The organism is Modestobacter excelsi (assembly GCF_005930495.1).
Taxonomy (GTDB): Bacteria; Actinomycetota; Actinomycetes; order Mycobacteriales; family Geodermatophilaceae; genus Modestobacter; species Modestobacter excelsi.
The window spans coordinates 57,672-143,458 of the sequence record NZ_SJEX01000004.1 but is presented as its reverse complement, the minus strand read 5'-3'; the positions used below and the strand labels follow the sequence as shown (position 1 = coordinate 143,458).

76 protein-coding genes, 1 pseudogene and 1 riboswitch (1 of these 78 only partly in view) are annotated in these 85,787 nt (G+C 74.3%); of the genes and pseudogenes, 30 read left to right on the top strand and 47 right to left on the bottom strand.

Annotated features, from left to right (window positions below):
• Positions 1 to 1,073 (top strand): SPL family radical SAM protein (locus FHL80_RS03070; protein ID WP_216870369.1); only part of this gene is annotated, 1,073 nt, incomplete at its 5' end.
• Here FHL80_RS03070 and FHL80_RS03065 read toward each other — a convergent pair.
• Positions 1,074 to 1,922: a PP2C family protein-serine/threonine phosphatase gene (locus FHL80_RS03065; RefSeq protein ID WP_216870368.1), complete on the bottom strand. Its 849-nt coding sequence runs from the start codon at positions 1,920 to 1,922 to the stop codon at positions 1,074 to 1,076.
• A gap of 139 nt (positions 1,923 to 2,061) precedes the next feature.
• Between FHL80_RS03065 and yaaA the strand changes: the two genes are divergently transcribed.
• The 3 genes from yaaA to FHL80_RS03050 are packed head-to-tail and all read left to right on the top strand — an operon-like array spanning position 2,062 to position 5,977.
• The gene (gene yaaA, locus FHL80_RS03060) at positions 2,062 to 2,823 is read left to right on the top strand and encodes a peroxide stress protein YaaA (protein WP_138731983.1); all 762 of its coding nucleotides are present in this window, start codon (positions 2,062 to 2,064) and stop codon (positions 2,821 to 2,823) included.
• Positions 2,824 to 2,844: 21 nt separating this feature from the next.
• Positions 2,845 to 4,260, top strand: coding sequence for an amidase (locus FHL80_RS03055; protein WP_138731982.1), 1,416 nt, complete (start codon positions 2,845 to 2,847; stop codon positions 4,258 to 4,260).
• A 13-nt stretch (positions 4,261 to 4,273) separates the two neighbouring features.
• Positions 4,274 to 5,977: a glycoside hydrolase family 13 protein gene (locus tag FHL80_RS03050; protein WP_138731981.1), complete on the top strand. Its 1,704-nt coding sequence runs from the start codon at positions 4,274 to 4,276 to the stop codon at positions 5,975 to 5,977.
• Between the two features lie 4 nt (positions 5,978 to 5,981).
• Here the strand turns inward: FHL80_RS03050 and FHL80_RS03045 are convergent, their stop codons facing one another.
• The 3 genes from FHL80_RS03045 to FHL80_RS03035 form a co-directional block, all read right to left on the bottom strand.
• On the bottom strand, positions 5,982 to 6,434 hold the full coding sequence (locus FHL80_RS03045; RefSeq protein WP_138731980.1) for a PGPGW domain-containing protein: 453 nt from the start codon (positions 6,432 to 6,434) through the stop codon (positions 5,982 to 5,984).
• A gap of 180 nt (positions 6,435 to 6,614) precedes the next feature.
• The gene (locus FHL80_RS03040) at positions 6,615 to 11,579 is read right to left on the bottom strand and encodes an NAD-glutamate dehydrogenase (RefSeq protein ID WP_138731979.1); all 4,965 of its coding nucleotides are present in this window, start codon (positions 11,577 to 11,579) and stop codon (positions 6,615 to 6,617) included.
• 76 nt (positions 11,580 to 11,655) lie between these two features.
• The gene (locus FHL80_RS03035; RefSeq protein ID WP_246078421.1) at positions 11,656 to 12,042 is read right to left on the bottom strand and encodes a phage holin family protein; all 387 of its coding nucleotides are present in this window, start codon (positions 12,040 to 12,042) and stop codon (positions 11,656 to 11,658) included.
• Positions 12,043 to 12,140: 98 nt separating this feature from the next.
• Between FHL80_RS03035 and FHL80_RS03030 the strand changes: the two genes are divergently transcribed.
• The 3 genes from FHL80_RS03030 to FHL80_RS03020 all read left to right on the top strand — a co-directional run bounded on the left by FHL80_RS03030 (position 12,141) and on the right by FHL80_RS03020 (position 15,206).
• Positions 12,141 to 12,848, top strand: a complete 708-nt coding sequence (locus tag FHL80_RS03030; protein ID WP_138731978.1) for a TVP38/TMEM64 family protein — start codon at positions 12,141 to 12,143, stop codon at positions 12,846 to 12,848.
• A gap of 211 nt (positions 12,849 to 13,059) precedes the next feature.
• A complete protein-coding gene (locus tag FHL80_RS03025; protein ID WP_138731977.1) occupies positions 13,060 to 14,250 on the top strand; it encodes an ATP-binding protein in 1,191 nt (396 codons plus the stop codon).
• 14 nt (positions 14,251 to 14,264) lie between these two features.
• On the top strand, positions 14,265 to 15,206 hold the full coding sequence (locus tag FHL80_RS03020; RefSeq protein ID WP_138731976.1) for an alpha/beta fold hydrolase: 942 nt from the start codon (positions 14,265 to 14,267) through the stop codon (positions 15,204 to 15,206).
• On the opposite strand, the gene FHL80_RS03015 is transcribed toward FHL80_RS03020, so the two are convergent.
• The 11 genes and pseudogenes from FHL80_RS03015 to FHL80_RS02965 all read right to left on the bottom strand — a co-directional run bounded on the left by FHL80_RS03015 (position 15,199) and on the right by FHL80_RS02965 (position 24,930).
• Positions 15,199 to 16,302 (bottom strand): PP2C family protein-serine/threonine phosphatase, encoded by a 1,104-nt coding sequence (locus FHL80_RS03015; RefSeq protein WP_138731975.1) that lies wholly within the window; start codon positions 16,300 to 16,302, stop codon positions 15,199 to 15,201. The two genes, FHL80_RS03020 and FHL80_RS03015, sit on opposite strands and share 8 nt — an antisense overlap.
• A 280-nt stretch (positions 16,303 to 16,582) precedes the next feature.
• Positions 16,583 to 16,867 (bottom strand): annotated as a pseudogene (locus FHL80_RS26990) (PAS domain-containing protein); the annotation flags it as partial.
• Positions 16,868 to 16,969: 102 nt separating this feature from the next.
• Complete coding sequence (locus FHL80_RS03005) at positions 16,970 to 18,355, bottom strand: cation:dicarboxylate symporter family transporter (protein WP_138731974.1); 1,386 nt, start codon at positions 18,353 to 18,355, stop codon at positions 16,970 to 16,972.
• 116 nt (positions 18,356 to 18,471) lie between these two features.
• Positions 18,472 to 18,957, bottom strand: a complete 486-nt coding sequence (locus FHL80_RS03000) for a hypothetical protein (RefSeq protein ID WP_138731973.1) — start codon at positions 18,955 to 18,957, stop codon at positions 18,472 to 18,474.
• On the bottom strand, positions 18,954 to 19,316 hold the full coding sequence (locus tag FHL80_RS02995; RefSeq protein WP_138731972.1) for a response regulator: 363 nt from the start codon (positions 19,314 to 19,316) through the stop codon (positions 18,954 to 18,956). The genes FHL80_RS03000 and FHL80_RS02995 overlap by 4 nt, the downstream gene beginning before the upstream one ends.
• A complete protein-coding gene (locus FHL80_RS02990) occupies positions 19,313 to 19,810 on the bottom strand; it encodes a chemotaxis protein CheX (protein WP_138731971.1) in 498 nt (165 codons plus the stop codon). Before FHL80_RS02990 ends, FHL80_RS02995 begins: the two co-directional genes overlap by 4 nt.
• Positions 19,807 to 20,190: a response regulator gene (locus FHL80_RS02985; RefSeq protein WP_138731970.1), complete on the bottom strand. Its 384-nt coding sequence runs from the start codon at positions 20,188 to 20,190 to the stop codon at positions 19,807 to 19,809. The genes FHL80_RS02990 and FHL80_RS02985 overlap by 4 nt, the downstream gene beginning before the upstream one ends.
• A 1-nt stretch (position 20,191) precedes the next feature.
• A complete protein-coding gene (locus tag FHL80_RS02980) occupies positions 20,192 to 21,016 on the bottom strand; it encodes a CheR family methyltransferase (RefSeq protein WP_138731969.1) in 825 nt (274 codons plus the stop codon).
• Positions 21,013 to 22,140, bottom strand: coding sequence for a protein-glutamate methylesterase/protein-glutamine glutaminase (locus tag FHL80_RS02975; protein ID WP_138731968.1), 1,128 nt, complete (start codon positions 22,138 to 22,140; stop codon positions 21,013 to 21,015). The genes FHL80_RS02980 and FHL80_RS02975 overlap by 4 nt, the downstream gene beginning before the upstream one ends.
• Before the next feature lie 99 nt (positions 22,141 to 22,239).
• Positions 22,240 to 23,154 carry a hypothetical protein gene (locus tag FHL80_RS02970; protein ID WP_138731967.1) on the bottom strand — a complete coding sequence of 305 codons (915 nt, stop codon included), beginning with the start codon at positions 23,152 to 23,154 and terminating at the stop codon, positions 22,240 to 22,242.
• 156 nt (positions 23,155 to 23,310) lie between these two features.
• Positions 23,311 to 24,930, bottom strand: coding sequence for a methyl-accepting chemotaxis protein (locus tag FHL80_RS02965; RefSeq protein WP_138731966.1), 1,620 nt, complete (start codon positions 24,928 to 24,930; stop codon positions 23,311 to 23,313).
• Positions 24,931 to 25,207: 277 nt separating this feature from the next.
• On the opposite strand from FHL80_RS02965, the gene FHL80_RS02960 reads away from it, so the two are divergent.
• Together FHL80_RS02960 and FHL80_RS02955 are read left to right on the top strand one after the other, a co-directional pair.
• Entirely contained in the window at positions 25,208 to 25,642 is a 435-nt protein-coding gene (locus FHL80_RS02960) for a VOC family protein (RefSeq protein ID WP_138731965.1), read from the top strand.
• Positions 25,643 to 25,647: 5 nt separating this feature from the next.
• Positions 25,648 to 26,289, top strand: coding sequence for a winged helix-turn-helix transcriptional regulator (locus FHL80_RS02955; RefSeq protein ID WP_138731964.1), 642 nt, complete (start codon positions 25,648 to 25,650; stop codon positions 26,287 to 26,289).
• Positions 26,290 to 26,380: 91 nt separating this feature from the next.
• On the opposite strand, the gene FHL80_RS02950 is transcribed toward FHL80_RS02955, so the two are convergent.
• From FHL80_RS02950 to FHL80_RS02930, 5 genes are all read right to left on the bottom strand, one after another.
• Positions 26,381 to 27,988 (bottom strand): methyl-accepting chemotaxis protein, encoded by a 1,608-nt coding sequence (locus FHL80_RS02950; protein ID WP_138731963.1) that lies wholly within the window; start codon positions 27,986 to 27,988, stop codon positions 26,381 to 26,383.
• A 19-nt stretch (positions 27,989 to 28,007) separates the two neighbouring features.
• Entirely contained in the window at positions 28,008 to 28,454 is a 447-nt protein-coding gene (locus FHL80_RS02945; RefSeq protein WP_246078420.1) for a chemotaxis protein CheW, read from the bottom strand.
• 1 nt (position 28,455) lies between these two features.
• Entirely contained in the window at positions 28,456 to 30,759 is a 2,304-nt protein-coding gene (locus FHL80_RS02940) for a chemotaxis protein CheA (RefSeq protein ID WP_138731962.1), read from the bottom strand.
• A gap of 292 nt (positions 30,760 to 31,051) precedes the next feature.
• Positions 31,052 to 31,798, bottom strand: a complete 747-nt coding sequence (gene otsB / locus FHL80_RS02935; RefSeq protein ID WP_138731961.1) for a trehalose-phosphatase — start codon at positions 31,796 to 31,798, stop codon at positions 31,052 to 31,054.
• A gap of 2 nt (positions 31,799 to 31,800) precedes the next feature.
• Positions 31,801 to 33,192: an alpha,alpha-trehalose-phosphate synthase (UDP-forming) gene (locus tag FHL80_RS02930; protein ID WP_281283423.1), complete on the bottom strand. Its 1,392-nt coding sequence runs from the start codon at positions 33,190 to 33,192 to the stop codon at positions 31,801 to 31,803.
• A gap of 173 nt (positions 33,193 to 33,365) precedes the next feature.
• On the opposite strand from FHL80_RS02930, the gene FHL80_RS02925 reads away from it, so the two are divergent.
• From FHL80_RS02925 to FHL80_RS02915, 3 genes are read left to right on the top strand one after another with little or no spacing between them, the layout of a single operon-like run.
• Positions 33,366 to 34,358: an aldo/keto reductase gene (locus FHL80_RS02925; RefSeq protein WP_138731959.1), complete on the top strand. Its 993-nt coding sequence runs from the start codon at positions 33,366 to 33,368 to the stop codon at positions 34,356 to 34,358.
• 22 nt (positions 34,359 to 34,380) lie between these two features.
• Complete coding sequence (locus FHL80_RS02920; RefSeq protein WP_138731958.1) at positions 34,381 to 34,746, top strand: hypothetical protein; 366 nt, start codon at positions 34,381 to 34,383, stop codon at positions 34,744 to 34,746.
• On the top strand, positions 34,739 to 35,146 hold the full coding sequence (locus FHL80_RS02915; RefSeq protein WP_138731957.1) for a hypothetical protein: 408 nt from the start codon (positions 34,739 to 34,741) through the stop codon (positions 35,144 to 35,146). Before FHL80_RS02920 ends, FHL80_RS02915 begins: the two co-directional genes overlap by 8 nt.
• Here FHL80_RS02915 and FHL80_RS02910 read toward each other — a convergent pair.
• A complete protein-coding gene (locus tag FHL80_RS02910) occupies positions 35,143 to 35,940 on the bottom strand; it encodes a hypothetical protein (RefSeq protein WP_138731956.1) in 798 nt (265 codons plus the stop codon). The genes FHL80_RS02915 and FHL80_RS02910 overlap by 4 nt on opposite strands.
• Before the next feature lie 126 nt (positions 35,941 to 36,066).
• Between FHL80_RS02910 and FHL80_RS02905 the strand changes: the two genes are divergently transcribed.
• Complete coding sequence (locus tag FHL80_RS02905; RefSeq protein WP_138731955.1) at positions 36,067 to 38,397, top strand: SpoIIE family protein phosphatase; 2,331 nt, start codon at positions 36,067 to 36,069, stop codon at positions 38,395 to 38,397.
• Positions 38,398 to 38,409: 12 nt separating this feature from the next.
• On the opposite strand, the gene FHL80_RS02900 is transcribed toward FHL80_RS02905, so the two are convergent.
• From FHL80_RS02900 to FHL80_RS02885, 4 genes are read right to left on the bottom strand one after another with little or no spacing between them, the layout of a single operon-like run.
• Positions 38,410 to 38,922, bottom strand: a complete 513-nt coding sequence (locus FHL80_RS02900; RefSeq protein WP_246078419.1) for a flavin reductase family protein — start codon at positions 38,920 to 38,922, stop codon at positions 38,410 to 38,412.
• Positions 38,919 to 39,863: a hydroxymethylglutaryl-CoA lyase gene (locus FHL80_RS02895; protein WP_138731954.1), complete on the bottom strand. Its 945-nt coding sequence runs from the start codon at positions 39,861 to 39,863 to the stop codon at positions 38,919 to 38,921. The genes FHL80_RS02900 and FHL80_RS02895 overlap by 4 nt, the downstream gene beginning before the upstream one ends.
• Before the next feature lie 36 nt (positions 39,864 to 39,899).
• Complete coding sequence (locus tag FHL80_RS02890) at positions 39,900 to 40,973, bottom strand: M20 family metallopeptidase (protein ID WP_138731953.1); 1,074 nt, start codon at positions 40,971 to 40,973, stop codon at positions 39,900 to 39,902.
• Between the two features lie 13 nt (positions 40,974 to 40,986).
• Positions 40,987 to 42,717, bottom strand: a complete 1,731-nt coding sequence (locus tag FHL80_RS02885; protein ID WP_138731952.1) for a glycerol-3-phosphate dehydrogenase/oxidase — start codon at positions 42,715 to 42,717, stop codon at positions 40,987 to 40,989.
• A 154-nt stretch (positions 42,718 to 42,871) separates the two neighbouring features.
• Here FHL80_RS02885 and FHL80_RS02880 point away from each other — a divergent pair, with 154 nt between their 5' ends.
• The 4 genes from FHL80_RS02880 (at position 42,872) to glpK (FHL80_RS02865) (ending at position 47,533) form a co-directional block, all read left to right on the top strand.
• Positions 42,872 to 43,600: an IclR family transcriptional regulator gene (locus FHL80_RS02880; protein WP_138731951.1), complete on the top strand. Its 729-nt coding sequence runs from the start codon at positions 42,872 to 42,874 to the stop codon at positions 43,598 to 43,600.
• On the top strand, positions 43,593 to 45,095 hold the full coding sequence (gene glpK, locus FHL80_RS02875) for a glycerol kinase GlpK (RefSeq protein WP_138731950.1): 1,503 nt from the start codon (positions 43,593 to 43,595) through the stop codon (positions 45,093 to 45,095). The genes FHL80_RS02880 and glpK (FHL80_RS02875) overlap by 8 nt, the downstream gene beginning before the upstream one ends.
• A gap of 156 nt (positions 45,096 to 45,251) precedes the next feature.
• Positions 45,252 to 45,989 (top strand): MIP/aquaporin family protein, encoded by a 738-nt coding sequence (locus FHL80_RS02870; protein ID WP_138731949.1) that lies wholly within the window; start codon positions 45,252 to 45,254, stop codon positions 45,987 to 45,989.
• Between the two features lie 26 nt (positions 45,990 to 46,015).
• On the top strand, positions 46,016 to 47,533 hold the full coding sequence (gene glpK / locus FHL80_RS02865) for a glycerol kinase GlpK (RefSeq protein WP_138731948.1): 1,518 nt from the start codon (positions 46,016 to 46,018) through the stop codon (positions 47,531 to 47,533).
• 37 nt (positions 47,534 to 47,570) lie between these two features.
• Here the strand turns inward: glpK (FHL80_RS02865) and pgm are convergent, their stop codons facing one another.
• Complete coding sequence (gene pgm, locus FHL80_RS02860) at positions 47,571 to 49,205, bottom strand: phosphoglucomutase (alpha-D-glucose-1,6-bisphosphate-dependent) (RefSeq protein ID WP_138731947.1); 1,635 nt, start codon at positions 49,203 to 49,205, stop codon at positions 47,571 to 47,573.
• Positions 49,206 to 49,282: 77 nt separating this feature from the next.
• Between pgm and FHL80_RS02855 the strand changes: the two genes are divergently transcribed.
• Positions 49,283 to 52,543, top strand: coding sequence for a DEAD/DEAH box helicase (locus tag FHL80_RS02855; protein WP_138731946.1), 3,261 nt, complete (start codon positions 49,283 to 49,285; stop codon positions 52,541 to 52,543).
• Between the two features lies 1 nt (position 52,544).
• Here the strand turns inward: FHL80_RS02855 and FHL80_RS02850 are convergent, their stop codons facing one another.
• The 5 genes from FHL80_RS02850 to FHL80_RS02830 are packed head-to-tail and all read right to left on the bottom strand — an operon-like array spanning position 52,545 to position 56,699.
• Positions 52,545 to 52,973 carry a VOC family protein gene (locus FHL80_RS02850; RefSeq protein ID WP_138731945.1) on the bottom strand — a complete coding sequence of 143 codons (429 nt, stop codon included), beginning with the start codon at positions 52,971 to 52,973 and terminating at the stop codon, positions 52,545 to 52,547.
• Entirely contained in the window at positions 52,960 to 53,823 is an 864-nt protein-coding gene (locus tag FHL80_RS02845) for a helix-turn-helix domain-containing protein (RefSeq protein ID WP_138731944.1), read from the bottom strand. The genes FHL80_RS02850 and FHL80_RS02845 overlap by 14 nt, the downstream gene beginning before the upstream one ends.
• A 29-nt stretch (positions 53,824 to 53,852) precedes the next feature.
• Complete coding sequence (locus FHL80_RS26655) at positions 53,853 to 54,224, bottom strand: DUF4190 domain-containing protein (protein WP_281283422.1); 372 nt, start codon at positions 54,222 to 54,224, stop codon at positions 53,853 to 53,855.
• Complete coding sequence (gene bluB / locus FHL80_RS02835; protein ID WP_138731942.1) at positions 54,139 to 55,857, bottom strand: 5,6-dimethylbenzimidazole synthase; 1,719 nt, start codon at positions 55,855 to 55,857, stop codon at positions 54,139 to 54,141. Before bluB ends, FHL80_RS26655 begins: the two co-directional genes overlap by 86 nt.
• Positions 55,857 to 56,699 (bottom strand): alpha/beta fold hydrolase, encoded by an 843-nt coding sequence (locus FHL80_RS02830; protein WP_138731941.1) that lies wholly within the window; start codon positions 56,697 to 56,699, stop codon positions 55,857 to 55,859. Before FHL80_RS02830 ends, bluB begins: the two co-directional genes overlap by 1 nt.
• A 108-nt stretch (positions 56,700 to 56,807) precedes the next feature.
• On the opposite strand from FHL80_RS02830, the gene FHL80_RS02825 reads away from it, so the two are divergent.
• Positions 56,808 to 58,613, top strand: coding sequence for a DEAD/DEAH box helicase family protein (locus FHL80_RS02825; protein WP_138731940.1), 1,806 nt, complete (start codon positions 56,808 to 56,810; stop codon positions 58,611 to 58,613).
• Here the strand turns inward: FHL80_RS02825 and FHL80_RS02820 are convergent.
• Positions 58,596 to 59,054: a GNAT family N-acetyltransferase gene (locus FHL80_RS02820; protein ID WP_138731939.1), complete on the bottom strand. Its 459-nt coding sequence runs from the start codon at positions 59,052 to 59,054 to the stop codon at positions 58,596 to 58,598. The genes FHL80_RS02825 and FHL80_RS02820 overlap by 18 nt on opposite strands.
• 214 nt (positions 59,055 to 59,268) lie before the next feature.
• A riboswitch (TPP riboswitch) is annotated at positions 59,269 to 59,362 on the top strand.
• Here FHL80_RS02820 and thiM point away from each other — a divergent pair.
• The 3 genes from thiM (at position 59,356) to thiD (ending at position 61,633) form a co-directional block, all read left to right on the top strand.
• Positions 59,356 to 60,144: a hydroxyethylthiazole kinase gene (gene thiM / locus FHL80_RS02815; RefSeq protein ID WP_138731938.1), complete on the top strand. Its 789-nt coding sequence runs from the start codon at positions 59,356 to 59,358 to the stop codon at positions 60,142 to 60,144. Its footprint overlaps the riboswitch before it by 7 nt.
• Positions 60,144 to 60,806 carry a thiamine phosphate synthase gene (gene thiE / locus FHL80_RS02810; RefSeq protein ID WP_138731937.1) on the top strand — a complete coding sequence of 221 codons (663 nt, stop codon included), beginning with the start codon at positions 60,144 to 60,146 and terminating at the stop codon, positions 60,804 to 60,806. Before thiM ends, thiE begins: the two co-directional genes overlap by 1 nt.
• Entirely contained in the window at positions 60,803 to 61,633 is an 831-nt protein-coding gene (gene thiD, locus FHL80_RS02805) for a bifunctional hydroxymethylpyrimidine kinase/phosphomethylpyrimidine kinase (RefSeq protein ID WP_138731936.1), read from the top strand. The genes thiE and thiD overlap by 4 nt, the downstream gene beginning before the upstream one ends.
• 1 nt (position 61,634) lies before the next feature.
• On the opposite strand, the gene FHL80_RS02800 is transcribed toward thiD, so the two are convergent.
• Together FHL80_RS02800 and FHL80_RS02795 are read right to left on the bottom strand one after the other, a co-directional pair.
• A complete protein-coding gene (locus tag FHL80_RS02800) occupies positions 61,635 to 62,576 on the bottom strand; it encodes a tetratricopeptide repeat protein (RefSeq protein WP_138731935.1) in 942 nt (313 codons plus the stop codon).
• A gap of 60 nt (positions 62,577 to 62,636) precedes the next feature.
• Positions 62,637 to 63,950 carry a DNA polymerase IV gene (locus FHL80_RS02795; protein ID WP_246078418.1) on the bottom strand — a complete coding sequence of 438 codons (1,314 nt, stop codon included), beginning with the start codon at positions 63,948 to 63,950 and terminating at the stop codon, positions 62,637 to 62,639.
• Positions 63,951 to 64,002: 52 nt separating this feature from the next.
• Here FHL80_RS02795 and FHL80_RS02790 point away from each other — a divergent pair, with 52 nt between their 5' ends.
• On the top strand, positions 64,003 to 64,656 hold the full coding sequence (locus FHL80_RS02790; protein WP_138731933.1) for a class I SAM-dependent methyltransferase: 654 nt from the start codon (positions 64,003 to 64,005) through the stop codon (positions 64,654 to 64,656).
• Here FHL80_RS02790 and FHL80_RS02785 read toward each other — a convergent pair.
• Positions 64,598 to 66,502, bottom strand: coding sequence for an Ig-like domain-containing protein (locus tag FHL80_RS02785; protein ID WP_138731932.1), 1,905 nt, complete (start codon positions 66,500 to 66,502; stop codon positions 64,598 to 64,600). The two genes, FHL80_RS02790 and FHL80_RS02785, sit on opposite strands and share 59 nt — an antisense overlap.
• 81 nt (positions 66,503 to 66,583) lie before the next feature.
• Between FHL80_RS02785 and FHL80_RS02780 the strand changes: the two genes are divergently transcribed.
• Positions 66,584 to 67,042 (top strand): cupin domain-containing protein, encoded by a 459-nt coding sequence (locus tag FHL80_RS02780; RefSeq protein ID WP_138731931.1) that lies wholly within the window; start codon positions 66,584 to 66,586, stop codon positions 67,040 to 67,042.
• 2 nt (positions 67,043 to 67,044) lie between these two features.
• On the top strand, positions 67,045 to 67,572 hold the full coding sequence (locus FHL80_RS02775; protein ID WP_138731930.1) for a DUF488 domain-containing protein: 528 nt from the start codon (positions 67,045 to 67,047) through the stop codon (positions 67,570 to 67,572).
• A 1-nt stretch (position 67,573) separates the two neighbouring features.
• On the opposite strand, the gene FHL80_RS02770 is transcribed toward FHL80_RS02775, so the two are convergent.
• The 7 genes from FHL80_RS02770 to rpsF form a co-directional block, all read right to left on the bottom strand.
• On the bottom strand, positions 67,574 to 68,443 hold the full coding sequence (locus FHL80_RS02770) for a GmrSD restriction endonuclease domain-containing protein (RefSeq protein WP_138731929.1): 870 nt from the start codon (positions 68,441 to 68,443) through the stop codon (positions 67,574 to 67,576).
• A 101-nt stretch (positions 68,444 to 68,544) separates the two neighbouring features.
• A complete protein-coding gene (locus FHL80_RS02765; RefSeq protein WP_138731928.1) occupies positions 68,545 to 69,168 on the bottom strand; it encodes a hypothetical protein in 624 nt (207 codons plus the stop codon).
• 107 nt (positions 69,169 to 69,275) lie between these two features.
• Entirely contained in the window at positions 69,276 to 71,882 is a 2,607-nt protein-coding gene (dnaB, locus tag FHL80_RS02760) for a replicative DNA helicase (RefSeq protein ID WP_138731927.1), read from the bottom strand.
• A gap of 603 nt (positions 71,883 to 72,485) precedes the next feature.
• Positions 72,486 to 72,941 (bottom strand): 50S ribosomal protein L9, encoded by a 456-nt coding sequence (rplI, locus tag FHL80_RS02755; protein ID WP_138731926.1) that lies wholly within the window; start codon positions 72,939 to 72,941, stop codon positions 72,486 to 72,488.
• A gap of 2 nt (positions 72,942 to 72,943) precedes the next feature.
• Positions 72,944 to 73,180 carry a 30S ribosomal protein S18 gene (gene rpsR, locus FHL80_RS02750; RefSeq protein ID WP_014743489.1) on the bottom strand — a complete coding sequence of 79 codons (237 nt, stop codon included), beginning with the start codon at positions 73,178 to 73,180 and terminating at the stop codon, positions 72,944 to 72,946.
• A 21-nt stretch (positions 73,181 to 73,201) separates the two neighbouring features.
• Positions 73,202 to 73,699, bottom strand: a complete 498-nt coding sequence (locus FHL80_RS02745) for a single-stranded DNA-binding protein (protein WP_138731925.1) — start codon at positions 73,697 to 73,699, stop codon at positions 73,202 to 73,204.
• A gap of 2 nt (positions 73,700 to 73,701) precedes the next feature.
• Positions 73,702 to 73,989, bottom strand: a complete 288-nt coding sequence (rpsF, locus tag FHL80_RS02740; RefSeq protein WP_026847498.1) for a 30S ribosomal protein S6 — start codon at positions 73,987 to 73,989, stop codon at positions 73,702 to 73,704.
• A gap of 155 nt (positions 73,990 to 74,144) precedes the next feature.
• Between rpsF and FHL80_RS02735 the strand changes: the two genes are divergently transcribed.
• Positions 74,145 to 74,960, top strand: coding sequence for a deoxyribonuclease IV (locus FHL80_RS02735; protein WP_138731924.1), 816 nt, complete (start codon positions 74,145 to 74,147; stop codon positions 74,958 to 74,960).
• Here the strand turns inward: FHL80_RS02735 and FHL80_RS02730 are convergent.
• The 3 genes from FHL80_RS02730 to FHL80_RS02720 form a co-directional block, all read right to left on the bottom strand.
• Positions 74,915 to 76,495, bottom strand: a complete 1,581-nt coding sequence (locus FHL80_RS02730) for a glycosyltransferase family 87 protein (RefSeq protein WP_246078417.1) — start codon at positions 76,493 to 76,495, stop codon at positions 74,915 to 74,917. The genes FHL80_RS02735 and FHL80_RS02730 overlap by 46 nt on opposite strands.
• A 23-nt stretch (positions 76,496 to 76,518) precedes the next feature.
• Complete coding sequence (locus tag FHL80_RS02725) at positions 76,519 to 78,690, bottom strand: transglycosylase domain-containing protein (RefSeq protein ID WP_246078422.1); 2,172 nt, start codon at positions 78,688 to 78,690, stop codon at positions 76,519 to 76,521.
• A gap of 452 nt (positions 78,691 to 79,142) precedes the next feature.
• Positions 79,143 to 79,556 (bottom strand): DUF5318 family protein, encoded by a 414-nt coding sequence (locus FHL80_RS02720; RefSeq protein WP_246078416.1) that lies wholly within the window; start codon positions 79,554 to 79,556, stop codon positions 79,143 to 79,145.
• Between the two features lie 168 nt (positions 79,557 to 79,724).
• On the opposite strand from FHL80_RS02720, the gene FHL80_RS02715 reads away from it, so the two are divergent.
• The 3 genes from FHL80_RS02715 (at position 79,725) to FHL80_RS02705 (ending at position 82,308) form a co-directional block, all read left to right on the top strand.
• Entirely contained in the window at positions 79,725 to 80,321 is a 597-nt protein-coding gene (locus tag FHL80_RS02715) for a PadR family transcriptional regulator (RefSeq protein WP_138731923.1), read from the top strand.
• Positions 80,322 to 80,371: 50 nt separating this feature from the next.
• A complete protein-coding gene (locus FHL80_RS02710; protein ID WP_138731922.1) occupies positions 80,372 to 81,451 on the top strand; it encodes an inositol-3-phosphate synthase in 1,080 nt (359 codons plus the stop codon).
• 77 nt (positions 81,452 to 81,528) lie between these two features.
• The gene (locus FHL80_RS02705) at positions 81,529 to 82,308 is read left to right on the top strand and encodes a hypothetical protein (protein ID WP_138731921.1); all 780 of its coding nucleotides are present in this window, start codon (positions 81,529 to 81,531) and stop codon (positions 82,306 to 82,308) included.
• A gap of 132 nt (positions 82,309 to 82,440) precedes the next feature.
• Here FHL80_RS02705 and FHL80_RS02700 read toward each other — a convergent pair whose 3' ends face one another.
• The gene (locus FHL80_RS02700; protein ID WP_246078415.1) at positions 82,441 to 83,109 is read right to left on the bottom strand and encodes a YqgE/AlgH family protein; all 669 of its coding nucleotides are present in this window, start codon (positions 83,107 to 83,109) and stop codon (positions 82,441 to 82,443) included.
• A 98-nt stretch (positions 83,110 to 83,207) separates the two neighbouring features.
• On the opposite strand from FHL80_RS02700, the gene FHL80_RS02695 reads away from it, so the two are divergent.
• Positions 83,208 to 84,536, top strand: coding sequence for an MFS transporter (locus tag FHL80_RS02695; protein WP_138731920.1), 1,329 nt, complete (start codon positions 83,208 to 83,210; stop codon positions 84,534 to 84,536).
• On the opposite strand, the gene FHL80_RS02690 is transcribed toward FHL80_RS02695, so the two are convergent.
• A protein-coding gene (locus tag FHL80_RS02690) for a CCA tRNA nucleotidyltransferase (RefSeq protein ID WP_246078414.1) crosses the window boundary here: on the bottom strand, positions 84,511 to 85,787 show its 3' portion. 226 nt of this gene lie beyond the right edge of the window; 1,277 of the gene's 1,503 nt are visible here — the last part of the coding sequence; its start codon lies beyond the right edge, outside the window; the stop codon is at positions 84,511 to 84,513. The two genes, FHL80_RS02695 and FHL80_RS02690, sit on opposite strands and share 26 nt — an antisense overlap.

Genomic DNA, 85,787 nt, shown 5'->3' with positions numbered 1-85,787 from the left:
CCCCTGCCCCCTCCCGCCTCTGGACCCCGTCCCGCGTCCTGGTCACCCGGTCGGCCGCCGAACGTCCGCACGGCCGGCGCATCCTGCAGCGGCTCGAGGCCGCCGGGGTCTCCGACATCGAGCTCCTTGGTGGCGACCGGCTGCCCAACCTGCGCGGCGACGGCGACCGGGCCGCCTTCATGCGGGCCAAGCAGACCCTCGCCGTCGTCGTCCCGCCGGCGTCCAAGCGCCGGCTCCAGCCGATCCCGCCGTCGGCGGACTGGCGGTTCGACCTGGCCGAGGGCTGCCCCGCGCACTGCCAGTACTGCTACCTGGCCGGCTCGCTGAGCGGCCCGCCGATCACCCGGGTCTTCGCCGACCTCGACGAGGTGCTCGGCGACCTCGACGGCTACGTGGGCTCCGGCGCCGTCACCTCCGGCACCGCCGCCCGCGGCGACGAGGGGACGACGTTCGAGGCGTCCTGCTACACCGACCCGCTGGCGCTCGAGCACCTCACCGGCGGCCTGGCGCGGGCGATCGAGCACTTCGGCACGCACGAGTGGCCGGGGCCGGTGCAGCTGCGGGCGACCACCAAGTTCGACGACGTCGCCGGGCTGCTCGAGCTGCCGCACGCCGGCCGCACCCGGCTGCGCTTCTCGGTCAACGCCGCCTCGGTGGCCCGCCGCTTCGAGGGCGCCACCGCACCGGTCCCGCAGCGCGTCGCCGCCCTGGCCGCGGTGGCCGCCGCCGGCTACCCGGTCGGGCTGACGATCGCCCCGATCATGCCGGGCGAGGGCTGGCGGGAGGAGTACGGCGACCTGCTCGACAGCGTCGCCGCCGCCCTGCCGGAGGGCACCGACCTGACCGTCGAGTGCATCACCCACCGGTTCACGCCGGGCAGCAAGGCGACGCTGACCGACTGGTACCCGCGCACCAAGCTGGAGATGGACGAGGACGTCCGCACCACCAAGCGCGGCAAGTTCGGCTCGGTCAAGCACGTCTACCCGCGGGAGACCATGTCCGAGCTGCGCGGCTGGTTCACCACGGCCATCGCCGACCGGCTGCCCGGGGCGCGGCTGCTCTACTGGACCTGATCAGCGCGGGCGGTGCTGGACCAGGCCGACCGGCACCGGGCCGGGCCAGACGGCCTCCAGCGCCTCCGCGGTCTCCTCCCGCAGCTCGCCGGCCGCACCGACGGTGCTCAGCCGGGCGGCCGGCTCCCCGGCGACCGGCTCGCGGACGTCGGCGACCACCACGGTGATGTTGTCCGTCGGTGGTCCGGCCAGCGCGGCGTCGCGGAGGGCGGCAGCGGCCTGCGCGGGGCTGCCGGAGGCCAGCAGGTCCCGGATCGTGCTGGGCGGGACGACGTCGGACAGCCCGTCGGAGCAGACCATCAACCGGTCACCGGGGCGCGCGTCGAGCCGGATCACGTCGAGCGCGGCCACGTCGTCGTCGGCACCGTGCATGGCCGCGTAGACCGCTGACCGCTGCGGGTGCACGCGGGCCTCGGCGGGGGTCAGCGAGCCGGCGTCGATGAGCGCCTGGACCAGCGTGTGGTCGGTGCTGACCTGGGTCAGCTCGTCCCCGGCGAGCACGAACCCGCGGGAGTCACCGATGTGCAGCAACGCGATGCCCTCGGCGTCGACGTGCATGGCGGTGAGCGTCGTCGCCATCGTGCGCAGCCGCGGCCGCTCGGTGTAGGCCGCCCGGATCCGCTCGTTCGCGCTGGCCACCACCCGCACCGGGTCGTCGGCGCCCTCCCCGGCGCTGCCGGAGGCCAGCGGGGCCAGCCAGTTGACCACCAGGGACGACGCCACGGCGCCGCCGACGTTGCCCCCGACCCCGTCGGCGATGGCGATCAGCAGCGGTCCGGTGACCGCCGAGTCCTGGTTGTCCGGGCGCGGCCCGCGGGTGGAGACGGCCGCTCCATCCAGCACCAGCACCGCTCCCACCTCCCGGCCTGCCCGTCGACGCCGTGCGCACCGATCCAGGGGACGGTAGAGGACGTGGCTGCGCAGTGTGTCCGAACGGTCCCTCGACGTGCCGGGTGTGACGGATGAGGAACACGTACCGTGGCCTGTCGTGCTCGTCCTGCTGCCCCCCTCGGAGACCAAGCACCCCGGCGGGGTCGGGTCCCCGCTCGACCTGACCGCCCTGGGGGCGCCGGAGCTCACCCCGCTGCGCGAGCAGCTGGTCGAGGCAGTGAGAACGCTCGCCCGGGACGTGCCCGCGGCCCGCGCCGCCCTCGGCCTCTCCCCCGCCCAGGACGACGAGATCGCCCGCAACGCCGCGCTGCGCGAGAGCCCGACCATGCCGGCCATCGAGCGCTACACCGGCGTCCTCTACGACGCCCTCGACGTCCGGTCGCTCCGCCCGGCCGAGCGCCGCCGGGCCGACGCGCGGCTCGCGGTCGGGTCGGCGCTGTTCGGGGTGCTGCGGGCGGGGGACGCCGTCCCGGCCTACCGGCTGTCCGCGGGCAGCTCGCTGCCCGGTCTGCCCACCCTGCGGTCGCTGTGGAAGCCGGTGCTCACCGACGTGCTGGCCCGCATCGACGACCTCGTCGTCGACCTGCGGTCCGGCGCCTACGCGGAGCTGGCGCCGGTGCCCGGCGCGGTCACCGTGCAGGTGCTCAGCGAGCGGCCGGACGGGATCCGGGCCGTGGTGAGCCACTTCAACAAGGCCCACAAGGGGCGGCTGGCCCGGGTGCTGGCGACCACGACCGGCGAGCCGGACTCCGTCGTCCGGCTGCGCGCCCTGCTCCGCCGCGCCGGGTTCCACGTGGAACACACCGGCGGCACGGAACTGACCCTCGTCGTCCCGGCCGGCGCGGTTCCTCAGCGCTAAGACAGCCAGTACCGTCCGGGTATGGACGACGACCTCTGCACCCGTCCGGCGACCGAGCTGGCCGCGCTGCTGCGCGACCGGGAGGTCTCGGCGCGCGAGCTGGTGGACGCGCACCTGGACCGGATCGAGCGGCTGAACCCGGCCCTCAACGCGATCGTCACCCTCGACGCCGAGGGCGCCCGGGTGGCCGCCGACGCCGCCGACGCGCGGCTCGCGGCGGGCGAGCCGGTCGGCCCGCTGCACGGCCTGCCGGTCGCGCACAAGGACACCCACGCCACCGGTGGCATGCGGACGACGTGGGGCTCACCGCTGCACACCGACGCCGTGCCCGAGCAGGACGAGCTCGTCGTCGCCCGGCTCAAGGCGGCCGGGGCCATCCGGGTCGGCAAGACCAACGTGCCGGAGTTCGCGGCCGGCTCGCACACCTTCAACACCGTGTTCGGCACCACCCACAACCCGTACCGGCACGGGCTGTCCGCCGGCGGCTCCACGGGCGGCGGGGCCGCGGCGCTGGCCGCCGGGCTGGTGCCGATCGCCGAGGGCAGCGACATGGGCGGCTCGCTGCGCAACCCGGCCGCGTTCTGCAACGTCGTCGGGCTCCGACCCACCCCGGGCCGGGTGCCCAGCCACCCGACCACCATCGGCTGGTCCCAGCTGTCGGTGCAGGGCCCGATGGGCCGCACCGTCGCCGACGTCGCGCTCGGGCTCTCCGCGCTCGCCGGTCCCGACCCGCGGGTGCCCATCTCGCTGGAGGCCCCCGGCGCGTCCTTCGCCGCGCCGCTGCCGACCGAGCTGACCGGCCTGCGCATCGCCTGGGCGCCGGACCTGGGCGGCCGGGTGCCGGTCGACCCGGCCGTCACCGCGACACTGGAGGCCTCGCTCGGGGTGTTCACCGACCTCGGCGCCACCGTCGAGGCGGACTGCCCCGACCTCACCGGCGCCGACGAGGCGTTCGGCGTGCTGCGGGCCTGGCTCTTCGAGGCCAGCTACGGCGACCTGGTCCGGCAGCACCCGGACCAGGTCAAGGAGACGATCCGCTGGAACGCCGCCCGCGGCGCCGAGCTCACCGGCGCCGACGTCGGCCGGGCCGAGGCCGCCCACACCCGGCTGTACGAGCAGGTGGTCGCGTTCTTCGAGCGCTACGACGTGCTGCTGGCCCCGACCACCCAGGTGCTGCCCTTCCCGGTGGAGGTCGAGTACCCGTCGTCGGTGAACGGGGTGGAGTTCGACGACTACCTCGGCTGGATGCGCTCCTGCACGCTGATCTCGGCGACCGGCTGCCCGGCGCTGTCGGTGCCCGGCGGCTTCACCCCCGACGGGCTGCCGGTCGGCCTGCAGGTCGTCGCCGCGCCGCGCGCCGACCGGACGGTGCTGGAGGTCGGCCACGCCTTCGAGCAGGCCACCCGCTTCGGCGAGCGGCGTCCTCCGCTGCGCTGAGAGGATCGGCGGCGTGACCGAGCCGCCGTGGTGGACCAGCGCCGTCGTCTACCAGGTCTACCCGCGGTCGTTCATGGACTCCGACGGCGACGGCATCGGTGACCTCGGCGGCATCCGGCAACGGCTGGACCACCTGACCGACCTCGGCGTCGACGTCGTCTGGCTCTCCCCCGTCTACGCCTCCCCGCAGGCGGACAACGGCTACGACATCAGCGACTACCAGGCCGTCGACCCGGTCTTCGGCACGCTCGAGGAGTTCGACGCGCTGCTCGCCGAGCTGCACGGGCGCGGCATCAAGCTGGTCATGGACCTCGTGGTCAACCACACCAGCGACCAGCACCCGTGGTTCGCCGACAGCAGGGCGTCCCGGACGTCGCCGAAGCGGGACTGGTACTGGTGGCGACCCCCGCGCGCGGGCCTGGCGGCCGGCGAGCCGGGCGCCGAGCCGACCAACTGGCACTCGTTCTTCTCCGGCCCCACCTGGGAGCTGGACGACGCCACCGGCGAGTACTTCCTGCACCTGTTCGCCCGCGAGCAGCCGGACCTGAACTGGGAGAACCCGGAGGTCCGGCAGGCCGTGTACGCGATGATGCGCTGGTGGCTGGACCGCGGGGTCGACGGCTTCCGGATGGACGTCATCAACATGATCAGCAAGGACGTCGCCCCGGACGGCGGACTGCACGACGGGCCGGCGCTGCCCGGCAGCCCCTACGGCGACGGGTCGGCGTCCTACCTGTGCGGGCCGCGGGTCCACGAGTTCCTGCAGGAGATGCACCGCGAGGTGTTCGCCGGTCGGCCGGAGCGGCTGCTCACCGTCGGGGAGATGCCCGGCGTGACCGTCGAGCAGGCCCGGCTGTTCACCGACCCCGCCCGCGCCGAGGTCGACATGGTGTTCCAGTTCGAGCACGTCGGGCTGGACTTCGACGGCGACAAGTGGCACTCCCGGCCGCTGCGGCTGCGCGACCTCAAGGCGTCCTTCGGCCGGTGGCAGGCCGGCCTCGCCGAGGTCGGCTGGAACTCCCTCTACTGGGACAACCACGACCAGCCTCGTGCGGTCTCCCGGTTCGGCGACGACAGCCCGGCGCACCGCCAGGACTCGGCGACCTGCCTGGCCACCCTGCTGCACCTGCACCGCGGGACGCCCTACGTCTACCAGGGCGAGGAGCTGGGCATGGCCAACGCCCCGTTCGCGACGCTGGCGGACCTGCGCGACGTCGAGTCGCTGAACCACGTCGCGCAGGCCGTGGCGGCCGGGGAGGACCCGGAGCGGGTGCTGGCCGCGGTCCGCCCGGTCAGCCGGGACAACGCCCGCACCCCGGTGCAGTGGGACGCCACCGAGCACGCCGGCTTCACCACCGGGACGCCCTGGATCGCGGTCAACCCCGACCACGTCGAGTGGAACGCAGCCGCCCAGCGGGACGACCCGCGGTCGGTGTTCGCGCACCACCGGGCGCTGATCGCGCTGCGGCACTCCTCGGCGACGGTGCAGCGGGGCGACTTCACCATGCTGCTGCCCGACCACGACGACGTGTACGCCTTCACCCGCGCGCTGGACGGCGAGACGCTCCTGGTGGTGTGCAACGTGAGCGGCACGCCGTACCGCCTCGGCGACCTGCTCCCCGGGGCGGCCGGTGCCGAGCTCGTGCTGGGCAACCTCGCCGACCCCGACCCGGCCGTGCTGGGCGCCTGGGACGCGCGGGTGCTGCGGCTGCCCTGACCGGTCAGTCGGAGCGCGGGGTGGTGGCGCGGTACGCCCCGCCACCGGCCGGTTCGCCCGCAGGGCGCTGCGCCCGCGCCTGCTCGACCTTCTCCTGCCGGCGGGCGTAGAAGATCGTGCCGACCAGGAACAGCCCGGACAGGATCAGGACGACGGCGCTGAGGGCGTTGATGAACGGCAGCTCCACCCCGGCGAGGGCGAGCACGCCCAGCACGATCAGCACCAGCGCGGCGATCGCAGCGCCGGCGGCCCGCAGCGGGCTCTTGCCGACCTCCTCGATGCCCTGCTCGGCCTTGTCCTTGGCGTAGTCCAGCGGCTTCTTGGCCCAGGAGAAGCGGGTCGCCAGCACGGCCAGCCCCGCCGCGACGAGGACGAACCCGGGGCCGGGCAGCACCAGCAGGCCGATGCCGGCGAGGGTCAGGAGGCCGCCCAGGACGGCGACGACGACTGTCTTCATGATCCTGTTGTGCCCATCGGTCCCTGGGTCATGCGAGACCACCCGGTCCGGCCGGGCCGGGTCCGTCCACCGGTGCCTGGCGGAGCCGGGATCTCCCGCTCACGGGCGGTGAGCGGGTCCCGTGCGCGGGGCACCGCCGTCGACGCCTGGCTCACCACCGCCGGCCGCCCGCGGCTTGAGTCAGCCCCGGGAGTGCAGGCCGCGCAGCGTGCGGACGGCGACCACCAGCTCGGCGAGCTCGTGCCGGTCCCCACCGGCCAGCTCGGCGAGCTGGGCCGCCGAGCGCTGCTGGGTCACGTCCCACGCGTCCGCCCACCGGGCGACCAGCTCGCCCGCCGGGTCGTCGTCGGAGCCGCGCAGGGCGAGCACGTCGGCGGTCAGCGCGGCCTGCTCGGTCGCCAGGTCGTCGCGGAGGGTGGCCCGGGCCATCGCCGGCCACCGGCGGTCGCGCGGCAGCCCGATGACCAGCTCGCGCAGCGGCACCAGGTCCAGCCGCTCGGCCAGGCACTGCGCGACCTGGCCGGCCAGCGCGATCGGCGCGCCGGTCCGCTCGGCGACCACGGTCAGGTCCAGCGCGGTGGGCAGCAGCGGTGCCGCGGCGACCTCCGCGGCCAGCTCCGGCGGCACCCCGGCCGCCCGCAGCGCCGCGGCTCGGTCGGCGTAGGCCTCGGCGTCGGCCCCGAGCAGCCAGCCCGGCAGCCCGGCGCGGACGGCGGCCACCGGGGCGGCGAACCGCGCGGCCACCGTGCCCAGCGTGGCGGCGGGCTCCGCGGTCAGCTCCGGCACCCGCAGCAGCCAGCGGGTGGCCCGCTCGGCCAGCCGGGTCGCCTCGGTGCGCAGGTGCACCTGGGTGGTGGCGGGCACCCGGTTGTCCAGCTCCCGCGGGGCGTCCCAGAGCCGGTCGACGTCGAAGACCGCGCGGGCCACCGCGTGTGCCCGGACGACCGCGGCCACCGGCGCCCCGGTCTCCTCGGCCAGCCGGAACATGCCGGTCACCCCGGCGACGTTCACCGTCCGGTTGCTCAGCGCGGTGGCCACGATCTCCCGGCGCAGCGGGTGGCTGGTCAGCGCGGTGGGGAACCGCCGGCGCAGCGGCCCGGGGAAGTAGTCGGAGAGCAGCTCGGCCAGCGCCGGGTCGTCGGGCAGCCCGGAGTGCAGCACCGCGTCGCCGACCTCGATCTTGGCGTAGGCCAGCAGCACGGCCAGCTCGGGGCTGGTGAGCGCCTGGCCGTCCCGCCGCCGCTCGGCCAGCGCCCGGTCGTCGGGCAGCGCCTCCACCGCCCGGTCCAGCCGGCCGCCCCGCTCCAGCGCGCGCAGGTACCGCTGGTGGGCGTCGAGCAGCCCGCGGGCGGCCGTGGACTCGGTGGCCAGCGTGGCGTTCTGCGCGTAGTTGTCGGTGAGCACGTCGGCGGCGACCTCGTCGGCCATCTCCGCCAGCAGCCGGGCCCGCCCGGTGGCGTCCAGCCGGCCCTCGTCGACGACGCGGTTCAGCGCGATCTTGATGTTGACCTCGTGGTCGGAGGTGTCCACGCCCGCCGAGTTGTCGATGGCGTCGGTGTTCACCCGGCCGCCGGCCAGCGCGTACTCGATCCGGCCGCGCTGGGTCAGGCCCAGGTTGCCGCCCTCCCCCACCACCCGCACGCGCAGCTGCTCGCCGTCGACCCGGACCGCGTCGTTGGCCTTGTCGCCGACGTCGAGCGCGCTCTCCGAGGCGGCCTTCACGTAGGTGCCGATCCCGCCGTTGAACAGCAGGTCGACCGGGGCCAGCAGCACCGCCCGGACCAGCTCGGCAGGGCTGAGCGCCTCGACGTCGTCGGTCAGGCCCAGCGCGATGCGCATCGGCTCGGAGACCGGGACGGACTTCGCCGTCCGCGGCCACACCCCGCCCCCGGCGCTGATCAGCCCGCGGTCGTAGTCCGCCCACGAGGAGCGCGGGAGCTCGAACAGCCGGCGGCGCTCGGCGAAGGAGACCGCGGCGTCCGGCGTCGGGTCGATGAAGACGTGCCGGTGGTCGAAGGCGGCCACCAGCTGCAGGTGCTCCGACAGCAGCATCCCGTTGCCGAACACGTCCCCGGACATGTCGCCGATGCCGGCGACGGTGATCTCCTGGCTCTGCACGTCCACGCCCAGCTCGCGGAAGTGCCGGGTGACCGACTCCCAGGCGCCGCGGGCGGTGATGCCCATCGCCTTGTGGTCGTAGCCGACCGAGCCGCCGGAGGCGAACGCGTCCCCCAGCCAGAAGCCGCGCTCGATCGCCACGGCGTTGGCCAGGTCGGAGAAGGTCGCCGTCCCCTTGTCGGCCGCGACGACGAGGTAGGTGTCGTCGCCGTCGTGCCGGACCACCCGCTGCGGCGGGACGACGGCGCCGGGGGCTCCGGGTTCGGCGGAGTAGTTGTCGGTCAGCGACAGCAGCGCGCCGATGAACAGCTTGTAGCAGGCCTGCCCCTCGGCCAGCACCTCGTCGCGGTTGGCACCCTCCCCGGGCCCGCGCAGGACGACGAAGCCGCCCTTGGCGCCGGTCGGCACGATGACGGTGTTCTTCACCGTCTGCGCCTTGACCAGCCCCAGCACCTCGGTGCGCAGGTCCTCGCGCCGGTCGCTCCAGCGCAGCCCGCCGCGGGCGACGGCACCGAAGCGGAGGTGCACGCCCATCACCCGCGGCGAGCTCACCCACACCTCGCGCGCCGGGCGGGGCTCGGGCAGGTCGGGGACGGCGTGCGGGTCGAGCTTGAGCGCCAGCGGCGCCCCGCCGGTGAAGACGCCGGCGGTGTAGGCGGTGGTCCGCAGCGTGGCCTGGACCGCGGCCAGCAGCGAGGTCAGCACCCGGTCGGCGTCCAACGACTCCACCGAGCCGATCGCCTCGACCAGGGACCCGACCAGCGCCGTCGTGCGGGAGTCCCGGCCGGCCGAGCGGTCGGGGTGGAACCGCGTCTCGAACAGCGCCACCAGCCGGGCGACGATGCCCGGGTGGGCCGCCAGCGTCTCCTCGACGTAGGCCTGCCCGAACGGCAGCCCGCCCTGGCGCAGCCACTGCACGTAGGCACGCAGCACCGCGACCTGCCGCCAGGTGAGGCCGGCGAGCAGGACGAGCGCGTTGAGCGCGTCGTCCTCGGCCCGACCGGCCCAGACCGCCGCGATGGTGTCGGTGAACCGCTCGGGCAGGCTGCCGGCGAAGGGCACCTCCCCGGTCGGTGAGGCGAGGCCGAAGTCGTACACCCAGGCCATCGGGGCGCCGATCCGGTCGATCTCGTAGGGCCGCTCGTCCAGGACGTCCACGCCCATGTGCTGCAGGACCGGCAGCACGTCGGAGAGCAGCAGCCGCTCCCCCACCCGGTAGACGGTGAGCCGGCGCTCGCCCTCCGGGCCGGTGGAGGTCGCCCACAGCCGCAGGTCCATCCCGCCGGGGGCCAGCTGGTCCAGCCGGGCCAGGTCCTCGACGGCGACCTGGGCCGGGAAGTCCTCCTGGTAGGCCGCCGGGAAGGCGTCCGCGACCCGGGCCAGCATCCGGGCGGCGTCGTCGCCGTGCCGGGCGGCGAGGGCGTCGGCGAGGTCGTCGGTCCAGCTGCGCGCGGCCGCGGCCAGCGTCGCCTCCAGCGCCGGGACGTCGACGTCCGGCAGCGTCGCCGCGCCACGCCGGCTGACCGGCACCCGCACCACGAAGTGCAGCCGGGAGAGCACCGACTCGCTGGACCGGACGGTGAACTCGACGTTGGTGCCGCCGAGCTGCTCCAGCAGCAGCCGCTGCATCGTCAGCCGCACCTGGGTCGTGTACCGGTCGCGGGGCAGGTAGACCAACGCGGAGAAGAACCGGCCGAACGGGTCGCGGCGCAGGAACAGCCGGGTCTGCCGGCGCTCCCGCAGGTGCAGCACGGCCAGCGCGACCGGCAGCAGCTCGTCGACGTCGACCTGCAGCAGCTCGTCGCGCGGGTAGGTCTCGAGGACGTCGAGCAGCTCCTTGCCCGAGTGGCTGTCGGCCGGCACCCCGGACCGCTCGAGCACCGCCTCGACGACCCGCCGCACGAGCGGGACGTCGCGGACGCTGCTGGTGTAGGCCTCGTTCGGGAACAGCCCGACCAGCAGGTGCTGGCGGCCGCGGCTGCCGGGGAGCTCGCCGGGCATCTCGACCACGACGAGGTCCAGCCAGGCCGGGCGCTGCACGGTGGAGCGCGCGTCGCCCTTGGTCACCAGCACCCGGCGGCGGCCCACGGCGCCCGGTGCGGCCAGCGCGGCCGGCGCGACCGAGGTGGTCCGTGCCGGTGACCCGCGGAGCAGGCCGAGCTCCGAGCCCTCCACCACCAGCGGCGGGGTCCCGTCGTCGCCGACCAGCTCGACGGTGCGCGCGCCGAGGAACAGGAAGTTGCCCCTGGTCAGCCAACGGAGCAGCGCGGCGGCCTCGGCCGGGTCGTCGGCGGCGTTGCCGGTCGGCTCGTCGTCGGCGGGCGACCGGTCCAGCGCGTCGGCGATCCCGTGGGCGCGGGCGGCCAGCGCGTCGGCGTCCTCGTGCGAGCGGCGGACGTCGGCCAGCACGGTGCCCAGCCCGGCGACCAGGTCCTCGGCCGCCTCGTCGTCCACCGAGCCGGCCAGCACGACGGCCATCCAGGACTCGGCGAGCGCGTCGGCGCCGCAGGCGGCGGCGTCCGCGCTGTCGCAGAAGGCGATCAGCTCACCCGCCGCGTTGCGGCGCACCACGACGATCGGGTGGACGACGTGCTCGGCGACGATGCCCTGCCGGACGACCTCGGCGGTGACCGAGTCGACCAGGAACGGCATGTCGTCGACGACGACGCGCAGCACCGTCCGGCCGCGCTCGGCGCGGTGCACGTCGACGACCGGGGTGCCGGGCAGCCGGCGGGCGGCCAGCCGGAGGTGGTCCAGGGCGAGCGCGGCGAGGTCCTCGGGCGCGTGGCCGACGACCTCCGCGGCGGGCTCACCGGCGTAGAAGCGGCGCAGCAGCGCCGTGCCGTCCTCGGCGCCGACGCCGGCCGGCAGCGCGTCCTGCCCGCTGATCAGCCCGGCGGCGGCACCTGCGGCGGTGTCCAGCAGCCGGCGCTTCTCGTCCTGCGCGGCCTCCAGCGAGGCCATGTCGACGGGGGAGTCGGCGGGGCGTTCCGGCGCGACGTCCGAGAGTGTTCCGCTGCCCACCATGCCCGCCGACGCTAGTTCCCGGCGGGCCCTCCCGCACGTACTGCGGCGATCTCCGTCCGCCGCGCCGCGGAACGGCTCAACCGGCGCGCACCTTCAGCGGCAGCAGCAGCTCCGCGATCCAGCTGAACACCGCGATCAGCAGGCCGCCGAGGACCGCCGGGACGAAGCCGTCGACGCTGAACCGGTCGGAGATCGCGGCGGTGATGCCCAGCAGCGCGGCATTGATGACCAGCAGGAACAACCCGAGGGTGAGGACGACGAACGGCAGCGACAGCAGCCGCAGCACCGGGCCGACGACCGAGTTCACCAGTGCGAACAGCAGCGCAACCCACAGGTAGGTGCCGGCCTCGCCGTAGCGGCCCCCGGCGGTGTCGACGCTGATGCCGTCGACCAACCGGGTGACCGCGTAGATGATCACGGCGAGCACGACGACGCGTACGGCGAACTTCCCGATCGTGGCCACGACGGCACGCTAGCGCCCGAAGATCACGATCCGGTGCTCTGCACTCGTCTAGCGCTGTCTCGGGTCCTTCGTAGACGACGGCTGTGCACACTGGTCCGGTGGCCGCCCCCGAGAGCACGCAGCGCCGCGGCCTGCGCGGGCTCCCCCGGGCCGCCCTCGTCCGCACCGCCCTGCTCGTCGTCCTGCTGGTCGCCGGCGGCGTGGTGGCGCTGCTGGTCGACGTCCCCGGGGTCGCCACCCTCCGCGGCTGGCTGGACCAGCTGGGCACGCTCGGCTGGGCGGCGCTGGTGCTCGGGCTGGCCCTCGCCACCCTCGCCCCTGTCCCGCGCACCGCGCTCTCGGTGCTCTGCGGGGTGCTCGCCGGGTTCTGGGGCGGCCTGGCGCTGGCGCTGGCCAGCGGGGTGCTCGGCGCGCTGGTCGGGTTCGCGCTCGCGCGCTCGCTGGGCCGCGAGACCGTCACCCGGCTCACCGGCCCCCGGCTGGCCCGCGCCGACGAGCTGCTCGCCTCCCGGGGTGCCGTGGCGGTGCTGATGGGCCGGCTCATCCCGATCACGCCGTTCACCCTGGTCAGCTACGCCGGCGGGCTCTCCGGCATCCCGCTCCGCTCCTACCTGCTGGGGTCGGCGGTCGGTCTCGTGCCGGGCACGGTGCTGCACGTGACCATCGGCGCCACGGTGGGTGCCGCCGGTGACGGACCGGTCCTCCTGCTCAGCCTGGTCCCGCTCGGCCTCACGCTGATCGCGCTCGTCCTGGTGCACCGGTGGCACGTCCGCCGCCGCCCCGACGGTCCTCCGGCCGAGGACTGACATCGAACACCTGTTCGAGAACTCTGGTAGCCTCGTTCCGACGGAGAAGCGCACCCGAGCTTGGTCTGACGTCGTCTGACGTGGTCTGACGTCGTCTGGCGTTCTCTAGCCGCTGCGCTAGAGAGCTGAAGACGACGGTCGACCGCGCGTTCCATGCCGTGGTCTAAGCCTGTCTATCGCCGACGCTAGAAGACCGCATAGCCTGCTCGACATGGACCCCGTGCGGAACCCGTACGCCCCCGGCGCCGGCCAGCGGCCGCCCGAGCTGGCCGGCCGGGACACCGAGCTCTCCGCCTTCGACGTCGTCCTGGAGCGGATCGCCCGCGGCCGGCCGGAGCGCTCGCTGGTGCTCACCGGGCTGCGCGGGGTGGGCAAGACCGTGCTGCTCAACCAGCTGCGCTCCGCGGCGATCAGCCGCGGCTGGGGCACCGGCAAGATCGAGGCGCGGCCGGACCAGTCGCTGCGCCGGCCGCTGTCGGCCGCCCTGCACATGGCGCTGCGCGAGCTGCGGCACCCCGACCAGGAGTCCACCGACGCCGTCCTGGGCACGCTCAAGGCGTTCGCCCAGCGCCAGGCCCCGGCCGACGCCAAGGTGCGCGACCGCTGGCAGCCGGGCATCGACGTCCCGGCCAGCACCGGCCGGGCGGACTCCGGGGACATGGAGATCGACCTGGTCGAGCTGCTCAGCGACGTGGCCGGGCTCGCCGCCGACGTCGGCAAGGGCGTCGCGCTCTTCATCGACGAGATGCAGGACGTCCAGCCCGACGACGTCTCGGCCATCTGCGCCGCCTGCCACGAGCTCTCCCAGCAGGGCTCGCCGCTCATCGTCGTCGGCGCGGGTCTCCCCCACCTGCCGGCCGTGCTGAGCGCCTCGAAGAGCTACTCGGAGCGGCTCTTCCGCTACCTGCGGATCGACCGGCTGGACCGGGCCGCTGCCGACCGGGCGCTGCTCGCGCCCGCCGAGCGGGAGGACGTCGAGTTCGACACCGCCGCCCTCGACGAGCTCTACGCGGCCGCCGACGGCTACCCCTACTTCGTCCAGGCCTACGGCAAGGTCACCTGGGACGTCGCCGCCTCCTCCCCCATCACCGCCGCCGACGTCGCGATGGCCGCGCCGGCGGCGGAGGCCGAGCTGGCGGTGGGCTTCTTCGGCTCCCGCTACGACCGGGCCACCCCGGCCGAGCGGGAGTACATGCACGCCATGGCCGAGCTGGGCGGGCCGACCGGTGCCGCGGTCGGCACCAGCGACGTGGCGGTGGCCCTGGGCCGCAAGCCGGCCTCGCTCTCACCGGCGCGTGACTCGCTGATCAAGAAGGGGCTGGTCTACTCCGCGGAGCGGGGTCAGATCGCCTTCACCGTGCCGCACTTCGGCCGGTACCTGCTCAGCCACGCCACCGACTAGGGCAGGGTGTGGCCGTGAGCACCCCAGCCGACGTCCGCACGCCCGAGGAGATCCGCGTCCCGGTGGAGGGCGGTGACCTGGCCGCCCTGTACTGGGCCGCCGACGCCCCGGCCGCCCCGCTGGTCGTGCTGGTGCACGGCATCACCGGCAACTCGATGGTCTGGGCGAAGGTGGCCTCGGCGCTGGCCGGCGAGTGCGAGGTCGTCGCCCCGGACCTGCGCGGCCGGGCGCGCAGCGCGGAGCTGCCCGGGCCCTACGGCCTGTCCGCGCACGCGGCCGACGTCACCGCGCTGCTCGAGCGCTTCGGGGCCGACGCGGAGGCCGGTGCCGACGCCACGGTGCTGGTCGGCCACTCGATGGGCGGCTTCGTCGCCGCGCTGGCCACGGCCGGCACGGCCCGCGACCTGGTGCACGGGCTGGTTCTCGTCGACGGCGGCCTGCCCTTCGCCGTCCCGCCGGCGGCCGACACCGACGACATGCTCGCCGTGTTCCTCGGCTCCTCGCTGGACCGGCTGGACCGCTCGTTCCCGGAGCTCCCGGCGGTGCGCGCGTTCTGGAGCGAGCACCCGGCGGTCGGCCCGTGGGTCGGCGACCCGGCGGTGGCGGCCTTCCTGATGCGGGACCTCACCGGGAGCGAGCCCGACCTGCACAGCGCGGTGGTGCACGAGGCGGTGCGGGTGGACGGCGCGGACATGCTGCGCAACGAGGCGGTGCTGGAGGCGACGACCGACCTCCCGGTGCCCGCGACGCTGCTCTGGGCGACGCGCGGCATGGCCGGCGAGGTGCCCGGGCTCTACGACGAGGTGCGGCTGGCCGGGATGGGCCTGGAGGACGCCCACGTCACCGCGGTCGAGGTGCCCGACACCGACCACTGGTCGATCCTGTGGACCGAGCTGGGCGTCGCGGCGATCACCGCGGCGGTGCGGGCAGCGGCGGCCCGGACCCCGCTCAGCTGACGGCCGGCCGCTCGGCGCCCACCGGGTGCGCCCGGACGGCCAGCAGGGCGACGTCGTCCTCCGCGCCGTCGGCCAGCAGGACGGCGAGCAGGCCGTCGCACAGCTGCTCCAGCGGCTCCGCCGCCAGGTCCTGGACGGCGGCGCGCAGCCGTTCCCGGCCCTGGTCCAGGTCACCGGTGCGGCGCTCGAAGAGCCCGTCGGTGAACAGCAGCAGGGTGCTGCCGGCCGGGACGACGGTGAGCCCGTCGGCGCGCTCGCCGGGCCAGCCGATGCCCAGCGGCGGGCCCACCGGCCCGTCGAGGTCCACGACCTTGCCGTCGGCCTGCAGCAGCATCGGCATCGGGTGCCCGGCCGAGGCCCACCGCACCCGGCGCAGCCCGGCCACCCGGTCGTCGTCGTCCTGCTCGACCTGGGCCACCAGCGCGGTGGCCAGCGTGGCGACCTCCAGGCCGACGACGGCCAGGTCGACCCGGCGGATCAGGTCGGCCGGGGCGTCCTGCCGGTCGTAGGCGATCGCCCGGACGAGCGTCTTGAGCTGGCCCATGACCGCCGCGGCCTCGAGGTCGTGGCCCATCACGTCGCCGATGACCAGCACCGTGGACCCGTCGGGCTGCAGGAACGCGTCGTACCAGTCACCGCCGATCGACACGTCCTGCACCGCGGGCCGGTAGCGCACGGCCAGCTGGAGGTCGTCCGGCTGGACCGGCGGGGAGAGCAGGCTGCGCTGCAGCCGCTCGGCCACCCGGCTCTGCGCGGTCGTCAGCCGGGCGTTGTCCAGGGCCAGGGCGGCCCGGCGGGAGGCGATGTCGGCGGTGCGCAGCTCGGCGTCGGTGAAGGCACCCCGCTCCGGGCCGGTGACCAGGGTGAACGCGCCGAACTGCTCGCCGCGGGCGATCAGCGGGAAGGCGGCGACGGCGGTCGGCCGCAGCGGCGCCAGCATGTCGCGGGCCTGCGGGGTGGTCATCGCGACCACCTGCTCCGGGGTGAGCTCCTGGATGACCACCGGCCGCCCCTCGCGCAGCGCGGTGGGCACCGGCGCGGCCGACCGGTTGGTCGTCGCGCGGAGGTCGGCGTAGCGGTGCAGCGCCTCGGCCATGGCCGGGTCGGCGTGCGCCCGGCCGACGTCCCCGCCGCCGGCCGTTCTCCACGACGCTCACCAGGCACCAGTCGGCCAGCAGCGGGACCACCAGCTCGGCGAGGCGCTGCACCGCCGCGTCGGTGTCCGAGGTCGCGGTCATCGCCTGGCTGATGTCGCCGAGCAGCATCAGGTGCCGCCCGGCGAGCTCGGCGGCGGCAGCGGCCACCTGGGCCTCCCCGGCAGCCTCCTCGCGGGCGGTGATCGCCTCCTCGCGGGCCCGCTCGACCTCGTGCCGCGCCGTGACGTCGTCGTAGGTGACCACCACACCGCCGTCGGTGCGGAAGGCGTCGACCTGGAACCAGATGCCCAACGGGTCGAACCAGGCCTCGAACCCGGCCGGGAGGCCGGTCTCGGCGACCCGGCGGTAGTGGTCGTCGAACGGGCTGCCGACGGCCTCGGGGAACTCCTCCCAGACGACCGCGCCGGTGAGCTCCTCGACGGTCCGGTCGAGCAGGCGCGCGCCGGCCGGGTTGATGTAGCTGAACCGCCACTGCGGGTCGAGCACGAACAGCGGGCGGGTCATCCCCTCCACCGCCGACATCAGGACGTCGGCCGCCACGGCCCCACCGCCCCCGGTCATGGCACCACTGTGCCCCATCGCCCACGGGGCACCGTGGCTCCGCGCCTACCGGGGGTCGACCTGGGGCGCCGGGGCCTGCCCCGCGTGCTCGTCGTCGACCATCGTCGCCTCGTCGAACGGCCGGTTGCCGGCGAGCACCTGGTCGAGCTGCTCCCGGTCCAGCTCCCTGGTCCAGTTGGCGATCAGGACGCACGCGATGGCGTTGCCGGAGAAGTTGGTGACCGCGCGGGCCTCGGACATGAACCGGTCGATGCCGACGATCAGGCCCACGCCGTCGAGCAGCTCGGGGCGGTGCGAGGACAGCCCGCCGGCGAGCGTGGCCAGCCCGGCCCCGGTCACCCCGGCCGCGCCCTTCGAGGCGATGATCATGAAGACCAGCAGGCCGATCTGCTCCCCCAGCGACAGCGGGTCGCCGAGCGCCTCGGCGATGAACAGCGAGGCCATCGTCAGGTAGATCGCCGTGCCGTCCAGGTTGAACGAGTAGCCGGTCGGCACCACGATGCCGGCCACCGGCTTGGACACCCCGACGTGCTCCATCTTGGCGATCAGCCGCGGCAGCGCCGTCTCCGAGGACGACGTCGAGACGATGAGCAGGAACTCCCGGGCCAGGTACTTCAGCAGCTTCCACACGTTGACCCGGGCGAAGACCCACAGGACGGTGCCGAGCACCCCGAAGACGAAGATCAGGCAGGTGGCGTAGAAGCCGAGCATGAGGACGGCGAGGCTCTTCAGGGCGTCGACACCGGTGGCGCCGACGACGGCGGCGATGGCGCCGAAGGCGCCGATCGGGGCCACCCACATGATCATCGCCAGCACCCGGAAGACCAGCTTCTGGAAGTGGCCGATGCCGCGCAGGACAGGCTCCCCCGCCGCGCCCATCGACTGGATCGCGAAGCCGACGAGCAGGGCGACCAGCAGCGCCTGCAGCACCGAGCCCTCGGTCAGCGCGGAGACCAGCGTGGTCGGGATGAGCCCGAGGATGAACCCGGTGGTGCCGCCCTCCCCCTCGCTCTCGGTGGCCAGGTCGGCTCCCCGGCTGCGCAGCTCGTCGGTGAGCTGCAGGCCGTCGCCGGGGTGCAGCAGGTTCCCCACGACCAGCCCGATGGTCAGCGCGAAGGTGGACATCAGGATGAAGTAGCCGAGCGCCAGGCCACCGACCCGGCCGACCTGGGCGGCCTTCCGGATCGAGCCGATGCCCAGGACGATCGTGCAGAAGATGACCGGCGAGATCAGCATCTTGATCAGGGCGACGAAGGCGTCACCGAGCCACTTGAGGCCGACCGCGAAGTCCGGGAAGACCAGCCCGACGACGATGCCGAGCGCGACGGCGGCGATGACCGACAGGTACAGGAGGTGCGTCCTGTCGCGGCGGCGGCTCGGCGTGCCGGTGTCCGCCCCGCCGTCGTCCCGGGGTGAGCTGCTCGTGGCCATGCAGTGATCCTGACCCCGTGGACCAGCCCCGGCCACAGGACGGCACAGATTCGGAAACGGGGGAGCAGGGCCGCCCTGAGGCGGTCCCGCTCCCCCGTCCCGGGTGCTGCTGCGGCCTAGTGGGCCAGCACGATCGACAGGCTGCCCGAGCCGTACCCGGCCACGTCGACCGTGAGGTCGATCCGGTTGAACGCCGCGGCCAGGCCGGCGATGTCCCCCGGGACGGACTCCCCCGGCGCGTACAGCTCGTACAGCTTCGAGTGGTTGATGCCCTCGCCGTTGAACATCGACGCGGCGATGTTCACCACCTCGTAGACGGCCTCGAGGTGCATCGGGTAGAGCTCGCCCTCGTCGATCGCGTCCTCCAGCCCGCCCTTGGGGAGCAGGGCCAGCGCCCCGGCGAGCCAGGCGGCCAGCCGGATGTCGAGCAGGCAGAGCGCGGTGGTCGCCATCGTCGGGTCGACGTAGACGGCCACGGCCGCCTTGCCGTTCAGCGACACCGGGTCCCCGGGGGCGACGGTGACGGCCTTGCCGAAGAGGTTCTCCAGCAGGTCGCGGACGTCCTTGGGGTTGGGCAGCAGGGCCGGCGCGGCGGCGGTCATGCGATCACCCCGTCCAGGGCGTCCTTGAAGGTGTCCTCGTTGAACGGCTTGGCGATGAGGAAGATGGCTCCGGCGTTGGCCGCCTTCGCCCGCATCTCCGGGGAGCCCTCCGAGGTCACGAAGCCGAAGGGCACCTGCGACCCCGAGGCACGCAGCGCCTCCAGGCACTCGATCCCGCTCATCTCGGGCATGTTCCAGTCCGACAGGACCAGGTCGGGGTGCTCGGAGCCGACCATCTCCAAGGCCTCCCGGCCGTTCTCGGCCTGGATGATGTCGTGGTCGTCGTAGCCCGCCTGCCGGAGGGTGCGGATCACGATCTGCCGCATGACACGGCTGTCGTCGGTCACCAGGATCTTCACTGCGGCACCTCAGTTCCGCTCGGGTGCGGGGCGGTGCCCTGCACGGTGATGGTCAGGAAGTCCCCTCGCCACTGACCGGCGAGGGCACAGACGTCGTCCAGCCGGCCACGCGGCGGGGCGGTGCCGGTCCGGGGGAGCCCCAGCCGGGACTCGCCCGGCAGGACGCTCTTGATGTTGCCGCCGAGCACGTTGGCGAGCTCGCCCAGCGCGTCGGCGACGTCCTCGTCGTCCACGACCACCGGCGGCCGGGTCATCAGGACGTTCTCGGTCAGCGCCCGCGCGGTGGCGGGGGAGCAGGTGAGGACGACGGAGCCGGTCCACGGACCGACGATGTCCACCCAGGCGCTGACGACCTCCCCCGGCGGGGCGACCGGGACGGGCACGAAGGCCTCGCCGTCGCCGACCAGCGACGGCCAGACCTCGTCGGCGATGCTCTGCACCGTCGCGGGGTCCAGCAGGGTGCTGATCGGCTGGGTCCGCTGGGCCGTGGTCACGCGGTCACCTGCTCGGGCAGCAGGCCGAGCAGCGCGAGCTTGTCCCGCAGCGCGTCGGCCGTGAAGGGCTTGATCAGGTACTCGTGGGCGCCGGCGGCCAGCGCCTTGACGATCTGGCCCGTCTCGCTCTCCGTGGTCACCATCATCAGCGTGACCTGGCGGTACGCCGGGGTGGCCCGGACGGCGAAGACGAACTGGAGCCCGTCCATCACCGGCATGTTCCAGTCGATGCAGCACAGGTCGGGGTCCCACCCCTCCTCCAGCACGTCGAGGGCCTGGCGACCGTCGCCGGCCTCACGCACCTCGTATCCGAAGTCGGTGAGGATCGTGCCGACGATGCGCCTCATGGCACGGGAGTCGTCGATCACCAGAGCTCGCATCTCAGGCTCCCTTCCGTAGGCGGTACGCGGAGCCGCGGCCGAGGACGACCCGCTCCCAGTTCTCGTCGACGCCGAGCGTCGTCTCCGCGGCCCCCAGGAACAGCCACCCGTCGGGGCGCATGAGCTGGCGGACGCGGCCGAGGATCGCCTGCTTGGTGGGCAGGTCGAAGTAGATGAGCACGTTGCGCAGGTAGACCACGTCGAACGGGCCCAGCCGGGGCAGCGGTGCGGCGAGGTTGCACTCGCTGGCGGTGATCATCCGGCGCAGGGGAGGGGAGATCTCCCACTCGTTGCCCGCCCGGGTGAAGTGCCGCACGAGCATCGAGGCGGGCAGCCCGCGGTTGACCTCGAGCTGGCTGAACCGGCCGGCGCGGGTGCGCTCCACCATCTGCCGGGACAGGTCGGTCGCCGTGATCGACACCCGGGTGGCGGCGTTGGGCAGCGCGTCGGACAGCAGCATCGCCACCGTGTAGGCCTCCTGCCCGCTGGAGCAGGCCGCCGACCAGATCTGCAGCCGCTCGTCGGGGCGCCGGGCCGCGACCAGCTGCGGCAGGACCGTGCCGGTGAGCGAGGTGAACGGGTCGCCGTCGCGGAACCACGACGTCTCGTTGGTGGTCAGCGCCTCGACGATCCGCCGGGTGGTGGCCGCGTCGGGGCGGCTGCGGACGGACTCGACCAGCTCGCTGACCCCGGACAGGCCGCGCTGCTGGGCCATCGGCAGCAGCCGTGCCTCGACCAGGTACTCCTTGCCGGGCTGCAGGACGATCGCGCTCTCGCGGTGCACCAGCTGGCGCACCCAGTCGAAGCTCGTGGCGGTGAGGGTCATCGGAGGCCTCCGGCTCGGGCGGCCGAGAAGGCGGCGGCGGGTCGGGGGACGGGGAGCAGTCGCAGGACGGCCTCGGCGACCCGGCCGAGCGGCACGACCTCGTCCGCGAGACCCGCCTGGGTGACGGCCCCGGGCATGCCCCAGACGACCGAGGTGGCCTGGTCCTGGGCGATGACGCTGCCGCCGGCCTCGCGGATCTGGCCCGCGCCGACCCGGCCGTCGGAGCCCATGCCGGTGAGGACGACGCCCAGCACCGCGCCGTCGTAGGCGGCGACGGCGGAGCGGAACAGCACGTCGACGGCGGGCCGGCAGAAGTTCTCCGGCGGGGCCTGGTTCAGCGCCGTCCGGCGCGCCGCGCCGCTGCTGCCGATGGTCAGGTGGAAGTCACCGGGGGCGATGTGCACGGTGCCGGGCGCCAGCGGGGTGCCGTCACCGGCCTCCACCACGTCCAGCGCGCAGAGCCGGTCCAGCCGCTGGGCGAACTGGCGGGTGAAGACGGGGGGCATGTGCTGCACCAGCAGCACCGGCACCGGCAGGGTGGCCGGCAGCAGCGGCAGCACCTTGGTCAGGGCCTCCGGTCCACCGGTCGACGAGCCGATCACCAGGACGGCGGGCTCCTTGACCGCGCGGGTGCGCGGCACGGGCGGCCGGACGGCGATCGGCGCCATCGCCGGGGCGGCGGTGGGGCCGCCGGTCAGCGGCCGGCCGGTGAGCGCCTTGATCTTCGGGGTGAGCTGCTGGCGCACGCTCTCCATCGACTGGGCGACGCTGCCGACGTTCGCCGGCTTGGTGACGTAGTCGTTCGCGCCGGCCGACAGGGCGTCGAGGGTCGCCGAGGCGCCGCGCTCGGTCAGCGTGCTGAACATGATGATCGGCACGCGGCTGGGCTCACGCCCGGGTGCGCCGCGGCGGATGGCGCGGACCGCCTCGATGCCGTTCATCTCCGGCATCTCGATGTCCATCGTGACCAGGTCGGGCTTGAGTTGCTCGAGCTTGGCCACCGCCAGCCGGCCGTTCGGCGCCGTCCCGACGACGGAGATCATCGGGTCCTCGGAGAGCACGTCGGTGACGATCTTGCGGACGACGACGGAGTCGTCGACCACCATCACCTTGATCTTCTCCACGCGTTCCCCCGCAGCCCGTGTTCCGGCCGGTGGGCCGCTCCCCACCTCTATCGGCACCAGCTGCCGGGGTCTTGAGCCAGACTGCGCGGGAGCTGGGGATCACCCGCCGTGCGGGAGCGACCTGCCCGTCACCAGCTGCCAGGGCGCACCGAGGACCGTGAGCGACTCCTCGTCGAGCAGGTCGCCCATCGCCAGCCCCTGCACGCAGCCGGCCAGGGCGTTCCACACGCCCTCCGCGCCGTCCCGGGCGGTGAAGCCGGCCGCTCCGAACGCCTGAACGGCGACCAGCTGGGCCGCGGCGAGCGTCCGGGTCCGGCCCGAGACGTGCGCGGCCCACGCGGCACCGTGCATCGCCGCGGCCCACGGGCGGCGCTGCAGCCGGGTGGCTTCGACGGCGAGCCGCCAGCGGCGCCGTCCGGTCTCGTCGAGCGCCCGCAGCTCGTCGAGCAGCTCGGCCAGGGCCGGGGCGGCCGGGCCGAGCTCGGGGCGGGGGAGCGGCTCCCAGGCGGCGACGGTGGCGTACGGGCCGGTGAGCTGCTGCCGCACCGGGTCGGGCAGCGCGTCGGCGGCCCACCAGCCGGTGGCGGCGTCGGCCAGCACGTCGGCGGCGAGCGTGGCCACCGCCGGGTCGAGGTCGGCCACCGCCGCGTGCTCCGGGCCCAGGACGTCGTCCCGGACCAGCCGCTCCAGGGCGGGGGTGTTGCCGATGGTGCCCTGCTCGAGCAGGGTGACCAGCCGCGCGGACCGGTCGGGGGCGGTGCCCCCCGGGTCGCCGATGTCCCGCAGCTGCGGCACGCCGGTGGCGGCCAGCTCGTGCGCCCGGCGCGCCCGGACGGCGAGCTCGGCCCGCTCGGCGGCGGGCCGGCCGGCCGCGGCGTGGCCGGCGGCGAGGCGGTGCAGGGCGGCGGCGTCGGCGCCCAGGCCGGCCAGCAGGACGTCCGCGACACGTTCCCCTCCGGGCAGGCGGACGAGGTCGAAGCCGAGCGTCGCTGCGCTGACCAGGGAGTAGGGCACGTCGCCTCCAGGGTGGGTGGTCGGTCGATCGTGCGGGGCCCACTCGCGGAAAGCCACGCGGCCGTCACCCGCTCGCAGGACAGCGAGGAGATGGCGGCCGCGTGGCGCTGTCGCGCCGTCAGTGCCCGATCACGGTGCGTCGAAACTCCCGTCCCTTCAGAAGGTGAAGCGGGACACCGAGCCGCGCAGGTCCGCCGCCATCCGGGACAGCTCGTCCACGGCCTGCCGGCTGTGGCTGAGCGCCTGGGTGGTGCTGTCGGCCGCCGTCGAGACGCCGGTGATGTTGGCCGCGATCTCGGTCGACCCGCCCGCGGCCTCCTGGACGGAGCGGGACATCTCCTGGGTGGTGGCCGTCTGCTCCTCCACCGCGCTGGCGATGGTCAGCTGGTAGTCGTTGATCGACCCGATCACCGTCGAGATGCCGGTGATCGCCTGGACCGCGCGGGTGGTGTCGCCCTGGATCGCCTCCACCCGGCGGGCGATGTCCTCGGTCGCCCGCGCGGTCTCCTGGGCGAGCTCCTTGACCTCGTTGGCGACCACCGCGAAGCCCTTGCCGGCCTCCCCCGCGCGGGCGGCCTCGATGGTCGCGTTGAGCGCCAGCAGGTTGGTCTGCTCGGCGATGCTCGTGATCACCTTGACCACGGCGCCGATCTCCTGCGACGAGGTGCCCAGCGTGGTGATCGTCGCGGTGGTGGCCTCGGCCTCGGTGACCGCCTGCGCGGCGACCCGGGCCGCCTCGTTGGCGTTCTGGCTGATCTCCCGGATCGAGGCACCCATCTCCTCGGCGCCCGCCGCGACGGTGCCCACGCTGCGGGAGACCTCCTCCGCGGCGGCGGACACCACCCCCGACTGGACCGACGTCTCCTCCGCCGAGGCGGCGATCTGGCTGGAGGAGGCCGACAGCTCCTCCGAGGACGCGGCCACGGCGTCGGCGGAGGCCGAGATCGTGACCATCAGCTCGCGGAGCGAGGTGACCGCGTCGTCGAGCGAGGCGCCCATGAGCCCCAGCTCGTCGCGGGTCCTCAGCCCACTGCTCGCGGTGAGGTCACCGGCGGCCAGCGCGTCGGTCACCACCTTGACCCGGCGCACGTCCCGGGCGAGACCGCGGGCGACGGCGAGACCGACCCCCAGGGCGACGACCAGGCCGGCGACCACCAGGACCACGGCCAGCGTGCGCTGCGACCGGTAGGCGGCGGCAGCGGACTCGTCCGCCGCCGCCGCCTCCTCGACCTCGAGGTCGCGGACCTGGCTGACGAGGTCCTCGGCCTGCGAGGCCAGGGGCGCGACGTCGGCCTTGTTCGTCCGGTACCAGCCGGCGGTGTCCGACGCGCGGGCCAGCGGGCCCAGTTCTGCGGTGGCCACCTGCACGTACTGGTCGAACAGGGCCGAGGCCTGGTCGACCAGGTCCTGCTTCTCGGGCGTCGGCATCGACGCGGCGTAGGCGTCCACCGCGGTGTGGTAGTCGGCGGCCAGCCCAGGGAGCTGGTCGAGGATGTGCTGCGTCTCCGCCGGGTCGGGGGTGATCACCGCGTCCCGGGTGGCCTTGCGGACCTGCCCGATGACGACTCGCATGTCCCCGACGGTGCTGACCCCGACCAGGTTGCTCGCGTACAGGCTGTGGCTGGTGTCCGCCGACGCCCCGAGGGCCACGATCCCGGTCACGCCGACGCCGGCGGCGACGACCGCAGCCGTACCGACCGCGGTCAGGACCTTGGTGCGCACCGGACGGTCACCCCACCAGGCGCGGCGCGGAGCAGGGGACGACGACGAGGACATGGCGGTTCTCCAGGTGGGTGGCGGGGGAGGGACCGACCGGCGGCGCACGGCGCGCGATCGGTCCGAAGACGTCCCGGAATGGTCGTCGGGGCCATTCTCGGCAGCACCGGAGGACGGTTCACCGCAACGTGACAGCTCCTGCCGGATGCGCACAGACACCTCGGTGACCAGGCCGTCCGATCGCCTTGTCGACGTCGCGGTGAGGGGTCTTGACGGCTGACTTGCTTTTTGCAAGTGTGACGTCGTCCACAGCAGGAGCCATGCGAGGGAGACCACGATGACCGCGATGTTCGTCAACCTGCCGGTGACCGACCTGGAGCGCGCGAAGGCGTTCTACACGGCGATCGGAGGCACCATCAACCCGCAGTTCACCGATCACAACGCGGCCTGCGTCGTCGTCGAGGACGGCCACAACTACTTCATGCTGCTGGTGCGCGAGTTCTTCCAGACCTTCACCGACCTGCCGATCGGCGACCCGAGGACGAGCCCGTCGGTGTCGACCGCGCTCTTCCTCGACAGCCGTGAGGCGGTCGACGCCACCGTCGCCGACGGCCTCGCCGCAGGGGGCTCGGAGCCGCGCCCTGCCTCGGACTACGGCTTCATGTACCAGCGTCAGCTCACCGACCCCGACGGCAACATCATCGAGTTCGGCTGGATGGACCCGGTCGCCGCCGAGCAGGGCCCCGCGGCCTTCGCGGCCCAGCAGGCCTGAGGGCGGTGGCCGCACGCGACTACGGGCAGTACTGCGGCATCACCCGGGCGCTGGAGCTCGTGGGCGAGCGCTGGGCACTGCTCATCGTGCGCGACCTGCTCGTCGGGCCGCGCCGCTACGGCGAGCTCGCCGCGGGGCTCCCCCGCATCCCGAGCAACGTCCTGGCGGCGCGGCTCAAGGAGCTGCAGGCGGCCGGCGTCCTGCGGCGGGCGCCGCGCTCCCGGGTCGTCGTCTACGAGCTGACCCCCTACGGCCACGAGCTCGAGCCCGTCGTGCTCGCGCTCGGGGCCTGGGGCTTCAAGGCGATGGGCGACCCCCGGGAGGACCAGATCATCACCCCCGACTCGATGACCATCTCCCTGCGCACCGCCTTCCGGCCGCAGGTGGCGGCAGACCTGCCGGCGACGGCCTACGGGGCCCGGGTCGGCTCTGCCGAGCTGCTCATCCGGGTGGACGGCTCCACCCTGGACGTGACGCGGGGCGAGGGACCGGTGGACCTCGCCTTCGCCACGGGTCCGGGCATCCACCGGGTCATCTCCGGGGAGCTCGCCCCGGACCGCGCGATCGCGACCGGCGTGGTCGAGGTGCTGCGCGGGCGGGGTGACCTGCTCGACCGCTTCGCGAGCACCTTCCACCTGGCCGCCTGACCCGGGACGCGCCGCGGCCGCCACTCCGCCCGGGGAAGAGGGCGGAGCAGCGGCCGCGGTGGTGCGTCGGGGCCCCGTCGAGGGGGTCCGCTCAGTAGGTGAAGCGGGCCACCGTGGTGCGCAGGTGCGAGGCCATCCGGGACAGCTCGTCCACCGCCTGCCGGGTCTGCCCCAGCGCCTGGGTGGTCGAGGACGCCGCCGTGGACACCCCGGTGATGTTCACGGCGATCTCGGTCGACCCACCCGCGGCCTCCTGCACCGACCGGGACATCTCATTGGTCGTCGCCGTCTGCTCCTCCACCGCACTGGCGATGGTCAACTGGAAGTCGTTGATCGACCCGATGATCTCCGAGATCCGGCCGATCGCCGAGACCGCACCCGAGGTGTCACCCTGGATCGCCTCCACCCGCCGCGCGATGTCCTCCGTCGCCCGCGCCGTCTCCTGCGCCAGCTCCTTCACCTCGTTGGCCACCACCGCGAACCCCTTCCCGGCCTCCCCCGCCCGCGCCGCCTCGATCGTGGCGTTCAGCGCCAGCAGGTTGGTCTGCTCCGCGATCGAGGTGATGGTCTTGACCACGGCGCCGATCTCCTGCGACGACGTGCCCAGCTGGGTGATCGTCGCCGTCGTGGCCTCCGCCTCCGCGACCGCCTGCGCGGCCACCCGGGCCGCCTCGTTGGCGTTCTGGCTGATCTCCCGGATCGAGGCACCCATCTGCTCCGCACCCGCCGCCACCGTCGCCACGTTGCGGGACACCTCCTCCGCCGCGGTGGACACCACACCGGACTGCGCGGAGGTCTCCTCCGCCGACGCCGAGATCTGCGCGGAGGACGCCGACAGCTCCTCCGACGCCGCAGCCACCGCGTCCGAGGACGCGACGACCGAGGACATCACCGACCGCAGGTTGGTCTGCGCCGCGGCCAGCGACTCGGCCATCCGGCCCAGCTCGTCACGGTCGCGGACCTCCGGCAGCACCGTGAGGTCGCCGTCGGCCATGGCCTCCACGGCGCTCTGCACCGAGCGGACGGTGCTCACCATCCGGCGGACGACCAGCAGGGCCAGGCCGGCGGCGACCAGGACGGCGGTGATCGAGGTGACCAGCAGCAGCGTGATGGAGCTGCTCGCCTCGTCGGCGGCGGCGGCGTTGCGCGCGGCGGCCTGGGCGGACTGGGCCTCGCCCTCCGCCTCGAGGCCGTCGGCGATCTGGGTCAGCAGCGGGCTGGAGACGTCCCGGTAGACCTGCGCGAACGCGGTGAGGTTGCCGGCGTCCGCGGCCGGGAAGAGCAGGCCGGCGTTCGTGGCCAGGAACTGCTCGCGACCGTCGGCGTAGGAGTCCATCGCCTCCTGGTCGACGACGTAGGGGGCGTACTCGGCCAGCGCGGCGTCGACGTCGGCCTGCTTCTCGTCCATCTCACCGAGCAGCTCGGTGCGGCGGGTGGGGTCGGAGACCGCGTACTCGAGGACCCGGGCGCGGTGGGCAGCGGTGGCCCGCTGGACCGCGGACAGTGCGTTGAGCGGCTTGAGGTTCTCCGTGTAGATCGCCTCCTGCCCGGCCCGCATGTCGTTGATGCGGCTGACCGCCAGCAGGTTGGTGCCGAGGACGACGACGGCCAGCAGGGTCAGGACCGCGCCGATCTTGACGCCGATGGATCGGTCGGCGAACCACCCGAACGGCCGGGAGGGGAGGGCGACGTTGCTCATGTCGAGGGGACTCTCTTCTTCAGGAACCGACGGCGCGGTTGACGTCGAGGGCCAGGAGGAGCTGGCCGGAGAGCTTGTAGGCGCCGCGGATCAGCTCGCGGGCGGTGCCGTCCATCGTGTCCGGCGGTGCCTCGAAGTCGCGCAGGTCGACATCGACGACGTCGGCGATGCTGTCCACGAGCAGGCTGACCGCCTCGCCGTGCAGCCGGACGACGATGACGACCGGCTCCTCGCCCGCCGGGCGGGCCGGGCGGCCCAGCCGCTCCCGGAGCTCGATGGCGGTGACCACCTGGCCGCGGAGGTTGATCAGGCCGGCCACGGCGGGCGGGGCCAGCGGCACCCGGGTGATGCTCTGGCTGCGGAGCACCTCCTGCACGTGCTCCACCTCGACGCCGAACAGGTCGCCGTCGAGCCAGAAGGTGGCCAGCTGGCTGGTGGCCGGCATGGTGCGGGTCGCGGTGCTCACGTCAGACCTCCATCAGGTGGGTGGTCGCGACCTCGAGTCCCGCACCGCCGAGGGCGGGTGGGGTCGCGTAGAACATCGGGTCCGCGGCGAGGATCGCGGCGCGGACGTCGAGCAGCTCGGTGACCCGGTCGCCGATGACCGCCGAGCCGAGCAGCCCCAGGTCGTCGATGTCGCTCTGCACCGCGGCCTCGCCGTCGACGATGTCGAGGATCTCCTCCACGACGATCGCGACGCTGCGGCCGTGGTCGGCGTAGACGATGACCTCGAGGACCTCACGCCCGGAGTCCCCGAAGGCGCCCAGGTGCCGGTCCAGCCGGACGATCGGCAGGATCGCGCCGCGGTACTGCACGACCTCGCGGGAGCCGACCCGCTCGACGGTCTCGCTGCGCACCTGCTCCAGCCGGGTGACGGTGTCCAGCGGGATCGCCACCCGGCGTCCGCCGCCGATCGCGGCCAGCAGCATCCGCTGCCGCTCCGAGGCGGACGAGGTCGCCGCGGCGGCGGCGAGCCGGTGCTCCTGGCGCTCGGCGCTCTCCGCGCGCAGGGCCCGCCGGGCCAGCGCCTGGACGTCGAGGATCAGCGCGACCGCGCCGTCGCCGAGGACGGTCGCCCCGGAGTACAGGCCGATCGACTTCAGCTGGCCGCCGACGGCCTTGACCACGATCTCCTCGGTGTTGATGACCCGGTCCACGACGAGGCCGAACCGGCGCCCCTCGGAGCTGAGCACGGCGATGACGACGTGCCCGTCGTGCCGGTCGGAGGCCAGCCCCAGCACGTCGGCCAGGTGCACCAGCGGCAGCAGCTCGCCGCGCAGGCGGTAGACCGAGGCGCCACCGACGTCCTCGACCGCGGCCGCGGCCTTCTCGGCGTCCAGGGCGACGAGCTCCTGCAGGCTGATCTGCGGGATGGCGTAGCGGTCGCCGGCGCACTCGATGGTCAGCGCCGGGACGATCGCCAGGGTGAGCGGGATGCGCAGCCGGGTGCAGGTGCCCTGACCGGGCACCGACTCGACCTCGATGGTCCCGCCGATCGACTCGATGTTGGTCTTCACCACGTCCATGCCGACACCGCGGCCGGAGACGTTGGTGACGGCGGCCGCGGTCGAGAAACCGGGCAGGAAGATCAGCTGCAGCACGTCGGCCGGGGTCATCCGGGCGAGCGCGTCCGCGGTGACCAGCCCGCGCTCGACGGCCTTGGCGCCGACCTTGGCCGGGTCGATGCCGCCACCGTCGTCGGCCACCTCCACGACGACCTGCCCGCTCTCGTGCCGGGCGCGCAGGGTCAGCACGCCCTCGGCGGGCTTGCCGGCGGCGACCCGGGCGGCGGAGGGCTCGACGCCGTGGTCGACGGAGTTGCGGACCAGGTGGGTCAGCGGGTCCTTGACCGCCTCGAGCAGCGTCTTGTCCAGCTCGGTCTCCCGGCCGACCATCTCCAGCCGCACGTTCTTGCCGCACTGCAGCCCGAGGTCGCGGACGACGCGGGGGAGCTTGGACCAGATGTGGTCGATCGGCTGCATGCGCGTCTTCATGACGCCCTCCTGCAGCTCACTGGCGATCAGGTTCAGCCGCTGCGAGGCGCGGACCAGGTCCTGGTCGGTCTGCCGGCCCACGTACTGCACGATCTGGTTGCGGGTCAGCACCAGCTCCCCGACGAGCAGCATCAGCGCGTCGAGCAGGTCGACGTCGACCCGGATGGTGCTGTCGGCGACGGCGCGGCGACCCGGCTGGCCGCCGGCCCCCGGCTCGCCGGGCTCCACGGGGTGCTCGAGCGCGGCAGCCACCGGCGCGACCGGTGCTGTCGGTGCCTGCGGCGGGGCAGCGGGGAGCTTCTCGACCTCCGGCACCGGTGCCGGCGACGGGACGACGGACGCGACCGCCGGGGCCGCCTCCTCCACGGATGCCTCGACCGGCTCCTCGGCGACCTCCTCCAGGGCGGCGCTGATCAGCAGGACGGTGCCGGCGACCTCCACCGTCCCCTCCCCGCCGGAGGCCTCGATCGCGGCCAGCAGCGCGCGGATGGTGTCCACCATCTGCAGCAGGGCGTCGGTGCGCCGCGGGTTCAGCTCGAGCGCGCCGTCCCGCAGCCGGGAGAGCAGGTTCTCGCCGACGTGGGCGACCTCCTCCAGCCGGTTGAAGGCCAGGAAGCCGCTGGTGCCCTTGATGGTGTGGATCGTCCGGAAGATGCTCGAGAGCCGGTCCCGGGAACGGGGGTCCTGCTCCAGGGCCACCAGGTCCTGGTCCAGCTGGTCGAGGTTCTCGTGGCTCTCCACGAGGAACTCCTCGACGATGTCGTCCAGACCTTCCACGCCTGCCTCATCCCCTTGGTGCGCGCTGTCGGGCTCACCCCGCTCAGCAACTGGTTCTTCGGCACGCTCTCCCGGCGGTCCAGCTGGGGGAACGGTGTGCGCCGACCTTTCTCGAATACATCGATCAGGTGCCGAGAATGGTCATGAACGGTCATGTCGACATCTCTTCGCACCCATCGGTGTTCTCGACCTGATCGGCAGCGCCGACGGGGACCGTGACCGCGGATGGGGCGACTGCGCCGCATGGGACGGGGCGAGGCGGCGTTCCGTCAGAGACGGAACGTGCGGGAGGTCAGGCGGAGAGCGTGCCGGCCAGCCGCTCGAGCACCACGCGCACCCCGGGGAGGTCCTCGACCCGGTGCCCTGCGGCGGTCTCGCCCGCGCCGACCTTGATCGACACGTCGCCGGCGCCGAGCGCGCGGAACGCGTCCTCATCGGTCACGTCGTCACCGAGGTACAGGACCCCGGCGGCACCCAGCTCGTCCCGCAGCCGGAGCAGCGCCGAGCCCTTGTCGGCGTCGGTGACGGCGAGCTCCAGCACGTCCTTGCCGGGCTTGGCGGTCAGCTCCGGGGCCGCACCGGGCCCGGCGGCCGCGTCGGCGAGCAGCTGCTGCGCGGCGGCCCGGTCGGCGACGGTGCGCACGTGCACCGCGGCACCGGCCGGCTTGACCTCGAGCCGGGCACCCGGGACGGCGTCGACCAGCGGGGCGAGCGCGGCGGCCAGTGCGTCCCGGCGGGTGGCCAGCTCACCGGACAGCGGCCCGTCGAACTCGGCGCCGTGGCTGCCGACCCAGCGGAACGGGCCGGTCAGTCCGCTGGTCCGCTGGAGGTCCTCGACCCCGCGGCCGCTGACCAGCGCGACGGTGACGCCCTCGACCGCGGCCAGTCGGGCGAGCAGCTCGCCGATCCCCGGTTCGAGCACCGCCGCAGCCGGGTCGTCCCGCAGCCGGGCCAGCACGCCGTCGTAGTCGCTGGCCAGCAGCAGCGGACGCTGCCGGGCCAGCTCGTCCAGCGCCGCGCCCAGCTCCGCGTCCAGCACGGTCAGGCCTTCGCCTCGAGCGACTCGAAGAACGAGTTGGCCCAGTGGTCGAGGTCGTGCTTGGCCACCTGCCGGCGCATCGCCCGCATCCGCTTGGCGCCCTCGGCCGGGTCCATCCGCAGCGCCCGCACCAGCTGCTTCTTCACCCCGTCGATGTCGTGCGGGTTGACCAGCAGCGCCTGCTTCAGCTCTGCTGCCGCCCCGGCGAACTCACTGAGCACCAGCACGCCGCCGAGGTCGCCGCGGGCCGCGACGTACTCCTTGGCGACCAGGTTCATGCCGTCCCGGTACGGGGTGACCAGCATGACGTCGGCCGCCCGGTACATGGCGGCAAGCTCCTCGCGGGGCATCGACTGGTTGAAGTAGCGCACCGCCGACCCGGCGATCGAGCCGTACAGGCCGTTGATGTGGCCCACCTGCTGCTCGATCGTCTCGCGCATCGTGACGTAGTGCTCGACCCGCTCCCGGCTGGGGGTGGCCACCTGCACGAAGGTGGTCGCCGGCGCCTCGATCACGCCGTCCTCCAGGAGCTCCTGGAACGCCTCGAGCCGGACGGTGATGCCCTTGGTGTAGTCCAGCCGGTCCACGCCGAGCACGATCTTCTCCGGATGGCCGAGCTCCTCGCGGATCTCCGCGGACCGGGCCAGCACCTCGGGGGAGCTGGCGAGCTCGTCGAAGGCGGCGACGTCGATGGAGATCGGGAAGGCCTTGGCCGTCACCGTGCGGCCGTCGTAGCTGACCGTGCCGCCCAAGGTCCGCAGGTCGTGCAGCCGCCGGGCCAGGTTGACGAAGTTGGTCGCCCCGGCGGGCTGCTGGAAGCCGATGAGGTCTGCACCGAGCAGCCCCTCGATGATCGCCGAGCGCCAGGGGAGCTGGGTGAACAGCTCGTACGGCGGGAAGGGGATGTGCAGGAAGAAGCCGATGGTGAGGTCGGGCCGGCGCTGCCGCAGCATCGCCGGCACCAGCTGCAGCTGGTAGTCGTGCACCCAGACGATCGCGCCCTCGGCGGCCACCTCGGCCGCCCGGTCGGCGAACCGCTTGTTGACCTGGACGTAGGTGTCCCACCAGGTGCGGTGGTACTCCGGCTTCTCGACGACGTCGTGGTAGAGCGGCCACAGCGAGGCGTTGGAGAAGCCCTCGTAGTAGCGGTCGACCTCCTCCTCCGACAGCGGCACCGGCACGAGGTGCATCCCGCCGGACTCGAAGGGCTCGGGGGCGTCCCCCGCGGCGCCGGACCAGCCGACCCAGGCCCCACCGCGGCCGGCGACGAAGGGCTCGAGCGCGGTGACCAGGCCGCCGGGGCTGCGCTGGTACCGGGTCGTGCCGTCGGGTTCGGTCACCTGGTCCACCGGGAGCCGGTTGGCGACCACGACCACCGGGCTGTCCGCCCCCACCTGCGACCTCCGGTCCTGTCCCGGGCCCCTGAGCTGCCCGTGCATGCCCCGACCCTAGGGGACGACGCCGGACCCTCGCGCGGCCGGAGCTGTGCCACTGAGCTGTGCCACTGCGCTGTGCCATTGAGCTGTGCCACTGGTTGCACCGGGGGAGGAACGGGCAGGGGGAGGGCATGCAGATCCGACAGCTCCGCGACCTGACCGTCTCCGCCCAGGGCCTGGGCTGCATGGGGATGAGCGAGTTCTACGGCACCGGCGACCAGGCGGAGGCCGAGCGGACCATCTCCCGCGCCCTCGACCTCGGCGTCACCTTCCTCGACACCGCCGACATGTACGGCCCGTTCACCAACGAGCGGCTGGTCGGGCAGGCGATCGCCGGCCGCCGCGACGAGGTCACGCTGGCCACCAAGTTCGGCAACGAGCGTGCCGCGGACGGCTCGTTCGTGCGCATCAACGGCACCCCGGAGTACGTGCACCGGGCCTGCGACGCCTCGCTGCAGCGGCTCGGCGTCGACGTCATCGACCTCTACTACCAGCACCGGGTGGACACCTCGGTCCCGATCGAGGACACCTGGGGCGCCCTGCGGGAGCTGGTGGAGGCGGGCAAGATCCGCCACGCCGGCATCTCGGAGGCCGCACCCGACACCATCCGCCGGGCCGACGCCGTCCAGCCGGTCACGGCGGTGCAGACCGAGTACTCGCTGTGGACCCGGGACCCCGAGGACGACGGGGTGCTGGCCACCTGCGCCGAGCTCGGGATCGGGTTCGTCGCCTACTCCCCGATCGGCCGCGGCTTCCTCTCCGGCCAGATCCGCAGCGTCGACGACCTGGACGCCGACGACTTCCGCCGGCACAACCCGCGCTTCCAGGGCGAGGCGTTCGCCGCGAACCTCGAGCTGGTCGACCGGGTGCGGCAGCTCGCCGAGGGCAAGGGCGTCACCGCCACGCAGCTGGCGCTGGCCTGGGTGATGGCGCAGTCGGGCCGGGCGGGCAACCCCGCGGTCGTGCCGATCCCGGGGACGAAGCGGGTGGGCTACCTGGAGGAGAACGCCGGTGCCGCCGCCGTCGAGCTGACCGACGACGACCTGCGCGCGCTGGACGAGGTCGCCCCGGCCGGCGCCGCCGTCGGCGACCGCTACCCGGACATGTCCTCCGTGCACCGCTGACCGGCTCACTACCCTCCCCAGGGTGAGCACCCCGCTGGTCGTCGCGATCAGCGTCGTCGCCGTCGTCCTCGCCGCCCTGGGAGCGCTGAGCACCGCGCTGCGCCGGCGGATCGGCACGGCGCACCTGGCCACGACCGCGCTGCTCGAGCTGCTGCTCGTCGCGCAGGCGGTCGTGGCCACCGTCGCGCTGGCCGGCGGGCACCGGCCGGTCGAGCTGACCACCTTCCTCGCCTACCTGGTCAGCGTCGTGCTGCTGCCCGTGGCGGGCCTGCTGTGGGCGCGCACCGAGCCGACCCGCTGGGCGGGCACGGTGCTCGGGGTGGCCGCGCTCGCCGTCGCGGTGATGGTCTGGCGGCTCCTGGACCTGTGGGAGGTCACCCGTGGCTGAGGACACCGCGCAGGGACCGGGGCGGGTGCTGGTCGCCGTCTACGCGGTGTTCGCGCTCGCCGCCGGCGCCCGGGCCGCGGTCCAGCTGGCGGTCCAGTTCCACGAGGCGCCGCTGGCCTACCTGCTGTCCGCCCTGGCGGCGGTCGTCTACGTCGCCGCCACGGTCGGGCTGGCCCGGGGCGGCCGGGGAGGCCGGCGCACCGCCGTCGTCGCCTGCTCGGTGGAGCTGCTCGGGGTGCTGGTCGTGGGCACCCTATCGCTGGTCGACACGGCGGCGTTCCCGGACGACACGGTGTGGTCCGGCTACGGCCGGGGTTACGGGTTCATCCCGCTGGTCCTGCCGGTCCTCGGCCTGCTGTGGCTGCGACACCAGGCCGAGGAGGCCGCCGAGCAGGGCTAGAAGTCGCCGCCGCCGAAGTCACCGCCCCCGTCGAAGCCACCGCCGTCGAAGCCGCCGGCGTCGTAGTCACCACCGCCGCCGTCGGCGTAGTCACCGCCGCCGTCACCGCCGCCGTCACCGCCGCCGTCACCGCCGCCGTCGTCGGCCTGCTCGCCGTCCTGGTAGCCCTCGGCGTAGGCCTCCTCGTCACCACCGCCGAACAGGCCGCCGTCGCCGAGGCCGGTGTCGAACAGCGCGTCGGCCACCGCCGAGCCGACGACGACGCCGGCGACGGTGCCCAGCAGGCTGCCGCCGATCATGCTGCCCATCCCCATGCCGCCCATGCCGCCGCCGTAGCCGGGGCCGTAGCCACCGCCGCCGTAGCCACCGCCGCCGTAGCCACCCCGGCCGTAGCCACCGCCGTACCCGCCCCCGCCGCCGCTGAAGGTGCGCTCGAGGAAACCGGGCTGGCGGAACTCCGCCCGGGTGGCGGCCCGGGCCAGGCTCCGCGGGTCGTCGCCGCGCGGCCGCTCACCGGCCGGCACCGCCGCGGACAGCTGCTCGAGGACCTGGCGGCGCTGCTCAGGGGTGAGCTTGCCGAAGGCCTCCGCGTGCGCGGCCTCCACCTGGTCCGGGGGAGCGGTGCGCAGCAGGTAGCGGTACCGCTCGATCGCGCGCTCGTCCTCGCTCTGCGCCCGCGGGGCCGGCGGCTGCGGTGGCTGCGGCGGCTCGCCGTAGCCGTAGCCGTAGCCCTGCTCGGCATAGGGCTGGCCCTGCCCGCGGTCACGGCCGAAGAGCCGGCTCAGGAGTCCCATGACGCGTCCTCTCTCGTGGTGTGCGGTCCGCCCCTACCCCGCCGTACCAGGAACGACGCTACGCAGCCCTGACCTGCCCGTCCCCTGTCGATGGTGCGCAACCGAAAGCCCCGGTACGATCTTCGGGTGCCGTTGCAGCGACACCCGGGGACGCCTGCCGGCGCCGTACCGCCAGAGGCCACCTCCGCGCTCGCCGAGGGCCTGGTGGTGGTCGACCACCAACCCTCCTCGGTCCAGCGGCAGTCCGACATCGTCGGCGCCGCCGAGGTGGCCGTGTCCGGCAGCGACACGAATCGGGCGGCGCAGGCCGCGCTGCCCGGCGTGCTGTCCGACGTCCCGGTCGCGGTGCTGGTGATCGACCAGAGCGCCGGGGACGTCGTCTACGCCAACAAGGCCGCGATCGCGCTGGCCGGCAACGTCCGGCTGCCGGTGCCGGTGGACACCTGGGGCGCCTCGGCCGGGCTCACCGACCTGGGCTCCGCCCCGCTGGCCAGCACCTCCAGCCCGCTGTCGCTGGTGGCCGAGGGGCGCCCGGTCGTCGGTGAGGCGGTCCGGCTCTCCCCGCGGCGCAGCTCCGACGACCTGCGGGCCGCCGGTGCCGGCCCCGACTCCGACCAGGTGCTCTGGGTGACCGGTTTCCCGCTGTCCCAGACCGACACCGAACAGCGGCTCTCCCTCGTCGTGTTCCTCCAGATCGACGAGCCCGCCGGCGCCGACGACCCGGAGGCCGTCCTCCGTGCGCTCCGCGAGCGGGCGGTCGTCGCCACCGACATCGCGTTCACCATCACCGACCCGCGCCAGGAGGACGACCCGCTGGTCTGGGTCAACCCGTCCTTCACCCGGATCAGCGGGTACGGCTACGAGGAGAGCGTCGGGCGCAACTGCCGCTTCCTGCAGGGCCCGGCGACCGACCGCGCGGCACTCGACGAGCTGCACGAGGCGTTGCACGACCACCGGCCGATCACCACCACGCTGCTCAACTACCGCAAGGACGGCACCGCCTTCTGGAACCAGCTGTCGATCACGCCGGTGTTCGACGGCGGCGGCGAGCTGGTCAGCTTCGTGGGCGTGCAGAGCGACGTCACCGAGCGGGTCCGGGTGGAGGACGACCGCCAGGCCGCCTTCGCCGCCGAGCGGGTCGCCCGCCGGGACGCCGAGCAGGCACAGGCCGCCGCCGACGCCGCTCGGGTGGAGGCCGAGCTGGCGCAGAGCCGGCTGGCGCTGATGGCCGAGGCGACCAGCACGCTCAGCGCGACCCTGGACATGTCGGACCTGATCGACCGGCTGGCCTCGCTGTGCGTGCCGCTGCTGGCCGACTGGGTCTTCCTCACCCTGGTCGACGAGCACGGCACGGTCCAGGAGACCGCCCACCGGCACCGCGACGGCCACGAGGCCGCGCTGGCCGACCTGGCGGTCCTGCACCTCGGCAACCTCCCGGAGAGCTCACCCACCCGCCGGTCGTTGCGCACCAGCGAGTCGGTGCTCGTCGAGCACGTCACCCCGGAGTGGGTCGACCGGGTCTTCCCGCTGCCGGAGACCGCCGCCCTCTTCCGCTCGCTCGGCGGCAGGTCGGTCATGAGCGTCCCGCTGGTCGCCCGGCGCCGCATGCTCGGCGCGCTGGTGCTGGTGGCGACCAGCGACGACCGGGGGTTCAGCAGCGAGGACGTCGACCTGGCCCGTGACCTGTCGCGGCGGGCCGCGATGGCGATGGACAACGTGCGGCTCTACCAGCAGGAGCACACCGTCGCCGAGACGCTGCAGCGCTCCCTGCTCCCCGACCTGCCCACCATCCCGGGCGTCACCGCGGCGGCGGCCTACCTCAGCGCGTCCACCGCGGCGGAGGTCGGCGGCGACTTCTACGACCTGCTGCACCTGCCCGACGGCGCCGTGGGGATCGCGGTCGGGGACGTCGTCGGGCACGACGTCACCGCCGCCGCGGCGATGGGGCACCTGCGCGGTCTGCTCCGGGCCTGCGCCTGGGACGCACCCGACACCGACCCGGGGGAGGTCCTCGGCCGGGTCGACCGGCTGGTGCAGGGACTGCACGTCGCCCCGATGGCCACGATGGTCTACGCCCGCGCCGAGCGTCCCGCTGCGGACGGTGAGCCGTGGCGCCTGGAGCTGGCCAACGCCGGGCACCCGCCGGTCGTCCTCCGCGGGCTCGACGGCTCGGTGCAGGTGGTCTCCGAGGTGACCGGCCTGCTCATCGGCGTCGACGCCACGCACCAGCGGCAGTCGCTGGTCCTCGAGGTGCCGGCCGGGTCGACCCTGGTCGCCTACACCGACGGGCTCATCGAGCGCCCGGGTGAGGACCTCGACCAGGGGATCGCCGCGCTGGCGGCCCGGCTGGCCGACGCACCGGTCGACGCCACCCCGGCCGACCTCTGCCGGCACGCGGTGGGCCCGCACCCGGACCGCCGGGACGACGTCGCGGTGCTGGCCCTGCGCTTCGACTGAGAGGACCCCCTTCTAGAGCTCCTCGACCGCCTGCAGGCCGTAGGCGCCGCGGTGGAAAAGCAGCGGCGTCCGGGAGGCGTCCGCGCCGAGGTCGAGCACCCGGGCGACGACGATCGTGTGGTCGCCGCCGTCGTACTCGGCCCACAGCTCGCTGTCGATCCAGGCGACGACGCCGTCCAGCACGGGGGAGCCGTACGGGCTCGCCGCCCAGCTGACCCCGGCGAACTTGTCGGTGCCGCTGCGGGCGAACTGGCGGGACAGCCCGCTCTGCTCGTCGGCGAGCACGTTCACGCAGAACCGGCCGGCGTCCCGCAGCCGGGGCCAGGTCGTCGAGGTGCGGGCCGGGGCGAAGGCCACCAGCGGCGGGTCCAGCGACAGCGAGCTGAACGACTGGCAGGTGAAGCCGACCGGCCCGTCGCCGCCCATCGCGGTCACCACGGTGATACCGGAGACGAAGTGGCCCAGCACGTCGCGCATGACCTGCGGGTCGACCACGGCCCGGGGGACGTCGGCTCCTGTGCTCACGCGGTCGAGCCCACGACGGCGCCGCGGGGGACGTTGCGCCCGCCGGCGCGGTACAGCGAGCTCGGCAGCTCGTGACCGACGGCGCGCTCGGTGACCGCGGCGGCGGCCAGCAGGGCGTCCGGGTCGATGCCGGTGGCCACCTCGGCGTCGGCGAGCCAGTAGACGAGCTCCTCGGTGGCGATGTTGCCGCTCGCCCCCGGGGCGAACGGGCAGCCGCCGAGCCCGCCGATCGACGCGTCGAGCTGGGTGACCCCGGCCTGCAGGGCGGCGAGCGCGTTGGCCTGCCCGGTGCCGCGGGTGTCGTGGAAGTGCACGCCGAGCGGGGTGCCGGGGGTGGCCCGGCGGACGGCGTCGAGCAGCCGGACGACGCGCACCGGGGTGGTGGTGCCGATCGTGTCGCCCAGGCAGAGCTGGTCGGCGCCGGCGGTGACCGCGGCCCGGGTGACGTCGACGGTGCGGGCGATCGGGGTGCGGCCGTCGAAGGGGCAGTCCCAGGCGGTGGCCACGATGACCTCCAGCGAGCCGCCGGCGCCGTGCGCCAGCCCGGCGATCTCACCGACCGCGGCGACCGCGGCGGCGGTGGAGCGGCCCGCGTTGGCCTGGCTGTGCGCGTCCGACGCCGAGACGACGTACTCCAGGGAGGTCAGGCCGGCGTCGACCGCACGGACCGCACCCCGCGGGTTGGCGACCAGCGCGGAGAAGTGCACACCGTCGAACTGGTGCAGCTCGGCGGCCAGCTGGTCGGCGTCGGCGAGTGCGGGAACGGCCTTGGGGGAGACGAACGAGGTCACCTCGATCCGTCGCACCCCGGTGGCGACCAGCGCCTCCAGCATCTGCAGCTTGGCGGGCAGGGGCAGCGGGTCCTCGAGCTGCAGGCCGTCCCGCATGCCCACCTCGCGGACGTCGACCGCCGTCGGGAGCACCAGATCGAACTCGTTCATCCCCGCATCATGCCCCCGGTTCCACGTGGAACGCGGTCAGGTCGGCCAGGAACCGAGGACGGCGGTGAACGCGCGGACGGCCTGCTCGACCTCGGCGACCTCCACGTACTCGTCGGTGGCGTGCATGACCGCCGGCGTCCCCGGGCCCCAGACGACGACGGGCGCCCGGCCGGTGACCGCCGCCAGCACCGAGGCGTCGGTGAAGTAGGTGGCGGGGGAGGGCTCGACCGGCGCGGGCAGCCGGGCCACCCACGGGTCGTCGGGCGGCGTCCGGACCGGCGGCAGGTCGACGAGCACGTCGACCTCGGCGACCTCCGGCTGCGCGCGCCACCAGGCGAGCAGGGCGCTGCCGTCCCCGACGGTCCGCTGGTCGACGACGGCCTCGGCCCGGTCCGGGACGACGTTCGGCACGGTGCCGCTGCGCAGCACGCCGGGGTTCCAGGTCTCCGCGCCCAGGAACGGCTCGGTCGACAGCGGCAGCTCGTCGCCGGCGCGACCCAGCACGGCGACCAGGTCCAGGAGCGCGTTGTGCCCGCGCTCGGGCGTGCTGCCGTGCGCGGCGGCGCCCGCCGTCCGGACCGCCACCCACAGCGCCCCCCGGTGACCGAGCACGACCCGGTTGCCGGTCGCCTCCGGGACGACGACCGCACCGACCGTCAGCTCGGCCACCGCGCCGGCCGCCGCGGCCGCTCCGCGGGAGCCGATCTCCTCGTCGCTGGTCAGCAGCAGCGCGACCGGCACCGAGGGGTCGGCGCCGGCCACCGCCGCGGCGGCGGCCACCAGCCCGGCCTTCATGTCCGAGCCGCCGCGGCCCCAGACCCGGCCGTCCTCCTCCTCGGCGCCGAACGGGTCCCGCTGCCAGCCGGCTGGGTCGGCAGCGGGCACCGTGTCGACGTGGCAGGCCACCAGCAGCCGCGGCCGGGACGGGTCGGTGGCCGAGGTCAGCAGCGTCCAGGGCTGCTCCCGGTCCGTGCCCTCCCGCACCTGCAGGTGCGGCGCCGCCGCGGTCAGCACGTCGGTGACCGTGCCCAGCACCCCGCGCTGGGCCGCAGCGTCCCCGGAGACCGTCGGTCGCCCGACCAGCTCCCGGACCAGCCCGACGACGTCCATGCCGGCGGTCCTCTCAGTGCAGCGCGCGGCCCACGGCGACGGCGCGGGTGTCGGGTGCGGCGACCCGGGCGGCGTCGGCCTCCAGGTCGTCGGCGGCCTCCTGCGACCGCCGCTCGGCCTCCACCCGGGCCCGGTAGCTGTCCACCTCGTTCGCGATCCGCTCGGCGTCCCAGCCCAGCACCCCGGCGACCGCCCGGGCCACCGGCTCGGCCGACTCGACACCCCGGTGGGGGGTCTCGATCGAGATGCGGGTGCGGCGGGCCAGCAGGTCGTCGAGGTGCAGCGCGCCCTCGTGCGCGGCGCTCCACACCATCTCGACCATCAGGTACTCCTCGGCACCGGGCACCGGCTGCAGCAGCTCCGGGGCGTCCGCTGCCAGGGCGAGCACCTCGGGGGTCAGCGACCCGAACCGGTTGAGCAGGTGCTCGGCGCGGAAGTGCGGGATGCCCCACCGCTGGGAGAGGCCGTCGAGGGAGTTGACCATCGCCGCGTAGCCCTCGGCGCCGACCAGCGGGATGTTCTCGGTGACGCTCGGCGGCACCGGGCGGGACACGTCGTCGGCGACGGCGTCCACCGCGTCGGCGGCCATCGGCCGGTAGGTCGTGTACTTGCCGCCGGCGACGGCGATCACGCCGGGCACCGGACGCGCGACCGCGTGCTCGCGGGACAGCTGGCTGGTCGACTCCTCCTCGCCGGACAGCAGCGGGCGCAGCCCGGCGTAGACACCGGTGATGTCCGCGTGCGTGATCGGCACGGAGAGCACCTGGTTCACGTGCTCGAGGATGTAGTCGATGTCGGCCTTGGACGCCGCCGGGTGCGCCTTGTCCAGCGACCAGTCGGTGTCCGTCGTCCCGACGATCCAGTGGCTGCCCCACGGGATGACGAAGAGCACCGACTTCTCGGTGCGCAGGATCAGCCCGACCTCGCCGTTGATCCGGTCGCGCGGGACGACGATGTGCACGCCCTTGCTGGCCCGCACGTGGAAGCGGCCGCGGCCGCCCACCAGCGTCTGCACGTCGTCGGTCCACACCCCGGTCGCGTTGACCACGACCTCGCTGCGGACGTCGACCTCCTGGCCGGTCTCCACGTCGCGGACCCGGGCCCCGACCACGCGGCCGCCGGCGTGGGTGAAGGAGACGACCTCGGCGGAGTTGAGCACGGTCGCGCCGTAGGCGGCCGCGGTCAGCGCCACGGTGAGCGTGTGCCGGGCGTCGTCGGCCTGCGCGTCGTAGTAGCGGACCGCGCCGACCAGCGCGTCCTCCTTCAGCGCCGGGAACAGCCGCCGGGCCCCGGTGCGGGTGAGGTGCTTCTGGCCGGGCATCGGCTCGGAGAGGGCACCCAGCCGGGCCAGCCCGTCGTAGAGCGCGAGACCCGCGGTCACGTAGGGCCGCTCCCACACGTGGTGGGTCAGCGGGTAGAGGAAGGGCACCGGCTTGACCAGGTGCGGCGCGATCCGGTTCACCGAGAGGTCGCGCTCGTGCAGCGCCTCCCGGACCAGCCCGAAGTCGAACTGCTCCAGGTAGCGCAGCCCGCCGTGGAACAACTTGGAGGAGCGGGAGGAGGTGCCGCTGGCGAAGTCGCGGGCCTCCACCAGGGCGGTGCGCAGGCCGCGGGTGGCCGCGTCGAGCGCCACCCCGGCACCGGTCACCCCACCGCCGACGACGAGGACCTCGAACTCACCGGCAGCGAGGTCGGCCCATGCCTGGGCGCGCTGGTCGGGTCCGAGCGGGCGTACTGCGGTCATGCGGACTCTCCTAGCGCCGGCCGGCGCACGTCGATGTGGCCTCTGGGCTCCACGGTAGGTCGGGGGGTGCATCGCCGACGAGGTGCGCTGTCCGACGATGTCGCACAGCGCCGACACCGCCACGAACCCGTCCGATGGCCTAGCGTCTGGCGCCGTGCCGGGCAGCGTGCAGTCCATCGAGCGTGCGGCCGCGATCCTGCAGGTGGTCGCCGGCTCCGGCGGCACCCTGGGGGTCACCGACATCTCCCAGGCCGTGGGCCTGGCGAAGACCACGACGCACAGCCTGCTGCGCACGCTGCTGCTGGTCGGGTTCGTCGAGCAGGACCCGGCCACCGGCCGCTACGCGCTGGGCGCCGGGCTGCTGCGGCTGGGCACCCACCTCGACGTCAACGAGCTGCGCGCCCGGGCGTCGAACTGGACCGACGCGCTGGCCGCCCGCAGCGGTCACGCGGTGCGGCTGGCCACCCTGGTGGGCGAGGAGGTCGTCGTCGTGCACCACGTCTTCCGGCCCGACGACTCGGTCCAGGTCCTCGAGGTGGGCGACGTGCTGCCGCCGACCACCGCCCTGGGCAAGGTGCTGCGCGCCTACAGCCACCCGCACACCGGCCACCGGCCGGCGGCGGGTGCGGCGGTGTCGGCCGCCGAGCTGGCCGAGGTGCGCGTCCGCGGCTGGGCGACCGAGCAGGGCGAGTACGAGGCCGGGCTGGGCGGGCTGGCCGCCCCGGTCCGCGGCGCCGGCGGTCTGGTCGTCGCCGCGCTGGGGGTGAGCGGGCCGCGCAGCTCCCTGCTCGACGCGCGGGGGCTGCCGCGCAGCCCGCTGCTCGCCATGGTCACCGATGCCGCGCACGCGGTCTCGCGCGAGCTGGGGCACGGCGGTGGCTGACCGGTACGTGCTCGCCGTCGACCAGGGCACCACGTCGACCCGGTCGCTGGTCTTCGACCGGGGCGGCCGGATGGTGGCCGTCCGCCAGCGGGAGCACCGCCAGCACTTCCCGCGCCCGGGCTGGGTCGAGCACGACCCGATGGAGATCTGGGCCAACACCCAGCGGACCTGCGCCCAGGTGCTGGCCGACGTGTCCGGCCGCGGCGACGTCGTGGCGCTGGGCATCGCCAACCAGCGGGAGACGACCGTCGTCTGGGAGCGGGCCACCGGCCGCCCGGTCACCCGGGCACTGGTCTGGCAGGACACCCGCACCGACGAGCTGGTCAGCGAGCTGGCCGCCCGTCCGGACGCCGGGGTGGTGGCCGAGCGCAGCGGCATGGCGATCGCCGGCTACTTCGCCGGCCCGCGGCTGCGCTGGATCCTCGACCACGTGCCCCGCGCACGGCAGCGCGCCGAACGCGGCGAGCTGCTGTTCGGCACCATGGAGACCTGGCTGATCTGGAACCTCACCGGCGGCCCGGACGGCGGGGTGCACGTCACCGACGTGACCAACGCCAGCCGCACCCTGCTGATGGACGTGCGCACCTGCTGCTGGGACGAGGGCCTGCTGGCCTTCTTCGGCATCCCGGCGGCGATGCTCCCGGAGATCCGGCCGTCGGTCGGCGTCCTGGGCGTCGCGACGGCGCTCTCGCCCGCGCTGCCGATCGCCGGGGCGCTCGGGGACCAGCAGGCGGCGCTGTTCGGCCAGGCCTGCTTCGCCCCCGGCGAGGCCAAGTGCACCTACGGCACCGGCAGCTTCCTGCTGCAGAACACCGGCACCGAGCTGGTGCGGACCCGGTCGGGGTCGATCAGCACGGTCGCCTACCAGCTGGCCGGGGAGCCGGTGCACTACGCGCTGGAGGGCTCGGTCGCCGTCGCCGGGGCGCTGGTGCAGTGGCTGCGGGACGGCCTGGGGCTGATCGGGTCGGCACCGGAGGTGGAGACCCTCGCCCGCACCGTGACCGACAACGGCGGCTGCTACGTCGTCCCGGCGTTCTCCGGGCTGCTGGCGCCGCACTGGCGGGGCGAGGCCCGCGGGCTGGTGGCGGGGCTCACCTCCTACGTGACGAAGGGCCACCTGGCCCGGGCGGTGCTGGAGGCGACCGGCTGGCAGACCCGGGACGTCGTCCAGGCGATGGCGGCCGACTCCGGGCTCTCGCTGCCCGCACTGCGGGTCGACGGCGGGATGACCACCAACAACCTGCTCATGCAGTTCGTCGCCGACGCGCTGGACACCCCGGTGGTGCGGCCGATGGTGGGGGAGACCGTCTCGCTCGGCGCGGCCTACGCCGCGGGGCTCGCGGTGGGGGTCTGGTCGGACGTCGAGGCGCTGCGGCGCAACTGGCACCGGGCCGCGCAGTGGAGCCCCTCGCCGGCCCGGGCAGAGGCGCTCACCGCCGAGTACCCGACCTGGGAGCGGGCGGTCCAGCTGAGCATCGCCTGGGGCGCTCCCTGACCGGGTCCGACCATGTCGTACAGCAGATGTTGTCCCGCTCACAGAAAGATCTCTACGGTCCGCTCCGAAGGGCCTGGTCGTGACCGCCACCACAGCGGTCCGCCGGCCCCCTGACCGGTCCGCACCGCTGCGGGCCCACTGGAGGAGCGCCTACACGTGGACACCACGAGTCTCTGGACCGTCTTCGGCAGCGAAGTGCTCGGCACCGCCGTGCTCATCCTGCTCGGCGTCGGTGTCGTCGCCAACGTCGCGCTGCCGAAGACCTACGGCAACGCCGGCGGCTGGATCGTCATCATCTTCGGCTGGGGGCTGGCGGTCTTCGCCGGCGTCTACGCCGGAGCGTCCTCGGGGGCCCACCTGAACCCCGCGGTCACCGTCGGCATCCTGGTGAGCGGCGCCGACGAGTACGCCCCCGGCGTCGACATCACCCTCGGCAGCACGCTGGTCTACTTCGCCGGCGAGTTCGTCGGCGCCTTCCTCGGCGCGGTGCTCGCCTTCCTGGCCTACCGCGCGCACTACAACGACCCCGAGGCCGCCGGCACCCAGCTGGGCACCTTCTCGACCGGCCCGGCGATCAAGAGCAGCATCGACAACGTGATCACCGAGATCATCGGCACGTTCGTGCTGGTCTACATCATCCTGCGGTTCGGGGACACCCCGACCGAGATCGGCCCGCTCGCCGTGGCGCTGCTCGTCGTCGGCATCGGCGCCTCGCTCGGTGGCCCCACCGGCTACGCCATCAACCCGGCCCGCGACCTGGGCCCGCGCATCGCCCACGCCGTCCTGCCCATCCGCGGCAAGGGCGACAACAACTGGGGCTACGCGTGGGTGCCGGTCGTCGGCCCGATCATCGGGGCCGTCCTCGCCGGCCTCCTGTCGCACGTCTCGTTCTGACCGCACCGAACCGAGAGGAACCTGCAATGACGCAGTACGTGGCAGCAATCGACCAGGGCACCACGAGCACCCGGTGCATGATCTTCGACCACGACGGGGCCGTCGTCTCCGTCGGGCAGAAGGAGCACGAGCAGATCTTCCCGCGGGCCGGCTGGGTCGAGCACGACCCGATGGAGATCTGGCGCAACACCCGGGAGGTGGTCGGCCAGGCACTGGCCCGCAGTGACGCCGCGGTCTCCGACATCGTCGCCGTCGGCATCACCAACCAGCGCGAGACCACCGTCGTGTGGGACAAGAACACCGGGCACCCGGTCTACAACGCGATCGTCTGGCAGGACACCCGCACCACGGCGATCGTCGAGCAGCTCGGGGCGCTCGGCGGCGGCGCCGACCGGTACAAGGACAAGGTCGGCCTGCCGTTGGCCACCTACTTCGCCGGGCCGAAGGTCCGCTGGATCCTGGACAACGTCGACGGCGCCCGCGAGGCCGCCGAGCGCGGTGACCTGCTGATGGGCACCATCGACTCCTGGCTGATCTGGAACATGACCGGCGGCACGGACGGCGGCCTGCACCTCACCGACGTCTCCAACGCCTCGCGGACCATGCTGATGGACTACCGCACGCTGGCCTGGGACCCGGCGATCGCCGAGGAGATGGGCATCCCGATGTCCATGCTCCCGGAGATCCGGTCCAACTCGGAGGTCTACGGCAAGGGCCGGGCAGCGGGCTTCCTCGCCGGGGTGCCGATCGCCGGCTCGCTGGGCGACCAGCAGGCGGCCACGTTCGGCCAGGTCTGCTTCACCAAGGGCATGGCCAAGAACACCTACGGCACCGGCAACTTCATGCTGCTCAACACCGGCGAGGAGGCCGTCCCCTCGAAGAACGGCCTGCTCACGACGCTGTGCTACCAGCTCGGCGACGCGAAGCCGGTGTATGCGCTGGAGGGCTCGATCGCGGTCACCGGCTCGCTGGTGCAGTGGGTCCGGGACAACCTCAAGATGATCAGCAGCGCGCCGGAGATCGAGGACCTGGCCCGCGAGGTCGACGACAACGGCGGCTCGTACTTCGTGCCGGCGTTCTCCGGGCTGTTCGCGCCGCACTGGCGGTCCGACGCCCGCGGCGCCGTGGTGGGGCTGACCCGCTTCGTCAACCGCGGTCACCTGGCCCGCGCCGTCCTGGAGGCGACCGCGTACCAGACCCGCGAGGTGCTCGACGCGATGAACGCCGACTCCGGCGTCGACCTCACCGAGCTCCGGGTGGACGGCGGGATGGTCGGCAACGAGCTGCTCATGCAGTTCCAGGCCGACATCCTCGACGTCCCGGTGATCCGGCCGAAGATCGCCGAGACGACGGCGCTGGGCGCGGCCTACGCGGCAGGGCTGGCCGTCGGCTTCTGGTCCGACCTCGACGAGCTGACCGCGAAGTGGGCCGAGGACAAGCGCTGGGAGCCGGCCATGGCCGACGACGAGCGCGAGCGGCTGTACCGCAACTGGCAGAAGGCGGTCACCAAGAGCCTCGACTGGGTGGACGAGGACGTCAGCTGACGAAGGACCCCCTGCCCCCACCCTGCAGGGGGCCTGGTCAGGGGGCGAGGGCGGCCGACACGACCGCCTTCGCCTCCTCCTGCACCTGGGCCAGGTGCTCCGGGCCGCGGAAGGACTCGGCGTAGACCTTGTAGACGTCCTCGGTGCCCGACGGGCGGGCGGCGAACCAGGCGTTCTCGGTGGTGACCTTCAGCCCGCCGATCGCGGCGTCGTTGCCCGGCGCCCGGGTCAGCTTGGCGGTGATCGGCTCCCCGGCCAGCTCGGTGGCGGTGACCGCCTCGGGCGACAGCCTGCCCAGCGCCGCCTTCTCCTCGCGGGTGGCCGCGGCGTCGATCCGGGCGTAGGCGGACTCGCCGAACCGGGCGGTCATCTCCGCGTGCAGCTCGGACGGCGAGGACCCGGTGACCGCCTGCACCTCGCTGGCCAGCAGGGCGAGCAGGATGCCGTCCTTGTCCGTCGTCCAGACGCTGCCGTCGCGGCGGAGGAACGACGCCCCGGCCGACTCCTCGCCACCGAAGCCGACCGACCCGTCGAGCAGCCCGGGCACGAACCACTTGAAGCCGACCGGCACCTCGACCAGCCGCCGGCCCAGGTCGGCGACGACCCGGTCGATGAGCGAGCTGGAGACCAGGGTCTTGCCGACCGCGGTGTCCGCGGCCCACTCCGGCCGGTGGCTGAACAGGTAGGAGATGGCGACGGCGAGGAAGTGGTTGGGGTTCATCAGCCCGCCGTCGGGGGTGACGATGCCGTGCCGGTCGGCGTCGGCGTCGTTGCCGGTGGCGATCTGGAACTCGTCCTTGCGGCCGATCAGCGAGGCCATCGCCGCGGGCGAGGAGCAGTCCATCCGGATCTTGCCGTCCCAGTCCAGCGTCATGAACCGCCAGGCCGGGTCGACCAGCGGGTTCACCACGGTCAGGTCCAGCCGGTGCCGGTCGGCGATCTCGCCCCAGTAGCCGACGCTGGCGCCCCCGAGCGGGTCGGCGCCGATCCGCACCCCGGCGTCCCGGACGGCGTCCAGGTCCAGCACGTTCGGCAGGTCGTCGACGTAGGTGCCGAGGAAGTCGTAGGCCTGCGCCGCGGCGCGGGCCCGGGCGAACGGGACCCGCCGGACCCCGTCGAGCTCGGCGGCGAGCAGCTCGTTGGCCCGCCGGGCGATCCACCCCGTCGCGTCGGTGTCGGCCGGGCCACCGGACGGCGGGTTGTACTTGAAGCCGCCGTCGCGGGGCGGGTTGTGCGAGGGGGTGACGACGATGCCGTCGGCCAGCCCGCTCGTCCTCCCCCGGTTCGCCGCGAGGATCGCGTGGCTGACCGCCGGCGTCGGGGTGTAGCCGTCGCGGGAGTCGACCAGCACGGTGACGTCGTTGGCGGCGAGCACCTCCAGGGCGCTGGCCCAGGCCGGCTCGGACAGGCCGTGGGTGTCCCGGCCGACGAACAGCGGGCCGTCGTACCCCTGACCGGCGCGGTACTCGCAGATCGCCTGGGTGGTGGCGAGGATGTGCGCCTCGTTGAAGGCACCGTCCAGCGACGAGCCCCGGTGGCCCGAGGTGCCGAACACGACCTGCTGCGAGACGTCGGCCGGGTCCGGCTGCACCGTGTAGTAGGCGGTGAGCAGGTGCGGGACGTCGACCAGGTCGCTGGGCCGGGCGGGCTGTCCGGCGCGGTCAGAGCTCATGCCCCCGATCTTGGCCCGTCGCCGCGCCGTCCCGCGACCCGGGCGGCCCTGTCGGTGCCCGGCCGTAGCCTGGGCGGGTGCTCGGGGACTGGCGGGAGATGATCACCGACACGGCGTTGACCGCGGCCGTCGGGCCCGACGTGCTCGACCGGGCCCGGCCCTACGTCTCCCGCAGCGTCCTCGACGTCCGGCTCGCCGACGACGCCCGCCGGCTCACCGGGCTGGTCCAGGGCGGCGCACCCGCCCCCTACCGGACGACGGTCGTGCGCACCGACGGCGGCCGGGTGGGCTGGGCCGGCGCGTGCACCTGCCCGGTCGGCGACGACTGCAAGCACGCCGTGGCGATCCTGCTGTCGCTCCGGCCGGCCATCCAATCCGCGCCGGGCGGTGGACCGCAGGGACGCAGCTGGGAGCAGGAGCTCGAGGAGCTGGTCACCGCGGCCGCCGAACGGGGGGCGCGCAGCACGGTGCCGGTCGGGCTGCAGTTCGAGCTGGTCGACCCCGAGCCCGGCCGGGGGCGCAGCTCGGTCGGCGCGCCCGGGGTGCGGCAGCGGCTGGTGCGGCTGCGGCCGGTCGTCCCCGGCCGGCGGGGGCACTGGGTGCGCAGCGGGGTGTCGTGGCGGCAGCTGCAGTACGACGACAGCCGCGCGGGCTGGGACCCGGCGCACCTGGCCGCGATGCGCGCGCTGCACGCCACCCACCAGGCGGCGCGCAACCAGTACTACTCCTACGCCCCCGTGGACGTGTACCTGCACGAGTTCGGGCCCGGCCTGTGGCGGCTGCTGGCCGAGGCGGTCGCCGACGGCGTGCCGCTGGTGACGGCGGACCGCCCACCGCGTCCGGTGGTGCTCGCCGACGCGGACGCCGACGTGGCGGTCGACCTGCGCCGCGACGGCGACCGCACCGAGCTGTCCGCCGTCCTCCGGGTCGACGGCCGGCCGGTCGACCCCGCGCGGCTGTCCTTCCTCGGCACGCCCCCGCACGGGGTGACCGTCGACGGGCCCGTCGACACCGGCCCCGGGCTGGTGCTCGCCCGCCTGGACTCCCCGGTGCCGCCGGCGCTGGCCGGCCTGGTCGCGCGCGGCGGGTCGATCGGCATCCCGGCCGACGACGTCGACCGGTTCCGGCGTGACTGGTACCCGGGGCTGAGGCAGGCGGTCCCGGTGATCTCCGGGGACGGCTCGGTGGAGCTGCCCGACGTCGTCCCGCCCCGGCTGGCCGTGGCGGTCCGCTACCCCGGCGACGGAGCGGTCTGCGTCAGCTGGTCGGTCGACTACGGCCCGGACCGGTCCTTCGCCCCAGGCGACCCGGACCACCCGGGGTCCGGGCGCGACCTGGCCGCCGAGCAGCTGCTGGTCGAGGCGCTGCCCGGCCCGGTCGGCGGGCTCGCCGAGCTCTGGACGCCGGAGCGCCGGCTGGCCTCCACCGTCGAGCTGACCGGCATGGAGGCGCTGGAGTTCACCACCGAGGTGCTCCCGGCCCTGCGCGCCGACGGCGGGGTCGACGTCACGGTCGTGGGCACTCCGACCGCCTACCGGCAGACCCACTCCGCACCGCAGATCAGCTTCACCGCCCGGGACAGCCGGGAGTCCGACTGGTTCGACCTCGGGGTCACCGTGACCATGGACGGCCAGCACGTGCCGTTCGCCACCCTCTTCTCCGCGCTCGCCGCCGGCCGGACCCGGCTGGTGCTGCTGAGCGGCACCTGGTTCTCCCTGCAGCGGCCGGAGTTCGAGCAGCTGCGGCTGCTCATCGAGGAGGCCCGGGCGCTGCAGGACGTCCCCGGCGAGGGGGTGAGGGTCAGCCGGTACCAGGCCGCGCTGTGGGAGCAGCTGATGGGCCTCGGCGTCGTCGAGGCGCAGAGCGAGCGCTGGACCCGCGAGGTGCGCGGGCTGATCGACGCCGAGCACGCCGAGCCCCCGCCGGTGCCCACCACGCTGGCCGCGCAGCTGCGGCCCTACCAGCACGAGGGCTACGGCTGGCTGGCGTTCCTCTGGGAACACCGGCTCGGCGGGGTGCTGGCCGACGACATGGGGCTGGGCAAGACGCTGCAGACCCTCGCCCTGCTGTGCCGGGCGCACGAGGCCGGCGATCTCGACGAGGCCCCGGTGCTCGTGGTGGCGCCGACGAGCGTCGTCTCCACCTGGGCCCGGGAGGCGGCCCGCTTCGCGCCGGGGCTGCGGGTGGTGACCGTGGAGGAGACCGAGCGGAAGCGGGGCACGTCGCTGGCGCGCCGGGTGGCCGGCGCGCACGTCGTCGTCACCTCCTACGCGCTGTTCCGGATCGACGCCGAGGCCTGGACCGGGCTGCCCTGGCGGGGGCTGGTGCTCGACGAGGCCCAGTTCGTGAAGAACCACCGGGCCCGCACCTACCAGTGCGCGCGGAGGCTGGAGGCGCCGTTCAAGCTGGCGCTCACCGGGACGCCGCTGGAGAACAGCGTGATGGACCTCTGGGCGCTGATGTCGATCGTCGCCCCCGGGCTCTTCCCCGACCCGCAGCGGTTCACCGAGCAGTACCGGACGCCGATCGAGCGGGACGGCGACGCGGAACGGCTGGCCGTGCTGCGCCGGCGGATCCGCCCGCTGGTGCGCCGGCGGACCAAGGAGATGGTCGCCGCCGACCTGCCGCCCAAGCAGGAGCAGGTGCTCGAGGTGGTGCTCAACCCGCGGCACGAGAAGCTGTACCAGACCCACCTGCAGCGCGAGCGGAGCAAGGTCCTCGGCCTGGTCGAGGACATGCAGAAGAACCGGATGACGATCTTCCGGTCGCTGACCCTGCTCCGGCAGCTGAGCCTGGACCCCGCCCTGGTCGACCCGGCCTACGCCGACGTCCGGTCCAGCAAGGCCGACGCGTTTCTCGAGCACCTGCGCGAGGTCGTCGCCGAAGGCCACCGGGTGCTGGTGTTCAGCCAGTTCACCCGGTTCCTGCGCGGCATCCGCGACCGGCTGGAGGCCGAGGGGGTCGGCTGGGTGTACCTCGACGGGCAGACCCGCGATCGCGACGCCCGGATCGAGGAGTTCCGCACCGGCACCGCGCCGGTGTTCCTGATCAGCCTCAAGGCCGGCGGCTTCGGCCTGACCCTCACCGAGGCCGACTACGTCTTCGTGCTCGACCCGTGGTGGAACCCGGCGAGCGAGGCCCAGGCGGTCGACCGGGCGCACCGGATCGGGCAGGACAGGACGGTGATGGTCTACCGGCTGGTGGCCGTCGGCACCATCGAGGAGAAGGTGATGGAGCTCAAGGCCCGCAAGCAGGCCCTGTTCTCCCGGGTCGTCGACGACGGCGCCCTGGCCTCCGGCTCGCTCACCGCCGAGGACGTCCGCGGCCTGTTCGGCTGAGTCAGGCCTTCCGCGGCTCACCCCGGTAGGTGCCGAAGCTCCACAGGTTCCCCTCGGGGTCCCGGACGGCGAAGTCCCGGGACCCGTAGTCGGTGTCGTGAGGTGCTGCGACCACCTGCGCGCCCGCGGCGACCGCCCGGGCGTGCAGCGCGTCGGGGTCGTCGGTGACCACGTAGCAGCCCGCCGTCCCGGGGGTCAGCGTCCAGGGGTTGCCGGGGTCGTCCCGCTCCGAGCCGAGCATCACCCCGCCGCCCAGCGGCCAGGCGAGCTGGGCGTGGACCACGACGTCCCCGCTCCCGTCGGGCTGGTCGCCGTAGGTGACGACCTCCTCGAAGCCGAAGGCGTCGACCAGGAACCGGATCAGGCCACGGGCGTCACGGGCGCGCAGGGTGGGCCAGACGGTGGGGGGCGGCGCGTCAGGTGTGGTCATGGGCAGCAGCCTGCCCGCGCCCCGGTGTGCTGTCTTGGACGAATCCGAACTCGGCGGCGAGCCAGCCGGTCGGTGGCAGACCGGCGAGCGCCCGCCACTCCCGGGTGAGGTGCGCCTGGTCGGCGAAGCCCAGGTCGGCGGCGAGCCCGGCCAGGTCCCGCGCACCGTCCCGGCCGGCCCGGGCGGCGAGGAGACGCCGCGCCCGGTCGAAGCGGACCACCCGGGCGGCCTCCTTGGGGGAGAGGCCGGTCTCGGCGCGGAACCGCTTCTCCAGGTGCCGGTCGGACCAGCCGACCCGGGCTGCCACCTCCGCCACCCGCAGCCGCCCGCCGGCCGCGGTGGTCAGCCGCCACGCCTCGGCCACCTCGGGCGCCGGGCCGCTGTCGTGCCGGGCGGAGCGCAGCAGCACCTGCTCGACGGCGGCGAACCGGCCGGGCCAGTCCGGTGCCGACCGCACCCGGTCGACCAGCTCCCGCCCCGGTGCACCCAGCACGTCGTCGACCGGGGCGTCCAGCGAGGCGAGCGCCCCGGCCGGGACGCCGAGCAGCGCCCGGGCCCCCGCCGGGGTCAGCGACAGCTGCAGGCCGGCCTGCCGGCCCGGGTGCTCGATCAGCGCCGGCCGGGTGTGCAGCCCACCGACCAGCCCGTCGTAGCGGCCGGGGGCCTGGCCCGGGTCGGGGTGGGCGAGCAGCACCAGCGGCTCGTCCAGGGTGACCACGAAGGTGAGGAACGGCGAGGGCAGGCCGCGGTGCAGCCCGGGCGCCAGCCCCTCCTGCCGGTAGCCGACCGCGGTGGCGACGAACCGGCGCAGCGCCGGGTGCACGGCCCGGTCGACCCACTCGGTGCGCACCGGGGTCACGCTAGGCCCGGCAGCGTCGCTCAGGCGCTGGTGGCGATGCCGATCACGGCGACCAGGCCGATGATGCCCACGCCGACCCAGCCCAGCACGATGCCGGCGATGGCCATGCCGTCACCGGACTCACCGCGCTCACGGATCTGCTTGCGGGCGATGTAGCCGAAGACCAGCGCGAGGATGCTGCCGATCCAGTAGAGCCACACGATCCCGAGCACCATCGAGGCGATGGCCAGCCCGTTGGTGCGCCGCGGCGGCGGGTACCCGTAGCCGTACGGCTGCGGCGGGTAGGGCTGCTGGCCGACGGGTGAGTCAGCGGTCGACCCGCGCGGCGCCGCGGCGCACGGCCAGACCCTGCAGCAGCAGGCCGGCGGCGAGCACCGCGCCCACCCCCTCACCGGCGCGCAGCCGGAGATCCAGCAGCGGCTCGCAGCCCAGCGCCGCCAGGACGACGTCGTGCCCCCGCTCGCGGCTGCGCTGCCCGGCGACCAGCGAGGACTGCACGGCCGGTTCCACCAGCACCGCGACCAGGGCGGCAACCGAGGCCGCGAACCCGTCGACGACGACCACCGCCCGGACCTCGGCGGCGCCCAGCACCACGCCGGCCAGCACCGCGAGCTCAGGGCCGCCCAGCTCGGCCAGTGCCCGCAGCGGGTCCAGCCCCGTACCGGCCCGCAGCAGCGCCGCCGCGACGGCGTCCCGTTTGCGGGTCAGCATGTCGGCGTCCGCCCCGGCGCCGAGGCCGGTGACCGCGTCCGGTCCCACGTGGAGCACCGCGCAGGCCAGCGCGGCGGCGACCGTGGTGTTGCCGACACCGACCTCGCCCAGCGCGACCAGCCCGCGGGCGCCGTGCTCGACGCCGAGCGCCCGACCTCGCGCCAGCAACCGCCCGGTGTCCGCGGCGGTCATCACCGGGCCGGTGACGAGGTCGCCGCGAGGGTCCCCCGGCCGGGCCGGTACCGCACCGGGCACCGGCCCGCCGTCGACCCCGGCGTCCACCACGACGACGCCCAGCCCGGCGGAGCGCGCCGCCGTCGTCCCCAGGGCCAGGCCGGCGACGGCGGCGGTGACCACGTCGCGGGTGGTCGACGCCGGATAGGCCGACACCCCCGCGGCGGTGACCGGGTGGTCGGCGGCAGCGAGCAGCAGCACCCCGCCGGTCAGGTCGGCCCGGCCCAGCGCGACGACCCGGTCGACCGCGCGGTCGAGCAGGCCGAGGGAGCCCGGCGGGGTGAGCAGCCGGTCGGCGGCGTCCCGGGCGCCCACCACCTGCTCTGGCGCCGGGGCACGCAGCCGGGAGGGCGGGGGAGCCACGTCGCCCGGCCACCGGTCGGCGAGGACGACGTCGGACAGCGGCAACCGCCGGGACCAGGCAACGCGCTCCAGCCCCGGGGCCGGCGGCCGCTCGTCGGGCCAGCCCAGGCAGAGCCAGCCGAGGGTCACCACCCCGTCGGGCAGCCCGAGCAGGTCGGCGAGCTCGTCGGGCCGGAACAGGGTCACCCAGCCCATCCCGAGCCCCTCGGCGCGGGCGGCGAGCCAGAGGTTCTGGATGGCCGCGGCGCAGCTCCACAGGTCGGCGTCGGGGAAGGTGGCACGACCGAGCACACCGGCGGCCGGCGTCCGACGGTCACAGCAGACGACGACGCCCAGCGGCGCCTCCCGCACCCCCTCCAGCTGCAGGTCCAGCAGCCGCGCCCCGGCTTCCGGCTCCAGCTGCGCGGCCTGGCGCAGCCGCTCCCGGTCGGTCAGCACCGCGGCCCGGTCGCGCAGGCCGGCGTCCCGGACGACGACGAACCGCCACGGCTGGCTGTGCCCGACCGAGGGGGCCTGGTGCGCGGCGCCCAGCACCCGGGTCAGCACGTCCTCCGGCACCGGGTCCGGGCGGTAGCGGCGGACGTCGCGGCGCGCGCCGATCGCCCGGTAGAGCCCGTCCCGGTCGGCGACCGGCAGCGCCCAGCCCGCCGGATCGGCGGCACGCTCGGAGGCTGCGGTGCCGTCGCCGATCAGCGGCACCGGCCGCGGCCAGGTCATCACCGCTCCACCTGCGCCAGGAACCGGCGGACGGTCTCGAGGAAGACCTCCGGCTGCTCCGAGTGCACCCAGTGGCCGGCGTTCTTGACCCGCACCAGGCGCACGTGCGGGAACAGCTGGTCCATCCGCGGCCGGTCCTCGTCGAGCACGTAGGTCGAGTTCGCGCCGGCGATCCAGAGCACCGGGCCCTCGAACGTCGCATCCGGCGGCGGGTCGGGGAAGCGGCGCAGCTCGCCCAGGTCGCGGGCGAGGGTCTCCAGGTTCAGCCGCCACCGCCACCCGTTGCCGGCCCCGACGCCGTCGCGCACCAGGCTCTGCAGCAGGAACGACCGGACCATGGTGCTGGGGACGGCGTCCCGCAGCGCCGCGTCGGCCTGCTCCCGGTTCTCCACCTGGTCCAGGTCCATCGCCTGCATCGCGGCGATGAACGCGGCGAACGGGGAGGCCTCCTCGTCCGGGTCGTCGGTGCGCCCGCCGCTCTCCGGGTAGTCGGTGGGCGCGATGTCGACGACCACGAGGGCGCGCAGCAGCTCCGGCCGGCGCAGCGCCAGCTGCATCGACACCTTGCCGCCCATCGAGTGCCCGACCAGCGTCACCGGCTCGCCGAGCAGCGCGAGCTCGGCGGAGACGAACTCGGCCATGTCGCCGTAGTCGACCCGGTCGGTCCACGGCGAGTGCCCGTGGTTGGGCAGGTCCAGCAGGGTGACCCGGTGCCCGTCCTCGGCCAGGGCGCGCGCGATCGTCGTCCAGTTGCGGCCCTGGCCGAACAGGCCGTGCACGAAGACGACCCGCGGCCCGGAGTCGCCGAGCGTGCGGGCCGCCAGCCGGACGGGAGAGGTCATGGCGCCATCCCACCAGACGGCGGCGACCCGGTGATGTCGCTCCCCGGGATGGTCGGTGGCCGCGGTTAGCGTCCTGCGGGTCAGGCCGTCGACCCGCAGGAGACCTCCGTGCCCGGACGCCGCCGGCGCTCCACCAGCTCGTCCCGTTCGACCGGCACGACGACCACCCGGAAGCCCGCTGCCCGGAAGGCGACTGCCGGGAAGGCCGCGAGGTCGCGTCCGGCGGCTGCGAAGCCCGCTGCCGGTGACCTGCCCACGGCCCGGCCGGGGGAGCGGGTGTGGGTGCTCGCCGTCCCGTTCCGCGCTCCGGCGCCGGGGGCGAGCTGGCACGCCGGCCTGTCCGCGCACGTGTACGTGGGCCCGTCGCTGCCGGCGGCGCTGGCGCCGTACGACCCGCCGCCGTACTCCTTCGAGCGCTTCGTCGAGGACCAGCTCAACGCCGAGCCGCGGCCGGTGCCGCCGGCCCGCCCGATGACCCCGCGGCCGGAGCAGGTCACCGGGGCGGCGGCGATCGCCCGGCACGCGGCCGCCGGTGGGCGGATGTTCCTGCTCGGCGACGACCCGGGGGTCGGCAAGACCGGCACCGCGGTGCTGGCCGTGCAGCAGGTCGCTGCGCAGCGGGAGGACCAGCCGCGGCCCGTGCGCACCGTGCTCGTCGTCGCCGACCGGCCGGCGGCGATCACCGTGCCGCACTGGGCGCGCTCGATCGCCGCCTTCGGCGGCTCCGCGGACGGGGGGCAGGACCTGCGCTGGTGCGTCACCACCTGGGACCGGCTGGGCAAGGTCGCCGGGCTGACCAAGGCGACCGGGGCGCGCTTCGACGTGGTGGTGGCCGACGAGGCGCACATGGTCCGGCACACCACGACGCAGCGGTGGAAGCACTGGAAGTCGGTCTCCGGCGCCGGGCGGGCGAAGGACGTCCCGTTCGTGCTGCTCGCGACGGCGACCCCTGCGCACACGCCGCTGGAGCTGCCGTACCTGGCGCCGCACTTCGCCGCCGTCCACGGCGAGCCGCTGAAGGACTGGACGGACCTCCCGCACCGGCTCGCCGTCCACGGGTTCCACGTGGAACGTGGCCGCTACGGCTGGACCTGGACCGAGGACGCCGACGAGCGCCGGGCCGACCTCGCCCTGCTCCGCGGCTGGCTGGCCGACACCGACCCGCCGGCGACGCTGCACCGGCCGGCGCCGTGGGGTCCGGTGAGCGTGACCGGGACGCCGGTCGCGCTGACCCCGGCCGAGCGCGCGCAGTACGAGGCGGAGTGGTCGGAGTTCCGCGCGGAGATGCAGCTGGCCCGCCGCGGCCGCCAGTCCGCCCGCGGCCGCGCGGCCCTGCTCCGGTTCCGGCAGAAGGCCGGTCTGATCCGGGCGGCGGCGACCGTCGACTGGGTGAAGGCGCAGGTCGAGGCGGACCGGCAGGTGGCGGTGTCGGTGGAGTTCGTGGAGACCGCGGCCGACCCCATCCGCGAGGCGCTGCTGGACGGCGGCATCGCGGTGGCCGGCATCTACGGGCGGGACCGGTTCGACGTGGAGGAGGAGCGGTTGCGCTTCCAGACCGGCGAGGCGCCGGTCTGCGTCTTCACCGTGACCGCCTCGATCAGCCTGCACGCCGGCGAGCTGCTGCCTGGTGGGCGCACCGCGTCGACCACACCGCGGGTGGGGCTCTTCCACCAGCCCCGGTTCTCCGGCATCGCCGCCCGCCAGGTCACCGGCCGCACCCACCGGGACCACCAGGTCTCCCCGTGGCGGGTCGCGTTCGCCGAGGACACCGTGGAGGAGGACGTCGCCCGGGTGATGGTGGAGCGGCTGGCGGTCACCGGCTCGACGGCCGGTGGCGACACCGCGGCGCTGCAGGAGATCGCCGAGCTGCTCGACGCCGACTGGCTGCCGGCGACGTCACTGACCGGTGAGTGAGCCGGCCAGCCGCATGGGCAGGTGCGGGATGCCGTCCTCCAGGTAGTCCGGCCCGGACCGCACGAAGCCGAAGCGCTCGTACCAGGTCTCGAGGTAGGCCTGCGCCCCGATGTCGACGGTGCGGCCCTCGCACAGCTCGATGCCGCGACGGATGAGCCCGGCGGACAGGCCGCGACCCCGTGCGCCCACGGCCGTCGCCACCCGGCCGATCGCCCGGTCGTCGCCGTTCTCCAGCACCCGGATGGTGGCCAGCGTCGTCCCCTCGTCGTCGGCGTACCAGAGGTGCACCGTGCCCGGCTCGGTGTCCCGGCCGTCGAGCTCGGGATAGGGGCAGGTCTGCTCGACGACGAAGACGTCGACCCGCAGCCGCAGGATGCCGTAGAGCTCGGCCGGGGTCAGCTCGGCGAACCGGGCCTCGCGCAACGCAGGTGCATCGGTCACGGGTCGATCGTCGCAAGACGTTCCCGCCGGAACGCCGGCCGGGCTCAGGCGGCCGGGGTCACACGGCTCGGCGGCGGAGGGGGTCGCGGTGGGCGAGCAAGGCCCGGACGACGTGGTGGAGGTCCATCCGCTCACCGGTGTCCGGCCAGGCGTCGGGCAGGTCGGCGACGTCGGCAACGGGAGGAGGTCGAGCGACGGACCGGTGCTAGCGTCGGAGCGCGACACGGGGTGTCCCACCCGGGACTGAGATCACACCCGTCGAACCTGCTCCAGCTGACACTGGCGAAGGGATGTCCCGGCGATGGACGCCACCTCTCTGCGCGCTGCCCGCACGGCGCTGCGCGACTCCGCACCCCTGGTGCACTGCCTCACCAACACGGTCGTGCAGACGATCACCGCCAACGCCTTGCTGGCCGTCGGCGCAGCGCCCGCGATGGTCGACGAGCCCGCGGAGGCCGGCGAGTTCGCCGCCGTCGCCTCCGCGGTGCTGGTCAACGTGGGCACCGTGCAGCAGCGCACCGCCGAGGCGATGCGGATTGCGGCCCGGACGGCGTCGGAGGTCGGGACACCGTGGGTGCTGGACCCGGTCGCCGTCGGCGGGCTCACCTTCCGCACCGAGCTCGCCGCCGACCTGGTGGAGCTGCGGCCCGCCGTCGTCCGCGGCAACGCCTCCGAGGTGCTCGCCCTGGCCGGTGCGGGCAAGGGCGGCCGCGGCGTGGACAGCACCGCCACCCCCGAGGACGCCCTGGAGGCCGCCGGCGAGCTGGCCCGGCGGACCGGTGGGGTGGTCGCGGTCAGCGGCCCGGTCGACGTCGTCACCGACGGCGGGCGCGTCGTCCGGGTCGGCGGCGGATCCCCGCTGCTGACCCGCACGACCGGCGCCGGCTGCGCCCTCGGCGCTGTCACCGCCGCGTACGTCGCCGCGGCCGGTGACGTGCTGGTCGGCACGGTCGCCGCGCACGCCCACGTCGCGCTCGCGGCCGAGGCCGCGGCACGGGTCGCCGACGGGCCGGGCACCTTCGCTGTCCGGTGGCTCGACGCGCTGGACGCCGTGGACGGCGACGCGCTGCTCCGCGCCTCGTTGAGCTGATGCGCCGCGCGTTCGACCCGACGCTCTACCTGGTCACCGACACCGCGCTCTGCGCGCCGCGGTCGGTGCCCGCGGTGGTCGCCGCCGCCGTGGCCGGTGGGGTGACGGCCGTCCAGGTGCGGGACAAGACGGCGAGCCGGCGGGACCTGCTGGCACTCACCCGCGCCGTGCAGGAGGTCCTCGCGCCGACCCCGCGGGTGCGGCTGGTGGTCAACGACGCCGTGGACGTCGCCCTGCTCACCGGGGCCGACGGTGTGCACGTCGGCCAGGACGACCTGCCGGCCGGCGAGGTGCGCGAGCTGCTCGGACCCGACGCGCTGGTCGGGGTGTCGGTCGGGTCGGCCGCCGACCTGGACGGCGTCCTGGCCCTGCCGCCGGGCACCGTCGACCTGGTCGGGCTCAGCCCGGTGTGGACGACGCCGACCAAGCCCGACGCCGGGACGGCGCTGGGGCTCGCGGGCACCCGCGCGCTGGCCGCCCGGGCGCGCGCCGCCGGGCTGACGTCGGTGGCGATCGGCGGGGTGCACGCCGCGAACGCCGCCGCGGTCGCGGGGACCGGGGTCGACGGGGTGTGCGTGGTCTCCGACATCTGCGCGGCCGCTGATCCCGGCGCCGCGGCGCGGACGCTGCGCGCCGCGCTGGCCGGGCAGGTGCCGGCGTGACCGCCGCCGTCGCGCTGACCGTTGCCGGCAGCGACCCCAGCGGCGGGGCGGGGGTCCAGGCCGACCTGAAGACCTTCAGCGCGCTGGGCGTCTACGGGACGGCGGTGCTCACCGCGCTGACCGCGCAGAACACCCGCGGCGTGACCGGGGTGCACGCCGTCCCGGCGCCGTTCGTCGGGGAGCAGCTGCGCACCCTGCTCGCCGACGTGACCGTGCACGCCACCAAGCTGGGCATGCTCGGCACCGCGGAGGTGGTCCGCGAGGTCGCTGCGGTGCTCGCCGACCGGCCGGCCGGCCCGGTGGTCTGCGACCCGGTGATGGTCGCCACCAGCGGTGACCGGCTCATCTCCGCCGACGCGGTGGACGCCGTCCGCAGCGCCCTGCTGCCGGTCACCGACCTGCTCACGCCCAACGTGCCGGAGGCGGCCGCGCTGCTCGACGTGGCCCCGGCGACGACGGTCGACGAGCTCGCGCCGCAGGCGACGGCACTGCTCGCGCTCGGCCCGGCGGCGGTGCTGCTCAAGGGCGGGCACCTCGGCGGGGCGGAGAGCACCGACGTGCTGGTGACCGCGGCCGGGGTGGTCGAGGTCCGCCGGCCCCGGGTGCCCACGACGGCCACCCACGGCACCGGCTGCACGCTCTCCTCGGCGGTCGCGGCGCTGGTCGCCCGCACCCGGCTGGCCGCGCCGGGGCAGGCACCGGACTGGGCGCCGCTGGTCGAGGGCGCCCGCGACCACCTGCAGGCCGCGCTGACCGAGGGGGAGGCGCTGGGGATCGGTGCCGGGCACGGCCCGGTGCACCACTTCGCCGGCTGGTGGCCGGCCTGAGTCAGTCCTCCTGGGACAGGACCTCGCGCAGCACCCGGGCGGCCAGGTCGTCCCCGCCCGCGGCGGCGATGGAGAAGTGCTCGATGGCGCCGTCGACGTCGCCGGCGTCCAGCAGCAGCACCCCGAGGTTGTGGTGCGAGTGCAGGTCACCGCCCTCGATGCCGGCGCGGTAGGCGGCCGCTGCGGCGACGTCGTCGCCGAGCTCGTCGCGGTAGAGGTTGCCCAGCGGCAGCCAGCTGGCCAGCTCGCCGAGCAGCGCGCCCTCCTCGAGCACCGCGCGGGCCTCCTCGACCCGTCCGGTGGCGCGCAGCAGCGACGCGAGGCTGGTCCGGGCGTCCTCGTGGACCTCGGCACCGGCGCGCAGCTGCCGCTCCAGCGCGGGGTCGCGGGTCTCGTCCCAGCGCCAGGCGGCCAGGGTTGCCGCGGCCACCGCGTCACCGGCGTCCGCCGAGACCTGCGCCCAGTGCCAGGCCTCGAGCTGCCGGCCGGCGTCCAGCAGGAGGTGGGCGAGCGCCAGCGCCGCCCGCGCGTCGCCGCGCTCGGCGGCCGACCGCAGCGTGCGGAGCGCCTCGACCGAGCGGCCCTGCGCCTCCAGCGCGTCGCCGAGCACCGTCCAGGCCTTGGTGTCCCCGGCCTCCAGGGCGGACCGGGCCGCGCGCTCGGCGTCGGCCCACCGGCCGAGCCGGGCCAGCACGGAGGCGAGGTTCAGCCAGGCGTCGTCCACCCCGCCGGCGGCGGCCTGCCGGTACGCGTCGACGGCCGCGTCCTCGCGGCCCAGTGCGTCCAGGCTGTTGCCCAGGTCGAACAGGGCGACCGGGTCGCCGTGCACGGCGGCGAGGCGGAAGAACCTCAGCGCCTGCTCGTGGTCGCCCAGGTCGGCGAGCTCGCACCCACGGTCGATGAGGGCGTCGACGTCCAGGGCGTCGTCGTCGGGTGCGGGCACAGCGGGGAGTCTGCCGTGCCCGGCGTCGTCCGCCCACGCCCGAAGGGGGGTCACCCCCCGTCAGGGGGTGGTCCAGTCCGGCGGGTCGGCCGGCTGCAGGTCCGGGTCGTCGGCGCGCAGCGTGCGCACCGGGCCGGGCGCCGTTCGCGGGCCCTCGAACCGGACCGTGACCCGGTTCAGCCCGCTGCCCCACACCCACCCCGCGCCGAGGTCGGTGTGGACGACGTCCTGCCCGGGGTGCCAGGCCACGACCGCCGGGCCCGGCGCGGGATCGGCCGGCAGCGGCTCGGGCTCCTCGGTCACCTCGGTGGGCTCCTCGAGGACGTCGGCGAACAGGTCGCCCTGCGCGTAGGGGGACAGCCCGGAGACGCCGACGCCGAGCAGCCGCAGCCCGCCGCTGCGGTCCACCGCGCCCAGCAGCCGGCGGGCCACCTCGGCGATCTGCCGGGCGTCGTCCACGGGCTGGGGGAGGGTCAGCGAGCGGGTGAGGGTGGTGAAGTCGTAGCGGCGGACCTTGAGGGTCACGGTGCGCCCCGACGTCCCGGAGCGCTGCAGCCGGCTGCCCACCCGGCCGGCGAGCGCGTCGATCTCGGCGGTCAGCCGGGCCGGGTCGGTGAGGTCGCGGGCGAAGGTCTCCTCTGCGCTGACCGACTTCGCCTCCCGGTCCGTGATGACCGCGCGGTCGTCGTCGGCGCGGGCCAGCCGGTACAGGCCGGTGCCGTGCGCCTGGCCGACCAGGGTGGTGAGGTCGACCAGCGAGAGCCGGTGCAGGTCGCCGATCGTCGTGACCTTGATCTGCGCCAGCCGCTCGGCGGTGGCCGGGCCGACCCCGCCGAGGCTGCGCACCGGCAACGGGTGCAGCACGTCCAGCTCGCTCCCGGCCGGGACGACGGTCAGCCCGTCCGGCTTGTCCAGCTCCGAGCCGATCTTCGCCAGCGACTTCGACGTGCCGATCCCGACCGAGCCGGTGACCCCGCCGGTGGCCAGCGCGATCCGGGCCTTGAGGTCCAGCGCCAGCGCGGTGACGCCGGGCACCGACAGGTCGTGGTCGCCGGCGGCCAGGTCGACGTAGGCCTCGTCGATGGACACCGGCTCGACCAGCGGGGAGAGCTCCCGCAGCAGGGCCATGACGACGTCCGAGGTGCGCCGGTAGGCGGCGAACCGGCCGCCGAGGAAGGCGGTGCCGGGCGGGCAGATCCGCCGCGCCTCGGCCGTGGGCATCGCACTGCGCGCGCCGTACGCCCGGGCCTCGTAGGAGGCGGTGGCGACGACGCCCCGCCCGCCGGTGCCACCGACGACGACCGGCCGGCCGCGCAGCGACGGCTTGTCGCGCTGCTCGACGGCGGCGAAGAAGGCGTCGAGGTCGAGGTGCATGATGCTGGGCTCCCGACGCACACCCCCGATGATGCCGCGTCATGATGAGCGGGTGGTCGAGCAGAGCGCCTGGGCGCGGATGAGCACCGAGGACCCCGGCCACTCGGCCGCCTACGTGGAACGGTTCCGCAGGCTGGCGGCGCAGGGCATGGACCTGGCCGGCGAGGCCCGGCTGGTCGACGCGATGCTGCCGCGCGGCTCCCGGGTGCTGGACGCCGGGTGCGGGCCCGGCCGGGTCGGCGGCTGGCTGGCCGGGGCCGGGCACACCGTGGTCGGCGTGGACGGCGACCCGGTGCTGATCGCCGCCGCGGAGGCCGACCACCCCGGGCCGCGGTGGGTCGTCGGTGACCTCGCCGAGCTGGACCTGCCCGCTGCCGGCATCCCCGAGCCGTTCGACGCGGTCGTCTGCGCGGGCAACGTCATGACGTTCCTGGCGCCGAGCACCCGCGGCGAGGTGCTGCGCCGGCTGCGCAGGCACCTCGCCCCCGGTGGCCGGGCGGCCATCGGCTTCGGGGCCGGCCGCGGCTACCCGTTCGAGGAGTTCCTGGACGACGCCCGGGCCGCCGGGCTGCAGCCCGACGTCCTGCTGTCCACGTGGGACCTGCGCCCCTACGCCCCGGACGCCGACTTCCTGGTCGCGCTGCTGGTCAGGGCCGGAGCGCCGGCTGGGGGGAGTTCAGCGGCAGGAGCACCGCCGGGTCGCTGATCGGCACCTCCCACACCGCGCCCGCGCCGTCGGGGTCGATGACCTCGCCCCGGCCCAGGAACGCCGCGACCTGCGCCTGGCCCTGGGCGGCCGCCGGGAGCAGCAGGATGAGCAGGAACGCGTGCGGGTTGTTCGCGGCGTTCGCCGTCCTGTCGTTGCGGTAGAGGCTGGTCCGCGACCACAGGTCCCCGGCGTCGATGACCGTGTACGCGGTCGGGTTCGGCACCGTCTGGTCGCCGAAGGCGACCTGGAACAGCGCCCGCTCCGGCTCGATCAGCGGGGAGAACGTCTCCGGGCTGCCCGGGCGGGCCAGCCAGGTCGCGCGGGCCAGGTGCTCCTGGATGGCCACGGCGCCCGGCACGGTGACCGTCACCGGCCCCTCACCGCGCAGCGGCAGCTGCTCCTGGAACAGGTTGCGGGTGGGGTCGGTGCTGTTGAGCAGCCCGGCCGCCTCCAGCGCCGCGGCGATCAGCGGCCGGAAGGACGGCGACAGCCGCGAGATCTCGGTGATCGGACCGCCGGCGACGTTCAGCACCGACCGGGTCACCGCCGGGTCGGCGCCGGTGAGCATGGTGCCGTAGATGCCGCCGAAGCTCTGGCCGAAGTAGGTGACGTCGTCCCCGGACAGGTCCGGCGTCCCGTCGGCGTCGACGTCGGTGCCGCCGACCGAGCGGATCAGCGTCATGATGTCCGCCGCGGTCTGCCGGAGGGCGTCCCGGGAGGACTGGGCCGCGGCTGCGCCGGTGGCCGAGGAGCCCTCGGTGCTGGCGATCTGCCCGTTGCCGTCCTGGTCGACCCCCCGGCCGTAGGAGGACAGCGCCGTCGTCGCGCCGCCGCTGGTGATCGTGTACGAGCTGCCGGCGCCGTACCCGTGGCCGACGACGTTGGTGCCGATCGTCGCGATGCCCTGCTGGCTGTTGGCGACCGCGGCGAGCAGGACGTTGGTGTCGTTGGCGGTGAAGCCGTGCCCGAAGACGGCCACCGGCCAGCCACCGGGGGGCGGGGTGCCCGGCGGCAGGACGGCGACGAACGGCAGCCGCTGCTGGCCCACCGGCGTGGGGCCGGCGTCCCGGGTCGGTGTCTGGTCGATCGTGACGTCGGGCTGCAGCCAGGTCGGCGCGAGGTAGGAGCCGAAGACGAGGGTGCCGCCGGTGGCGGCCTCCGGGACCACCACGGGCGTCGGGACGTCGGTGGCGCCCTGGTCCTGCGTCCAGGTCACCGTCGTGCCGGCGGCCGGGAAGGTGCCCTCCACCTGCAGGCCCGGTGCGGTGATGCCGGCGGCGGAGAACGCGCTGCCGTCGTCGAGCTGGCGCCGGAGGTCGAGCAGGCCGTCGGTGGCGCTCATGGTGGTGAACTGGTCCTGGGCGGCCTGGTTCGCCGGACCGCCCTGCACCCGCAGCCGATAGGTGGTGCCGGGGGCGAGCTGCTTGACCGGGTGGGCGTAGAGCGTGTTGGTGGCCGGGTCCCACACGACCCGGTCCACGCCGGTGCGCCAGCCGCCGTGCGCCTCCTTGACGGTGATCCGCGCGGCGGCCTCGGCCGGGTCCACCGGGCCGCTGAACTGCACCGCGATACGCGGGTCGAGGTCGAAGCCGTCGAGCTGGTCGAGCTCCTGGACCAGGCCGCAGCTGACCGGGGCACCGCAGCCGGTGGTCGGCAGCGCGATCCGGCGGCCGGTGAGCTGGCCGGGGTCGGGGACGGTGAGGTCGTCGCTGGGGAAGAGCGAGAGCGGCACGGCCTTGCCCGGGTGGGCGAGGGCCGAGGGTGCGCCTGCGGCGAAGGCGGTGGTGAGGGCGAGCGTCCCCACGAGGGCAGCGGTCGACCGTCGCCAGGACAGTGGCGTCACGAGATCTCCATCGATCGGGACCTTTGTCTAGCCCTGGGTGACGCCGCTCACAACTCGCGCCCAGGGTGGGAGGGTGCGCCCATGAGCTACCTCCCGGACCCGGCGACCGTCTCCCGGCGCGATGAGCAGCCGTCGGCCGGGCGCACCCGGTTCGTCGCCACCGGCGCGCAGACCCGCGGCGACTTCGGCCTGTTCGAGGTCACGATGCCGCCGGGCGGCGGCGGACCGGGCCCGCACCTGCACCGGACGTTCAGCGAGTCCTTCCTCGTCCTGGAAGGGTCACTGGCCGTGCTGTCCGGGGACCAGTGGACGACGGCGCACCCGGGTGACCTGGTGTACGTGCCGCGGTCCGGGGTGCACGGCTTCCGGTCGGCCGGGCCGGACGCCGGGGCGCGGTTCCTCATCCTCTTCACCCCGGGGATCCCGCGGGAGGACTACTTCACCGGCCTGGTCGAGCTGACCACCGCCGGACGCACCCCGACGACGGCGGAGATCGACGCCTTCGCGCTGCGGCACGACCAGCTCAACCTGCACGACTGACCGTGCCGCTGCTGACCGTCGGCCACGGACCCGATGACCGGGTGCGGCTGGGGGACCGGCTGGCCGCGGCAGGGCTCGAGCAGCTGGTCGACGTCCGCCGGTTCCCGGGCAGCCGGCACAACCCGGACGTCGGCCGGGACGCCCTGGCCTCCTGGTTGCCGGCGCGGGGCATCGGCTACCGGTGGGACGAGCGGCTCGGCGGCCGGCGGCGGCTGCCGGCGGGGGAGCCCGTCGTGGACGCCTGGTGGACAGTGGCCCAGTTCGCGGCCTACGCCGCGCACACCCGTACCGCGGAGTTCGTCGAGGCGCTCGACGAGGTCCTCGACGCCGCCGAGGGGCGGCGGGTGGCGGTCATGTGCAGCGAGTCCGTCTGGTGGCGCTGCCACCGGCGGCTGATCGCCGACGTCGTCGTCCTGGGACGGGGACTGCCGGTCGGGCACCTGCTGCCGGATGGACGGGTGAGCCCGCACCAGCCCGCCGGGGGTGCGGTGCGGGACCCCGATGGCACGCTGCGCTGGCCGCGGCCGTGACTCACTCGCAGGCGACGCCGTCCCCGTCGCCGTCCATGCTGTCGGACCAACCGGGGGCACCCCGGTGCAGCGGTGCTGCGCCCGCAGCGCGGACCGCAGCGCAGTCCGGGTAGCCGGCCGGAGCCGGCGTGGGGCGCTGCGCAGGTGCCTGCGTGGGGACGGGCTCACCAGGGCAGCCGTCGAGGACGCCGGCCATGGCGTCGTGCTCGGCCTGGGTGACCCACAGCCCGTAGGCGGCCTTCACCGCGACCTGCCGGGCGACGTAGGCGCAGCGGTAGCCGCGCTCGGGGGGCAGCCAGGTGGCCGCGTCGCCGTCACCCTTCTGCCGGTTGGCGGAGTAGTCGACGGCGAGCAGGTTGAGCGGGTCGTTGGCCAGCGCGGTGCGCCGGGCCTCGTCCCAGCGATGGGCGCCGGTCTGCCAGGCGTCGCTGAGCGCGACCACGTGGTCGATGTCGACGCTGCTGCCGTCGCCCTTGGCGAACGCGATCGTCTGCCCGGTGTAGGGGTCGGCCAGGGTGCCGCTGAGGACGACGCAGTCCCGGGTGACGGGCTTGAACGTCTCGTCGGTCAGGTCCCGGGCCAGGACGTCATCGCGGGTGTCGCAGCCGTTGCGGTCGACGTCGGCCCACTGCGGGCCGAACTGGTCGCGGTCGTACCCGGTCTTCGGCGCCCGGCCCTTGACCGCCAGGGTGGCGAGCACGTCCGCAGCGGTCTGGCCGCCGGCCGGCGCGCTGGCCTGTGCCTGGTGCGCGGCCTCTGAGACGGCGTCCGCCGGTGCGTCGGCGGCCGGCGTGGTGCCCAGCTGGCCGGGCTCGCAGGCGGCGGTGCCGAGCACGGCCAGCACGGCCAGTGCGGTGTAGCGGTGTTTCACGTGGAGCCCCCGGGGAAGTCGGTCCCCCGACGCTAGGCGCGGGTCCGCCCCTCCCCGGGGACCTCACCGGACGTGTCGCCGCTCGCGCGGCGACGGTGCGATCAGCCCTTGCCGTGGCCCTTGCCGTTGCCGTGGCCGTTGCCGTTGTTGCCGGCGGCCGGGACGGTGGCGGTGTCCTCAGTGGTGTCCCCGCCCTTGCCGGCGTTGCTGCGGGCGACCTCGGAGACGGCCTGGCCGTGGTCCCGACCGGTCAGGGACGTGTCGTGGGCGACCTCGGAGACGGCCTGGCCGTGATTGGCCGGAGCCTCGGCCTCCGGGGTCTGCTCCTCCGGGGTCTGCTCCTCCGGGGTCTGCTCCTCCGGGGTCTGCTCCTCCGGGGTCTGCTCCTCCGGGGTCTGCTCCTCCGGGGTCTGCTCCCTCGGCGGCTCGACCACCGGCGGCTCGACCACCGGCGGCTCGACCACCGGCGGCTCCACGACCGGCGGCTCCACGACCGGCGGCTCCACGACCGGCGGCTCGACTACGGGGCTGTCTACGTCGGGAGTACCGACCTCAGGGGTGGCGGGGCTGGTGACGGTCGTGCCGTCCGAGGTCAGGTCGACCGCCTGGGCGACACCCACGGTGCCACCGCCGACGACCGCGAGGGCAACGGCGCCGACGGCGACCTTCCCCGCGAGTCCGGCGGGAACGACCTTGGCGAGGAGGGCAGGGAAGAGAGCAGGCACGGCGGACTCCTTGTGTGGAGAGGACATCGTCCCGGTGGTCCTCGGCGGCCCGCCTCCCGCCCTTGAGCTGGTCCACCCGATCAGGCGACCGGGTGGCCACGGACGTGTCAGTTCGCCATGTCCACGAACCGGCTGTAGTGGCCCTGGAAGGCGACAGTGACGTTCGCGGTGGGGCCGTTGCGGTGCTTGACCAGCATGATGTCGGCCTCGCCGGCCCGCGGGGACTCCTTCTCGTACATGTCCTCGCGGTGGATCATCATCACCATGTCGGCGTCCTGCTCGATACTGCCACTTTCACGAAGGTCAGACAGCATCGGCTTCTTGTCCTGACGCTGCTCGGACCCACGGTTCAGCTGGCTCATCGCGATGACCGGGAGCTCGAGCTCCTTGGCCAGCAGCTTCAGCGCACGGGAGAACTCCGAGACCTCCTGCTGGCGGCTCTCGACCTTCTTGCCCGAGGTCATCAGCTGGAGGTAGTCGATGACGATCAGCTTGAGGTCGTTGCGCTGCTTGAGCCGCCGCGCCTTCGCCCGGATCTCCATCATCGTCATGTTCGGTGAGTCGTCGATGTAGAGCGGGGCGTCGGCGATCTCGCCCATCCGGCGGGCCAGCTTCGACCAGTCCTCGTCGGACAGCGAGCCGGCGCGCATGTGGTGCAGCGGCACCTTCGCCTCGGCCGACAGCAGACGCATGGTGATCTCGTGCTTGCTCATCTCGAGCGAGAAGATCGCCGCGGGCAGGTGGTGCTTCACCGTCGCCGACCGGGCGATGTCCAGGCCGAGGGTCGAGTTGTGGGTCGGGATGAAGCTGCGGCCGGCGAGGAACAGGTGGTCCGCGGCGTCGACCTGGATGCACCGCACCGGCACGCTGGCGATGGGCCGGACCTCGGTGACGAACCGGACGCCCCGCGCGGTGAACGTGCGGGCACCGCGCTCCTTGTGCAGCAGCTTCTTGCGCTCCAGCCGGAAGACCTCGTCGTCGGTGCTGAAGGTCAAGGTGAAGCAGGTCGAGGACGCCTCGCTGCGGCCGGGCACCCGCTTGCGGCTCACCCGCACGCGGTGGCCGAGGCCGGCGACCAGCTCGCGGACGTCCTCGGCCAGCCGCTGGCTGGTGACTGCGAACTGGACCACGCCGCTGGGCGCCACCGTCCCGTCGGTGTCGAGCAGCCCGGCCAGCAGCGCCCGCCGCTGGGCCACCGAGGCGCGTAGGTAGCTGGTGGGGATGTGCTTGTCCCCCAAGACCCCGAGCAAGCGCAGCAGACCGGTGACGGTGCCGTGGTCGGCCCGGCAGGTGGCGCACTGGGCGAAGCCGGAGGACGGACCACCACAGCCCGGGCAGGTCGCGCTGCGACCGACCCCGCCGGCGGCGCGGAGCTTCCCGCCGCAGGTCTTGCCGCAGGTCTGCACCTGCGAGGTCCTCGGGACGAACGGCTCGCCGCACATGGGGCGCGGCCGGGCCTGGACCGACTCCCGGGCCGGGAGCCGCAGGACGTAGCGGAGCTCCGCCGAGGTGGGCTCGACGACCAGACCCTCGGCCTCGATGTAGGTGGCGATCTCCGGGTCGGCACTGGTGACGTGCGCGCTGGCCGACGTGCCAGCACCGAGCCAGACGCCCAGCGCGTACGGCGGCAACGGGAGGGAGGCGGCCGGCAGGTCGAGCGGGGCGGCGTTGGTGACGGAGTGGTTGAGCCGGGCGTCGGCGGTCTCGCAGCGGACCGTCCGGGCCAGCTCCTCCGTGGTGCGCACGGCGGTCGTGACCCGGGGAGCCCCACCGCGCACCCGCGCCTCCTGGGCGGCGCGGCGGCTGGCCCGGGTGTCGGTGAGCCACTGGTGCTGGGCGTCGGCGACGACCACCGAGCCGTCGGAGAAGTGCACCTCGAAGCAGGGCCGGCCGCTCATCACCTCGGTGGCGGCGACCACCGTGGTGGGCCGGCCGTCGGCGCCGATGACCTGGTCGCCGACCGCGACCTCGCCCATCGTCGTCCAGCCGGTCGGGGTGGCCACCGGCGTGTCCAGCGTCAGCGCCTTGCCGACACCGGGACGAGCCGCGATGACGACCATCTGGCCGGCCTGCAGGCCGTTGGTCAGCTCGTCGAGGTCGCGGATGCCGGTCGGGACACCGCGGGCGGTGCCACCGCGGGAGGCGATCGCGTCGAGCTCGTCCATGGTGGGCTGCAGGACGTCGGCGAGACGGGAGTAGTCCTCGCTCATCCGCTTCTCGGTGACGTCGTAGATCTCCTGCTGGGCCCGGTCGACGATGTCGTCGACGTCGCCCTTGCCGCCGGCCGCGCCGTAACCGAGCTGGACGACGCGGGTACCGGCCTCCACCAGCCGCCGGAGCACGGCCTGCTCGGCGACGATCGCGGCGTAGTAGCCCGCGTTCGCCGCCGTGGGCGTGGACGCGATGAGCGTGTGCAGGTAGACCGCGCCGCCCATCTTGGACAGCTGGTCGGTGCGGTTCAGCTCGGCGGCGACGGTGATCGCGTCGGCGGGCTCACCCCGGCCGTAGAGGTCGAGGATGACGTCGAACACGACCTGGTGCGCCGGCCGGTAGAAGTCCGGCCCGGCCAGGACCTCCACGACGTCGGCGATCGCGTCCTTGCTCATCAGCATGCCGCCGAGGACGGACTGCTCGGCAGCGACGTCCTGAGGGGGCTGCCGGTCGTACTCCGGAGCTGCGGCCCTCGGCCTGCTGATGTCGTCGACGACCGCCACGCTGGAATCCCCTTGCTCTTCGCGCCCAGTTCGAACAACTGTTCGCACAACAGCTACCACCGGTCGCTGACAGTTCGCGCCCGGCGGTGGCTGGGGATGACGGTAGGAAGCGGGGAGGGGGTGCGTCCAACACCGCTGTGCACGCCGATCTGCACAACTTGTGGACAAGTCGGTGGACAGAGCCGGTCACCGTGTGGAGACGGCGGGGGACGCACGCCCGTCGTGTCGCCGCCACCCGCCCGTCACCTGCGATCGGGCCTCTCCCAGGGTGTGGACAGGAGAAAGTCGGCCCGTCGTCGACGATCCGCACGCCCGGGCGTGTCGCGGAGTCCCCGCAGGTCACACGCGTCACGCCGCGGCGGGGCGCGGTCCGGGCGACCGTCACCGGCCGCTCCCGCCGGCGCTGGGCCGCCGCGCCCGACGGAGCGTCCGTCCACCGGCCGTCCGCCTGCCCGAGTCGACACGGCGCGATGGCCACCACCGCCCCTGGAACGCCACGAGGGGCGCCGGACCGGAGTCCGACGCCCCTCGTGGGAGATGGCCCCCCTGCAGGGGCCCGCCGCGAGCTTGCGAGCGGTGGGGGCAGGAAGGTCCTTCCAGGGATCAGCCGGCGACGACGTCCAGGGTGACCGGGACGGAGACCTCCGGGTGGACACGCACCGTGACGGTGTGGGTGCCGACGCTCTTGATGCTGCTGGGCAGCTCGATCCGGCGACGGTCGAGCTCCGGGCCGCCGGCAGCGGTGACCGCAGCGGCGACGTCGGCGGTGGTGATCCGCCCGAAGAGGCGGCCACCGTCACCCGAGCGGGCGGGCAGCGTCACGGTGAGACCGGACAGGCGGGCGGCGATCGACTGCGCCTCCTCGAGGGAGCGCACGTCGCGGGCCGCACGGGCCCGGCGCAGGCTGGTGACCTGCTTCTCGGCACCACGGGTGGCCACGATGGCCAGCCCGCGGGGCAGGAGGTAGTTGCGGGCGTACCCGCCCTTCACCTCGACGGTGTCCCCGGCGGAACCGAGGCCGGTGACCTCCTGGGTCAGGATCAGCTTCGATGCAGTCATGATCAGCGCGCCGTCGAGGTGTAGGGCAGCAGTGCCATCTCGCGGCTGTTCTTCACGGCCACGGCGACGTCACGCTGGTGCTGGCTGCAGTTGCCGCTGACGCGGCGGGCACGGATCTTGCCGCGGTCGGAGATGAACTTCCGCAGCAGGGTCGTGTCCTTGTAGTCGATGTAGGTCGCCTTGTCCTTGCAGAACTGGCAGACCTTCTTCTTGACCTTGCGGATGGGGGGCTTGGGCACTGGGTTCTCCAGAGAGGGGGATCAGAAAGGAGGTTCGTCGGAGGACGCCGGCGGGGTCGACCAGGGGTCGCTCGCTCCGCCGCCGGAGAAGCCGCCACCGCCACCGCCACCGCCGCTGCCGCTGCCGCCGAACCCACCGCCGCCGCCCTCGCTGCGGGCAGCGCGGGTGACCTTGGCCGTGGCGTAGCGGAGCGAGGGGCCGATCTCGTCGACCTCGAGCTCGATGACGGTGCGCTTCTCGCCTTCCTTCGTGTCGAAGGAACGCTGCTTCAGCCGACCGGAGACGATGACCCGCGAGCCGCGGGTGAGCGACTCGGCGACGTTCTCCGCCGCCTGGCGCCACACGTTGCACCGGAGGAACAGCGCCTCGCCGTCCTTCCACTCCTGCGACTGACGGTCGAAGGTGCGGGGCGTCGAGGCCACGGTGAAGTTGGCGACGGCGGCGCCGGACGGCGTGAACCGCAGTTCCGGGTCGGCCGTGAGGTTGCCGATGACGGTGATGACGGTCTCGCCGGCCATGGTCAGTGCGCCTCGGGCCGCATCAGCTTGGTGCGCAGGACCGACTCGTTGAGGTTGAGCTGACGGTCCAGCTCGGCCACCGCGGCGGGCTCGGCGTTGATGTCGACGATGGCGTAGATGCCCTCGACGTTCTTCTTGATCTCGTAGGACAGCCGACGACGGCCCCAGATCTCGGTCTTGACGGTGCCACCGGAGTTGGTGACGACGGTCAGGAAACGGTCCAGGCTGGGAGCGATGGTCCGCTCCTCGAGCTCGGGATCGAGGATGATCATCAGTTCGTAGTGACGCACGGAGAACCCCACCTCCTCTGGTCTCAGCGGCCGCAGTACATCTGCAGCAGGAGGGTCGTACACGCGTCGCACGCCCCGGCGATGACCCGCGGGAGCGGGATCGGACGGGACGCGCGCCACCCAGGCTACCAGCGGCGGTCGGTAGGGTCGCCCGGGTGGCTGACCAGCTGATCGGCGTGCACGTCGGACCGGGCCTGACCGAGGACAACGAGCTCGACGCGGGCGGCCCGCTGGCCCGGGCAGCGGAGATGGACGCCGACGCCGTCCAGGTCTTCCTGGCCGACCCGCAGGGCTGGAAGGCACCGAAGCCCCGTCCGGACGCCGAGGCGCTGCTCGCCTCCGACGTGGCCGTCTTCGTGCACGCCCCCTACGTGCTCAACGTCGCCTCCACCAACAACCGGATCCGCATCCCCAGCCGCAAGCTGCTCGGCCAGCACGCGGCCGCCTCCGCGGCCGTCGGCGCGCGCGGCATGGTCGTGCACGGCGGCCACGTGCTGGCCAAGGACGACCCGTCCGCCGGCGTCGACAACTGGCGCAAGACCTTCGCCCGGCAGGCCGAGGACGGCGGCTTCGGCATCCCCGTGCTCATCGAGAACACCGCCGGCGGGGACAACGCGATGGCCCGCGAGCTCGACGCGGTCGCCCGGCTCTGGGAGGCCGTCGGCGAGTTCGGTGCCGGCTTCGTCCTCGACACCTGCCACGCGTGGTGCGCCGGCTGGGACCTGGGCCGGGCGGTGGACGACGTCCGGGCCATCACCGGGCGGATCGACCTGGTGCACCTCAACAACAGCCGCGACCCCGCCGGCTCCGGCCGGGACCGGCACGCCCCGCTGGGCGCGGGGGAGATCCCGCTGGAGCAGCTGCTCGGCGTCGCCCGCGCGGCCGGCGCCCCGGTCGTGCTGGAGACGCCGGGCGACGCGGCCGGTCACGCCGAGGAGATCACGCTGCTCCGCGAGGCGCTGTCCGGCTGACGCCGGCCAGGCAGCGTGAACCGGTCGGGCGCCCCGTCCAAGAACCCACCGGCGGGGTCGTCGGTGCCCGGCCAGCTGCGGCGCACCAGGTCGGTGTCGGGGTACCAGACCTCGCGCACGACCAGCGCCATCAGCAGCAGCAGGGCCGCGTCCCGCACGCCGACGGCGAGGTAGAACCACTCGACGTCCACACCCCTGTTGTCCGCGCCCAGGTAGTAGAGCATCGTCAGCGTCCACACCAGCACCTCGGTCGCCTGCCAGAGCAGCAGCGAGCGCCACCGCGGCCGGGCCAGCACCGCCAGCGGCAGCAGCCACAGCGCGTACTGCGGGCTGTACACCTTGTTCACCAGCAGGAACGCGGCCACCAGCAGGAAGGCCAGCTGCGGCAGCCGCGGGCGCAGCGGCGCCGCCAGCGCCAGCCAGCCGACCCCGACCGCGCACAGCACCAGCAGGACGGCGACGGCCGCGTTGAGCGCCGTGGGGCTCTCCCCCTCGGCCAGCGGCCCGTCCAGGAGCCCGGGGAACCAGTGCAGCGCGATCGCCCAGACGCTCTCCGGGTTCGCCGGGCGGGTGCCGTTCAGCTCGAAGAAGCGGGCCCAGTTCCCCGGCGCGAGGACGGCGATCGGCAGGTCGACCGCCAGCCACGCCACTCCCGCGGTGACCGCCGTCGTCAGCCACGGCCGGAGCCGGCCCGCCCGCAGGCAGAGCACCAGCAGCACGCCGAGGACCAGCACCGGGTACAGCTTCGCCGCGACCCCCAGCCCGAGGAGCACCCCGGCGACCACCGGGCGCTGCCGCGCCCAGGCCCACATCCCCAGCGTGGTCAGCGCGACCGCGAGCAGGTCCCAGTTGGTGAAGGCGTAGCAGAGCAGCACGGGGGAGAGGCCGATCATGGCGGCGTCCCAGGGCCGGCGGCCGGTCAGCCCCAGCACCCCGCGGGTGACCAGCAGCGCCAGCACCGACAGCAGCAGGCAGGTGACGACGTAGTACGTCTGCACCGGGACCGGCTCCGGCAGCAGCCCACCGCCGGCGGCCAGCCCGTCGTAGCCACGGGCGATGACCGCCGCCAGCTGCATCAGCCCGCCGGTGAGCACCGGGTACTCGACGGGGGAGTCGAGGTAGGGCACCTCGCCGGCGGACAGGCCGTGGATGCCGAACAGCGGGACGGCGTCGTTGTAGCAGAGGTGGGTGTACTGCTTGGACCCGCTCCAGTCGCCGTTCGCGCAGGGCACCTGCTTGGCCCAGGCGATGCTCAGCACCAGCACGGTGAACAGCAGGCAGATCCGCAGCGGCGTCCAGAACAGCGCCCGGCCGGTGACCGCGTGCCGGCCCCACGGGCCGCCCACGGCCTCACTGGCCTGGACGGCGACCGGGTCGGTCCAGGTGGGGACGACGCGGTCCGGCCACGGCGGCGCGGCCACCTGCGGCGGGGCGGACACCTGCGGCGGGGCGGACACCTGCGGCGGGGCGGACACCTCGGGCCCGCCCCCCGGCCGGTCGGCCGGGACGGACGGGCCCGTCGGTGTTCCGCTCACCGGGTCAGTCTGCCTGCTCCGGATCAGTCGTTCGGCGGCACGGGTGCGGGGGGTTGCACCTGCCCCGGGTCCCCGCACTGCTCGGTTGCCGGGTCACAGGCCGGGTCCACCGGCTCCACCGGACCGACCGGGTCCTCCGGCTCCACCGGGTCGACCTGCGGCGGCGGGACCGGCCGTGAGGAGCGCGTCGGGCGACTCGAGGTCGCTGCCGGCGCCTGGCTGGTCGTCGGAGCCGCCTGGGTCGTGGTCGCCGGCGCCCGGGCCGTGGTGGCCGCCGGTGCGCGGGTGGTCCGCTCCGCGACGCCCTTGCCGGTGTCGCCCTTGATGATCGCCTTGCTCGGCAACGGCTCCTCCGGGGTGCCGTCCAGCACGGTGTCCATGAACTCCTGCCAGATCTGCCCCGGCAGGCCCGAGCCGTAGATGATCTTGCCCTGGACGTTGGTGATGGGCGCCAGACCCTGGCTGCCCATCCACACCGCGGTGGAGATCGACGGGGTGTAGCCGACCATCCAGGCGTCGGAGTTGTCGGTGGCGTTCAGCCCCTGGGTGCCGGTCTTGCTGGCCACCGGCCGGTTGCCGTCCAGCGGGCGCTTGGAGTAGGCGGCGACGCCCTCCAGCGCGTAGGTGGTGTCGCTGGCGACGTCGGCCGGGATCACCTGGTCGGCGGTCTCGCTGCCGTCGACCGTCTTGAGCACCGTGCCCTCGCCGTCGGCGACCCGGGCGACGAAGTGCCGCTGGTGGTGGACCCCACCGGCGGCGAGGGTGGCGAAGCCGACGGCCTGGTCGATCGGCCGCACCTCGTACTCACCGATCCCGATCGCGCCACCGGTCTGCCCGTTCTCCGGGCTGGCCAGCGACGTCTTGCCGCGCAGCGCCGCCGGCACCGAGGCGCTGTCGGGCCACTGGTCGCCGATGCCCATCGCCGCCCGGGCCGTCTCGGCGACCTTGGCCGGCCCGACCTCGTAGGCCAGGCCGTAGAAGGTGGTGTTCAGCGACCGGGTGATCGCCTCCCGCAGGGTGCAGGCCCCGCACTGGGCGTTGCCGGAGTTGACCACCGGCTTGGTGCGGTCCTTGAAGGTCTGCGGCGAGCTGCCGTCCCGGCGGGCCTCGACGCTGATCCCCTCGCCGAGGGCCGTGGCCAGCGTGTACGGCTTGAACGACGACCCCGGCTGCTTGTAGGCCTGGGCGTAGTCGGTCGTGTCGGCCTCCGGGTCCTCGCTGGTGCGGGCCGAGTTGCCGTAGTAGGCCAGCACGCCGCCGGTCTTCGGGTCGACCGAGACGAGCGCCTCGCGCAGCAGCGCGACGTCCTCGCCCTCCATCACGTCGTCGACGGAGGCGACCGCGGCGTCCTGGTAGCGCTTGTCCACCGTGGTGGTGACCCGGAGCCCCTGCGTCTCCACGTCGGTGTAGCCGTAGGACGAGCCCTCCAGCTCGGCGAGCACCTGGTCGACGATGAGCCCCTCCGGGCCCGACGGGATGCCGAGCCCGGCGCCGTCGTCCGGGAGCACGACCGGGTACTGCGCGGCGGCCCGGGCGGCGGAGTCGACCCAGCCCTGCTCGACCATGGCGTCGAGCACCTTGCCCCAGCGGTCCTGCGCCTCCTCGGGGTTGGACTCGGGGTCGTAGTAGTTCGGGCTGCGCACCAGGACGGCGAGGACGGCGCCCTGCTCGGCGGTGAGGTCGGCGGCCTTGACACCGAAGTAGGTCTCCGCCGCGGCCTCGATGCCGTAGGCGCCGCGACCGAAGTAGATGGTGTTCAGGTAGTTCTCCAGGATCTCGTCCTTGGAGTACTCGTTGTCCAGCTTGATGGAGAGGAAGAGCTCCTTGAACTTGCGGCTGAACGTCTGGTCGGAGCTCAGGAACGCGTTCTTCACGTACTGCTGGGTGATCGTCGAGCCACCCTGGGTCGAGCCGCCGGTCAGGTTGTTCCAGGCCGCCCGGACGATGCCGGTGAAGGAGATGCCCGGGTCGTTGTAGAAGTTCCGGTTCTCCGCAGCCAGGACCGCGTTCCGCGCCGGCTCCGAGACCTGGTCCAGACCGACCTCGATCCGGTTCTCGCTGCCCAGCCGGGCCATCTCGGTGACGCCGTCGGAGTAGTAGACGATCGTCGTCTGCTGGTTGGTCACCGACTCCGGCGTCGGCACGTCGGTCGAGGCGTAGACGACGCCGACGAAGACGCCGAGCAGCACGAGCATGCTCACCAAGGCCCCGACCAGGACCTTCAGCCAGCGACGACGCCGCTGCCTGCCGGTGCGCTTCCTCTTCCCGCCGCCCGGCGGGCGGCCCCGCCCGCTGCCGCCGGGCCGGTTGCCGCCCGTGGGTGGCTTCGCCGGGGGACGACCACCGCCGCCACCGCCGGAGCGGGCCGGGGAGGAGCGGGCCGAGGAAGGGCGGGCCCCGCCGCCGGACGCCGGCCGGCGGGCGGCACCGGCTCCGCTGCTCCCGGACCCGGCGCTGCGGGCCTGCGGTGGGCGGCGGCCCGAGCCGGCGGAGCCGGCCCGGGCGGTCTGGTCGTGGGGAGGCACGCGGTGGCCCCTTCCTGCAGTCGTGGGGGCGGACCGCGACGTGGTCGCAGGCCTGCCGCCCCAGGGTGACGTCTTCAGCTGTGTGCCGCGGCGAGCAGGCGGCGGCGCACGGCCGGGGGCGACTACTCGGTCGCCGCCCGGCGGCGGGTCCTGCGTGGTGCGCGTCCCGGGGCCGGTTCGGCGCCCAGGACGTAGGAGGTGACGAGGTGGTTCCAGCCGCAACCGCGGCACACCTCGACGGCGTACACGGAGAACTCGTCCTGCGCGGCGTCCATCCGGGCCAGTTCGCGCCCGGTCTTCGCCTGCCCCGACACCGGCCCGAGCCCGTCGCCGTAGACGTAGCTCACCAGGGTCAGCCGGTCACGGCGGCAGATCGGGCACGGGGAGTCGGTCACCTCGCCGTGGTACCTCGCCGCCCGGGACAGGTACGGACTCGCGTCGCAGACCTCGAACAGTCCGGTCCGCCCGGCGCGGACCTCGGCCAGCAGCGCGCGCCTCTGCAGCGCGTAGTCCACCACCGACCGTCGTCCGGGCACGGCGCCAATGTACGCAACAGAGCCTCGCTCGGGACCCCTCTCCAGACGTCGACACGGGGCTCGTGGGGCGGGCGTGAGCTGCTCGCCCCCGTTGCGTGGACTGCTGCGCCCAGATGTATCGTACCGATACATCGATCCGGCGACACCGGGGGACCAGGAGGTGGCGCCGTGCTCGAGTTCGCCATCCTGGGGCTGTTGCAGCAGGCCCCCATGCACGGCTACGAGCTGCGCAAGGAGCTCGCCGCCGTCCTCGGTGGCCTCCGGTCGATCTCCTACGGGTCGCTCTACCCGGCGCTCAAGCGGATGCAGGCCGCCGGGCTGATCGCCAGCGACGACCCCACCCCGCGCTCCCTGCTGCCGGCCGACGCCCCAGCGCTGACCGGACGCCGCGGGAAGGTCGTCTACGCGATCACCGCGGAGGGCAAGGAGCGCTTCGCCGAGCTGCTCAGCTCCACCGGCCCGGAGGCCTACGACGACGAGGGCCGCTTCGGCGTCCACCTCGCGTTCTTCCGGCACACGGCGGCCGACGTCCGGCTGCGCATCCTCGAGGGCAGGCGGCGCACCGTCGAGCGGCAGCGCGACCGGCTCATGGACTCGCTGCGGCGCACCCAGGAGAAGCTCGACCGCTACACCCTCGAGCTGCAGCGGCACGGCCTGGACTCCGTCGACCGCGAGGTCCGCTGGCTCACCGAGCTGATCGACAGCGAGAAGGACGACGCCCGGGCCCAGGCCGCGGGCGAACAGACCGCACCACCCAGCACGTGATCGGCACACACAGTCCGGGCCCGGGAGGGCCCGTCGGAGGGAGACAGTCCATGGCATCGGTCAAGGTCGCCATCGTCGGCGTCGGCAACTGCGCCGCCTCGCTCGTCCAGGGGGTCGAGTACTACCGCGACGCGGACGAGTCCGCGTCGGTCCCCGGCCTCATGCACGTCCGCTTCGGCGACTACCACGTCTCCGACGTCGAGTTCGTCGCCGCGTTCGACGTCGACGCCAAGAAGGTCGGCCGCGACCTGTCCGAGGCGATCTTCGCCAGCGAGAACAACACCATCAAGATCTCCGACGTCCCGCCGCTCGGCGTCACCGTCCAGCGCGGCACCACCCTGGACGGGCTCGGCAAGTACTACCGCGAGATCGTCGAGGAGTCCGACGAGTCCCCGGTCGACATGGTCACCGCGCTCCGCGAGTCCGGTGCCGACGTGCTGGTCTGCTACCTCCCGGTCGGCTCGCAGCAGGCGGCGGAGTTCTACGCCCAGGCCGCGATCGACGCGCAGGTCGCCTTCGTCAACGCCCTCCCGGTCTTCATCGCCGGCACCCAGGAGTGGGCGGACAAGTTCACCGCTGCCGGCGTGCCGATCGTCGGCGACGACATCAAGAGCCAGGTCGGCGCCACGATCACCCACCGGGTGCTCGCGAAGCTGTTCGAGGACCGCGGCGTGCAGCTGGACCGGACCATGCAGCTCAACGTGGGCGGGAACATGGACTTCAAGAACATGCTCGAGCGCGAGCGCCTGGAGTCCAAGAAGATCTCCAAGACCCAGTCGGTCACCAGCCAGGTCGACCGGGACATGGGCAAGGACAACGTGCACATCGGCCCGTCGGACCACGTGCCGTGGCTGTCGGACCGCAAGTGGGCCTACGTCCGCCTGGAGGGCCGCGCGTTCGGCGACGTCCCGCTGAGCCTGGAGTACAAGCTCGAGGTCTGGGACTCCCCGAACTCGGCCGGCATCATCATCGACGCCGTCCGGGCGGCCAAGATCGCCAAGGACCGCGGCATCGGCGGCCCGATCCTGTCGGCGTCCTCGTACTTCATGAAGAGCCCGCCGGTGCAGTACGACGACAGCGAGGCCCGCGACGCCGTCGAGGCCTTCATCCGGGGCGACATCGAGCGCTGATCACCGACCAGCACGTCCGGACGGCCCGCCTCCCTGCTCCAGCAGGGAGGCGGGCCGTCCGTCCTACGCTGGCCGCCATGCGCTCCCCCCGTCGTCCCGGTCCGGTCCGGCTGGTCGTGCTGGCGGCCGTCGCGGCGCTCGTCGCGGTGCTGACCGGTTGCAGCGAGGACGAGGCGCCCGACCGCGCACCCGGCGACCCGGTGACCTCCGCGGAGGCCGACGTCCTGTCCCAGGTCCTCTACGCCGACCGCCAGGCCGGCGGCGCGGACTTCGAGGTCAGTGCGCCCTACGCGGAGGGCGCCGTGCTCACCCTGACCGGCGAGGTCGACTTCAGCCGGGACACCGGCCGGGCGCAGGCGGTGACCAGCCACGCCAGCGGGCAGCCCGAGGAGACCCGGACGCTGTTCTTCAGCGAGACCGACCTGTGGCAGGGCGACGTCCCCGGGCTGGCCGACGCGCTGACCGCCGCCGGGCTGCCCGCCGCCACGTACGCCCGGCGACCGATCGTCACCGGCGGCTCGACCGGCACCGCCTCGCTGCTGGACGTGCTGGTGCAGATGGTCACCCGGCTGTCGGCGCGCGCGGCCGACGACCCGCGGTCCTTCGACGCCTACACCTGGGCCGGCTCGCAGTCGGTGAACGGGGAGCTCGCCTCGGTCTTCCGGAGCGGGACCGGGGCGGAGGTCTCGGTGGCCGCGGACAGCGGCCTGCTGGTCCAGTACGTGACCGAGCTGCAGGACTTCGAGGTGACGATCACCCTCGCCGACCACGGGCCGCGGGACATCACGCTGCCGGCCGACACCGACACGGTGGACACCACGCAGCACCCGGAGATCGCCACCGCGCTGGGCATCTGAGCAGAGCCGGGGCGGCTGCAGACGAGACAGGAGGGGGCGGCCTCTTCCCCAGGCCGCCCCCTCCTGCGGCCTCTTTCCTACCAGGTCCACCCGCTCCCGACCAGTGGCACCCGCCCGCCGCAGACCGTCGGCTCAGTTCGCGGAGGGGTCCGCCGGTGCGGTGGACAGCACGGCCAGCCGGCCGGACTGGCGGCGCAGCACCGCGTGCCACAGCTCCGGGCCGGGGACCGTGGCGAGCACGTCGGCCGGGTCCCCCTCCACGCAGGCCCAGGCGCCCTCGGCGAGCTCGACCGCCAGCTGCCCGGCGGACCACCCGGCGTACCCGGCGAACACCCGCAGGCCCTCGATCTCGCCGTCCAGCTCGTCGGGGTCGCCGTCGAGGTCGACCAGGTGCACCCGGCCGGCCACCTGGCGCAGGCCGCTGTCGGGGTCCAGCGGGCCCTCGCCGCTGCGGGTGGCCAGGCACAGTGCCGTGTCGGTCTCGCAGGGCCCGCCGACGTGGAAGACCCCCGGCTCCACGGCCAGCTCCGACCAACCGGGCAGGACGTCGCCGATGCCGACCTCGCTGGGCTGGCCGAGCACGACGCCGATCGTGCCGGTGTCGGAGTGGTCCAGCACGTAGACCACGCCACCGGCGAACGTCGGGTCGGTGAGCGCGGGCATCGCGATCAGCAGGGACCCGGGCCGGACGTCGTCCAGGGAGCCCACGGAGAGGACGGGGACGGCGTCGCGCCGGCGTCGTCCGGCAGCCTGTCCGGCCGGACGACGTTCGGGGTCGGGTGACGAGGGCACCGGGTTCATCGCCTCCCAGTGTGCATCAGCGACGGGCCGGAGGGGCGGTGCAGCGCCCGCCTCCTGCTCGGCTGGCGGTCACGGGGAGGCGACGTAATGTGGCGCGGGTGCAGCATGCGCCCACCACCGTGCGCCACCTGCTCCGCCGCGGGGACTTCCGCAGGCTGTTGCTGACCCGGTTGTCCTCCCAGTTCGGCGACGGCGTCTTCCAGGCGGCGCTGGCCGGCACGGTCCTGTTCAACCCGCAGTCGGCCGCCGACCCGATCGACGTCGCGGCCGGCTTCGCCGTGCTGCTGCTGCCCTACTCGCTCGTCGGTCCGTTCGCCGGGGTGTGGCTGGACCGGTGGAGCCGCCGGCAGGTGCTGCTGGTCGCCAACGTGGTCCGCGCCGTCCTGGTGCTGGCGGTCGCTGCGCTGGTCCTGGCCGCGGTGCAGGGGGTCGGGTTCTACGTCGCCGGGCTGCTGGTCTTCTCCGTCAACCGGTTCGTGCTCTCCGCGCTGTCGGCCGCGCTGCCGCACACCACCGACGAGCCCTCGCTGGTCTCGGCGAACGCCCTGTCGACGACGGCCGGGGCGATCGCGTCCGTGCTCGGCGGCGGTGCGGCGATCGGGGCGACCGAGCTCATCGGCCGAGGTCCCGGGGGCTACGCCACGCTCGCCGTGGCCTCCGCCGTGCCGTACCTGGGGGCCTCGGCGATCGTCTCCGGCTTCCGGCGTCCCCACCTCGGCCCGGACCACCTGACGCTGGCCGCCACGGTGAGCGCCCGGGACGTGCTGCACGGCATGCTCGCCGGCGCCCGGCACGTGGCCGCGCACCCGCCGGCGACGGCGGTGCTCTCGGTCATGGCCGTGCACCGGGTCTTCTACGGGCTGCTGACGCTGATGACCCTGCTGCTGTACCGGAACACCTTCACCGACGGCTCCAGCCTCTTCCCCGGCGGCCTGGCCGGCCTGGCCGAGGTGCTCGCGGCCGGGGCGACGGGCACGCTGCTGGCCGCCGCGGTCACCCCCGCGGCGGTGCGCCGGTGGGGCAAGGCGGCCTGGGTGGTCGGCATGCTCGTGCTGGCCGCGGCCGGCCAGCTGGTGCTCGGTGGGCTGTTCGAGCCGCCCGCCGTCGTGGCCGCCGTCCTGACGCTGGGCTTCGTGGCCCAGGGCATCAAGATCTGCGTGGACACCACCCTGCAGGAGGCCGTGGAGGACGACTTCCGCGGCCGGGTCTTCTCCGTCTACGACACGCTCTTCAACGTCTTCTTCGTGGTCGCCCTGCTGGCCGGGGCCTTCCTGCTGCCGGCGTCGGGGATCAGCTGGCCGCTGCTGGTCGTGATCGGCGCCGGGTACCTGCTCACCGCGGTCGTGTTCGCCCGGTGGGCCCGCGGCCAGGCGCAGCGCGCCGAGCACCCCCCGCTCGCGCTCACCCGCGCGAACGCCACCAGCTGAGCAGCTCGGCCTCGGCCTCCTCGGGCTCGAGGGGCCCGCGCTCGAGCCGCAGCTCCTTGAGGAAGCGCCAGGCCTGGCCGACCTCCGGGCCGGGGGAGATGCCGAGCAGCTCCATGATCCGGTTGCCGTCGAGGTCGGGCCGGATCCGGCCGAGGTCCTCGGCCGCCGCCAGCTCGGCGATCCGCTCGACCAGCGAGTCGTAGGTCGCCGACAGCGCCGCCGCCCGCTTCCTGTTGCGGGTGGTGGAGTCCGAGCGGACCAGCTTGTGCAGCCGGGGGAGGAGGTCGCCGGCGTCGGTGACGTAGCGCCGGACGGCGGAGTCGGTCCACTGGCCGTCGGCGTAGCCGTGGAAGCGCAGGTGCAGGAAGGTCAGCCGGGAGACCGCCTCGACGACGTCCTTGGGGTACTTCAGCGCGGTCAACCGCTTGCGCACCAGCTTGGCGCCGACCACCTCGTGGTGGTGGAAGGAGACCCGGCCGCGGGCCTCGTGCCGGCGGGTGGCGGGCTTGCCGATGTCGTGCAGCAGCGCCGCCAGCCGCAGCACCAGGTCCGGCGACCCCTCCGTGTCGGTGCCCGCTCGCGCTCCCGCCACCTCCAGCGCGATCGCCTGGTCCAGCACGGTCAGCGAGTGCGTGTAGACGTCCTTGTGCTGGTGGTGCTCGTCGATCTCCATCCGCAGCGCGGACAGCTCGGGCAGGACGACGTCGGCCAGCCCGGTGCCGACGAACAGCTCGAGCGCCGCCCGCGGCTGCGGGTTCAGCAGCGTGCGGGAGAACTCGTGCTGCACCCGCTCGGCGGTGATCCGGCCGAGTTCGGGAGCCAGCGACGTCATCGCGGCCACCACCTCGTCGTCCGGCGTGAGCCCGAGCTGGGCGACGAAGCGGACCGCCCGCAGCATCCGCAGCGGGTCGTCGGCGAAGGACTCCACCGCCGTCCCGGGGGTGCGCAGCCGCCGGGCCAGCAGGTCGCCGAGACCGCCGAAGGGGTCGGTGACGGTGCGGTCGGGGCCCAGCGAGACGGCCATCGCGTTGACGGTGAAGTCGCGGCGGGCGAGGTCGTCGACCAGGGAGGTGCCCCAGGCGACCTCCGGGTTGCGGGACTCGCGGTCGTACCGGTCGGCCCGGAAGGTGGTGATCTCCACCCGCTCGCCGCGCACCTCGGCCCCGACGGTGCCGAACGCGATCCCGGTGTTCCACGTGGAACTGGCGAACCCGCGCAGCACCTGGAGGGTCTGCTCCGGTCGCGCGTCGG

Bases quoted from the DNA above. Each gene is read 5' to 3' on its own strand.
- bluB (WP_138731942.1), bottom strand. From the start codon at position 55,857: ATGACCTGGCCGCGGCCGGTGCCGCTGATCGGCGACGGCACCGCAGCC.
- FHL80_RS03025 (WP_138731977.1), top strand. From the start codon at position 13,060: ATGGACCCCGTGCGGAACCCGTACGCCCCCGGCGCCGGCCAGCGGCCG.
- FHL80_RS02850 (WP_138731945.1), bottom strand. From the start codon at position 52,973: ATGACCACACCTGACGCGCCGCCCCCCACCGTCTGGCCCACCCTGCGC.
- FHL80_RS02895 (WP_138731954.1), bottom strand. From the start codon at position 39,863: ATGAACGAGTTCGATCTGGTGCTCCCGACGGCGGTCGACGTCCGCGAG.
- rplI (WP_138731926.1), bottom strand. From the start codon at position 72,941: ATGACTGCATCGAAGCTGATCCTGACCCAGGAGGTCACCGGCCTCGGT.
- FHL80_RS03040 (WP_138731979.1), bottom strand. From the start codon at position 11,579: ATGGTGGGCAGCGGAACACTCTCGGACGTCGCGCCGGAACGCCCCGCC.
- FHL80_RS02890 (WP_138731953.1), bottom strand. From the start codon at position 40,973: ATGGACGTCGTCGGGCTGGTCCGGGAGCTGGTCGGGCGACCGACGGTC.
- FHL80_RS02780 (WP_138731931.1), top strand. From the start codon at position 66,584: ATGAGCTACCTCCCGGACCCGGCGACCGTCTCCCGGCGCGATGAGCAG.
- FHL80_RS02725 (WP_246078422.1), bottom strand. From the start codon at position 78,690: ATGCTCGTGCTGCTCGGCGTCTTCGTCGGCGTCGTCTACGCCTCGACC.
- FHL80_RS02950 (WP_138731963.1), bottom strand. From the start codon at position 27,988: ATGAGCAACGTCGCCCTCCCCTCCCGGCCGTTCGGGTGGTTCGCCGAC.
- FHL80_RS02795 (WP_246078418.1), bottom strand. From the start codon at position 63,950: ATGCACCTCGACCTCGACGCCTTCTTCGCCGCCGTCGAGCAGCGCGAC.
- FHL80_RS03005 (WP_138731974.1), bottom strand. From the start codon at position 18,355: ATGGCCACGAGCAGCTCACCCCGGGACGACGGCGGGGCGGACACCGGC.
- FHL80_RS02710 (WP_138731922.1), top strand. From the start codon at position 80,372: ATGGCATCGGTCAAGGTCGCCATCGTCGGCGTCGGCAACTGCGCCGCC.
- FHL80_RS03045 (WP_138731980.1), bottom strand. From the start codon at position 6,434: ATGAAGACAGTCGTCGTCGCCGTCCTGGGCGGCCTCCTGACCCTCGCC.
- FHL80_RS02960 (WP_138731965.1), top strand. From the start codon at position 25,208: ATGACCGCGATGTTCGTCAACCTGCCGGTGACCGACCTGGAGCGCGCG.
- FHL80_RS02745 (WP_138731925.1), bottom strand. From the start codon at position 73,699: ATGGCCGGCGAGACCGTCATCACCGTCATCGGCAACCTCACGGCCGAC.
- FHL80_RS03015 (WP_138731975.1), bottom strand. From the start codon at position 16,302: ATGGCCGAGGCGCTGCACCGCTACGCCGACCTCCGCGCGACGACCAAC.
- FHL80_RS03000 (WP_138731973.1), bottom strand. From the start codon at position 18,957: ATGACCGCCGCCGCGCCGGCCCTGCTGCCCAACCCCAAGGACGTCCGC.
- thiM (WP_138731938.1), top strand. From the start codon at position 59,356: ATGGACGCCACCTCTCTGCGCGCTGCCCGCACGGCGCTGCGCGACTCC.
- FHL80_RS02985 (WP_138731970.1), bottom strand. From the start codon at position 20,190: ATGCGAGCTCTGGTGATCGACGACTCCCGTGCCATGAGGCGCATCGTC.
- FHL80_RS02910 (WP_138731956.1), bottom strand. From the start codon at position 35,940: ATGGGACTCCTGAGCCGGCTCTTCGGCCGTGACCGCGGGCAGGGCCAG.
- FHL80_RS02965 (WP_138731966.1), bottom strand. From the start codon at position 24,930: ATGTCCTCGTCGTCGTCCCCTGCTCCGCGCCGCGCCTGGTGGGGTGAC.
- FHL80_RS02705 (WP_138731921.1), top strand. From the start codon at position 81,529: ATGCGCTCCCCCCGTCGTCCCGGTCCGGTCCGGCTGGTCGTGCTGGCG.
- FHL80_RS02980 (WP_138731969.1), bottom strand. From the start codon at position 21,016: ATGACCCTCACCGCCACGAGCTTCGACTGGGTGCGCCAGCTGGTGCAC.
- FHL80_RS02700 (WP_246078415.1), bottom strand. From the start codon at position 83,109: ATGAACCCGGTGCCCTCGTCACCCGACCCCGAACGTCGTCCGGCCGGA.
- FHL80_RS03055 (WP_138731982.1), top strand. From the start codon at position 2,845: ATGGACGACGACCTCTGCACCCGTCCGGCGACCGAGCTGGCCGCGCTG.
- FHL80_RS02885 (WP_138731952.1), bottom strand. From the start codon at position 42,717: ATGACCGCAGTACGCCCGCTCGGACCCGACCAGCGCGCCCAGGCATGG.
- glpK (WP_138731948.1), top strand. From the start codon at position 46,016: ATGACGCAGTACGTGGCAGCAATCGACCAGGGCACCACGAGCACCCGG.
- pgm (WP_138731947.1), bottom strand. From the start codon at position 49,205: ATGAGCTCTGACCGCGCCGGACAGCCCGCCCGGCCCAGCGACCTGGTC.
- FHL80_RS02830 (WP_138731941.1), bottom strand. From the start codon at position 56,699: ATGACCTCTCCCGTCCGGCTGGCGGCCCGCACGCTCGGCGACTCCGGG.
- FHL80_RS02925 (WP_138731959.1), top strand. From the start codon at position 33,366: ATGCAGATCCGACAGCTCCGCGACCTGACCGTCTCCGCCCAGGGCCTG.
- thiE (WP_138731937.1), top strand. From the start codon at position 60,144: ATGCGCCGCGCGTTCGACCCGACGCTCTACCTGGTCACCGACACCGCG.